The organism is Pseudomonas sp. BE134 (genome assembly GCF_031456105.1).
Taxonomy (GTDB): domain Bacteria; phylum Pseudomonadota; class Gammaproteobacteria; order Pseudomonadales; family Pseudomonadaceae; genus Aquipseudomonas.
The window spans coordinates 1-115,343 of the sequence record NZ_JAVDUA010000017.1 but is presented as its reverse complement, the minus strand read 5'-3'; the positions used below and the strand labels follow the sequence as shown (position 1 = coordinate 115,343).

103 protein-coding genes and 3 pseudogenes (1 of these 106 running past the window's edge) are annotated in these 115,343 nt (G+C 57.9%); 54 read left to right on the top strand and 52 right to left on the bottom strand.

Going from position 1 to position 115,343, the window contains the following annotated elements:
- A protein-coding gene (locus tag J2Y56_RS15890; RefSeq protein WP_310351275.1) for a non-ribosomal peptide synthetase crosses the window boundary here: on the bottom strand, positions 1 to 8,942 show its 5' portion. Its footprint begins 4,042 nt before the window's first position; the window shows 8,942 of its 12,984 coding nt (coding positions 1-8,942); its start codon is at positions 8,940 to 8,942; its stop codon lies beyond the left edge, outside the window.
- Positions 8,943 to 9,323: 381 nt separating this feature from the next.
- On the opposite strand from J2Y56_RS15890, the gene J2Y56_RS15885 reads away from it, so the two are divergent.
- Complete coding sequence (locus J2Y56_RS15885) at positions 9,324 to 9,872, top strand: RNA polymerase factor sigma-70 (RefSeq protein WP_310351272.1); 549 nt, start codon at positions 9,324 to 9,326, stop codon at positions 9,870 to 9,872.
- A 134-nt stretch (positions 9,873 to 10,006) separates the two neighbouring features.
- On the opposite strand, the gene J2Y56_RS15880 is transcribed toward J2Y56_RS15885, so the two are convergent.
- The 3 genes from J2Y56_RS15880 to J2Y56_RS15870 form a co-directional block, all read right to left on the bottom strand.
- A complete protein-coding gene (locus J2Y56_RS15880) occupies positions 10,007 to 11,020 on the bottom strand; it encodes a GNAT family N-acetyltransferase (protein ID WP_310351271.1) in 1,014 nt (337 codons plus the stop codon).
- A gap of 94 nt (positions 11,021 to 11,114) precedes the next feature.
- Positions 11,115 to 11,909 carry a transporter substrate-binding domain-containing protein gene (locus J2Y56_RS15875; protein WP_310351269.1) on the bottom strand — a complete coding sequence of 265 codons (795 nt, stop codon included), beginning with the start codon at positions 11,907 to 11,909 and terminating at the stop codon, positions 11,115 to 11,117.
- Between the two features lie 79 nt (positions 11,910 to 11,988).
- Entirely contained in the window at positions 11,989 to 12,615 is a 627-nt protein-coding gene (locus tag J2Y56_RS15870; protein ID WP_310351267.1) for a TetR/AcrR family transcriptional regulator, read from the bottom strand.
- Positions 12,616 to 12,805: 190 nt separating this feature from the next.
- Between J2Y56_RS15870 and J2Y56_RS15865 the strand changes: the two genes are divergently transcribed.
- From J2Y56_RS15865 to J2Y56_RS15830, 8 genes are all read left to right on the top strand, one after another.
- Positions 12,806 to 14,596: an acyclic terpene utilization AtuA family protein gene (locus tag J2Y56_RS15865; protein WP_310351263.1), complete on the top strand. Its 1,791-nt coding sequence runs from the start codon at positions 12,806 to 12,808 to the stop codon at positions 14,594 to 14,596.
- 12 nt (positions 14,597 to 14,608) lie between these two features.
- On the top strand, positions 14,609 to 15,478 hold the full coding sequence (locus J2Y56_RS15860; protein WP_150781969.1) for an SDR family oxidoreductase: 870 nt from the start codon (positions 14,609 to 14,611) through the stop codon (positions 15,476 to 15,478).
- Positions 15,479 to 15,481: 3 nt separating this feature from the next.
- Positions 15,482 to 17,098 carry a geranyl-CoA carboxylase subunit beta gene (atuC, locus tag J2Y56_RS15855; RefSeq protein WP_310351260.1) on the top strand — a complete coding sequence of 539 codons (1,617 nt, stop codon included), beginning with the start codon at positions 15,482 to 15,484 and terminating at the stop codon, positions 17,096 to 17,098.
- Positions 17,099 to 17,123: 25 nt separating this feature from the next.
- Entirely contained in the window at positions 17,124 to 18,281 is a 1,158-nt protein-coding gene (atuD, locus tag J2Y56_RS15850; RefSeq protein WP_310351258.1) for a citronellyl-CoA dehydrogenase, read from the top strand.
- Entirely contained in the window at positions 18,278 to 19,075 is a 798-nt protein-coding gene (locus J2Y56_RS15845; protein WP_310351255.1) for an enoyl-CoA hydratase-related protein, read from the top strand. The genes atuD and J2Y56_RS15845 overlap by 4 nt, the downstream gene beginning before the upstream one ends.
- Positions 19,076 to 19,184: 109 nt before the next feature.
- Positions 19,185 to 21,146 (top strand): acetyl/propionyl/methylcrotonyl-CoA carboxylase subunit alpha, encoded by a 1,962-nt coding sequence (locus J2Y56_RS15840; protein ID WP_310351254.1) that lies wholly within the window; start codon positions 19,185 to 19,187, stop codon positions 21,144 to 21,146.
- Between the two features lie 71 nt (positions 21,147 to 21,217).
- Positions 21,218 to 21,760, top strand: coding sequence for an exonuclease domain-containing protein (locus J2Y56_RS15835; RefSeq protein WP_310351251.1), 543 nt, complete (start codon positions 21,218 to 21,220; stop codon positions 21,758 to 21,760).
- Positions 21,761 to 21,828: 68 nt separating this feature from the next.
- On the top strand, positions 21,829 to 22,113 hold the full coding sequence (locus J2Y56_RS15830) for a pyrimidine/purine nucleoside phosphorylase (protein ID WP_310351249.1): 285 nt from the start codon (positions 21,829 to 21,831) through the stop codon (positions 22,111 to 22,113).
- Between the two features lie 68 nt (positions 22,114 to 22,181).
- On the opposite strand, the gene J2Y56_RS15825 is transcribed toward J2Y56_RS15830, so the two are convergent.
- Entirely contained in the window at positions 22,182 to 22,988 is an 807-nt protein-coding gene (locus J2Y56_RS15825; RefSeq protein WP_310351247.1) for an MOSC domain-containing protein, read from the bottom strand.
- Between the two features lie 91 nt (positions 22,989 to 23,079).
- Positions 23,080 to 24,015 (bottom strand): chemotaxis protein CheV, encoded by a 936-nt coding sequence (locus J2Y56_RS15820; protein ID WP_310351312.1) that lies wholly within the window; start codon positions 24,013 to 24,015, stop codon positions 23,080 to 23,082.
- 440 nt (positions 24,016 to 24,455) lie between these two features.
- On the opposite strand from J2Y56_RS15820, the gene J2Y56_RS15815 reads away from it, so the two are divergent.
- The 3 genes from J2Y56_RS15815 (at position 24,456) to J2Y56_RS15805 (ending at position 26,800) form a co-directional block, all read left to right on the top strand.
- Positions 24,456 to 24,926 carry a hypothetical protein gene (locus tag J2Y56_RS15815; protein ID WP_007943308.1) on the top strand — a complete coding sequence of 157 codons (471 nt, stop codon included), beginning with the start codon at positions 24,456 to 24,458 and terminating at the stop codon, positions 24,924 to 24,926.
- Between the two features lie 324 nt (positions 24,927 to 25,250).
- On the top strand, positions 25,251 to 26,144 hold the full coding sequence (locus tag J2Y56_RS15810) for a sensor histidine kinase (protein ID WP_007943309.1): 894 nt from the start codon (positions 25,251 to 25,253) through the stop codon (positions 26,142 to 26,144).
- On the top strand, positions 26,141 to 26,800 hold the full coding sequence (locus J2Y56_RS15805; RefSeq protein WP_310351246.1) for a response regulator transcription factor: 660 nt from the start codon (positions 26,141 to 26,143) through the stop codon (positions 26,798 to 26,800). The genes J2Y56_RS15810 and J2Y56_RS15805 overlap by 4 nt, the downstream gene beginning before the upstream one ends.
- Here J2Y56_RS15805 and yegS read toward each other — a convergent pair.
- Positions 26,784 to 27,701: a lipid kinase YegS gene (yegS, locus tag J2Y56_RS15800; RefSeq protein WP_310351245.1), complete on the bottom strand. Its 918-nt coding sequence runs from the start codon at positions 27,699 to 27,701 to the stop codon at positions 26,784 to 26,786. The two genes, J2Y56_RS15805 and yegS, sit on opposite strands and share 17 nt — an antisense overlap.
- A 322-nt stretch (positions 27,702 to 28,023) precedes the next feature.
- Between yegS and J2Y56_RS15795 the strand changes: the two genes are divergently transcribed.
- Positions 28,024 to 28,332, top strand: a complete 309-nt coding sequence (locus J2Y56_RS15795) for a hypothetical protein (RefSeq protein WP_310351243.1) — start codon at positions 28,024 to 28,026, stop codon at positions 28,330 to 28,332.
- Positions 28,333 to 28,396: 64 nt separating this feature from the next.
- Here J2Y56_RS15795 and glp read toward each other — a convergent pair whose 3' ends face one another.
- Together glp and moaB are read right to left on the bottom strand one after the other, a co-directional pair.
- Positions 28,397 to 29,623, bottom strand: a complete 1,227-nt coding sequence (glp, locus tag J2Y56_RS15790; protein ID WP_310351240.1) for a gephyrin-like molybdotransferase Glp — start codon at positions 29,621 to 29,623, stop codon at positions 28,397 to 28,399.
- Positions 29,607 to 30,146, bottom strand: coding sequence for a molybdenum cofactor biosynthesis protein B (moaB, locus tag J2Y56_RS15785; RefSeq protein ID WP_310351237.1), 540 nt, complete (start codon positions 30,144 to 30,146; stop codon positions 29,607 to 29,609). Before moaB ends, glp begins: the two co-directional genes overlap by 17 nt.
- Positions 30,147 to 30,224: 78 nt before the next feature.
- On the opposite strand from moaB, the gene mobA reads away from it, so the two are divergent.
- Positions 30,225 to 30,827, top strand: coding sequence for a molybdenum cofactor guanylyltransferase MobA (mobA, locus tag J2Y56_RS15780; RefSeq protein WP_310351233.1), 603 nt, complete (start codon positions 30,225 to 30,227; stop codon positions 30,825 to 30,827).
- Between the two features lie 78 nt (positions 30,828 to 30,905).
- Positions 30,906 to 31,127 carry a YgdI/YgdR family lipoprotein gene (locus J2Y56_RS15775; RefSeq protein ID WP_007943318.1) on the top strand — a complete coding sequence of 74 codons (222 nt, stop codon included), beginning with the start codon at positions 30,906 to 30,908 and terminating at the stop codon, positions 31,125 to 31,127.
- 84 nt (positions 31,128 to 31,211) lie between these two features.
- On the opposite strand, the gene J2Y56_RS15770 is transcribed toward J2Y56_RS15775, so the two are convergent.
- The 3 genes from J2Y56_RS15770 to J2Y56_RS15760 form a co-directional block, all read right to left on the bottom strand.
- Positions 31,212 to 32,102, bottom strand: coding sequence for a pseudouridine synthase (locus J2Y56_RS15770; RefSeq protein ID WP_310351230.1), 891 nt, complete (start codon positions 32,100 to 32,102; stop codon positions 31,212 to 31,214).
- Between the two features lie 71 nt (positions 32,103 to 32,173).
- Positions 32,174 to 32,491 carry a hypothetical protein gene (locus J2Y56_RS15765; protein WP_007943320.1) on the bottom strand — a complete coding sequence of 106 codons (318 nt, stop codon included), beginning with the start codon at positions 32,489 to 32,491 and terminating at the stop codon, positions 32,174 to 32,176.
- A 170-nt stretch (positions 32,492 to 32,661) separates the two neighbouring features.
- The gene (locus J2Y56_RS15760; protein ID WP_007943321.1) at positions 32,662 to 32,898 is read right to left on the bottom strand and encodes a glutaredoxin family protein; all 237 of its coding nucleotides are present in this window, start codon (positions 32,896 to 32,898) and stop codon (positions 32,662 to 32,664) included.
- A gap of 209 nt (positions 32,899 to 33,107) precedes the next feature.
- Between J2Y56_RS15760 and J2Y56_RS15755 the strand changes: the two genes are divergently transcribed.
- Positions 33,108 to 34,820 carry a monovalent cation:proton antiporter-2 (CPA2) family protein gene (locus J2Y56_RS15755; protein ID WP_033048816.1) on the top strand — a complete coding sequence of 571 codons (1,713 nt, stop codon included), beginning with the start codon at positions 33,108 to 33,110 and terminating at the stop codon, positions 34,818 to 34,820.
- A 1-nt stretch (position 34,821) separates the two neighbouring features.
- On the opposite strand, the gene J2Y56_RS15750 is transcribed toward J2Y56_RS15755, so the two are convergent.
- The gene (locus J2Y56_RS15750; protein ID WP_007943325.1) at positions 34,822 to 36,030 is read right to left on the bottom strand and encodes an ammonium transporter; all 1,209 of its coding nucleotides are present in this window, start codon (positions 36,028 to 36,030) and stop codon (positions 34,822 to 34,824) included.
- A 302-nt stretch (positions 36,031 to 36,332) separates the two neighbouring features.
- Here J2Y56_RS15750 and J2Y56_RS15745 point away from each other — a divergent pair, with 302 nt between their 5' ends.
- The 8 genes and pseudogenes from J2Y56_RS15745 (at position 36,333) to J2Y56_RS15710 (ending at position 43,927) form a co-directional block, all read left to right on the top strand.
- Complete coding sequence (locus J2Y56_RS15745) at positions 36,333 to 36,647, top strand: YqjD family protein (protein WP_007943326.1); 315 nt, start codon at positions 36,333 to 36,335, stop codon at positions 36,645 to 36,647.
- A gap of 1 nt (position 36,648) precedes the next feature.
- The gene (locus J2Y56_RS15740) at positions 36,649 to 37,038 is read left to right on the top strand and encodes a phage holin family protein (protein WP_007943327.1); all 390 of its coding nucleotides are present in this window, start codon (positions 36,649 to 36,651) and stop codon (positions 37,036 to 37,038) included.
- The gene (locus tag J2Y56_RS15735; protein WP_007943328.1) at positions 37,035 to 37,376 is read left to right on the top strand and encodes a hypothetical protein; all 342 of its coding nucleotides are present in this window, start codon (positions 37,035 to 37,037) and stop codon (positions 37,374 to 37,376) included. The genes J2Y56_RS15740 and J2Y56_RS15735 overlap by 4 nt, the downstream gene beginning before the upstream one ends.
- 198 nt (positions 37,377 to 37,574) lie before the next feature.
- Complete coding sequence (locus J2Y56_RS15730) at positions 37,575 to 38,903, top strand: deoxyguanosinetriphosphate triphosphohydrolase (protein WP_310351226.1); 1,329 nt, start codon at positions 37,575 to 37,577, stop codon at positions 38,901 to 38,903.
- Positions 38,904 to 39,057: 154 nt separating this feature from the next.
- Positions 39,058 to 39,156 (top strand): annotated as a pseudogene (locus J2Y56_RS15725) (response regulator); the annotation flags it as partial.
- A 251-nt stretch (positions 39,157 to 39,407) separates the two neighbouring features.
- Entirely contained in the window at positions 39,408 to 40,034 is a 627-nt protein-coding gene (locus J2Y56_RS15720) for a response regulator transcription factor (RefSeq protein WP_007943330.1), read from the top strand.
- 8 nt (positions 40,035 to 40,042) lie between these two features.
- Positions 40,043 to 42,253: pseudogene (locus tag J2Y56_RS15715) on the top strand (transporter substrate-binding domain-containing protein); the annotation flags it as partial.
- A 42-nt stretch (positions 42,254 to 42,295) separates the two neighbouring features.
- Positions 42,296 to 43,927: a recombinase family protein gene (locus J2Y56_RS15710; protein ID WP_310351225.1), complete on the top strand. Its 1,632-nt coding sequence runs from the start codon at positions 42,296 to 42,298 to the stop codon at positions 43,925 to 43,927.
- 114 nt (positions 43,928 to 44,041) lie between these two features.
- On the opposite strand, the gene J2Y56_RS15705 is transcribed toward J2Y56_RS15710, so the two are convergent.
- The 3 genes from J2Y56_RS15705 to J2Y56_RS15695 all read right to left on the bottom strand — a co-directional run bounded on the left by J2Y56_RS15705 (position 44,042) and on the right by J2Y56_RS15695 (position 47,911).
- On the bottom strand, positions 44,042 to 44,281 hold the full coding sequence (locus tag J2Y56_RS15705) for a hypothetical protein (protein WP_310351222.1): 240 nt from the start codon (positions 44,279 to 44,281) through the stop codon (positions 44,042 to 44,044).
- 1,148 nt (positions 44,282 to 45,429) lie between these two features.
- A complete protein-coding gene (locus J2Y56_RS15700; RefSeq protein WP_310351220.1) occupies positions 45,430 to 46,044 on the bottom strand; it encodes a recombinase family protein in 615 nt (204 codons plus the stop codon).
- A 589-nt stretch (positions 46,045 to 46,633) separates the two neighbouring features.
- Positions 46,634 to 47,911 carry a hypothetical protein gene (locus J2Y56_RS15695; RefSeq protein ID WP_310351217.1) on the bottom strand — a complete coding sequence of 426 codons (1,278 nt, stop codon included), beginning with the start codon at positions 47,909 to 47,911 and terminating at the stop codon, positions 46,634 to 46,636.
- A 1,027-nt stretch (positions 47,912 to 48,938) separates the two neighbouring features.
- Between J2Y56_RS15695 and J2Y56_RS15690 the strand changes: the two are divergent.
- Together J2Y56_RS15690 and J2Y56_RS15685 are read left to right on the top strand one after the other, a co-directional pair.
- Positions 48,939 to 50,393, top strand: a pseudogene (locus J2Y56_RS15690) (ATP-binding protein); the annotation flags it as partial.
- A gap of 50 nt (positions 50,394 to 50,443) precedes the next feature.
- On the top strand, positions 50,444 to 53,392 hold the full coding sequence (locus tag J2Y56_RS15685) for an HD domain-containing phosphohydrolase (protein WP_310351215.1): 2,949 nt from the start codon (positions 50,444 to 50,446) through the stop codon (positions 53,390 to 53,392).
- On the opposite strand, the gene J2Y56_RS15680 is transcribed toward J2Y56_RS15685, so the two are convergent.
- Positions 53,393 to 53,875 carry a GAF domain-containing protein gene (locus tag J2Y56_RS15680; RefSeq protein WP_310338428.1) on the bottom strand — a complete coding sequence of 161 codons (483 nt, stop codon included), beginning with the start codon at positions 53,873 to 53,875 and terminating at the stop codon, positions 53,393 to 53,395. It lies immediately after the preceding gene.
- Positions 53,872 to 54,762 (bottom strand): ATP-binding protein, encoded by an 891-nt coding sequence (locus tag J2Y56_RS15675; RefSeq protein ID WP_007943336.1) that lies wholly within the window; start codon positions 54,760 to 54,762, stop codon positions 53,872 to 53,874. The genes J2Y56_RS15680 and J2Y56_RS15675 overlap by 4 nt, the downstream gene beginning before the upstream one ends.
- A 166-nt stretch (positions 54,763 to 54,928) precedes the next feature.
- Between J2Y56_RS15675 and J2Y56_RS15670 the strand changes: the two genes are divergently transcribed.
- Positions 54,929 to 57,250 (top strand): response regulator, encoded by a 2,322-nt coding sequence (locus tag J2Y56_RS15670; RefSeq protein ID WP_310338430.1) that lies wholly within the window; start codon positions 54,929 to 54,931, stop codon positions 57,248 to 57,250.
- Here J2Y56_RS15670 and J2Y56_RS15665 read toward each other — a convergent pair.
- From J2Y56_RS15665 to msrB, 3 genes are all read right to left on the bottom strand, one after another.
- Positions 57,234 to 57,695 carry a MarR family transcriptional regulator gene (locus tag J2Y56_RS15665; RefSeq protein ID WP_310351210.1) on the bottom strand — a complete coding sequence of 154 codons (462 nt, stop codon included), beginning with the start codon at positions 57,693 to 57,695 and terminating at the stop codon, positions 57,234 to 57,236. The genes J2Y56_RS15670 and J2Y56_RS15665 overlap by 17 nt on opposite strands.
- Positions 57,692 to 58,177, bottom strand: a complete 486-nt coding sequence (locus tag J2Y56_RS15660; RefSeq protein WP_007943706.1) for a glutathione peroxidase — start codon at positions 58,175 to 58,177, stop codon at positions 57,692 to 57,694. Before J2Y56_RS15660 ends, J2Y56_RS15665 begins: the two co-directional genes overlap by 4 nt.
- A 103-nt stretch (positions 58,178 to 58,280) precedes the next feature.
- Positions 58,281 to 58,676, bottom strand: a complete 396-nt coding sequence (msrB, locus tag J2Y56_RS15655) for a peptide-methionine (R)-S-oxide reductase MsrB (protein WP_310338471.1) — start codon at positions 58,674 to 58,676, stop codon at positions 58,281 to 58,283.
- Positions 58,677 to 58,902: 226 nt separating this feature from the next.
- Between msrB and J2Y56_RS15650 the strand changes: the two genes are divergently transcribed.
- Positions 58,903 to 60,114 carry a pyridoxal phosphate-dependent aminotransferase gene (locus tag J2Y56_RS15650; protein WP_007943708.1) on the top strand — a complete coding sequence of 404 codons (1,212 nt, stop codon included), beginning with the start codon at positions 58,903 to 58,905 and terminating at the stop codon, positions 60,112 to 60,114.
- A 318-nt stretch (positions 60,115 to 60,432) separates the two neighbouring features.
- On the top strand, positions 60,433 to 61,323 hold the full coding sequence (htpX, locus tag J2Y56_RS15645; RefSeq protein WP_007943709.1) for a protease HtpX: 891 nt from the start codon (positions 60,433 to 60,435) through the stop codon (positions 61,321 to 61,323).
- A gap of 100 nt (positions 61,324 to 61,423) precedes the next feature.
- Here the strand turns inward: htpX and J2Y56_RS15640 are convergent, their stop codons facing one another.
- Positions 61,424 to 62,080: a thiopurine S-methyltransferase gene (locus J2Y56_RS15640; protein ID WP_007943710.1), complete on the bottom strand. Its 657-nt coding sequence runs from the start codon at positions 62,078 to 62,080 to the stop codon at positions 61,424 to 61,426.
- Between the two features lie 102 nt (positions 62,081 to 62,182).
- On the opposite strand from J2Y56_RS15640, the gene J2Y56_RS15635 reads away from it, so the two are divergent.
- Positions 62,183 to 62,950 (top strand): class III extradiol ring-cleavage dioxygenase, encoded by a 768-nt coding sequence (locus J2Y56_RS15635; RefSeq protein WP_310351206.1) that lies wholly within the window; start codon positions 62,183 to 62,185, stop codon positions 62,948 to 62,950.
- Positions 62,951 to 63,137: 187 nt separating this feature from the next.
- Here the strand turns inward: J2Y56_RS15635 and J2Y56_RS15630 are convergent, their stop codons facing one another.
- Positions 63,138 to 64,811: a DEAD/DEAH box helicase gene (locus J2Y56_RS15630; protein WP_007943712.1), complete on the bottom strand. Its 1,674-nt coding sequence runs from the start codon at positions 64,809 to 64,811 to the stop codon at positions 63,138 to 63,140.
- A 423-nt stretch (positions 64,812 to 65,234) separates the two neighbouring features.
- Here J2Y56_RS15630 and J2Y56_RS15625 point away from each other — a divergent pair, with 423 nt between their 5' ends.
- Positions 65,235 to 66,026, top strand: coding sequence for a crotonase/enoyl-CoA hydratase family protein (locus tag J2Y56_RS15625; RefSeq protein WP_310333655.1), 792 nt, complete (start codon positions 65,235 to 65,237; stop codon positions 66,024 to 66,026).
- Positions 66,027 to 66,079: 53 nt separating this feature from the next.
- Here J2Y56_RS15625 and J2Y56_RS15620 read toward each other — a convergent pair whose 3' ends face one another.
- Positions 66,080 to 66,835: a spermidine synthase gene (locus J2Y56_RS15620; RefSeq protein ID WP_007943714.1), complete on the bottom strand. Its 756-nt coding sequence runs from the start codon at positions 66,833 to 66,835 to the stop codon at positions 66,080 to 66,082.
- Between the two features lie 147 nt (positions 66,836 to 66,982).
- Between J2Y56_RS15620 and J2Y56_RS15615 the strand changes: the two genes are divergently transcribed.
- Complete coding sequence (locus J2Y56_RS15615) at positions 66,983 to 68,329, top strand: class II 3-deoxy-7-phosphoheptulonate synthase (RefSeq protein WP_007943716.1); 1,347 nt, start codon at positions 66,983 to 66,985, stop codon at positions 68,327 to 68,329.
- 104 nt (positions 68,330 to 68,433) lie between these two features.
- Here J2Y56_RS15615 and J2Y56_RS15610 read toward each other — a convergent pair whose 3' ends face one another.
- Both J2Y56_RS15610 and J2Y56_RS15605 read right to left on the bottom strand, forming a co-directional pair.
- A complete protein-coding gene (locus tag J2Y56_RS15610; protein WP_310351203.1) occupies positions 68,434 to 69,663 on the bottom strand; it encodes a winged helix-turn-helix domain-containing protein in 1,230 nt (409 codons plus the stop codon).
- 64 nt (positions 69,664 to 69,727) lie between these two features.
- A complete protein-coding gene (locus J2Y56_RS15605) occupies positions 69,728 to 69,943 on the bottom strand; it encodes a DUF1127 domain-containing protein (protein WP_007943638.1) in 216 nt (71 codons plus the stop codon).
- A 96-nt stretch (positions 69,944 to 70,039) separates the two neighbouring features.
- On the opposite strand from J2Y56_RS15605, the gene J2Y56_RS15600 reads away from it, so the two are divergent.
- The 4 genes from J2Y56_RS15600 to J2Y56_RS15585 all read left to right on the top strand — a co-directional run bounded on the left by J2Y56_RS15600 (position 70,040) and on the right by J2Y56_RS15585 (position 73,390).
- Entirely contained in the window at positions 70,040 to 70,894 is an 855-nt protein-coding gene (locus J2Y56_RS15600) for a LysR substrate-binding domain-containing protein (RefSeq protein ID WP_310351198.1), read from the top strand.
- A gap of 212 nt (positions 70,895 to 71,106) precedes the next feature.
- Complete coding sequence (locus J2Y56_RS15595; protein ID WP_007943636.1) at positions 71,107 to 71,568, top strand: MarR family winged helix-turn-helix transcriptional regulator; 462 nt, start codon at positions 71,107 to 71,109, stop codon at positions 71,566 to 71,568.
- Positions 71,569 to 71,920: 352 nt separating this feature from the next.
- Positions 71,921 to 72,340 carry an organic hydroperoxide resistance protein gene (locus J2Y56_RS15590; protein ID WP_007943635.1) on the top strand — a complete coding sequence of 140 codons (420 nt, stop codon included), beginning with the start codon at positions 71,921 to 71,923 and terminating at the stop codon, positions 72,338 to 72,340.
- Positions 72,341 to 72,373: 33 nt separating this feature from the next.
- Positions 72,374 to 73,390 (top strand): alpha/beta hydrolase, encoded by a 1,017-nt coding sequence (locus J2Y56_RS15585; protein WP_007943634.1) that lies wholly within the window; start codon positions 72,374 to 72,376, stop codon positions 73,388 to 73,390.
- 183 nt (positions 73,391 to 73,573) lie between these two features.
- Here the strand turns inward: J2Y56_RS15585 and J2Y56_RS15580 are convergent, their stop codons facing one another.
- Positions 73,574 to 74,143 (bottom strand): elongation factor P, encoded by a 570-nt coding sequence (locus tag J2Y56_RS15580; protein ID WP_007943632.1) that lies wholly within the window; start codon positions 74,141 to 74,143, stop codon positions 73,574 to 73,576.
- Between the two features lie 48 nt (positions 74,144 to 74,191).
- A complete protein-coding gene (earP, locus tag J2Y56_RS15575) occupies positions 74,192 to 75,349 on the bottom strand; it encodes an elongation factor P maturation arginine rhamnosyltransferase EarP (protein WP_033048863.1) in 1,158 nt (385 codons plus the stop codon).
- A gap of 123 nt (positions 75,350 to 75,472) precedes the next feature.
- Between earP and J2Y56_RS15570 the strand changes: the two genes are divergently transcribed.
- Together J2Y56_RS15570 and J2Y56_RS15565 are read left to right on the top strand one after the other, a co-directional pair.
- Positions 75,473 to 75,886 (top strand): hypothetical protein, encoded by a 414-nt coding sequence (locus J2Y56_RS15570; RefSeq protein ID WP_007943630.1) that lies wholly within the window; start codon positions 75,473 to 75,475, stop codon positions 75,884 to 75,886.
- Positions 75,887 to 75,888: 2 nt separating this feature from the next.
- Positions 75,889 to 76,371: a GreA/GreB family elongation factor gene (locus J2Y56_RS15565; protein ID WP_310351190.1), complete on the top strand. Its 483-nt coding sequence runs from the start codon at positions 75,889 to 75,891 to the stop codon at positions 76,369 to 76,371.
- A 167-nt stretch (positions 76,372 to 76,538) separates the two neighbouring features.
- On the opposite strand, the gene cysB is transcribed toward J2Y56_RS15565, so the two are convergent.
- The 5 genes from cysB to J2Y56_RS15540 all read right to left on the bottom strand — a co-directional run bounded on the left by cysB (position 76,539) and on the right by J2Y56_RS15540 (position 80,495).
- Positions 76,539 to 77,513: an HTH-type transcriptional regulator CysB gene (cysB, locus tag J2Y56_RS15560; RefSeq protein WP_007943628.1), complete on the bottom strand. Its 975-nt coding sequence runs from the start codon at positions 77,511 to 77,513 to the stop codon at positions 76,539 to 76,541.
- A gap of 113 nt (positions 77,514 to 77,626) precedes the next feature.
- The gene (locus J2Y56_RS15555) at positions 77,627 to 78,130 is read right to left on the bottom strand and encodes a universal stress protein (RefSeq protein ID WP_310351188.1); all 504 of its coding nucleotides are present in this window, start codon (positions 78,128 to 78,130) and stop codon (positions 77,627 to 77,629) included.
- 95 nt (positions 78,131 to 78,225) lie between these two features.
- Positions 78,226 to 79,131: a 5'-nucleotidase gene (locus J2Y56_RS15550; RefSeq protein WP_310351186.1), complete on the bottom strand. Its 906-nt coding sequence runs from the start codon at positions 79,129 to 79,131 to the stop codon at positions 78,226 to 78,228.
- Positions 79,132 to 79,155: 24 nt separating this feature from the next.
- A complete protein-coding gene (locus J2Y56_RS15545) occupies positions 79,156 to 80,112 on the bottom strand; it encodes a putative 2-dehydropantoate 2-reductase (protein ID WP_310351185.1) in 957 nt (318 codons plus the stop codon).
- Positions 80,109 to 80,495, bottom strand: a complete 387-nt coding sequence (locus J2Y56_RS15540) for a co-chaperone YbbN (protein ID WP_033048860.1) — start codon at positions 80,493 to 80,495, stop codon at positions 80,109 to 80,111. Before J2Y56_RS15540 ends, J2Y56_RS15545 begins: the two co-directional genes overlap by 4 nt.
- On the opposite strand from J2Y56_RS15540, the gene J2Y56_RS15535 reads away from it, so the two are divergent.
- Complete coding sequence (locus J2Y56_RS15535; RefSeq protein WP_007943623.1) at positions 80,494 to 80,937, top strand: PilZ domain-containing protein; 444 nt, start codon at positions 80,494 to 80,496, stop codon at positions 80,935 to 80,937. The genes J2Y56_RS15540 and J2Y56_RS15535 overlap by 2 nt on opposite strands.
- Positions 80,938 to 81,055: 118 nt before the next feature.
- The gene (locus tag J2Y56_RS15530; protein WP_007943622.1) at positions 81,056 to 82,132 is read left to right on the top strand and encodes a 3-deoxy-7-phosphoheptulonate synthase; all 1,077 of its coding nucleotides are present in this window, start codon (positions 81,056 to 81,058) and stop codon (positions 82,130 to 82,132) included.
- 65 nt (positions 82,133 to 82,197) lie between these two features.
- On the opposite strand, the gene J2Y56_RS15525 is transcribed toward J2Y56_RS15530, so the two are convergent.
- Positions 82,198 to 82,479 (bottom strand): GNAT family N-acetyltransferase, encoded by a 282-nt coding sequence (locus J2Y56_RS15525; RefSeq protein ID WP_007943621.1) that lies wholly within the window; start codon positions 82,477 to 82,479, stop codon positions 82,198 to 82,200.
- Positions 82,480 to 83,121: 642 nt separating this feature from the next.
- On the opposite strand from J2Y56_RS15525, the gene oprI reads away from it, so the two are divergent.
- On the top strand, positions 83,122 to 83,373 hold the full coding sequence (oprI, locus tag J2Y56_RS15520) for an outer membrane lipoprotei OprI (protein WP_007943620.1): 252 nt from the start codon (positions 83,122 to 83,124) through the stop codon (positions 83,371 to 83,373).
- A gap of 124 nt (positions 83,374 to 83,497) precedes the next feature.
- On the opposite strand, the gene J2Y56_RS15515 is transcribed toward oprI, so the two are convergent.
- The 3 genes from J2Y56_RS15515 to J2Y56_RS15505 all read right to left on the bottom strand — a co-directional run bounded on the left by J2Y56_RS15515 (position 83,498) and on the right by J2Y56_RS15505 (position 85,524).
- Positions 83,498 to 84,469 carry a L,D-transpeptidase family protein gene (locus J2Y56_RS15515; protein WP_007943618.1) on the bottom strand — a complete coding sequence of 324 codons (972 nt, stop codon included), beginning with the start codon at positions 84,467 to 84,469 and terminating at the stop codon, positions 83,498 to 83,500.
- Between the two features lie 99 nt (positions 84,470 to 84,568).
- On the bottom strand, positions 84,569 to 84,862 hold the full coding sequence (locus J2Y56_RS15510; protein WP_003226812.1) for a hypothetical protein: 294 nt from the start codon (positions 84,860 to 84,862) through the stop codon (positions 84,569 to 84,571).
- Positions 84,863 to 84,918: 56 nt separating this feature from the next.
- A complete protein-coding gene (locus J2Y56_RS15505) occupies positions 84,919 to 85,524 on the bottom strand; it encodes an arylesterase (protein WP_150780689.1) in 606 nt (201 codons plus the stop codon).
- Positions 85,525 to 85,534: 10 nt separating this feature from the next.
- Here J2Y56_RS15505 and J2Y56_RS15500 point away from each other — a divergent pair, with 10 nt between their 5' ends.
- From J2Y56_RS15500 to greB, 3 genes are read left to right on the top strand one after another with little or no spacing between them, the layout of a single operon-like run.
- Complete coding sequence (locus J2Y56_RS15500) at positions 85,535 to 86,218, top strand: ABC transporter ATP-binding protein (protein WP_007943616.1); 684 nt, start codon at positions 85,535 to 85,537, stop codon at positions 86,216 to 86,218.
- Entirely contained in the window at positions 86,218 to 88,722 is a 2,505-nt protein-coding gene (locus tag J2Y56_RS15495) for an ABC transporter permease (RefSeq protein ID WP_310351177.1), read from the top strand. The genes J2Y56_RS15500 and J2Y56_RS15495 overlap by 1 nt, the downstream gene beginning before the upstream one ends.
- A gap of 34 nt (positions 88,723 to 88,756) precedes the next feature.
- Positions 88,757 to 89,254 (top strand): transcription elongation factor GreB, encoded by a 498-nt coding sequence (gene greB, locus J2Y56_RS15490; protein WP_310351174.1) that lies wholly within the window; start codon positions 88,757 to 88,759, stop codon positions 89,252 to 89,254.
- 3 nt (positions 89,255 to 89,257) lie between these two features.
- On the opposite strand, the gene J2Y56_RS15485 is transcribed toward greB, so the two are convergent.
- The 3 genes from J2Y56_RS15485 to J2Y56_RS15475 all read right to left on the bottom strand — a co-directional run bounded on the left by J2Y56_RS15485 (position 89,258) and on the right by J2Y56_RS15475 (position 91,774).
- A complete protein-coding gene (locus J2Y56_RS15485; protein ID WP_007943613.1) occupies positions 89,258 to 89,566 on the bottom strand; it encodes a hypothetical protein in 309 nt (102 codons plus the stop codon).
- A gap of 248 nt (positions 89,567 to 89,814) precedes the next feature.
- Complete coding sequence (locus J2Y56_RS15480) at positions 89,815 to 90,249, bottom strand: DoxX family protein (protein ID WP_310351171.1); 435 nt, start codon at positions 90,247 to 90,249, stop codon at positions 89,815 to 89,817.
- Between the two features lie 103 nt (positions 90,250 to 90,352).
- Complete coding sequence (locus tag J2Y56_RS15475) at positions 90,353 to 91,774, bottom strand: transglycosylase SLT domain-containing protein (protein ID WP_310351169.1); 1,422 nt, start codon at positions 91,772 to 91,774, stop codon at positions 90,353 to 90,355.
- 236 nt (positions 91,775 to 92,010) lie between these two features.
- Here J2Y56_RS15475 and J2Y56_RS15470 point away from each other — a divergent pair, with 236 nt between their 5' ends.
- Together J2Y56_RS15470 and J2Y56_RS15465 are read left to right on the top strand one after the other, a co-directional pair.
- Positions 92,011 to 92,820 (top strand): TatD family hydrolase, encoded by an 810-nt coding sequence (locus J2Y56_RS15470; RefSeq protein WP_007943610.1) that lies wholly within the window; start codon positions 92,011 to 92,013, stop codon positions 92,818 to 92,820.
- 285 nt (positions 92,821 to 93,105) lie between these two features.
- On the top strand, positions 93,106 to 93,471 hold the full coding sequence (locus J2Y56_RS15465; RefSeq protein WP_007943608.1) for an Mpo1-like protein: 366 nt from the start codon (positions 93,106 to 93,108) through the stop codon (positions 93,469 to 93,471).
- Here the strand turns inward: J2Y56_RS15465 and J2Y56_RS15460 are convergent, their stop codons facing one another.
- From J2Y56_RS15460 to J2Y56_RS15450, 3 genes are all read right to left on the bottom strand, one after another.
- The gene (locus J2Y56_RS15460) at positions 93,472 to 94,269 is read right to left on the bottom strand and encodes a thioesterase family protein (protein WP_310351165.1); all 798 of its coding nucleotides are present in this window, start codon (positions 94,267 to 94,269) and stop codon (positions 93,472 to 93,474) included.
- Positions 94,270 to 94,531: 262 nt separating this feature from the next.
- Positions 94,532 to 95,299 carry a CHAD domain-containing protein gene (locus tag J2Y56_RS15455; RefSeq protein WP_310351164.1) on the bottom strand — a complete coding sequence of 256 codons (768 nt, stop codon included), beginning with the start codon at positions 95,297 to 95,299 and terminating at the stop codon, positions 94,532 to 94,534.
- Positions 95,300 to 95,343: 44 nt separating this feature from the next.
- Complete coding sequence (locus tag J2Y56_RS15450) at positions 95,344 to 95,622, bottom strand: hypothetical protein (RefSeq protein ID WP_007943603.1); 279 nt, start codon at positions 95,620 to 95,622, stop codon at positions 95,344 to 95,346.
- 225 nt (positions 95,623 to 95,847) lie between these two features.
- Between J2Y56_RS15450 and J2Y56_RS15445 the strand changes: the two genes are divergently transcribed.
- On the top strand, positions 95,848 to 96,888 hold the full coding sequence (locus J2Y56_RS15445; protein ID WP_310351161.1) for a patatin-like phospholipase family protein: 1,041 nt from the start codon (positions 95,848 to 95,850) through the stop codon (positions 96,886 to 96,888).
- 145 nt (positions 96,889 to 97,033) lie between these two features.
- Here the strand turns inward: J2Y56_RS15445 and J2Y56_RS15440 are convergent, their stop codons facing one another.
- From J2Y56_RS15440 to kdpF, 6 genes are all read right to left on the bottom strand, one after another.
- Entirely contained in the window at positions 97,034 to 97,732 is a 699-nt protein-coding gene (locus tag J2Y56_RS15440) for a response regulator (RefSeq protein WP_310351158.1), read from the bottom strand.
- A 49-nt stretch (positions 97,733 to 97,781) separates the two neighbouring features.
- Entirely contained in the window at positions 97,782 to 100,433 is a 2,652-nt protein-coding gene (locus tag J2Y56_RS15435) for a sensor histidine kinase KdpD (protein WP_310351155.1), read from the bottom strand.
- Positions 100,434 to 100,566: 133 nt separating this feature from the next.
- Positions 100,567 to 101,112: a potassium-transporting ATPase subunit KdpC gene (kdpC, locus tag J2Y56_RS15430; protein WP_310351152.1), complete on the bottom strand. Its 546-nt coding sequence runs from the start codon at positions 101,110 to 101,112 to the stop codon at positions 100,567 to 100,569.
- Positions 101,113 to 101,233: 121 nt separating this feature from the next.
- On the bottom strand, positions 101,234 to 103,291 hold the full coding sequence (kdpB, locus tag J2Y56_RS15425; protein WP_310351149.1) for a potassium-transporting ATPase subunit KdpB: 2,058 nt from the start codon (positions 103,289 to 103,291) through the stop codon (positions 101,234 to 101,236).
- Between the two features lie 10 nt (positions 103,292 to 103,301).
- Entirely contained in the window at positions 103,302 to 104,996 is a 1,695-nt protein-coding gene (kdpA, locus tag J2Y56_RS15420) for a potassium-transporting ATPase subunit KdpA (RefSeq protein ID WP_310351147.1), read from the bottom strand.
- A gap of 8 nt (positions 104,997 to 105,004) precedes the next feature.
- Entirely contained in the window at positions 105,005 to 105,094 is a 90-nt protein-coding gene (gene kdpF / locus J2Y56_RS15415; RefSeq protein ID WP_007899818.1) for a K(+)-transporting ATPase subunit F, read from the bottom strand.
- Between the two features lie 264 nt (positions 105,095 to 105,358).
- On the opposite strand from kdpF, the gene rfbC reads away from it, so the two are divergent.
- The 4 genes from rfbC to J2Y56_RS15395 all read left to right on the top strand — a co-directional run bounded on the left by rfbC (position 105,359) and on the right by J2Y56_RS15395 (position 108,641).
- The gene (rfbC, locus tag J2Y56_RS15410; RefSeq protein ID WP_310351145.1) at positions 105,359 to 105,904 is read left to right on the top strand and encodes a dTDP-4-dehydrorhamnose 3,5-epimerase; all 546 of its coding nucleotides are present in this window, start codon (positions 105,359 to 105,361) and stop codon (positions 105,902 to 105,904) included.
- 298 nt (positions 105,905 to 106,202) lie between these two features.
- Positions 106,203 to 107,567 (top strand): ethanolamine permease, encoded by a 1,365-nt coding sequence (gene eat, locus J2Y56_RS15405; protein WP_310351142.1) that lies wholly within the window; start codon positions 106,203 to 106,205, stop codon positions 107,565 to 107,567.
- 124 nt (positions 107,568 to 107,691) lie between these two features.
- On the top strand, positions 107,692 to 107,859 hold the full coding sequence (locus J2Y56_RS15400; protein ID WP_007943594.1) for a DUF2897 family protein: 168 nt from the start codon (positions 107,692 to 107,694) through the stop codon (positions 107,857 to 107,859).
- 224 nt (positions 107,860 to 108,083) lie between these two features.
- On the top strand, positions 108,084 to 108,641 hold the full coding sequence (locus J2Y56_RS15395) for a TetR/AcrR family transcriptional regulator (RefSeq protein WP_310351140.1): 558 nt from the start codon (positions 108,084 to 108,086) through the stop codon (positions 108,639 to 108,641).
- Here the strand turns inward: J2Y56_RS15395 and fabF are convergent.
- From fabF to J2Y56_RS15380, 3 genes are all read right to left on the bottom strand, one after another.
- Positions 108,638 to 109,912 carry a beta-ketoacyl-ACP synthase II gene (fabF, locus tag J2Y56_RS15390; RefSeq protein WP_310351139.1) on the bottom strand — a complete coding sequence of 425 codons (1,275 nt, stop codon included), beginning with the start codon at positions 109,910 to 109,912 and terminating at the stop codon, positions 108,638 to 108,640. The two genes, J2Y56_RS15395 and fabF, sit on opposite strands and share 4 nt — an antisense overlap.
- 32 nt (positions 109,913 to 109,944) lie before the next feature.
- On the bottom strand, positions 109,945 to 110,739 hold the full coding sequence (locus J2Y56_RS15385; protein ID WP_310351138.1) for an SDR family oxidoreductase: 795 nt from the start codon (positions 110,737 to 110,739) through the stop codon (positions 109,945 to 109,947).
- Between the two features lie 205 nt (positions 110,740 to 110,944).
- Positions 110,945 to 111,280, bottom strand: a complete 336-nt coding sequence (locus J2Y56_RS15380; protein WP_310351136.1) for a helix-hairpin-helix domain-containing protein — start codon at positions 111,278 to 111,280, stop codon at positions 110,945 to 110,947.
- A 726-nt stretch (positions 111,281 to 112,006) separates the two neighbouring features.
- Here J2Y56_RS15380 and J2Y56_RS15375 point away from each other — a divergent pair.
- From J2Y56_RS15375 to J2Y56_RS15365, 3 genes are all read left to right on the top strand, one after another.
- Entirely contained in the window at positions 112,007 to 113,422 is a 1,416-nt protein-coding gene (locus J2Y56_RS15375; protein WP_310351131.1) for an oligosaccharide flippase family protein, read from the top strand.
- A complete protein-coding gene (locus J2Y56_RS15370; protein ID WP_310351129.1) occupies positions 113,412 to 114,323 on the top strand; it encodes a glycosyltransferase in 912 nt (303 codons plus the stop codon). The genes J2Y56_RS15375 and J2Y56_RS15370 overlap by 11 nt, the downstream gene beginning before the upstream one ends.
- The coding region (locus tag J2Y56_RS15365; protein ID WP_310351128.1) for a hypothetical protein at positions 114,320 to 115,343 on the top strand (1,024 nt) is incomplete at its 3' end. The genes J2Y56_RS15370 and J2Y56_RS15365, both read left to right, overlap by 4 nt.

Sequence of the window (115,343 nt, the reverse complement as noted above, 5' to 3'; positions counted from 1 at the left end):
GGCCCGGCCAGTTGCGACAGCCACCAGCTCAACTCTTCGCGCAAGGATTCGCTGCCGGCGTAGGCCTGCAAGCGTGCCGCCCAGTCCTTGAAGGCACTGGTTTTCGCCGGCAGATTGACCGTTTTCCCGGCCTCCAATTGACGGTAAACCATTTGCAGATCGTCCAGCAGCACCCGCCACGAAACACCGTCGACCACCAAGTGGTGAATGGCAATCAACAGCCGCTGTTGCCCCTCGGGACCATCGACCAGCAACGCACGCAGCAACGGCCCCGCTTCCAGATCGAGACTGCGCTGGGCATCGACAAACAAAGCCTCGCACTGGTCCATGGCCGGCACGCGCACTTGCCACAACAATTCGGTGTCGGACACCGGCCGATGCTCGGCCCGCCATTGCCCGGCTATTTCGGTGAAACCCAGGCGCAAGGCATCATGTTGCTCGATCACCGCCAGCAGCGCTTGCTCCAGGCGATGGGGTTCCAGCGCCACGCTCGGTTCCAGCAGCAACGCCTGATTCCAGTGTTGGCGCTCGGGGATGTCGGTGTCGAAGAACCAGTGCTGGATCGGCGTCAGACGCGATTCACCGCTGAGCAAGCCTTGCTCGGTAGTGATCTGCTCGGTGCGGGTCGCCACGGCAGCCAGGGTTTGCACGGTCTGGTGCTGGAACAAGTCACGCGGGCTGAAATGGATGCCCTGCTGCCGCGCCCGGCTGACCACCTGGATCGACAGAATCGAATCACCGCCCAGTTCGAAGAAGTTGTCGTTGAGGCCCACCTGCGTGACGTTCAACACTTCACACCAGATCGCGGTCAAGCTCAGCTCAAGCGCATTGCTCGGCGCCACATAGTGCTGACGGTTCAGCTCCGGGTCCGGCGCCGGCAATGCACGGCGGTCAAGTTTGCCGTTGGCGGTCAGCGGCATGCGGGGCAGCAGGATCAGGTGCGTCGGCACCATGTAATCCGGCAACTGGGATTTAAGGTGTTGTTTCAAGGCGTCGCGCAGTGCCGCTTGTTGCGCTTCTTTTTCCTCGGCCACCTCAGTGACCAGATAGCCAACCAGTTGTTTGCCACTCGGCGCATCAAGCGCCAGTACCACCGCTTCACGGATCGATGCATGTTCCAGCAGGCGGGATTCGATCTCGCCCAACTCGATGCGGAAACCGCGAATTTTCACTTGATGGTCGATCCGTCCGAGGTACTCCACCAGCCCATCGGCGCGCTGGCGCACCAGGTCGCCGGTGCGGTATATACGCCCGCCATCCGCAGCGAAGGGATCGGCGATAAAACGCTCGGCCGTCATGTCCGGCCGCTGGTGATACCCCAGCGCCAGACCGGCACCGCCGACGTACAACTCGCCGGTCGCCCCTTGCGGTACGAGGGCCAGGTCCGCGTCGAGAATGTACGCCACCCGCGCGCCAATCACGCTGCCAATCGGCACACTGCCCAAGCCTTCTTCCAGCTGTTCGGGCGCGAGGCTGGCCAGCGGCATGACCACGGTTTCGGTCGGACCGTAAGCGTTGAAAAACAGGCTCGGCTTGAACGCTGCACGAATCCGCGCCAGGTGTTCACCGGTCAGGGCTTCGCCGCCAGTGATGCACATGCGCACCGGCAGGGTTTCACCCTGGGTCGCCAGCCATTGCGCCAATTGGCTGCCGTAGCTCGGGGTGAAGCCGAGGATGTTGATGTTGTGGCGACGAATCAGGTCGCAGATTTCTTGCGCATCCCACTGCCCTTGCGCCCGTAAAACCACCTGCGCACCGCTCAATAGCGGTACGAGCAAACGCTCGGTCGCGGCGTCGAAGTTGATCGAATAGAAGTGCAGCTCGCAGTCGTCCGGGCGCATGTCGAAGCGCTGAATGACCGCTTGGCAATGCATCGCGATTTCACCGTGAGACACCACCACGCCTTTCGGTTTTCCGGTGGAGCCGGAGGTGTAAATCAGGTAGGCCTGATGTTGCGGCAGGCTGATAAACGGCAGCTCAGTGGTCGGGTAATTGACTAGTCCGGCAGTGTCCTCTTCCAGACACCAGCGAGTGACAGTTGCCGGTAACTCACCGAGGGCTTCGAACATCGCCGCATCGCTGAGCAGCAAACCGATGCCGCTGTCTTCGATCATGTAGTGCAAACGGTCCAGCGGGTATTCCGGGTCCAGCGGTACATAAGCGCCGCCGGCCTTGAGGATCGCCAGCAGGCCGATGACCATTTCCAGCGACCGCTCAAGCGCCAGACCGACGCGCACCTGCGGGCCGACGCCTCGCTCACGGAGCATCCAGGCCAGTTGGTTGGATCGGCTGTCGAGTTCGGCGTAGCTCAGGGTTTGCCCGGCACAGGTCAGGGCCGGTGCGTCTTTGCGGGCCAGCGCCTGCTCGCTGAACAGGTGATGAATGCACTGGTCGAGGCGATGCTCACCCGGCTCGACGCCAAGGCTATCGAGCAGATTTTGCTGTTCGCTGACGTCCAGCAGCGGCACTTCACTGAGGCGTTGTTGCGGGTCGGTCAGCAACGCTTCCAGCAGATTGCACCAATGCCCGGCCATGCGCGCAATGCGCGGCTCATCGAACAGATCCGTGCTGTAGGTCAGGCAGCAACCGAGGCGATGATCGAGGTCGGTGACCTCCAGATTGAGATCGAACTTGGTCGCCCGCGCATCGTTGGCCAGGTACTCGACGGTCATGCCGGCCAGGGTGCGGCTCTGCTGGAATTCCCAGCGCTGCACGTTGCACATCACCTGGAACAACGGGTTGTAAGCCGCGCTGCGCGGTGGTTGCAACGTTTCCACCAGATGGTCAAACGGCAGGTCCTGATGGGACTGGCCCTCGATGACCGTGTGACGTACCTGCTCGAACAACTCACCGACGGACATCTGCCCGTCGAGTTGGCAACGCAGCACTTGGGTGTTGAGGAAGGCACCGATAAGACCTTCGCTTTCCGGGCGAATCCGGTTTGCCACCGGCGCACCGATGCGCAAATCAGTCTGGCCGCTGTAGCGGTAAAGCAACACGGCCAGCGCGGCAGTCATGGTCATGAACAGGGTAAGACCGTTCTGCGCATTGAAGGCGCGGACGCGTGCCGCGAGGTCATCGCTCAGGTCGAAACGGAACAGTTCGCCCTGATGACTTTGCACCGGTGGACGCGGACGGTCCGCCGGCAATTCCAGCAGCGGATGCTCACGGCCCAGTTGCGTGGTCCAGTAGTCGAGCTGGCGCTGACGTTCGCCCGACTCCAGCCACTGACGCTGCCAGACGCTGTAATCGAGGTATTGCACGGGCAGTGGCGCCAATGGTGATTCGCGATCATCGACGAACGCTTCGTAGAGCGCGCTCAGTTCACGGGCGAAGATGTCCATCGCCCAGCCTTCGGTGACGATGTGGTGCAGGGTCAGCACCAGGTAATGCTCGTGCTCGGCGGTCTTGACCAGACAGGCGCGCAGCAAAGGGCCGGTTTCCAGATCGAACGGGGTATGCGCCTCGTCGTCCGCCAGTTGTTGGACCCGTTGCTCGCGGACCTCGCCAGCCAGTGCCGAAAAATCCTTCCAGTTCATGCGCAGTCCGGATTGCGCATGGACCTGCTGCCGGGCGACGCCATCGACACTCGGGAACGTGGTGCGCAGGGTTTCGTGACGCTGGATCAACGCTTGCAGCGCCGCTTCGAAACGCCCGACATCGAGCACGCCACGCAACCGTGCCATACCGCCGACGTTATACGCCGGACTGTCCGGCTCCATCTGCCAGAGGAACCACATGCGCTGCTGGGAATAGGACAGCGGCACAGGCTGGTTGCGGTCTACTTTCTCTATCGGTGGCTGTTTATTGGTCTTGCCGCTGACCTGAATCAGCCGAACCTGCTCGGCGAACGCGCCCAGCTCACTGTTCTCAAACAACGCACGCAGCGGCAACTCGACGTCGCAGGCCTGGCGGGTGCGGGAAATGATTTGCGTGGCTAGCAACGAATGGCCACCGAGGGCAAAGAAGTCGTCACGCAGACCGATTTGCGCGAGACCCAGCACTTCGCGCCAGATACCGGCGATGTGTTGCTCCAGTGTTGTGACCGGCTCGACGTGTTCGCGTACGTGCCATTGCGGCTCGGGCAAGGCGCGGCGGTCGAGCTTGCCGCTTGGGCTCAGGGGCATTTGCTCCAGACGCATTAGCTGTGCCGGGACCATGTACTCCGGGAGTTCAGCCGCCAGCGCGGTTTTCAGTCGTGCGGTTTGCGCGTCTTCGGTTTCGCGGGTTTCAGTGGCGGTGTAATAGCCGATCAACTGCCCGCCGGCCGCCGTCTCGCACACCAGCACCACGGCTTGGGCGACGTCCTCCTGCGCCAGCAACCGCGCTTCGATCTCTTGCGGTTCGACACGGAAGCCGCGCAGTTTGACCTGCTGATCGAGACGGCCGAGGTATTCGATAACGCCGTCAGCGGTCCAGCGTGCGCGGTCGCCAGTACGGTATAGACGTGCGCCCAGCTCACCCAGCGGATCGACGACAAAACGTTCGGCGGTGAGGCCCGGACGGCCCAGATAACCGCGCGCCAGACCGATGCCGCTGATGCACAGCTCGCCGGAGACGCCGGGCGGCACGGGATTGAGGTCGCTGTCGAGCACACGGCAAATGACATTGCCCAACGGACGGCCAATCGGTGACCGCTCACCATCGGCGGTGGTGCAATACCAATGGGTCACATTGATCGCGGTTTCGGTCGGGCCATAGCGGTTGTGCAGTTGCACGGCGGGTAGTTGTTCCAGCACACGGTTGCGCAGTTCCGCCGGCAAGGCTTCGCCACCGGAGAACACACGGCGCAGGCTGCTGCATTCAGCACTGAGCGGTTCGTCGATGAATAACGCAAGCAGCGGCGGCACAAAGTGCAGCGTGGTCACGCCGTACTGCTGAACCAATTGGGCAATGCGATGCGGATCACGGTGTTCACCGGGTCCGGCAATCAGCAAACGGGCGCCGGTGATCAGCGGCCAGAAGCACTCCCACACCGACACGTCGAAGCTGATCGGCGCCTTCTGCATCAGCACGTCGCTGTCGTTCAGGCGATAGGTGTTTTGCATCCATTGCAGCCGCTCGGCGAGCGCCGCGTGGGTATTGCCGACACCCTTTGGCTGGCCGGTCGAACCCGAGGTGTAGATCACGTAGGCGAGGTTGTCGCCGTTCAGATGCAGCCCCGGCGCATGGCTCGGCCAACGGTCGAGCGTGAGCGCATCCATGGCAATCACGCTGACGCCATCGGTGGCTGGCAAACGCTCAAGCAGTCCGGTCTGGGTGAGCAGTAAATCGACGCCGCTGTCGCTGAGCATGTAGGCCAGGCGCTCGGCCGGGTACTCAGGGTCCAGCGGCACATACGCGCCACCGGCCTTGATGATCGCCAGCACGCCAATCAGCAATTGCGGCGAACGCTCGGCCGCAATGGCCACGCACACGTCCGGGCCCACGCCTTTGTCGCGCAGGTGATGCGCGAGGCGATTGGCCTGGGTGTGCAAGTCGGCAAAGTCCATGGCGCCGCCGTCCCACATCAACGCTGTGCGTTCCGGCGTCAACTTCGACTGTTCGTTGAGTAGTTGCGGCAGCCATTGGCTGGCCGGCATGCAAGGCGCCTCGCTCCAGGTTGTTTGCTGGTCGAGCTCGTTCGCGGTCAACAGCCGAAGGTCGCCGACAGCGGTGTCGGGCTGTTCGCAAATGGCGCGCAACAGGTTGCGCAAGTGTTCAGCCAAACGCTCGATGGTCGCCGCGTCGAACAGTTCGCTGGCGTAGTCGAAGGACAGGCTAAGGCGACCTTTTTGGTCTTCTTCACTGTGCAGTTGCAGGTCGAACTTGGCTTCGCGGCTGTGCCACGGCAGCTCCTCGGCGAACAGCCCCGGCAGGCGACGCAGTGCGCTCAAGTCCCGTTGCTGGTGGTTGAACATGACCTGGAACAGACCTTGTTCGCGGGCTTGCGGGAACGCTTCGAGCAGTTGTTCAAAGGGCAGGTCCTGATGCGCCTGGGCGCCCAATGCGCTCTGTCGGGTTTGCGCCAACAGCTGAGCGAATGGCTGCCGCGAATCCACCTCGGCACGCAGCACCTGAGTGTTGATGAAGAATCCGATCAGCCCTTGAGTGTCGAGTCGTGGCCGGTTGGCATTCGGCACACCGATGCGGATGTCACGCTGGCCGCTGTAGCGGTGCAGCAAACTCTGGAACGCAGCAAGCAACAGCATGAACGGTGTGGCTTCATGAGCCTGCGCGGTCACGCGAATGGCATTGCTCAAGGACGCACCCAAAGCCAAGGTATGGCGGCCCGCACTGCGGGTGATTTGCGTCGAGCGCGGATGGTCGGTGGCCAGATTGAGGGTCGGGTGCTCATCGCCCAACCGGGCTTTCCAGTAAGCCAATTGGCGCTCGCCCTCACCTTGCGCCAACCATTGACGCTGCCAACTGCCGTAGTCCGCGTATCGGGTCGGCAATGCCGCAAGAGTCGCTGTTTCCCCTTGGGACGCGGCGGCGTACAGGCGCGAGAACTCGTCGATCAGCACGTTCAACGACCAACCGTCGGCGATGATGTGGTGCATCGTCACCAGCAGTTGATGCTCCTCGTCAGCGAGGCGCACCAGGGTGACCCACAGCAGAGGGCCTTTCTCCATATCGAACTGGGTACGGGCTTCGTCTTCACGGATTTTCGCTGCGCGGGCTTCACGCTGGGCGGCGGGCAGGTCGCTGACGTCGATCAATTGCAGGTTGAACTCACCGGCCTCATCCACCTGTTGCAGCGCCACGCCATCACGCTCGAAGAACCGCGTGCGCAGGGATTCGTGACGCTCGATCAGCTGCTGGAAACTGGCGCGCAGCGCGTCTTCATCCAGCTCGCCACGCAAGCGCAACGCACCGGGAATGTTGTAGGCGCTGCTCTGCGGGTCGAGCTGCCAGGTGATCCACAGGCGATTTTGTGCCAGCGACTGCGGCATGGCTTCAGTGCGCGACAACGGGGTGATCGCTCCTTGGGCCGGGCCGCCATGCTGTTGCTGCTTAGCCACCGCGATGGCAAATGCACCGAGTGTTGGGGCTTCAAACAGCAGGCGCAGGTTCAGCTCAAGACCGAGCGCCTCACGCAGCCGGGCGACCACTTGCGTGGCCGCTATGGAGTTGCCGCCGAGCAGGAAGAAGTGGTCGTCGGCATTGACCTGCTTGATCTGCAATTGTTCACCCCAGATCTGGCCGATCAGGGTTTGCAGTTCAGAAGCCGCCTCCGGCGTTCCTTCACGCTCGCCCACCGCTGACGGAAACAGCGCATAGCTGTCGAGACTGCCGTCCGTCAGGCGATTGCCGCACGCCGAGCGTTGCAACTTGCCGCTGGAAGTCTTGGGCAGCGCCCCCGGATTGAGCAGTACCACCACGCTTGGCGCTTCCTGAAAGGCCTCGGCCACGACTTGGCGGATGGCGTTGATCAGTGCATCGGGAGGCAGGATTTTCTGCACGCTGCGGCTGATTTCGGCGGCGATGCCAATGCCTTCCAGGCCGTCGATCTGCACCGCGAAGGCGGCGACCCGACCTTTACGCACCACGTCCACTTCACGCTCGATGGCCTGCTCGATGTCCTGCGGATAAAGGTTGTGTCCGCGAACGATCAGCATGTCTTTCAGGCGCCCGGTGATGAACAGTTCGCCGTCGCGCATAAAGCCCAGGTCACCGGTGCGCAGCCAGGTCTGGCCGTTGTGCTGGACGAAGGTCTTGGCGCTGGCCTCGGGGTTGCGCCAATAGCCGAGAGCGATGCTCGGCCCGCTGGCCCAGACTTCGCCGATGGCATTGTCGGCGCGTTCAGTGAGCGCGACCGGATCGACAATCAGCACCGCGTGGTCCGGCTGGCTGATACCACAACTCATGACCGTGCGGCCCTCGCCAGGCTCCGCGCGGTTTTGTGTCAAGGCTTGATCGTCCACACGCAGGTTGCCGATGCCTTGCCCGCGAGGGCTGCCGGCCACGAACAACGTCGCTTCAGCCAGGCCGTAGGACGCCATGAAGCTGTCCGGGGCAAAACCGCACGGGGCGAATTTCTCGGCGAAGCGTTCCAGGGTGTCGAGGCGAATCGGTTCGGACCCGGAATACGCCACACGCCAGCCACTCAGGTCGAGCCGCTCCAGGGCCGACTCGCTGACGCGTTCGCTGCATAGCCGATAGGCAAAGTCCGGCCCGCCGCTGATGGTGCCGCCGTACTCGCTGATCGCTTCCAGCCAGCGCAATGGCCGAGCGAGAAAGTACGCTGGCGACATCAACACACACGGCACACCGCTGAAAATCGGTTGCAACAGACCACCGATCAACCCCATGTCGTGGTACAGCGGCAGCCAGCTGACGATCACGTCATCAGGGTTCAGATCGATGCCAAAGCCGTGGCGAATCAACAGTTCATTGGCCACGAGGTTGCCGTGGCTGACTTGCACACCTTTGGGCAACGCGGTGGAACCGGAGGTGTATTGCAGGAAGGCAATGTGGTGGTCTTCGAGGTTCGGCTCGATCCAGCGGTTCGCCCATTCAGCCTCGAGGGTGTCGACGCATAGCAACAACGGTGCGCCTTCAATCTGCTGCAAGGCGTCGCACAGATCAGCACTGGTCAGCAGCAGGCGAGGCTCGGCATCGCTGATGATCGATAGCAGACGCTCCTGGTGATGACGTTTGGCCGACTCTGGCGGATAGGCCGGCACCGCGATCACTCCCGCATACAAACAGCCAAAAAATGCGGCGACGTACTCCGGGCCACTGGGAAACAGCAGTACCGCGCGATCGCCAAATTCGGTCTGGGCCTGCAACGCTCCGGCAATGGTTCGCGCGCGCTGGTCCAGCTCGCGATAGCTGAGTACCACCGCCTGGTCCGGGTTGTCGGCGAGAAAACGCAAGGCCACCCGATCCGGCGTCAGGGCCGCGCGGCGCTGGAGGGCTTGGACCAGAGTGCTTGGGAGTTCGAACGCGTCGGTCATGAGGTTTCCTGCCTGATTTCGGCTTGCAAGTGGAATCGGTTTTCTGACAGCACGCCCATGGGAAGGCGCGCACGACGCGGTCTTTGCCGACCGCGCAAGGCAATGGGAATGCGGGTTTGGCCGGGATTGACCCTGCGCCTTTCACCAATGAGAACGGATGAAGTCTTGAAATAATTAGTCGGCAGGCCTGATGGCCAGCGGGGATCGGTGCTGCATGCAAGGGCATCGGCGTGCGGCAGTTCGCACTTTGCACCACACAGGCGCATTAATTCTATTTCTCAATTGACAATCATTATCATTCAACCTAATTTGTCGCTCGACGCGCAGGGCGACGCAGGTTGCGAGTCGTCCCGCCAACCTTTTTGCAGCAGGGTGATTTCCATGATGGAACCAGTATCCACAAGCAGGTGCGATTCACCGCTACTTCAAGCGTTCGTCGACAATCGACTGATTCTGGTCAAGATTGCAGCCCGCATTACCGGGTGCAGGTCACGCGCTGAAGACGTGGTGCAGGATGCGTTTTTCCGGCTGCAATCAGCACCGGCGATCACATCGTCCTTCAAGGCTCAGCTCAGCTATCTGTTCCAGATCGTGCGCAACCTGGCGATCGACCACTACCGCAAGCAGGCGCTGGAACAAAAGTATTCCGGCCCTGAAGAGGAAGGTCTGAACGTGGTGATTCAAGGTGCCTCCCCCGAGACCTCGCACATCAATTTCTCGACCCTTGAGTACATTGCCGATGCGCTGACGGAGCTGCCGAGCCGTACCCGCTACGCCTTCGAGATGTACCGCCTGCACGGGGTGCCGCAGAAGGACATTGCCAAGGAGCTCGGTGTTTCGCCGACCCTGGTGAACTTCATGATTCGCGATGCGCTGGTGCACTGCCGCAAGGTATCGGGGAGTCGGGCGGACACCTTTGCTCGTCGTTAAGATCTGATTTCTGTGGTGCCTTCATCGCGAGCAGGCTCGCTCCCACATTGGACCTGTGTACGTAGATCGACTGTGGGAGCGAGCCTGCTCGCGATGGCTGACTCAAGACCGATACAGGTGCTGAGCCAAACCCATCAAGCCAACGCACACCGATCAAAAAACCGCTCCCGCCTCAACACCATCAACGCCGCGCGCTTGTGCGGGAAGTCGAACGCTTTCTCGCAGTAAAACCCCTGCCCCTGCATGTACACGATCATCCTGGCGTTGTCGGCGCGAGGCTCGGCCACCACCCGTTGCGTGCGCGGATCATCGAGAAACAGGTAATGCACCAGCGCCGATAACCAGCTCGCCACCTTGTGTGGACCCCGGTGGTTTTCTTCACCCACCAGCATGTGAATGCCCCGGTCATAATCGCCAGCGTCATAGAACGGCGCGATGCGATCTTCCTTCGCCCAATACGCTTCAAAATAGGCAAACGGTTGATCATCGAAACAGCCGATCAGGGTCACCGTATGTGGGTCCGCCGCCAGTTTGCTCAGGTATTGGCGATGTTGTTCGAGGCTGCCCTCCTCTTGCCAGAAACTGGCTACGCGCGGGTTGTTCTGCCAGCGGTTGAAACGCTCCAGGTCCTGTTCAATGTCTACCGTGCGCAAAGAAATCCAGGCACCTAGGCGAGCGTCATAGCGTCGATAGACTTCACCGCTCGGCTTCAATGGACGCAGCGGATGGCGCTTGCTATCGCTGATGACCGGATGGTGTGGATAGCTGGGCGTCGGCCCCTCGCCCAGCCATGGCTGAGGCAATTGCCAGAACAGTGGGCGCAAGCAGAGATATTGGCCGACGACTTCACCTGGAATCAGCAAGCCGCTGAGCAGGGCTTGGGTGGGGGTCTCATCGAGTTGCCAGATTAAACGCTGGCAGGCCGGATCACGGGCAAACAGCCAATAACACGCAAACCGGATGGAATGCTCGACGGGGTGGCCGAACGGTTCTTCTACTAGCACCTTCAACTCGGGTTCACGGCTCAGGCGCAGCTGAATCAATGGCTGCCCTTGCAGATGCAAGTGCAGGCGGCTTTCGGTTTCATCCGCGACAAGCAGACCTCCGGATGGCAAGGCCAGGGCAGTCAGGTCATTCAAATTGGGCATGGGACGGGCTCACGATAATCGTCGACAGTTCAACAAAGTGACGTGAGCCGGGGCAGGAAATTTAGAGCAAGTGCGTAAATACCGTGGCGCGATATCAGTCTCGCGGCACCGGCACCACGGCAATTTTGTACGGATCGAAAATCCTCAGCAGCTGCCCGTTATCCCGCAAGTCTTGCAGCAACTTGCCGAACGCCTCACCACTGATGGGCGCGGCGGGACGCAGGATGGCGTAGTGGTGATAGACCTGATCGATACGCTGGGACACCAGCAGCTGATCGCCGATATTCTCGTTGCGCAGCAGGTAATCGCTCAGGTACGAGCGCGTTACCAGGGCAATGTCGGACCGACCGCGCAGCACCATCAGCAGGTTACTGTCGTGGGAATAGGTCAGCGTAGCGTTGTAGTTTTGCGCGAGGAATTTCGAGTCGGCATTGAAGTGGGCGAACTCGTAGTGATAGCCGCGGAACAACGCCAGCCGTTTGCCGTCCAGGTCGGCAAAGTAGTTTTGCTGGCGGTCCGGCAGGCGCTGCGCGACAAAGATCTCGGCGTCTTCCAGGCCCATGTCGACAGTGGTATGCGGGATGTCGTGCCAGCCCCAGTTCGGGTTCTCGAAAATCGCCATGTCGAACCGGCCCTGCTTCAAATCACCGAAGCGCCGGGGGATGGAGGTGGGCATCAGGACAAACCGGTAGTCGCTTTGCAGGCGATTCAACGCCTCGACCAATTGAGGCAGCAGGCCGGTGTCGACCCCGGATTCGGGGCGGATGGTATAGGGAGGGAAATGGGCGGCACCCACCCGTACCGTCTGCGCAGCGTGGGATGGCGATACCCCTAGCACCGTAAGCGATGCCAGCAATAGCGCCGCAGCCGTTCTGATTGGCGAAGACATCAAAACAACCCACTCCTTGAAAAATACGCATCAATGCATTCAAGCCAGGTGGTTTCGACCACTTAGCCAATTCCCTTTGTTACTGATTTTCTTCCAGTACGAGAATCAAAGCTTCGTCGGCCAATTGATCGAGGCTCATGCTGCCGCCTGCGCGAAACCAGGTGGTGGTCCAGGACAACGCTCCCGTCAGGAAGCGGCGCGTGATGAATACATCACCGCGAATAAAACCCGCCTCTTTGGCTTCGCCCAACACCTGCAGCCAGATGTCTTCATATATATCGCGCAGTGCCAGCACCTGCGCCTGCCCGTCCTCAGACAACGAGCGCCATTCATAGACCAGCACTGCCATGGCTTCGCCGCGCCCCCCCATGATCGACTGCAACTCACAGCGAATCAGCGCCAGCACGCGTTCGCGCACGTTGCTGGCCTCGTCGAGGGCTGCACGCATCAAAGCCATGTTGTAGCGGATGGTCTCTTCCATCACGGCGCGCAGGATTTCGTCCTTGCTCTTGAAGTGATGAAAAATACTGCCTGACTGAATGCCCACGGCGCCCGCCAGATCGCGCACGGTGGTGCGTTCATAACCTTTGTTGCGGAACAGGTGAGCCGCCACTTGCAGCAGTTTGCCGCGGGCGCTGTCCGGGTCGGTCAATTGGCCGCTGTCGACCAATTCGCGCATGACCCTCAGGGCTTTTTGCTCGTCCACCCGTTCTCTCCTACAGTCGATCAATCAAATACGCCGTTCGCCGCTAAAACAGCGAGGGTGCGCGGGCAATTTAAGCTGGCGACGACCACCAAGCAAGCGCTCGGGAAGAAGATATTTCAGGCATTTACAAACCAAGCGCTTGCTTGGTAGTCTCGATTCACTTCAGTGGGAGGTGGCTATGGAGTTGACTGTGCCTAAAACGATTCGCATCGGCTGCGCCAGCGCCTTCTGGGGCGACACCTCGACCGCCGCTGCGCAATTGGTGGAAGGTGGTCGTCTGGATTATCTGGTTTTCGACTATCTGGCCGAGATCACCCTGTCGATCATGGCCGGTGCGAGGATGAAAGACCCACAGGCCGGCTATGCGGGCGACTTCATCGAAGTCCTCAGCCCGTTGTTGGGCCAACTCGCCGAACAGAATATCCGCGTTATCAGCAACGCCGGAGGCATCAACCCGCTGGCCTGCGCCGCCGCCCTGCAATCGGCCTGCGACAAGGCCGGGGTGGCGCTGAAAATCGCGGTGTTGCTCGGCGATGACCTGCAACCGCAGTTCAAACAGCTGAGCGGCCTTGGCCTTCATGAAATGTTCAGCGGCGCGCCGTTACCGCCCCTGTGCGTGTCGACCAACGCCTACCTCGGCGCGCCGGGCATCGTCGAAGCGCTACGGCTGGGCGCGGACATCGTCATCACCGGGCGCGTGGTCGACAGCGCCGTGGTCAGCGCTGCGCTGGTGCATGAATTCGATTGGTCCTGGCACGACTACGACAAACTGGCACAGGCCGCGTTGGCCGGCCACATCATCGAATGCGGCGCCCAATGCACCGGCGGTAATTTCACCGACTGGCGAGACGTGCCCGACTACGAACACATCGGTTTCCCCATCGTCGAAGTCAGCGCCGACAGCCAGTTCATCGTCAGCAAACCTGAAGGCTCCGGCGGCCTGGTCACGCCACTGACCGTCGGCGAGCAGATGTTGTATGAAATCGGTGATCCGCGTGCGTACTTGCTGCCCGATGTGGTCTGCGATTTCACCCAGGTCAAACTGCAGCAGCAAGGCAAAAACGCGGTTCAGGTGCACGGCGCCAAAGGCCTGCCGCCGACCGGTCAGTACAAAGTCAGCGCGACGTACCCGGACGGTTTTCGCTGCACCGCCAGTTGCCTGATCGCGGGCATCGATGCCGTCGACAAGGCGCGGCGGGTCAGCGAAGCGATCATCAACAAGACCTCGGACATTTTCAGCCAGCGCGGCTGGGCGCCCTACAGCGAAGTGAACATTGAGCTGCTCGGCAGCGAAGCCACCTACGGCCCCCACGGCCAGCGCCAGGACAGCCGCGAAGTGGTGATCAAACTCGCCGTGCGTCACCCGAGCAAACAGGCCTTGATCGTGTTCTCCCGGGAAATCGCCCAGGCCGCAACGGGCATGGCGCCGGGGCTGACCGGCATTGTCGGTGGGCGGCCAACGGTGTATCCGCTGATCCACCTGTTCTCCTTCCTTATCGACAAAACCGCCTGCACGCTGGACATTGATTTCAACGGCCAGCGCCACGCCTGCGCCCTGCCTGCCGTCGATGTGCTCGACCCGGATGACTTGCCTGTCCCGTTCGACCCACCGCAGCCCAAAGAGCGCGCCGACGCCAGCGTGGCCCTGATCCAGCTCGCGGTCGCCCGCTCTGGCGACAAGGGCAATCACAGCAACATCGGGGTCATGGCTCGCGAGCCCGAGTACTTGCCGTGGATCGCCGAAGCGCTGACGCCGGAGGTCATGGTCGACTGGATGAGCCACGTCCTCGATCCCGTTCACGGGCGTGTCGGACGCTGGTATCTGCCCGGCACCCACAGCCTTAATTTTCTCCTGGAAAACGCCCTCGGCGGTGGTGGCGTGGCCAGCCTGCGGATCGACCCGCAAGGCAAAGCCTTCGCCCAGCAGCTGTTGGAGATCCAGATTCCGGTGCCTTCGCGCATCGCCGACCAAGTCAACTAGAGGACTGTCGCCATGGCTTACGATTCGATTTTCAAAACCGATTTGTTTGCGGGCCAAACCATCATTGTCACCGGTGGCGGCAGCGGCATCGGCCGATGCACCGCACATGAACTGGCGGCACTCGGCGCGCATGTGCTGTTGATCGGGCGCAATGCCGACAAGTTGAAAAACGTCGCGGTCGAGATTGCCGAAGACGGTGGCAAAGCCGATTGGGCCGTCTGCGATATTCGCGAGGAAGAAGCGGTCAAGCACCTGATCAGCGAGCTGATCCGCAAACACGGACCGATACATGGCCTGGTCAACAACGCCGGCGGGCAATTTCCTGCGCCGCTGGCCTCTATCAATCAGAAAGGTTTCGAAACCGTGGTGCGCACCAATCTGGTGGGCGGTTTCCTGATGGCCCGAGAAGTGTTCAACCAGTCCATGAGCAAGCATGGCGGCGCCATCGTCAACATGCTCGCCGACATGTGGGGCGGCATGCCCGGCATGGGGCATTCGGGCGCGGCGCGTTCGGGCATGGATAACCTGACCAAGACCGCCGCCTTCGAATGGGGTTACGCCGGGGTGCGGGTCAACGCGGTGGCGCCGGGGTGGGTCGCGTCCAGCGGCATGGACACTTACGAAGGCGCCTTCAAAGCGGTGATTCCAACCTTGCGCGAACACGTGCCGCTCAAACGCATCGGCACCGAATCGGAAGTCAGCGCGGCGATTGTGTTCCTGCTCAGCCCGGCAGCGGCGTTTGTCAGCGGCAGCACTTTGCGCATCGACGGCGCCGCCAGCCTTGGCGGACGCGCCTGGCCGATTCACAAGGCTACAAACAGCGAATCCTATAACGGTTTTCACCGAGCCTATTTACCAGACGTGCTCCAGGACAAGGAATAAGCCATGCCGGTGATTCAGTCGCAAGTGGACCCGTTCAGCGCACAGTTCGCCCAGAACCGCGCAGCGATGCTGGCCGTGATCGAACACGTGCGACAGCTCGAACAAAACCTGTTGAACAAGGCGGCCGAAGCCAAGCCAAAATTCGACAAGCGCGGGCAACTGCTGCCGCGCGAGCGCCTCAACCTGCTGCTCGACCCCGGCGCGCCGTTCCTCGAACTGGCCAGCCTGGCCGGCTACAAGCTGCACGACGATAAGGACGGGAGCGCGGCCGGTGGTGGTTTGATTGCCGGGATCGGTTACGTGTCCGGCGTACGGGTACTGGTGGTGGCGAACAACAGCGCGATCAAAGGTGGCACCATTTCCCCCAGCGGATTGAAAAAGTCCCTGCGCCTGCAACAGATCGCCATGGAGAACAAACTGCCGGTGATCACCCTCGCCGAAAGCGGCGGCGCCAACCTGAATTACGCAGCCGACATTTTCGTCGAAGGCGCACGCAGCTTTGCCAATCAGGCGCGGATGTCAGCCATGGGTCTGCCGCAGATTACCGTGGTGCATGGCTCGGCCACCGCCGGTGGCGCTTATCAGCCGGGATTGTCGGATTACGTGGTGGTCGTGCGCGGCAAGGCCAAGCTGTTTCTCGCCGGCCCGCCACTGCTCAAGGCGGCGACCGGTGAAGTGGCCACCGACGAAGAACTGGGCGGCGCAGAGATGCATGCGCAAATCGCCGGCACCGCCGAGTACCTGGCCGAGAACGATGCCGACGGCGTGCGCCAGGTGCGCGAGATCGTCGGCATGCTGCCGTGGAATGATCAGTTGCCCTCGCGCCCCGAGCGTCGCTGGGAAGAACCGCTCTACCCCATCGAGGAGCTGCTGGGCCTGATCCCGGATGACCCGAAAAAACCCTATGACGTACGCGACATCATCGCCCGGATCGCCGACGGTTCGAACTTCCTCGAATTCAAGGGAGAGTTCGATCAGCAGACTGTCTGCGGCCAACTGAAAATCCAGGGGCGTGCCTGCGGCTTCATCGGCAATAACGGCCCGATCACGCCCAAGGGCGCCAGCAAGGCCGCGCAGTTTATCCAGCTGTGTGACCAGAGCCAGACGCCGCTGCTGTTTTTCCACAACACCACCGGGTTCATGGTCGGCACCGAGTCGGAACAGCAAGGCGTGATCAAGCACGGCGCGAAGATGATTCAAGCGGTGGCGAATGCCCGGGTGCCGAAACTCACGATTGTCGTGGGCGGCTCCTATGGCGCGGGCAACTACGCGATGTGCGGTCGCGGCCTTGATCCTCGCTTCATCTTCGCCTGGCCCAACAGTCGAACGGCTGTGATGGGCGGTGCTCAAGCGGGCAAAGTGCTGCGGATCGTCACCGAGGCCAAACAACTGAAAGACGGTTTGGTGGCCGATCCGAAGATGCTCGACATGCTCGAACAGGTCACCGCGCAGAAACTCGACATTCAGTCCACCGCCCTCTACGGCAGTGCCAATCTATGGGACGACGGGTTGATCGATCCACGGGACACCCGGACATTGCTTGGTTACTTGCTGGATATCTGTCACGAGGCCGAGGTGCGGCCGCTGCAAACCAACAGTTTTGGCGTCGCCAGGTTCTAGACCGGTCTTTAGGAGAACAATAAAAATGATCTTCACCCAGGAACACGAAGCACTGCGCCGCACCGTACGCCAGTTCGTCGATCACGAGATCAACCCGCACGTCGAGGAATGGGAAAAGGCCGGTCGTTTCCCCATCCACGAGATCTTCCGCAAGGCCGGTGACCTCGGCCTGCTGGGGATTTCCAAACCGGAAAAATTCGGTGGCATGGGGCTGGACTACAGCTACTCGATCGTCGCCGCCGAAGAGTTCGGCACCATCCATTGCGGCGGCATTCCGATGTCCATCGGCGTGCAGACCGACATGTGCACGCCCGCCCTCGCCCGCTTCGGCTCCGATGAGTTGCGTGAAGAATTCCTGCGCCCGGCCATTACCGGCGAACAGGTCGGTTGCATCGGCGTTTCCGAAGTCGGTGCCGGTTCCGACGTCGCCGGGCTGAAAACCACGGCCCGCAAGGACGGCGACGACTACGTGATCAACGGCAGCAAGATGTGGATCACCAACTCGCCCTGCGCCGATTTCATTTGCCTGCTGGCCAACACCTCGGACGACAAACCGCACATCAACAAATCGCTGATCATGGTGCCTATGAACACCCCAGGCATCAGCCTCAGTTCCCACTTGGACAAGCTCGGCATGCGCAGCTCGGAAACCGCCCAAGTGTTTTTCGACAACGTGCGTGTGCCGCAACGTAACCGCATCGGCCATGAAGGTGCCGGGTTCATGATGCAAATGCTGCAATTCCAGGAAGAACGCCTGTTCGGTGCGGCGAACATGATCAAGGGCCTGGAGTACTGCGTCGACAGCACCATCGAGTACTGCAAGGAACGTAAAACCTTTGGCAATGCGCTGATCGACAACCAGGTGATCCATTTCCGTCTGGCGGAGCTGCAAACCGAAATCGAATGCCTGCGAGCACTGGTCTATCAGGCCACCGAGCAATACATCAAAGGCCAGGACGTCACCCGCCTGGCCTCCATGGCCAAACTCAAGGCCGGACGCCTGGGTCGCGAAGTCAGCGACAGCTGCCTGCAGTATTGGGGTGGCATGGGTTTCATGTGGGACAACCCGGTCGCCCGCGCTTACCGTGACGTGCGGCTGGTGTCGATTGGCGGCGGTGCCGACGAAATCATGCTGGGGATCATCTGCAAACTCATGGGCATCCTGCCGGGGAAAAAGAAATGAGCGCCCTGCCCGATTGCCAGACGTTGCTGTTGGAGGCGCATAACGGCGTGCTGCATATCACGCTCAATCGCCCGGAAAGCCGCAATGCCATGAGCCTGCAAATGGTCGCCGAACTGCGCGCGGTATTCGCGGCGGTACGCGATGATCGGGCGGTTCGAGCCTTGGTGATCGGCGGAGCCGGCGGGCACTTCTGTGCCGGGGGCGACATCAAGGACATGGCCAATGCACGCGCCCAAGGCCCGGACGCCTATCGCGAGTTGAACCGGGCATTCGGCGCGCTGCTGCAGGAGGTGCAGCACGCGCCACAAGTGGTGATCACGGTGCTGCAAGGCGCGGTGTTGGGCGGCGGCCTGGGGCTGGCCTGCGTCAGCGACATCGCCTTGGCCGATCACTTGGCGCAGTTCGGTTTGCCGGAAACCAGCCTAGGATTGCTGCCTGCGCAAATAGCGCCCTTTGTGGTCCAGCGCATCGGCCTGACCCAGGCCCGGCGACTGGCGCTGACCGCCGCGCGTTTTGACGGTACCCAGGCGCGGCGGATGGGCCTGGTGCATTTTGTCGAGCACGACGCGCAAGCGCTGGCCGAACGCCTCGATGAAATCCTCGCCCATGTACTGTGCTGTGCGCCGGGTGCCAATGCGACGACCAAAAAACTGTTGCTGGCGAGTGCCGGGCAAACGACGGATGCGTTGCTGGATGACGCGGCGCAGTGGTTTAGCGAAGCGGTGACCGGGGCGGAAGGTGTCGAAGGGACCATGGCTTTTGTGCAAAAAAGAAAACCGGGGTGGGCCACTTAGAAGCATCGCGAGCAGGCTCGCTCCCACAGGGGAATGCATTCCATATGTGGGAGCGAGCCTGCTCGCGATGAGGCCCTGACACTCACAGCAAAATTCAAGGGAAGAACCCATGCCCGGACTCAGAAAAATCCTGATCGCCAACCGCGGTGAAATCGCCTGCCGCATCCAGCGCACCGTCCAGGCGCTGGGCTATCGCACCGTCGCCATCTTCAGCGATGCCGACGCCGACGCCCTGCACGTGCAAATGGCCGATGAAGCCGTCAACATCGGCCCGGCCCCGGTGCAGCAGTCTTATCTGAACATCCCGGCCATCATCGACGCCGCCCGGCGCACCGGTGCCGACGCCATCCACCCCGGCTACGGCTTCCTCTCGGAAAATGCCGGCTTCGCCCTTGCCTGTCGTGACGCGGGCATCACCTTCATCGGCCCCAGCCCCGAAGCCATTGAGCTGATGGGCAGCAAGCGCCTGTCGAAAATCGCCATGATCGACGCTGGCGTGCCGTGTGTTAAAGGCTATCAAGGCGCCGAACAGGACGACGCAACCCTGAGCCGCGAAGCCGAACGCATCGGTTACCCACTGATGATCAAGGCCAGTGCGGGCGGGGGTGGACGTGGCATGCGCCTGGTGCAGGACGCCAGCCGGTTGCTGGAACAACTGCGTACCGCACGCTCCGAAGCGCAGCATGGTTTTGGCAGCGACGAACTGATCCTCGAACAAGCCTTGATCGACCCGCGTCATGTGGAGATTCAGCTGTTTGGCGATCAGCACGGCAACCTGATTTACCTCGGAGAGCGCGACTGTTCGATTCAGCGGCGCCATCAGAAAGTCATCGAAGAAGCGCCCTGCCCGGTGATGACTCCCGAATTGCGTCAGGCCATGGGTGAGGCCGCGCTCAAGGCAGGTCGGGCAGTGAATTACGTCGGCGCTGGCACCGTGGAGTTTCTGCTGGACGCGCGTGGGCAGTTCTACTTTCTGGAGATGAACACCCGGCTGCAAGTGGAACACCCGGTGACCGAATTGATCACCGGCCTGGACCTGGTGGCCTGGCAATTACTCGTCGCCGAAGGACAACCGTTGCCGTTACAGCAGGAACAAGTGCAGCTCAATGGCCATGCCATGGAAGTGCGCCTGTACGCCGAAGACCCGACTCACGACTTTCTACCACAAACCGGTCAGATCACGGCTTGGGAACCTGCGTTGCCGGACGGTGTACGGATCGATCATGGCCTGATTGAAGGCCAAGCCATCAGCCCGTTCTATGACCCGATGCTGGGCAAGATCATCGCCCACGGTGCGACCCGCGAAGAAGCCCGGCGCAAGTTGCTACGGGCAGTGCAGGACAGCGTGCTGCTGGGCGTACAGAGCAATCAGCGCTTGCTCGCCAGTCTGCTGCAACACCCGCAGTTCATCAGTGGCGAGTTCAGCACCGGGTTCATCCCGACTTGTTTCGTTGATGATCCGTGCTTGCAGGCCCGTGTCCCGAGCGCTGCAGAACTGGCCATCGCTGCGGCGCTGTTCTATCAAGCGTCGGCACAGACTCACCCGGCACCATTGGCCGGCTGGCGCAACAACGCCAGCGCGCCCTTGCACTATCGCATCGGCCTGAATGATCACGACTGGCCGGTGGAACTGAACGCTTCGCCTGACGAGTCATTCCGAATTCGAGTGGCCGAGCAACTGCTCGAATTGAAGATCATCCGCTGCGACGGGCGCTGGGCAATGCTGGACATCGACGGCATCCACCAGCGTCATGCCTATCGCCTCGATGCTGGGCACCTCTGGTTATTCACCCGCCCCGGCAGTTTGAAACTGCTGGACCGGACTCAGGCACTGGTGAGCAGTCAAGCCAGTGTCAGTACCGGCACACTCAAAGCCCCCATGGACGGTGCCATCGTCGACGTGTTGGTCACCGAGGGCAGTCCGGTCAGCAAAGGCCAGCTGTTAGTGGTGCTCGAAGCCATGAAAATGGAGCACCCGCTCAAATCAGGTATCGACGGGGTGCTTAAACGTTTGCAGGTGCAAGTCGGCGATCAGGTTAAAAATCGTCAGATTTTGTTGGAGGTCGAATAAGCCGCTAGGCGGATCCGTCGGGTTTGGCTACGCTCATGCCCTATCACGACGCGGATACCAGGAACCCTGCAATGCCTCACTGGCTGGTGATAGATCTGGAAGCCACCACCGATGAGGGTGGCTGGCCGGTAACGGAAATGGAAATCATCGAAATCGGTGCCACCCTGGTGGACCGCAAAGGTCGCGAACTGGACCACTTCCAGCGTTTCGTGCGGCCGTTGCGTCGGCCCTTGCTGACACCGTTTTGCCGGGAGCTGACTCGCATCACCCAAGGCAATATCGATGCCGCGCAACCGTTGACCGAGGTTTGGCCGGCATTCGAGCGCTGGCTGGGCCACCATCACTCACGACTGGAAGGTTGGGCGAGTTGGGGGGACTACGACCGCAAACAGTTGGTTCAGGAATGGGAGCGCCTGCAACTCGACAGCGCCCTCAGCCGCGTGCCGCACATGAACCTCAAGCAGCGCTTTGCCAAGGCCAGACGGCTGGAACGTCCGCTGGGGCTCAATGGCGCCTTGCAACTGGCGGGCATGCAGTTCACCGGCCAGCAACACCGGGCGCTGGAAGATGCGCGCAATACCGCGCGTTTGTTGCCACTGACTCTCCCCATCTAGAGAGGTGACGGCGCACAAGGCCTTGTGCATACTGGCCGGCCTTTTTAGCCCTTTTCGAGGAATCGCCCATGTTTAAAGTCAACGAGTACTTCGACGGCACCGTCAAGTCGATCGCCTTTGGCACCGCTGAAGGTCCTGCGACCATCGGCGTCATGGCACCGGGCGAATACGAATTCGGCACCAGTCAGCGTGAAATCATGCACGTGGTCAGCGGCGCTCTGACCGTGAAGCTGCCAGACAGCAACGGCTGGGAAACCTTCGCTGCCGGCAGCCAGTTCAACGTACCTCCCAACAGCAAGTTCCAGCTGAAAGTGGCCGTCGACACCGCTTACCTGTGTGAATACCGCGGCTAAACCCGAGGGTTCACAGCTAAAAAAAATGCCCGTGTCGCAAGACACGGGCATTTTTCATTCAGGGGCTTTTATTCGAGAATCGTCACCGGCATCCCGACTTCAAGACGACCGTTACTGTCGTTGACCAGGTTCTGGCCGAACATCGCGCCGTCGGCTTCGGAACGGTATGTCTGCAACGTGGCCAGCGGTTCGCGATCATCGCTGCGTAAACCGGTTTGCGGGTCGATGGTGGTCAGAATGCAGCGTGAACAGGGCTTGACCACCCGGAACTCGACATCGCCGATACGGATACGCTTCCAGCCATCTTCGGCGTAGGCGTCGCTGCCCTCGATAACCAGATTCGGTCGAAAGCGCAGCATTTCCAGGGACCTCCCGACCTTTTGCGACAAGTCCTCCAGGGACGCCTGTCCAATCAGCAACAGCGGATAGCCATCGGCAAAGGCCACCTGATCGTCGTCCTTGCCGTAACCGGCCTCTGTGTTGCGAGCGCGATCGAGGGGAATTTGCACCAGGCGAGTCGGTTTACCAATAAAGGCGCTGACCCAGGCACCCGCCTCGTCACCGGCATCAGGTACCCGCAAGGTGTCACGGAAGATGGTCACACCTCGTAGTTCAGCGTCATTGGCGGGCAAGGCGATATCGATCGGCGAGCGGCCCGGGGCACTGAGAGTCAAGCCGCCATTGGCGTTCCACAACGCCGACAACTGGCTCATGGATGCCACCGCGCGCTGAGTCAGAAAGCGTCCACTGGACTCGTCCACCAGCATCCAGCGTCGATCACCGTCCAACCCCAGCTTGTCGAGCCCGATTTGCTGCAAGATCTCGCCCTTGCCGGATTTCAACGGATAACGGTAAAGCGCGCTCAGCCGCAGCATGGCCAACTCCCTGGTGGACAAAAAGGCCACCCTATACGAGCTTGATCACCGAATCAAAGGCTGACATGACTGGCAGCCTGCCGCACGGTCATCAGGCCGGCACTTCATCGAGCATCAGCCGCTGACGCACCACGTCGACCAGTTTGTCCGGCTGGAATTTTGAGAGGAAGTTATCGCAGCCGACTTTTTTCACCATCGAGTCGTTGAAACTGCCCGACAGCGAGGTGTGCAGGACCACGTAAAGGCCACGCAGACGCGGGTCATTACGGATTTCGGTGGTCAGTCGATAGCCGTCCATTTCCGGCATTTCCGCGTCAGTGAACACCATCAGCAGTTTGTCAGTCATGGACACCCCCGTATCCGCCCAAGCCTTGAGCATGTTCAGGGCCTTGAGGCCGTCGCTGGCGATATGCATCTTCACGCCCAGTTGACCCAGGGTGTCGCGCAATTGCGACAACGCTACGTTGGAGTCGTCGACCAGCAGCACTTCCCGGCCACGGGCGCGTTCCAGTACCGGGTCTTCGAGTTTTTCGCGGGAGACCTTGGCGCTGTACGGCACGATTTCGGCCAGGACTTTCTCGACGTCGATGATTTCCACCAACTGGTCATCGACCTTGCTGATCGCCGTTAGGTAATGCTGGCGACCGGCGCTGGTCGGCGGCGGCAGAATGGCTTCCCAGTTCATGTTGACGATGCGGTCCACGCCCCCGACCAAAAACGCCTGCACCGAACGGTTGTACTCCGTGACGATGATCGTGCTGGTTGGGCTCGGTATCAGCGGGCGCATGCCGATGGCCTGGGACAGGTCAATCACAGGCAGCGTCTGGCCACGCAGGTTGACCACACCGCACACGAACGGATGACGCTGTGGCATCAGTGTCAGCTTGGGCAGTTGCAGCACTTCCTGCACTTTAAACACGTTGATCGCGAACAATTGTCGGCCGGCCAGACGAAACATGAGAATTTCCAGGCGATTCTCACCCACCAGTTGCGTGCGTTGGTCTACCGTGTCGAGAATGCCGGCCATTGATGACTCCAGGGCTTGTTCGGATGAGTTCATTAAGGGGAGTTATCGGCTGTTTTTGCCAGATCTTGACCCTGAGACAAAATGCCACGACCGAGCATTGATGTCACATTAACATCATGCTTTACTGCATCCGTGATCCATCTGCCCTTATCCACCTGCGACGCGACCACGGTTCGTACGTTAGGTTCCCCTGCGTAAGGGATTCCCCTAGTAACAATCAGGCCTAACCTGATGTTCGCAATATCCAATAGCCATTAATGTGACGCCATTCTCATTGCATGAACGGAGTCAGGCTTTTGTGTGCGATCACAGGTAAGTGGCCTTCCCCCCCTCTCAAGTTCCCCAGCCTGGGCTGTGGCCAGTTGCTACGTCGAGACGCCGGGCATCCGCGCCGACATACGCAAAACCCCCTCATTTGACATGACGTTGTGGAGGTAAGCATGCCGAACAAATCCAAGCAGTGGGCTCAGCGTTTACCGGAGTTTCTTGTCGAGGCTGAAACACTCCTGGCTAAATCGGAGGAGTGCCTGAGCCACCTGCGATTGATCAGTAATGACAAGGACGCAATCGATTGCATGCTCAGCAGCTTGCTCAAACTGGCAAGCCGGGCCGATGCCTTGGCGTTGGAAGCCGTGTCTGAATTTTCGTTGCATATTCATGGTCTGCTGAACCACACCCACAGCCGGATTGACCTGCACGATCAAGCACTGGGGGCGTTGAAAGACTGTTTTTCATTGATGGCCTGGCAGCTCGAACTCATCGATCAAACCACCGGTCAACTCAGCCTGGATGACTCTGAGCAGTCTTCCTTGATTGAAGCGTTTGCGTTCCAGATCGGACAGGGTCCATTTCAGCTACCAGTTAATTCCAAACCGTTTAAGCTGGTTTCCTATGCGGAACAGCAGGCTTGAAATAGTCAGGCTATTTTGCAAAATCGCTATTTATCGTCCTTTGCGTTAAACCTTTTCCCCTGTGGAATTGGTGTTTAACCGCTCTTTTTCCTCACGGTATGGCTATTTAGGCCACACGCGACCAACGGTATCTTAAGTGCTATTATGCCGACCGTTAGTTGACGCCAATAATTGGCCAAGTGACATCGCAGAGCGCAGGCGGACAAAGGCTATAGTTCCACCACCGGGCACGCTGCTCAAAACGAGTCACTTGATTTTCAGACAGAGACCCGTCAGCCCTATGGCCGGTCTGCCCGCAGCGAACATTCATTGGCTCCATCCGCTATGTACGCCAGCCTCAAATCAGTCATCCCACGGCCACCTTCCCAGAAAAACGCGCGGCGGTTCACGCTGTTACTGTGCACGTGTTCGGCACTTGGCAGCCTGATGATTTTCGGCCTGTCCGCACCCCTTCCATTGAGCTTGCTGGCGCTCAATCTGGCGGCACTGACCGGCGTCTGGGTGCAACATTACCTCTCGAGCAAATCAATACGATTTGAGCCACAGGAATTGGCGGAGCGTCTGCTGCAAGTACAGGAAAATGAACGCCATCGGTTGAGTAGAGAATTGCACGACGATATCGGCCAGTTACTGACGGCTGCAAAGCTTCAAAGTGAATGGCTCAGACGTCGGATGCCTGAAGAAATGCAAGGCCAGTGCTCAGTGCTCTGCGACACACTGGAAGAAACCCTGACGAAAGTTCGTGACGTTTCGACCATCCTTAATCCCAGGCAGTTGGCGAGCCTCGGACTGGAAGCCAGTCTTCGTGCGCATCTGCTCAAGACCCTGGCCAATACCTCAATGCACTGGAGCCTGGAATGCCATCAGCGCCTGACTGGCATACCGGAGGAAATGGCGGTGGCAGCGTTTCGAATTACCCAGGAAGCAGTGACCAACATTCTGCGTCACGCCCAAGCAACAAATCTGCTGGTCCGACTGCAACGTATGCCCTTGGGCTTGGCGCTATTGATCAGCGACGATGGTTCGGGTTTCGCTCCAGCGGCTGATCCCGGTCGAGAGGGCCAGCGTGGGATGGCCGGAATGCGGGAACGGATCGATCAGTTGGGCGGAACATTGACCGTAACCAGCAAGCCGGGTAAAGGCACTCAAATTGAAGCTCTCTTCCCCTGGGCGCCCCGTGCGCTCGAACGGGCCAGTACGAATAAGGTTTTACATTGACTTGTAACTTACTTCTGGTGGATGACCACTCGCTCATCAGGGCTGGCGTGCGCGCCCTGGTCCTGGATATTCCCGGCTATGCAGTCATTGGCGAGGCCGACGACGGCACGCAGTTACTCGAATTGGTCGAGATACTGTCCCCTGACATTATTTTGCTGGATATTTCCATGAGGGAAACCGGCGGTCTTGAAGCCTTGCAGCGACTCAAGCGGGTGCGTCCGCAAAGCAAGGTGTTGATCCTGTCGATGCATACCGACCCCGAACTGATCATGCAAGCGCTTGAGTCCGGCGCTCATGGCTATTTGCTCAAAGACACCACAGCCACCGAGCTGGAACATGCGCTGGATGCCTTGCGCAATAACGAGCGCTACTTGAGCCCCGCCATCGCCCACACCGTCATCAATCAGGCGTTGATCCGCAACCAGAAACAGCAACCGGAAACGCCCGCATCACACAACCTGACGGCACGGCAACTGGAAATCCTGCGACTGATTGTTCGCGGCAAATCCACCCGGGAAATCGCCAATGGCCTGGACCTTAGCATCAAGACCGTCGAAACCCACCGCTCGCAGATCATGAAACGCCTACAGATCTACGACGTGGCCGGTCTGGTCCTGTTTGCCGTACGCGAGCAAATCATCAGTCTGGACGATTAACTGCCAACGATGCACTCAACAGCGGTGAATTCTCCGGCAAATGCACGCGCAATGCCGCGGCTCGCGCAGAAAAGCGCAGGTTATCGCCCTCCAGCGGCTCGCCATCCAGGTTGATGTGCAGACCTTCCGAGACTTTGATCTCGACCCAGGGCAAACGAGCACGCACAAACATGTTGTCGATGCCAAAACCATCGGCAAGCAGGTTTTTCAAGGTTCCGACCACTTCCTGAGGTGCCGGTAAAATACTGATGTCCAGCAGACCATCGTCAACCAGGGCCTCCGGGCATAGCTCATGCCCACCTCCCGCCTGCCGACCATTTCCGATACCCAGTGCCAATAGCTCGCCGCGCCAATAAAAGTCCGGCCCCTGCAACTCGCCATAAGCCGCATGCAATTCGCTGAAGCGTGACAGACCGGTAAACAGATACGCTGCACCGCCGATAATTTTTTTCAAGTCTTCCGACGTATTGGCCGTGACCTGACTGCCGAAACCGCCGGTGGCCATATTCAGAAAAACCTGCCCTCCAACGTCCCCCAGATCGATAGCGTGCGGCACTGTATTCAGAAGCTCCAGGGCCTGCGCCGGCGCCAGGGGCACCCCCGCTGCTCGAGCAAAATCGTTGGCAGTGCCCAATGGCATCAAGACCAGGCTCGCTTGATTCGGGTGCGCGGCCAAGGCCTCCGCAATATCGCGCAAAGTGCCATCACCGCCGCCGGCTATCAGTTGCGTATAGCCTGCGCTCAACGCCTCTGCCACGCACCGCTGCGCGTCCCCTGCCTCCCAGGTCAGTCGGACTGCCAGCTCCCAGCCCTCCTGACGCTTACCTTCGACGGCCGCGCGCACCTCCTCATTGAGTGCCTGCTTGCCATGCAGAATCAACAGCGCCTTGCGCTCACTCATTGTCGTAGCTCCTGATTGGAATGCATTCAGGAGATGTTGACCTCACAGCCCCCTATAAAGGTCGCAAGACTTCGAGTTTTTTCGATGCTTGCAGGATTGCGGTCCTACAGGGCGGGATTTTTTCTTACGATATGTGAGGAATCGGCTCAATTGACCAACCGGGGCGATTGGTACACCTTGATGTCAGCGGTTATCTGTCATCAACAGCAAATACACAGGGATGTGCAACCTATGAGTACCCCCCTTTCAAGGGTTACAAAAAACGCAAGCAAGACAAATGTCGGCTAACCAAACGACACTGATGCAAGGAGCGATTTCCTCCATGCAAACTCATGACATGAAGTTGCCGCTCAACCCGGTGGCGTCGCTCACAGAATCTCGCGCCAATCATCAGGCTGAATTCAACAACAACGCAAAACCCGCTACAGGAGTTGATATGGAACCTCGCGTCATTGAACTGGAGACCCATTTGAAATACATCCGACGAGACATGGACGAAGTGCGCAATGACGTCAAATCCATCAAGCACAGACTGGCCTACTCGGCGGGCGGAACCGCGGTAGTCCTCGGGCTTTTGGGCTGGGTTGCCAATAGCCGCTTCGACCAGGTCGTGACACTTCTGGTTCGTTAAGCGCCAGGCAAGCACGCAAGACCCGGCAGATTGACCGGGCTTGCGGCAACTAGGCCTTACGAGGTCAGCCCAAGACTTCGCTCAGAGGAATGAAAACCACATATTCACCCTCCATCAACGTGCGATCTTCCAACACCTCAACCAGGCCATCGGCCCAGGCAGCACTGCGAAGTACGCCAGAGCTCTGATTCTTGTAAATAATCGCCCGGCCATTCTCCAGGCGTCCTCGCAAGTACTCTCTTCGATTACCAGGCCTTGGCCAGACGAACCCGGCCGGCACTTGAAACTTCAGAGGTTCGACCTCTTTTACACCTTGACGGCGCAGAAGATAGGGTCTCGCCAACAAAGCAAAAGTGACCAGTGTCGACGCCGGGTTGCCGGGCAAACCAATCACAGGTACGCCGCGAAAATGCCCGAATGTCAGCGGCTTGCCAGGTTTGATGGCGAGCTTCCACAGCGCCAACTCGCCCTCTTCGCGCAAGGCCATGCCCAGAAAATCGGCTTCTCCTACAGACACTCCACCCGTGGAGAGGATCAGATCAACATCCTTCAATTCGCCGAGGCGGGCACGGGTGGTCACCAAATCATCAGGCAGAATACCGGCATCGATGACTTCACAGCCCAGGCGTTGTAACCAACTGCACAGCAGCACGCGATTGCTGTTGTAGATCTGTCCTGGGCCCAGGGCTTGGCCCGGCTCGACCAATTCGTCTCCGGTTGAGAGAACCGCAACACGAACCTTGCGAACCACGTCCAGCTCAGCGCAGCCCAACGATGCCGCCAAGCCCTGCTCGATAGGCCCAAGCCGTGTGCCTGCCGGCAAGACAAGCTCGCCAACCGTGGTTTCCTGACCTTGTGGCCGGATGTTTTGACCCGGTTTCATGGATTCGAGGAAACGCACTCGCTCGTCCGCCTGAACCTCGGCATTTTCCTGCATTTCGACACAGTCAGCGTCCGCGGGCACAGGCGCACCGGTAAAAATTCGGACACAGGTACCGGGCTTCAACGGTTCGGGCGCCTGACCGGCAAATATCTTCTGGCTGACCAACAACGGTTCTCCCGTCCAGTCAGCGACACGCAAGGCGTAGCCGTCCATGGCACTGTTCGGCCAAGGTGGCAGATCAAGGGTCGAAACCAGGTCATCGGCGAGCACGCGCCCCTGAACCTGCGCCACCGGCAAGCGTTCACGCTCGCGGATGGGCGAGGCTTCTGCCATTTCCAGCAGACGCGCCAGCGCCACCTCGACAGGCATCAGGCTTGCGGTTTTGCCAGGCTTACCCGCGGGATTCACAGGGTGCCGCCTGCTTCAGGTGAGTCACGAAATTGCAGGGACGATGCCGCGCATCAAGCTGTTCGCCGAGAATGCTATCCCAGCCGGTCCGCACGGCGTTGGTCGAACCCGGTAAGCAGCAAACCAGCGTACCGTTGGCCAAACCGGCCAGCGCCCGGGACTGCACGGTCGAGGTGCCAATGTCGGCAACTGAAATCTGCCGGAACAACTCGCCAAAACCATCAACTTGTTTGTCCAGCAGACAACTCACCGCTTCTGGCGTGCTGTCGCGTCCCGTGAACCCGGTACCACCGGTGATCAGCACCACCTGCACCACCTCATCGGCAATCCAGTTGGCGACTTGCGCGCGAATTTTGTAGAGATCATCTTTAAGCAAAACCCGAGCTGCCAGGTTGTGACCGGCGGCGCTCAAGCGGTCGACAAAAACCTGGCCTGACGTATCGGTTTCCAGGGTTCGGGTATCGCTGACCGTCAGCACCGCGATATTTAGCGGCGCGAAAGGTACATCAGCCTTGGCTTTCATAGGCTCGTCCAGTTGTAGGAAAAACAGCTCGGTGTTATATCACAGCGCCTCACTTTTTCAGCCCCATGGAGACCTGCCATGCCCATTAACTCAGCATTGCCACCCTGCTCCATTTTGCTCCTGGCGGGTGGACGTGGCCAACGCATGGGGGGTCAGGACAAGGGTTTGCTGGAATGGCACGGAGAGCCGCTGATCGCGCACCTGCATCGCAAGACACGCGCCCTGAGCGATGATCTCATCATCTCGTGCAACAGGAACCTGGACAAATACGCGCCTTACGCCGATCAAATGGTTCATGACGAGGAAGACGATTTCCCTGGACCATTGGCCGGTATTCGCGCTGGTCTCAAGGCGGCCCGACATCCTCATCTGCTAGTGCTGCCCTGCGACGTACCCCGCATCGATGCTGCGCTGCTCCGCAGCATGCGCGAAACCGCCAACAAGCACCCAGACAAACCGCTGATGCTGCGCCACGGCGAACATTGGGAACCGTTGCTTTGCATTATCCCTGTCGCGCTCTGCGCAGCATTCGACAAGGCATGGAATGAAGGTGAACGCAGCCCGGGACGCCTCATGCGCAAACTGCAAGCCACCGCACTACAATGTACAGACAACGACCCGCGACTGGCCAACCTCAATACCCCGGAGTTATTAAGCGCGCCTGGCACCGTGTCAGAATGACATTAGCCAAGGAACTTGCGAGCGGTGTACACGTCTCAAGCCCAGCAACTAAAGAATTCTTTTTTCGGAGACACACTCATGACTCAACGGACCCTCGCCACATTCACGCTCGCAGTGGGCCTAGCGACCTTGGCGGGCTGTGCATCACCGACAGTAATCACCTTGAATGACGGTCGTGAAATCCAGGCCATCGACTCGCCAACGTATGATGAACAGTCGGGTTTCTATGAATTCGAACAGCTGGATGGCAAGGAAACCCGTATCAACAAGGATCAAGTTCGCACCGTTAAAGAGTTGTAGTTTTCACTGCACCTGCCTGATACGAAAAAGCCCGCTTGATGCGCTTGATGCGCTTGATGCGGGCTTTTTAGTGGCCGGAATTTTTCACCACTGCAAGGTGATGGTGCTTTCAAACACCCTTTCCTGGCCGGTGACCGGATCTACAAACCGCAAGCCCTGAGCGAGCAATTTCAGTGGATTGGCGTAGTCATCTTCAACGTCCTTGAGCACCTGCGGGTAAAACGGGTCGTTGCAGATACTCGCGCCCAGCGCTGTCATGTGCACGCGCAATTGATGTTTCTTGCCCGTCACCGGGTAAAGCGCATACCGCCAGAGATCTCCGTTCTTTTCCCGAACCTCGACTGCTGTCTCGGTATTGCTGACACCTGGAACTTCCTGCATGCGAAAAAACGGCACACCATCGATGAGCCGGCTTTTATGCACCAATGGAAAGGCCAGTTCAGGCAATGCGGCGGCGATAGCCTCATAGCGCTTTTCAATCTGTCGAGTCGGAAATAACGACTGATACGATGAACGGCTCTGCGGGTTGGCGGAAAACAGCACCAGCCCTGCCGTATGCCGGTCAATCCGATGCAACGGCACCAAATGAGGGTTATCCAGTCGACGAATCAACCTGCGCAGCAGCGTTTGCTCGACGTACTCGCCGGCCGGGGTCACCGGCAGAAAATGCGGCTTGTCGGCGACCACCAGATGCTCGTCGGCATAGAGAATCGTCTCGATCACCGGAATCGGCTTTTCGTCCGGCACCTCACGGAAATAATGAATCCGCAAGCCTTCCTTGTAAGGCAGATCAACTGCGATCGGCCTTCCGTGCCCGTCGAGCACCCGACCGCGAGCCACTCTGTCCAGCCATTGTTCACGACCGATAGCGCTGAAGTGTTCGCACAGGCAATCGATAACGGTCTGCCACGAACCTGGCGGCAAGTAGAGTGTGCTGGCCTGGCTGTGTGCAGCGGAAAAAGATGAAGTGGACATACGAAAGTTCTGACCCTCAATACAGGTTGGCATTATCCAACAGTGGCCGAGTCGAACCTAGTAGAGAATCTTCAAGCCGGAATCGGCGCACGCGCCGCTGCTTCAGTGAACTCCTTGAGCCAGCGCAACACATCCACGGCTTCCCAGCGAGCGGGATCGTAGAGTGCGTACAACAACCCCTGATAGCCTACGACATCCAGCTGCCGGTGATAACCCGCGCGCTGGAACAAGGCTTCGATTTCGGCGAAACAGGTATTGAAATGCAGTTTGTTAAAGGGGGTTTTGCCCTCGGTCACCAGACCGTCCAGACGCAATTCGAGGACAGCCTCGCGCACAACATCGACCGACATCCGGTTCACGCTGTTTTTCAATTGTTCGACATTGACCACGATTCATCCCTCTCTTGCCCGGAACTGCCTGCCCAAACCCGAAAACCCGGGACAGCAAGGCAGCACCACGAATAGCTGTATGCGCATACAGTATCCGAAGAGCATCGGTTAAGCCAAGGGGATCAATCGCAAAGTTCGACAGACGGGACCATCGCCGCAGCCAAAACCACTTAACTCAGAAACGCTACAACCTGTTCGGCGCTGAATGGCCAACCCAACTCCGCGCCGGTATCGATTCGCCGCAAGACCGGAATGCGCAGACTGTAGGCTTCAAACCAGGATTCATCGACAGCGATATCGACCAGTTCAACCAGTAGACCGCGCTCGACAAACTCCATCAGCATGGCTTCGGCCACTTCACAGAGGTGGCACCCAAGGGTGCCAAACAGCTGACATTCAGGAAGCATGAGCGCTCACCCGTAAAAATTTAAGTGACTATTCTAGGCCTGCCCCGAAAAGCCGTCGAGCCATTGAATCTCCTGCGCTGGCGCATGAACCACAAGTGCGGGCGGTATAACCCTGATGCAAATCAGTCGCCGTTTGTGCCATTTAAGCAATGCTCACGTTTTTTTTGCTTCTACGCTTGAGTAGCCAGCGTCTGTCAGCGGAGTTTTTTGTGTTTGCCAATCTCTTGATCATTCTCGTTTCATCATTGCTGGTCATCGCGCTGTTCCAGCGCCTGCGATTACCCCCGGTCCTAGGCTATCTGTGCGTGGGGTTGATGGTTGGCCCGACCGCCTTCAACTGGGTGAAACAAAGCGAAGGGCTGCCTTACCTTGCCGAGTTAGGCGTGGTGTTCCTGCTGTTTTCGCTGGGTCTTGAGTTCTCCTTGACGAAAATGATCGCACTACGCCGGGTAGTGTTTGGTCTTGGCAGTTTGCAAGTGCTTGCAAGCGGGCTGCTGCTGGGTGCTTTGCTGATGATGTTCGGGATGCCGATGACCGCTGCGCTTTTACTGGGCGCGGGTCTGGCGCTGTCGTCCACCGCCATTGTCAGCAAGGAGCTGACCAGCCTTGGTGAGATTTTCAGCAGTCATGGCCAGAATGCCATTGCCGTGCTGCTGTTTCAGGACGTGGTGGCTGTATTGCTGCTGACCCTGGTGCCCGTGTTCGCCGGCAACAGTGATCAGGCCTGGTATTGGGCACTGCCCCTGACACTGTTGAAGACCGTGGTGTTGTTCGTCGGTCTGTTACTGGTCAGCCGCTGGTTGTTGCCCAGATTGTTCCATGAAGTCGCCGCCGCCCGCTCTGCCGAACTGTTCGTACTGCTGGCCCTGGTGATTGTTCTACTGACGGCCTGGCTGACTCACCTGCTGGGTCTCTCCCCCGCCTTGGGCGCGTTTCTCGCCGGCATGCTTCTGGGCGAAAGTCATTACCGGCATCAGGTCGAGGCCGATATCCGCCCGTTTCGCGACATTCTGCTCGGCCTGTTCTTCGTCAGCATCGGCATGCTGATCGACTTGAATTTGTTCGCCAGCCACGCGCTGCTGATCCTGGCCATGACATTGGGATTGCTGCTGATCAAAGGTACCGTGGTGGCGTTGCTGGTCAAATGGCGTGGCAGCGATGGCGAAACCGCCTGGCGCAGCGGCCTGGCACTGGCCCAAGGGGGTGAATTCTGCTTTGCGCTGATGGCGCAGATGCAACAAAGCGATCTGATACCCGCGCAACTTGGGGGCCTGCTGCTGGCTGCTACGTTCTGTTCGATGCTCGTCACGCCGCTGATGCTGCGCGCAGCCCCGTCCATCGCAAGTCGCCTGCACCGCAAATCCAACAAGGAAGCACAACTCGAAGAAATCAGCGCACTTAACGCGGACCTGGACAAGCATGTCGTCATCTGTGGTTATGGGCGCGTGGGTCAGTCCATCGGGCGTTGTCTGCGCCATCAGCAACAACCTTACATTGCGCTGGACCACGATGCGGTAAGGGTCGAGGAAGCGGCCGTCAGCGAAAGCTGCGTGCATTACGGGGACTCGCGTCGAGGTGAATTACTGGTTGCCGTAGGGCTGGCCCGCGCCAAACTGCTGGTGATCGCAGTGGATCAGACCGACATCGCGCTGGAGATACTCAAGGAGGCACGCAGGGTCAATTCGCGTGTGCCGATTCTGGTCCGTACCCGGGACGACAGCCAGTTAACCGAATTGAAAGAGGCCGGCGCCAACGAAGTCGTGCCGGAACTGCTGGAGTCCAGCCTGATGCTCGCCTCCCATGCGCTGATCATGCTGGGACTGCCCGCCCATCAGGTACAAGAGCGGGCTGATCAGATACGACATGATCGCTACCGGATGTTGCACGACTTTTATCCCGGGGCCGAAGATGCCGAGAAGTGATTCAGTCCTGACTGACGGCGCCGATCTTGTGTACCGACAGGTCCGCGCCGTAATACTCCTCTTCCTGACTAAGGCGCAGCCCATGGAACGCCTTGATCGTTCCATACACCGCAAAACCACCGGCCAGCGCCACGACCACTCCCAGAGAAGTACCGATCAACTGACTGATCAGACTCACTCCACCCAGGCCGCCCAAGGCCGTCTGGCCAAAAATCCCGCAGGCAATGCCACCCCACACACCACACAGACCGTGCAAAGGCCACACACCCAGCACATCGTCGATGTGCCATTTGCCCTGCGCCGCGGTAAAGCACCAGACAAAAAGTGCTCCGGCGATGGCGCCGGTCACCAGTGCGCCCACCGGGTGCACCAGGTCGGAACCGGCGCAGATGGCCACAAGCCCGGCCAAAGGGCCGTTATGCAGAAAGCCTGGGTCGTTGCGCCCCACGATCAGTGCCGCCATGGTTCCGCCGACCATGGCCATCAGCGAATTCACCGCCACCAGACCGCTCACGCCTTGCAAGGTCTGGGCGCTCATGACGTTGAAGCCAAACCAGCCGACTATCAGAATCCACGAGCCCAACGCGAGAAAGGGAATGCTCGACGGTGCAAACGCCACCAGGCGACCGTCGCGATAGCGCCCTTGTCGTGGCCCGAGCAACAATACTGCCGCGAGCGCCAACCAGCCACCCATGGCATGGACCACTATGGAACCTGCAAAATCATGGAAGCTGGCACCGAAGCGCGCCAACAACCACGATTGCAAACCAAAATTTCCATTCCAGATCATCCCCTCGAAAAAGGGATAGATGAACGCCACGATCAGCGCGGTCGCGCACAACTGCGGGACAAATCTGGCGCGTTCGGCGATGCCGCCGGATATGATCGCCGGAATGGCCGCGGCAAAGGTCAGCAAAAAGAAGAACTTCACCAGCCCGTAACCATGGTCGGCATTGATCACCGCGGCCGGTTGCAGAAAGCTGACTCCATAGGAAATCCAATAGCCTATAAAGAAGTAGGCCAGGGTCGAAATGGCGAAGTCGCTGAGAATCTTCGACAAGGCGTTGACCTGGTTCTTTTGCCGAACCGTGCCAACCTCAAGAAAAGCGAAACCGGCGTGCATGGCCAACACCATGACCGCACCAATCAGGATGAACAGTGTGTTGGAGCTATGGACCAGACTGTCCACAGCACTTTGCAGATTTTCCATGGATTGGCAGACCTTAAGACTGAAAAAGCACCAAAGCAGTTCGCGCAGATGATTTACGCACCACGTTGCGGCTTATCCGGAGCGAATCGTTGATCCCCATGAACCGCTTTGGCGCAAAAAAAGCGAAATGACGCGCGAGTTTTACTGTTTGGGTCGAGGTTTACTGAAATTACGCCCGACTACAGCGCAGCAACGCCGGCAAGCGCACCACGACACAGCAAAAGTTGTACCAGTCATTTGTACTGAACCTTCACGCAAGGCTCATACTCGAACCCATCAGAAGCCAATACGGAGATCCACCCATGGCCAGCATCAAGGCAAAGACTGCTCAAGAAATCCTGATGAACGATTTTCAAACACTGGTCAGCGACACCGAACGGTTGCTGGAACACACCGCCACTCTCGCCGGCGATCAGGCGGATGAGTTGCGTACCCAGATCCACGACAGCCTGCTGCGTGCCCGGGAAACCTTGAAGCTGACCGAAGACTCATTACGCGAGCGCGGTCAGGCCGCCGTCACCGCTACCGAGGATTACGTTCAGGCCAACCCATGGCAATCGGTCGGGATTGCCGCCGGAGTAGGTTTCCTCATTGGCCTGCTGGCTTCTCGGCGCTGATATGTCTATCGGTGAATCCAGCTCGTCTGCGACGGGCACAAGCGCTTCATCGCGGCGCCTGGGGGCCGCGTTTCTCGGACTGTTGCATAGCCATGTCGAACTGTTCGGCATCGAGTTGCAGGAACAAAAAGCACGCACTGTAAGCCTGCTGTTATTTGCAGGCCTGGCACTGGTCTTTGGATTGCTGCTGCTGGTGGGGTTATCGGGACTGGTGTTGATTGTGTTTTGGGACACCTATCGCCTGCCCGCCATCATCGGGCTCTGCGTGTTCTATGCCCTTGCCTCCCTATTCTGTGCGTTCCGTTTGAAAGCGGCGGTTTTCGATGAGTCCTCGCCCTTCCATGGCACCCTGGAAGAATTGGCCAATGATCGGGAGCGCCTGCTGCCATGAGCCTGCCTGAACTGCCGCACAACAGCTCGCGCACGGAAATGCGCAAGGCACTGATTCGCCTGCGCATGGAAATGCACCGTCAGGAAATTCGCCATGAATCCAGAGAACTGCTGCTGCCTTTGCAGCGGATACGTGGGATGTCACAAGACTTCCAGAGCAACTTTGGCATCAAGCATGCCCCGCTCTGGGGCGTGGCAGCGGTGACCTTGCTGGGCTTTTTGACCGGGAAAAGTACCAGGAACGGTGGCGTCAGCAGCCTGACTCGCCTGGTTCGTCTGGGCACCAGCCTCGGGCCCTTGATCAAACTGGTCCTGCAAAGCAATTCACCTAAACACTGAAGTGCCAAACAAACGGGATGAACCTCTTTATCGAGGGGTTCAATCCTGTGTGCCTGACCGGTGATCACGCGATCACACAAACAAGACTTGTCTCACCGCCGGGCAATTTTTCGACAATGGTGAGCAGCTGCTGCTCATCGACATTGACCCCGCCGGGATCTAGGCTAGAAGATCAGTCACCTGACGGAGAGACCAGCCTTGGATTGGCAAACCCTGCTTACCCGCGAACGCCTTGGAAAACCTCTGCACAGTCCAGAGGAACTCGGTCGCAGCCCTTTTCACAAAGACCATGACCGCATTATTTTTTCAGGCGCTTTTCGCCGGCTGGGACGCAAGACCCAAGTCCATCCAGTCACCAGCAACGATCACATCCACACGCGCCTGACCCACTCGCTGGAAGTCAGCTGTGTCGGCCGCTCGCTGGGCATGCGTGTCGGTGAAACCATTCGCGACGCCCTGCCCGACTGGTGCGATCCGAGTGATCTGGGGATGGTGGTGCAGTCGGCATGCCTGGCCCATGACATCGGCAATCCGCCTTTCGGTCACTCCGGCGAAGACGCCATCCGTCACTGGTTTCAGCAGGCCGCTGGCCGTGGCTGGCTGGATGACATGAGCGCAGTCGAGCGTAATGACTTCCTGAATTTCGAAGGCAACGCCCAAGGTTTTCGCGTGCTCACTCAGCTTGAATACCATCAGTTCGACGGTGGCACGCGGCTGACGTATGCCACGCTGGGTACGTACTTGAAGTATCCGTGGACAGCGAAGCACGCTGACTCACTGGGCTACAAGAAACACAAGTTCGGCTGTTATCAGAGCGAACTGCCGTTGCTGGAACAGATCGCCCATAAACTCGGCTTGCCACAGCTGGAGGAGCAACTCTGGGCGCGCCATCCATTGGTGTATCTGATGGAAGCCGCCGATGACATCTGCTACGCGCTGATCGACCTGGAAGACGGTCTGGAAATGGAGTTGCTGGAGTACGCCGAAGTTGAGTCTTTGCTGCTCAACCTGGTGGGCGACGATCTTCCACAAACCTATCGACAGCTGGGCCCACTGGATTCGCGTCGACGCAAACTGGCCATTCTGCGAGGAAACGCCATCGAACACCTGACCAATGCCGCGGCTCGCGCTTTCGTCGAACAACAGGACGCCCTGCTGGCCGGCACGCTACCTGGCGACTTGGTGGAGCACATGCATGGCCCGGCCAAGCGCTGCGTCTTGAACGCCAAAGACATGGCCAGAAAGAAAATCTTCCAGGACAAACGCAAGACACTGCATGAAATCGGCGCCTACACCACGCTGGAGATTCTTCTGAACGCTTTCTGCGGGGCGGCACTGGAACAACACAATGGTCGAACGCCGTCGTTCAAAAGTCGCCGCATCCTTGACCTGCTGGGCAACAGTGCGCCCGATCCTCACGGTCCTTTGCACACTTCATTCCTGCGCATGATCGACTTCATCGCTGGCATGACCGACAGCTACGCCAGCGAAATGGCCCTGGAAATGACCGGTCGTTCAAGCGGATAAATACCCGACCCGCTGTTCAGATCGTCTGAGGAGCGGGTCGATAGTGGATTCGCACTTCAGCGCCAACAGAATCGCCCTACATCTTGTGCAGAGTCGACTGATCGGTAGCTCCCACTGGTCACGCAACAATCACCTCCTGGGGTAACTGGACTAACTTAAAAAAACTTCCGAGGAGCACAATCGACCCTTTGCGGGTTACTTGGTTAAACCCTTGAAACAATCAGACTTTAGAAACCTGTTGACCCGGGTTTCGCTACAAAAACAAAGCACTAAAAAACACACTTGGCACACAAACAACCTATCTAAAAAAACACCACATTCACCCTTCCACTTAATACAACACTTTTATTGATCCTCATTCAAAACCTAGTTGGATCGTAGTCCGATTCCTCTTCGGCTGTAGGATCTTTCCTATATCACTGCTATCTGCCTGTCAGTTCATGCGCCACCTCAACTATCTGAGCTAAGGTGCGCGCTTTATTTGAGCTCGCATGGGATCTGATTATGAACTCCGTTTTTATTGTCGACGATCACCCCGTTATCCGCCTTGCCGTCCGAATGTTGCTCGAACATGAGGGTTATAAAGTTGTCGGTGAAACTGATAATGGGGTCGACGCCATGCAGATGGTTCGCGAATGCATGCCGGACCTGGTCATTCTCGACATCAGTATTCCCAAACTGGATGGCCTAGAAGTTCTCTCCCGTTTCAACGCTATGTGTACCCCGTTAAAAACCCTGGTATTAACGGCTCAGTGCCCGACATTGTTCGGTATTCGCTGCATGCAGTCCGGCGCGTCGGGCTATGTCTGCAAACAGGAAGACCTCAGTGAACTGGTGAGTGCAATCAAGGCGGTGCTTTCAGGCTACAACTATTTCCCCAGCCAGGCATTGAACCCGGTCCGTAGCGATGACACACGATACGCCGACCTGGAACTGTTCAAGGCAGTCAACGACAGGGAGTTGATGGTGTTGCAACTGTTTGCACAAGGCCGTACCAACAAGGAAATTGCCAAGGGCATGTTCCTCAGCAACAAGACAGTCAGCACCTATAAAAAGCGGTTGATGCAAAAACTCAAGGCCAGATCACTGGTAGAACTCATCGATATGGCTAAACGCAACGCCTTAGTGTGAGAGTCCGGATGACCAGTCGTTTAAAGGATTATCTAATACTGATAGCTGCTGGCTTATGTCTGAGCACCGCAGTGTCTGCGACACACTCCGCCAGCGAGCATTACACCCTGCTCAGTCGCTCAATGGTCGGTCACATGGAAGTCCAACTGGATAAATCACAACGACAATGGCTGAACAACAAACGTGAACTCATTCTGGGCACTTCAGCCCCCGATTACCCGCCTTTCGACCTGACCAATAGCAGCAGCGACTATGAAGGCTTCACAGCCGATTACGCGGGCATACTTGGCAAGGCCACCGGCCTGCCCATCAAGGTTCAGCGCTACGCGTCCCGAGACAACGCGATCGAGGCGCTGGAAAACGGTGACATAGATATGCTTGGCAGCGCCAATGGGTTCGAAGCACGCAATGCCGACCTTGTACTTTCCACTCCTTACGCCGTGGACCAACCGGTACTGGTGACACGGGAAGGAGAAACCCGATCCCTGTCCGATGGCCTTGCCGGGTTGCGGCTGAGCATGGTGTATCACTACTTGCCAATGGAAGAAGTCAAAACCCTGTATCCAAAGGCAATTATCTCAACCTTCCCGTCGTACCAGAATGCGATCAACGCTGTCGCATTCGACCAGGCGGATGTCTTTCTCGGCGACACCATTTCAACCCATTACCTGATCAACAAGGGTTACCTGAACAACGTCCGGATGGCCAACTTCGGTAAACATGAAGCCCACGGCTTCAGCTTTGCCGTACATCAGAACAACCCGCAACTGCTGGGGATCATCAACGCGATACTGAGTGCCACCCCCACCAGCGAGCGAGAAAATATCGCCAAACGCTGGAGTGCAGGCAGTGACATCCTGCTCACCGATCACAAGCTGCAATTGACCAGTCGCGAAGAACGTTGGCTGGCGCAACATCCGCTGGTTCGCGTAGTGGTCAATGAGGCGTTTGCCCCGCTGACGTTTTTCGATGACGACGGAAACTTTCGGGGTGTTACTGCCGACCTGCTTGATCTGATCAGATTACGCACCGGCCTGCGCTTCGAGATCCAGCGCAGCCGAAGCGATGACGAAATGATCGAGCGAATCAGTCATCATCAGGCCGACTTGATTGGCGCCCTGCTACCCAGCGCACTACGTGAAACGCGACTGAACTTCAGCCGCCCGTATCTGGAAAACTCCTTTGTGTTGCTGACGCGCAAAGTGCCCGATAACCCGATTGATCTCACGCAGTTTGCGGGCAAGCGCTTGACGATTGCCCAAGGCAATCCGATGGTGGATTACCTGCGTCGGGAGTTCCCGCACGTCAATCTGATCGAAACCCCGGACACCTTCAGTGCCGTGCAGCTAGTTGCAGAGGGCAAGGCTGAAGGCGCCGTAAACTCGCTGGTGATCGCCAACTACTTCATCTCGACCAGAATCTTCGAGCAGCCCCTTCAGATCAGTTCCACCCTTGGCACGCAGCAGGCTGCGTTCTCACTCGCAACAGGGCGTGATGCCAAAGAACTGAGCGCCATAGTCGACAAGGCATTGCTGAGTATTACCCCGCAGGAGTTGGGCATTATCAACAGCCGCTGGCGGGGATACTCGTCGAATGCGCAAAACACCTGGCGCAGCTATCACCGGGTGTTCTATCAGGTGGTATTCGCTGCGGGTGTGCTATTGCTGATGTCTGTTGCCTGGAACGCTTACATGCGTCGGCAGATAAAACAGCGTCAAGCGGCCGAACGCGCGCTGAATGATCAACTTGAGTTCATGCGATCCCTGGTCAATGGCACGCCCCATCCAATCTACGTGCGTGATCGGCAGGGATTGCTGCAAAGCTGCAATGACAGTTACCTGGAAGCCTTCAGTACAAAATACGAAGACGTCATCGGCAAAAGTGTCATTCATGGCAGCATGAGCAATGCGTTCGAGGCTCAGGAATATCAGGCTGACTATCAGCGCGTCGTGAGTGAGGGTACACCGTTGATTCTCGACCGCACCCTGCAAATCGGCAGTCGCACGCTGACGATTTATCACTGGGTTCTACCTTACCGGGACTCGAGCGGTGAAGTGCAGGGCATCATCGGCGGCTGGATCGACATCAGCGAACGGCGACAACTTTTCGAAGATCTTCGAGAGGCCAAGGAACGTGCGGATGAGGCGAACAGAGCCAAAAGTACTTTTCTGGCGACCATGAGTCATGAGATCCGCACCCCGATGAACGCAATCATCGGCACAGTGTTATGATTTGGTGGAGCCACATCAGGAGCGGCAGCAGTGCAGAAGTTAGCATTTTCTTACGTGAGATTTTCGAGCCTCAAACAACGTCATGGCAACAGCCTCAAACGCCAGAACGACATGGTGAGTAAGTGGCTGTTGGCTCACCCTGATTACGCCCTAAGCGATGAGGCCAGCTATCACGACCTTGGGAAATCTGGCTTCAGTGGTGCGCACCTCGACAACGCTTTTGGTCGTCTGCTGGCAGCAATCGAAGACGGTACGATCCCGAAAGGCTCCGTAATCCTGATTGAAGCAATCGACCGGGCTGGACGAATGGAGCCAATGGAAATGCTCCCGCTGCTCTCTCGTATTGTGAATGCTGGTGTTGATCTTGTGACACTGGATGACGGTATCACCTACGACAGAGCATCAGTGAACAGCAACCATCTGTTCTTACTAGTCGCCAAAGTTCAGCAGGCACACCAATACAGTGACGCTCTGAGTCGTCGGCTGAAAGCTGCATACAAGGCAAAGCGAGAAAAGGCCGCTGCTGGGTTAGGTGCAACACGTCGTATGCCGCTTTGGATTCGTGATGGAAAATTGCGAGATGACATCGCCCCTTTCGTGACCCAGGTCTTTGAAGACTACGCTGCTGGTATAGGTGAGCGTCGAATCCTTGCAAGGCTCAAAGGTCAGCACCCAGAATTCGAAACAATCAGTCCTTCGACCTTTCACCGCTGGATCAGAAATCCTGTTGCCGTTGGACGATGGAATGACATTGAGGATGTGTGGCCCGCTGTTGTCAGTAAAGAACTCTGGTTCAGGGTACAGAAGCGAATCAACGACAGTGCGAAACCCGCATCAGCGTGGTCAAAGCATCTGCTGGCTGGAATCGTAAAGTGTGCAAGGTGTGGAAAGAACTACTGTGTTGGTGGGAAAGGCGCTCCCACAATGCTGTGTGTTACCCGTCACAGGTTTGGTGATGGTGTGGATGGTTGTAAAAATAGCCGTTCCATTCCATATGCAGTCTTTGATTACATTCGTCACCAAACCGCTCATGCTGCATTGATACGAGCAGCACAAAGTCAGAACCTCACAGTCAGCGAGAAAAGACAGATAGAAATTGAGGGTGAGATTACAGAGTTTCGTAAGCAGGAGGCCAACGCCGTCGCACTGTTGGTCAGGTATGGTGATGCAGCGTCAATCACTGCTGAGCTGGATAAAGTGATAAATCAGATTGGGAAATTGGAACAAGAATTGGCATTGTTGAAAGCGACCCCTGCTCCTGTAACCCTTGTCGATATGATGGATGAAGAAGAAAGGTTGCTTGATGATGACCCTGTGAAGCTGAACGCCCTGCTACAGGGTGTTGGCTACACAATGATGGTTGATGACAGAACGATCACTGTGAATGAAGCGAGTATTTTCAATGATTATAAGCAACAGGAATATAAATATTTAGGGGCGAACCGGGTTAACGGCACGTACAAGGTGTTACAGAACGATGAGGATGTGATTGAACTGACTAACCAAGATTCCAAGGTTCAAAAAACTGAGTACGCTGCATTCCTCGAACAAGAAGCGCGTTATGAGTCTGGTGAGTTGGTGAGGCAGGAGCTGCAATGGAATGGCGAAACGTTCATTGATGTTGCAACAGGGTTGGTTGTGGATGTACTGAAGCCTGTGTGAGCCACTGGGTAGCCCACACGCTGTAACGCTATCTGTGGACGTTGCAACGGCTCTGGCAGATGCTGATGGCTCGAGTGGCCTGAAGGGTAAGTACCGCAAATCTGGCGCGTCACCTTAAACGTCAATCAGGCGACCTGCTTGGTTCGAGTCGATTGTTGGAATCGCTTCTGAACCTTGCTGTTGTGCAAGCCATCGCCGGGCCAGCTCAACATCAAAGCGCCACCCGTGAGCTTTCATCAGCTTTAGTGCCGGTGTAGATATTCGATATCGCCCACATTTCGGACAGGCTCTTTCCTGATAGTCACCTTCACTCTTTACGCCCAGTGCTGGCTCACCACAGATCAAGCACTTCATGAGCTTCTCCGTTTGGCTTACCAATCAAATGTAGTTGAGCTCTGAGAAATGTTTCTGGGCTGCAAGACGTTTGGGCGAATATTTGTACCCCCATTCATGGGGATTTTTTGGTGGCAGGCTCGGGCATGCACCCGTTTTCGTCTGAGCCGATGAGCTGAGAACCAAACTCATTACTTGGTGTAGTACCCGTAACTACAGGCTCAAACCGGCCTCAGCTACGTGTGGTCTGGTTATTGCTATCGCCCTCGCACCGCCGCTCAGTGGCTAATGGAGATAGGTGCAATGTGGACTCATCTGATAACGATGTCCTTCGCTTTTGTGGCTTTAGTAGGTGGAGCTGGCTGGCTCTACTGCTTTGCTCTACTCAATTGGATTTGATGCCATTGGGTTGCTTCTGAGTGAAACCAAACCCCGCTCATTAGGGAGCTTATTCTGTGTGCTTCCACCTTGCACAGTGTCAATTGATATTCAGCTCATACTTGCTATTCGTTATGTTGACAGTGGCTGTCACCATTGCTGGTCGATCAAAGAACGGCTCAGGTATGACTGCCTTATACGTGCAAAGCACTAGTGTCTCGGTTGCGAATGTACTGGAGTCAGCCAATAGCTCCACTTTTCTCAAATGGTGGTTGGCAATGATTACGATTATTAGATCGTGGCAATACTGCTCGGCGGTGGGTGGTGATGGTGCAGCTATGACGATGAGGGGCGTGAGGGTCATGAGAAGAACGAAGGAGACAATCAGATTCTTCAATTTACTTCCTAATCATATTTTTTTCACGAGCTTACGCCGATTGAATCTAACTAGATAGTGAGCTACTGACTGGCGTCCGCTCAAATGGCTATGGCGTCCGGCTATCCGTAAGCATTCGTTAGCATAAGGGCCGTTCCAGAGATTCGATTGGATTTAATGTCATTGGGATATTTTCCTGTGAGGTTTCCCAAATCGCCCAAATTTTTTGGACCGCTTTCTGAAGGAAGGGGGTGGGGTCATTCTGGAAAACGTCCGACCTATCCGCGTCGCTAAGCAGGCAGTACTCCCGGCGACTATAAAGCTGAGCTTTCGAGAAATAAAATTGGCGCCTCTTAAGCTAACGGGCCAGGATCGTATCGAAGGCGGGAGCGCAATGGCTCCCATGGTGGCGGAGTTACGCTTGAGCCTTTACACGCTGCACTGTGGTAGTCGAGCACTGGAGCAGGGAGGCGATGGTACGAATGCTCTTACCATCTTTGAGTAGCTCGGCAATGCGACCACGTAACTCTGTGTCCACTGAGCGACCTCTGTAATTGCCATCTGCTTGAGCAGCGACAATACCCTCTGCCTGACGACGGCGACGATCCTCATAATCCTTACGGGCGACCACGGCTAACATGTCGAGCAACATCCCATTGACCGCAGCAATCATTCCCTTTGTGAAGTCTGACATGTCCTTTGATGGGGTCAAGGCAGCGTGGGAGGTTGTCAAGTCCAGCGATACTATCGTTACCTTTTTCTGAGCGATGATCGTCTTCAAGGTTTCCCAGTCTTCAGCAGTGAGGCGAGACAAACGATCAACACCTTCGATTAGCAGCACGTCACCTTGGTGGCTATCGTCCAGCAGACGGAACAGCTCAGGACGATCCAATTTGGTCCCTGACTCGTTCTCGACGTAGAAGGCAGCGATCTTGTGGCTGTGGTCAGCGGCAAACTTGATCAAGCTTTCCTTTGCCCGATTTGCATTCTGCTCAGAAGTCGAAGCTCGAAGGTAGGCGCGTATAAACAATGTCATTCTCCTTGTGTGTGTCACGTTGGGTGTGTCACATTGTACTGTGTCACATGAAGTGGTACAAGCAATTTAATGACACGGCCACAGGGATCGATTCGACCAGATTTCCCCACTTTGAACACATCACAAGTGTGGTGCCTGATGTATACCTTATCTAACACGAATTTAACGACCAATGGTTATCTAGTTGGCACATATACCTTCACCGTCTATCACTGGTACTTGAGAGTGCGAGACCAAATCGAAGCCGGGTGTGGTTCGTTTGAAATTCAACAGAGGATTCGCCTGCACTCCTGCTGGCTACCGTCCATCGCACACACAAAATATTACAAATATAATACAAAAAGTTTCACTCGGCGGTGAGAAAGCGGTTTGCTTGGTAAAACACCCTTTTGGCCTAGCATTCATTGGGGTTCTGTCTGGAAGGTGGCGCAGTAACCTCAGGTTTTTGGGGGTTTTTGGGGGGGTTCCAAGCAGGTTCTCAAACAGGGTATTCCTCCTGCTAAAAGTGCCCCGATGGCGCTCCACTGCAACCCATAGAAGGAGCACTTACGAGAAAGCCCCGCCATTGTTGGCAGGGCTCGATTTAGAAGGGTGTGGAATAGTTGTCGTAGGGATCGCGGTGAGTGATCTGGATTGGAACAACTACCGCACCGGGCACAATGGCGTTGAAGGATTCGAAGTTGGACACCTCCAGCACAACCGGCTCCCTCACCACCGCTGGCGCTGGGAATCTACTCTTGTACGCGGCAAGTGATACCAGTCGAATTGGCCTTGGGGTTTGTCCACTCATCAGAGTATATGAAGCGCAGTCACCAAGGTGATGCACCTCAGAAGCACCACGCCCAACAAACCAGCCATGCACCGTGTTACCTGAGATCATCAGCTCCAGCTCATGGGTTAGGTTGGCAACGTCCATTCCACTAAGCACACGGCAGATCAAATCTGTGTGCTCACTGGAAAAGAGGTTGGTGTCGAATTCCACCTGCGTCATCAAAGCACCAGCCAAAGCATGGGCATAGGGGCCAAGTTCGGGGCGGTACTTCGAACAGCGTTCCAGCTCTGAACAGAGTGCAAATCGATCCTCTGGTGGCTCGTACCCACCTCCGTACATCGTCATGCCACCTTTAGGCCGCTTACCCTGCATCGATACCTTGATGATATTGAGCTGCTTACCAGTCAGGTTCGAGTCCAATCCCAAGATCACAGGGAGAGCCAGGCAATGCACCGGGTTCATGGATTGGTAATTATTGGTGATCCAGTCCACTAGTTGAGTCTTCTGGGATGGTACTAGTTTGTGATCCTTGATGAGCTTGAGCACCATATCTCTGCCAATGGAGTCGATTGCTAGCTTGGTAGCCCGAGCACGGGTTGTCGATTTGGGTACGTTGTTAGCTGGATTCAGTAACTTGCGGGCTCTCGATACACCATATCCAAAATGCGCATTTCCGTGACTTCGATTGAATGATGCTGGAAGCGACACGAGGTTCTCAGCCTTGAAGAGTCCAACACTGGAAGCTCCAGCAACTGGGGCAATGTGGCTAAGGTCATAACCCTTACGGCTCTGTGTGAGTCGAGTGATGGCGAGTAAGTCTTCAAGCTCTGAATACGTCATCCCGAAGAACACCTCTGTTGTTCCTGCACTTAGAACTGCACGTCCCAAGGCTTGGCAGAATGGGATTTTCAGGCTTTTGGAGTCTTGGTCAACTTTACGTTTGGCATCCGCCACCTTTTGTTTGCATTTAGGATCGCAAAATCTTTGATTGGATCGAGAAGGACGAAACTGTTTGCCACAAGAGGGACAACGTAGTCTCCGATCTGTTGGTTTATCAATCGCCGCTAGGGCTGTTTGTACTGCACTCATAAATTTCTCCATTCACGGTAGATTGTTGTGGCGTTGTCGCCTTGGTTGTTGTTCTGCAATTTGAACTGCAAAACCATTGACGTTTCTTGTTGGTGAAAATGCGTGAGCAACACGCACAAACTAGGATTTTGTTCATCTGAGACACCTCTAGACTGATTGGATTTTATGTTTTGCGAGACAGCAAATGCCCTGCAAGCCTTTAATTACGTGGCCTGTAGCGATATGTGCCGATGGGATTCGTGTACCAGTGGCGCCTTTGCGATAGATTGTTAACGTGCTTGGCGGTTGATGCTGTGGGCGACTTCGGGCACGAGCAGAAACAAGTCCTGAACTCTTACCTGTGCCTTGCCTACTGATGCCTTGAGTATCGGTAGACAGCGGCTGTGATTGGCGGAATCGCCTGTTGGTGTTGCTTGGCTTTTTGCCTGTGTTGCTTGTTACGGCAACTGGAGCTGCAAACTGTCGACACCCTTTGCGATGGGTATGAACAGAGACAGATGGAACAAATCCTCATTACGACGGACACGGTGAATCCTCCTTTTTAAATAGGTGGGCCAGATGGCCTTTGGGTTTGGGTTTGAACTGGATGATAACTTCGCGGACGCAACAAAAAAGGCCAACCAATGCCTGAAGCACTGGGCCAGTCTTGTTAACACCAACGGACTACCTGAATCGCCACTCACAGGCTGGAGGTTAATGAGTGGGGAGCTAACTCGCCATATGAAAATAAAGCTGAAAAATCTCTTTGCCTTTGTCTAATTGTAACGCACTTCCGTTAGTTGTCAATCCCTTTGGTCTCAATTATGTATGAGCATGTCGTATATATGTTAGTTACTAATAAATAAGTATAGTAGGGATTGCATCAATACATTGTGTAGCTAATACAACACAATATGTAGCGGATTAACTACAGACTAACCACTCCCAACTTTGGCAGTCACAGGGAAAAACGCTGTCGTTCTCTCACATCTCGCGGAGGAGCGCCTATAAACCTAACTAGATGGGTTTATAAAATCCTAAAGTTGCACCGTATATCGCAATCATCGGCATGCTGGAACTGACCCTCAAACGTATCGAGCCGGCTCATCCAGACCGCACCGCCATTGACGTCGCCTACCATTCGGCGAAAGACCTGCTGGAGCTGATCGGCGACATTCTCGATATTGCGCGCATTGAATCCGGGCATCTGAGCCTGAACCCGGAGCGCGTCAACCTGGGAGAAACGGTGGCTTCGGTGGTCAGAATCTTCGACGGCCTGGCCCGACAGAAAAACCTCCGCCTGTTGCTGGACTTCAGTCCTGCACAACCGCCAAACGATGTGCTGTTGGACCCGATGCGCTTCAAGCAGGTGTTGTCCAATCTGGTCAGCAACGCCATCAAGTTTACCGAACAGGGTCAGGTCTGGATTGTGGTTGAGTTACAGGCTACTGACGAGCCCGAGCGGGTCTTGCTGCGCGTGCAGGTCAAGGACAGCGGAACGGGGATCAGCGAGCAGGATCAACAGCGTCTGTTCGAGCCATTCGCTCAGGCGACCCATCGCGCGCAGTCGAGCCGAGGGGGTGCCGGGTTGGGCCTGGTGATCAGTCGCACGCTGTGCGAGATGATGGGCGGCAGCCTGCAATTACGCAGCCAGCCCGGTGTCGGCACTCAAGTCGAAATATCGCTGCATCTGGCGACATTGCCACCAGAGCTGATGCCGAAAACTGCCGAAGCGCCTGTTCAGCCCGCCTCAACCCCATTGAACGTCCTGGTGGTCGACGATCACCCGGCCAATCGTTTGCTCATGTGTCAGCAACTGGAGTTTTTGGGGCACCACTACAGCGCAGCAGCAGAGGGCGAGGCCGGATTCGAGGCATGGAAGCACGGGCTGTTCGATCTGGTCATTGTTGATTGCAACATGCCGATCATGAACGGCTATGAACTGGCCCGGTCAATTCGTCTACACGAACAGCAACATCCCCGCGCGGTCTGCACTCTGCTGGGTTTTACCGCCAATGCTCAGCCGGAAGAAATACAACGCTGCAAACAGGCCGGGATGGACGACTGCCTGTTCAAACCCCTCAGTCTGACGGCCTTGAAGCAGTGGATTGAACGCATCAAGCCGATTGCCCGCGTCCCGGCGTTCAGCCTCGAAGGCCTGCAACTGCTCACCGGTGGTAATCCGAAGCTGGATCATCGCTTGTTGTCCGAGCTGCTGAACAGCAATCGTCTGGACCGTGAGCAATTGCGGTCGCTGTCCCAGTGCAAGGACCGCCAGCCTTTCCTGGACGTCGCCCACAAAATCAAGGGGGCGGCCCGGATCGTCCATGCGTGTCGATTGATTGACAGCTGCGAGGCGCTCGAAATTGCCTGCCAAGAAGTCTTCCACCACGAAAACGTCGCCAACTGCACCAAAGCCATCGAGCGCGCCATGCTCGAACTGGAGCAAGCCTTGCAACAACAAATAGGGCACAACGACAGAAGCAAAACGAGGGAGCATTAACTATGCTTGAACGTTGAGCAGTGTGTTTACCCTCATGGAGAGACCCCGGTATGCCAAGCCCACTGCGCGCAGATCAACGCCGGTTTCCGTTGCACGTTCATATCAGCGTGATGTTTACCTTCCTGTTGCTGCTCACGAGCTTGGTGTTGGGCATTTTCAATTACCGGCAAACTACGCAAATCATCCTGTCCAGCAGCGAAAAACTCTTCAACCGGATCGAGCAGGATGTCCGGCTGGATTTGCAAGGCACCTATGAACCGATCCGCCACCTGTTGAGCTTGTTGGTGGACAACCCGGCTACCGAAGCGTCGGCACTGGAGCAACGGCTCGCGCTGCTGAAGCCCTTTAGCCAATCTCTAAAAGACAATCCCAACCTGGCCTCGCTGTATCTGGGTTACGGCAATGGCGACTTTTTCATGGTGCGTCCCCTGCGCATCCCGGCCGTGAAAGCACTCACCAAGGCCCCGGAAACGGCGGCCTATCAAGTCTGGAGCATCGAGCACCCGACCGACGGTGGAAAGGTGCGGTCCCAGTCTTTGTTTTTTGATCAGCACCTGGCACTCATCGACCGCGAGGATAATCCCGACGAAACCTTCGATCCGCGCACACGTGCCTGGTTTAGCAGCGCCCGCAGCAATGAGGACCAAATCACCACCGAACCCTATGTGTTTTTCTCCACTCACGATGTTGGCACTACCTTGGCCCGCCGCAGCGGCGCGAACGCCGTGATGGGCGCCGACCTCACCCTCGCCGAACTGTCGGCGACGCTGGCCAAACATGTGGTGACCCCGCATACCGAAATCGTCCTGTTCGATGGCAAGGGTAATGCCGTTGCCTATCCCGACAGCACCAGGCTGATCGTTGACGAGCAGACCGTACGTTTGGTCAAGGCAGCCGATTTGAATCCGGCACTCGGTGCCCTGCTCGCTCGGCCCACTGAAGGTAATCGCCTGGACGTCGCGGGTCGCCAATGGATTGTCGCCCGCAGCAGCATGAAGGAAGGTGGGCCTGAAGGATTGCAGCTGGCGCTGTTGGTGCCGGAAGATGAATTGCTTGTCGATGCCTACCGCATGCGCAGGCAAGGGGCGCTGATTACTCTGGCGACGTTGCTGTTGTGCCTGCCGCTGGGGTGGCTCACTTCCAGAGTTCTGGTCAAACCCCTGCGCGCACTGGTGCAGGAAGCCGATGCGATCCGTAGTTTCAATTTCAACTTTCCTGTCAGCCGACGATCGCCAGTGCTGGAGGTCGACCAACTGAGCGTGTCGATGGCACTCATGAAGGACACTCTGGCGAGCTTTTTCCAGATCACTGACAGCCTGAGTGCCGAGACCCGTTTCGCACCGTTGCTGCAGCGGGTGTTGTTCGAAACAGTGAAAATCGGGCAGGCCCAGGCAGGCCTGATTTACCTGCGCGAACAGGATAGCGACCGCATGGAGCCTCACGGGCTGGTGATCAACGAGACCGCCCAGGCATTACCTGCGTTCGGGATTCAAGGCTACGAACTCCGCAACCCACAGAGCCCTCAGTGGTTGCAGCAGTTGTCGAACACCGACAATGTCGTCACCAGCCTGAGTTTCGAAAGCGCCGCCGACCTGCAAAAGGTGATGCTTGCGCTGGACAGCCCACGGGTTCATTTGATCGGTATCCGGCTACACAACCGGCATAACGAAACCGTGGGCCTGTTGATCCTGTTGCTGGCCGACAGCGGCACACAACACGACCTGGAAAAGCTGCGACCGGACCGTATTGCATTTCTCCAGGCGGTGTCCGGTGCGGCGGCGGCGAGTATTGAAAGCCAGCGCCTGCAAGCCAGACAGAAACAGCTGCTGGATTCTTTCATACAACTGCTGGCTGGCGCGATCGATGCCAAAAGCCCCTACACCGGCGGGCACTGTCAGCGGGTACCGGCGTTGACATTGATGATCGCCCAGGCTGCAGCCGCCAGTCAGGAGCCGGCCTTTCGCGGCTATCAACCTACGGAAGACGAGTGGGAAGCCCTGCACATCGCGGCGTGGCTGCACGACTGCGGCAAAGTCACCACCCCTGAATACGTGGTCGACAAAGCCACCAAACTTGAAACCCTGAACGACCGCATCCACGAGATCCGCATGCGCTTCGAGGTGCTCAAGCGCGATGCCTGGATCAATTATTGGCAGGCCATTGCCCAAGGGGGTGACGAGCACCATCTGGCCGAATTGCGCAACTCCATTCTGGCGGGACTGGACGATGATTTCGTGTTCATCGCCCGCTGCAATCTGGGCGGCGAAGCCATGGCCGATGCCGATCTGCAACGCTTGCGCAGCATTGCTTCACGCACGTGGACTCGAACCCTGGATGATCGGCTCGGGGTTTCATGGGAAGAGAACCGCCGCCAGGATCGAACGCCAGCGCCGACGCTGCCCGTCAGCGAGCCATTGCTGACAGACAAACCCGAGCATCTGTTCGAACGCGCCGAAAGCGAACTGATCCCGGATGACAATCCGTGGGGTTTCAAGCTCGACGTACCGCACTACAAATACAACCGGGGCGAGCTCTACAACCTGAGCATTAGCCGAGGCACGCTGACTCGCGAAGAGCGTTACATCATTAATCACCACATGGTGCAGACGATCCTCATGCTCAGCCGCCTGCCCTTTCCCGAGCACCTCAACAACGTCGCGGAAATCGCCGGTGGCCATCACGAGAAAATGGACGGCACCGGTTATCCCAAACGGTTGAAGCGTGAAGAGATGAGCCTGCAGGCGCGCATGATGGCGATTGCCGATATTTTCGAAGCGCTGACCGCTGCCGATCGCCCGTACAAGAAGGCCAAAACCTTGAGCGAAGCCTTGGGCATCATGGCCAACATGTGCCGTGACGCCCACATCGACCCGCAATTGTTCGAGTTGTTCATCAACGCACATATTTATCTGCAGTACGCAGAACGATTCCTCGATCCTCAGCAGATTGACGCTGTTGACCGGTCAAGCCTGCTGCTCAAGGCAGGATTGAGCGCATGATCAGCAATCGGTCAGGCGCAGGAATATCGCCGCCAGCCGCTCGATACCCGCCTGATCTTCAGCGCTAAAACGCGCCAGTTTCGGGCTGTCGAGGTCCAGCACACCGATCAAACGAGCGTCCTTGACCAACGGAACAACCAGTTCGCTGTTCGAGGCGCTGTCGCACGCGATATGACCGGGAAAGGCGTGCACATCTTCAACCAATTGCGTCTGCAAGGTCGACGCAGCCGTCCCGCACACGCCGCGACCAAATGGAATCCGCACGCAGGCGATCTGCCCCTGGAACGGACCGAGCACCAGCTCTTCGTTACGATTGAGGTAGAAACCGGCCCAGTTCAGATCATCGAGCTGGTTGAACAAGAATGCCGAGAACTGTGCAGCATTGGCGATAAAATCACGCTCGTCCGCCAGCAACGACTCCAGCTGCGCCCACAACATGCCGTAACCATCCAGGCCTTGGCCGCTCTTCTGTAAATCAATCATGCTTTGTGCTCCAACAGCTTGAGCCCGACCCAATAGCGGGCAAATTGATAGGCACAACGGCCATTGCGATTGCCTCGCCCCCCGGCCCAGCGCACCGCAAGGATGTCCAGCTCGTCGTCACGCTGCCACTCAAGCCCGGCCTTACCGGCCAGTTGACCGATCCAGTGTTCGACAACGTTGAGGAAATGTTCCTGAGTAAACGGATAAAACGACAGCCACAAGCCGAAGCGGTCCGACAGCGCGATCTTGTCCTCCACCGCCTCGCTGGGGTGCAGTTCGCCGTCGACCCTTTTCCAGTTTTCGTTATCGCTTTCCTTTTCCGGCACCAGGTGACGACGGTTGGAGGTGGCGTAAAGCAGGACGTTATCCGGTGCCTGCTCAAGGGACCCATCGAGCACGCTCTTGAGTACACGATAATCGCCCTCGCCCGACTCGAACGACAGGTCATCGCAGAACAACACGAAGCGCTGCGGCAATTTTCCGATTTGCTCGACCACTCGTGGCAGGTCCGCCAGGTGATCGCGCTCGATTTCGATCAGGCGCAAACCGGCGCTGGCGTGTTCGGCCAACAACGCACGCACCAGCGACGATTTACCCGTGCCGCGCGAGCCCCAGAGCAAGGCATGGTTGGCCGGCATGCCGTCGATGAACTGTTGGGTATTTCGACCCAATTGTTCCAATTGCCGGTCGACACCGATCAGGTCGGACAGGCGCATATCGAGGCTGACGTGCAGGGGCAACAGAAAACCACTGCGCCCCTCGCGTTGCCAGCGCGCAGCCAGGCATTGGCTCCAGTCGATGGTTTGCCGAGGTGCGGGCAGCAGCGGCTCGATCCGGGCCAAAACAGCATCGGCGCGTTCAAGAAAAGCATTCAATCGGGCGTCCACGTCTTCTCCTCGGGCATGTTCACAGTGATGATGGCGATACAGCGACGAATACACGGCCTTCGGTGCCCGGCTCATCCTTTGCTCAAGGGTTCGCGAGAACACCGGTATCCCTGCATGATCGGCTATGCTTGAGCAGCGAAAGAAAACGGAAGTGGTTCAACACCCCATGGATATCAAATTCACCCACCGGCTGTCATACAAGCAAGCCAAGCTTACTGTGCTGGTCGGTTTCATTCTGGGCACGCTGCTCAGCCTGCTGCAAATAGGCATCGATTATGCCAGCGAAGACGCCTCCATCAACCGCGAAATACGGTCTTTACTGGAAATCAGCCATAATCCCGCCTCGCGCATCGCCTACAACATCGACGCCGAACTCGCCCAGGAACTGACTCTGGGCCTGCTGCGCTCACCGGCGATCATCAGTGCCAAACTGACCGATAACCGCCATACCGTGCTGGCCAGCGTCAAGCGTCCAGGCACGCAAAGCGGTTATCGAGTGATCAGCGACTTCCTGTTCGGCGCCAATCGGCACTTCGAAGACCGACTCTTTCTCGATCACCTGCCAAACGAATCCCTCGGGACCTTGCAACTGGAGGTCGATACCTACGCTTTCGGCAGCCGGTTCCTGCGCCGGGCCGAAGTGACGTTGCTCAACGGCTGCGCTCGAAGCCTGATCCTGACAGGCATTCTGCTCGCGCTGTTCTACGTGATGTTGACCAAACCCTTGGTGCGGGTCATTCGCGAACTCAGTGGCCGTGATCCGCGTAGCGTGGAGCCGGCCCGGGTGAAATGTCCGCCAGGGCACGAGGACGATGAAATCGGTGTTCTGGTCAAAGCCGCCAACGAACAATTCGAAAACACCGCTACCGAAATCCATCAACGACGCAACGCCGAAAATCGCTTGACCGACTACCTCAGTCAACTGGAAAGCATCGTCTCGACGCGTACCGCAGAGCTCAAGGCAACCAATGCGAGACTGAGCCAATCCAATCGGGAGCTGGAGATCGCGCGCACCACGGCCATCGATATGGCCGAAGCACGCTCGGTGTTTGTGGCCAACATGAGCCATGAAATTCGCACGCCCCTCAACGGCCTGTTAGGGATGATCGCGTTGTCGCTGGACGGCCCGCTCACTGCCGAGCAGCAGCAACAACTGTCGATCGCTCATGACTCAGGCAAAGTGCTGGTGGAACTGCTCAACGATATTCTCGACCTGTCGAAGTTCGATGCCGGTCAGCTTGAACTGGAGCACATTCCGTTCGACCTTGGCTCGTTGGTCGAAGACACCGCCAATCTTTTGTCCCAGAATGCAGCGCCGAGCGTGGAACTGACGTGCCTGATCGATCCGCAATTTCCGGCGCTGGTGCTGGGGGATCCGACCCGAGTGCGGCAGATTGTCAGCAACCTGTTGTCCAATGCACTCAAATTCACCCGCTTCGGACGGGTCGACTTACGTCTGTCTACGTTTGCGGAGGGCGTCAGAATCGAGGTCTGCGATACCGGTATCGGGATCGCCCTGGATGCCCAGGCCAAGATCTTCCAGCCGTTTACCCAGGCCGGTGCCGGTATCACCCGGCAGTTTGGCGGTACGGGGCTGGGCCTGGCCCTCACCCATAACCTCTGCGAAGCCATGCAGGGGCGTCTGACGATCAGCTCGGAAGCCGGTTTCGGCAGCCAGTTCTGCGCCGACCTGCCGCTGCCTGCCCACACCCGCGCCATGTCTCCGGCACCGCTGTCTGGCAAGGTCCTTGCAATCACCGCCGCCAGTAGCGGGCTGGCCGAGCTACTGAAAACCCTGTTACCTGCATGGGGGCTCGACTATCAACAACGTTCCATGGATGACTCGTTGATGGGTATTGAGCCTGATGTCCTAATCACCGATTGCCCCGAATGCCTGTTTGGTCTGCGCCCTACCCTTGCCGCACCGATTCTGCTGGTAACCGCTTATGGCAACTTCATGCCCAGCGAACAGGCGAGCGCACTCGCGCCCTTGCAGCAACAAGCGCGACCGCTGGCGCGTAACGCGCTGTACCAGAACTTGCAGCGAGTCTTGCAGCCGCAAACCACAATGACCAACGAAGTGCGGGTCGAAGTCGTGCCCCACCCGCGGCGTGGCCGCGTTTTGCTGGTCGAGGACAACCCGGTCAATCAGATGGTGGCCAAGGGCATGCTGGGGAAACTCGGCTGTGAAGTCATCGTCGCCGCCCACGGTGCCGAAGCTCTGGATCAGCTTGAGCTCAGTGACTTCGATCTGGTGTTGATGGACTGCAACATGCCGGTAATGGACGGCTACGAAGCGAGTCGGCAAATCCGCCGCAGCGGGCGCTGGCCGCAGCTGCCCATCGTCGCGCTGACCGCCAACGCGATGTCCGAGGAGCGCGAACGCTGCCACGCGGCGGGCATGAACGACTACCTGGTCAAGCCCTTGCGCCGTGAAGATCTGGCCACCCTGCTCGACGTGTGGGTGCCGACTACGACAGCGCCTTGATCTGCCCTAACAAATGATCAAGGCCTTCACGCAGATCACTCAGACGATCCAGATCCACCCCGCTGTCGCACAACAGGCGGGCCTTGAGCGGGCCGACCTGGTCTCGCAACGCCTTACCGGAGGGTGAAAGGCTCAGGTGCACTTCACGCTCATCGCGAGCCGAACGCTGACGCTGCACCAGCTGCAATTGCTCAAGTCGCTTGAGCAATGGCGTCAAGGTGCCGGAATCCAGCGCCAGGCGTTCGCCCAACGCCTTGACCGTCGGCTGCTCGGGAGCGGCTTCCTGCCACTCCCACAACACCAGCATGGCCAGGTATTGCGGGTAGGTCAGGCCGAGTTGGTCGAGCATTGGCTTGTAGGCGCGAATCACCGCCCGGGACGCGGCGTAGAGCTTGAAACAGAGCTGACTGTCGAGCTTCAGGGAATCGGCTGACAGGGTGTTCATTTGAGCAGGGCTTCGATCTCGCGGCTCAGGTCCTGAGGCTTGGTCGCCGGAGCGAAGCGCTTGACCAACTGACCGTCCTTGCCAATCAGGAACTTGGTGAAGTTCCATTTGATGCCCTGCGACCCCAGCACGCCCGGTGCGCGTTTTTTCAACTGAACGAACAACGGATGCGCGCCGGCACCGTTGACTTCGATTTTCTTGAACAGCGGGAAGCTGACACCGAAATTCAATTCGCAAAATTCGGAAATGGCACCTTCGTTACCGGGTTCCTGTTTGCCGAACTGATTGCACGGAAAGCCCAGGACCACCAGCCCTTGGTCCTTGTAGGTTTGCCACAACTCCTCCAGCCCCTTGTATTGCGGGGTGAAGCCGCACTTGCTGGCGGTATTGACCACGAGCACGGCTTTGCCCGCGTAATCCGCCAGGGTCTTTTGCTCACCCTTGATGGTGGTGCACGGGATGCTCAGCAGATTGTCGGTCATGACTTGCACTCTTGAAGAAAGAAGATGAGATAAACATAGCGAGCAATTGAATTGTGTGCAATTTAAATATCCGGAGAGTGATCAATGGACCACTCACAGCTACTTATTCGCGCGGCACCAGGTCCAGACACACCGAGTTGATGCAATAACGCAGACCGGTGGGTGGTGGGCCATCCGGGAACACGTGCCCAAGGTGTGCATCACATTTGGCGCAAACCACTTCAGTGCGGATCATGCCGTGGCTGACGTCACGGATCTCGACCATCGCGCTGTCGCCGATCGGTGCGTAGAAGCTCGGCCAGCCGCAGCCGGAGTCGAATTTTGTCTTGGAATCAAACAACGGTTCGTTGCAGCAGATGCAGTGATAAACACCCTGAGTCTTGGTGCCGTTGTATTTACCGGAAAACGGTCGCTCGGTGCCTTTGAGGCGGCACACGTTGTACTGCTCCGGGTCGAGCATTGCCTTCCATTCTTCCAGGGTTTTTTCCAACTTTTCCATCATCACACCTCAGCAGCTGAAAAAGCCCGATCTGTACCTTTTCCACGGATCAGGCGGCACGTATGATTGCGCCTCGTCAAACGCCAGTCTGGCAGCCAGACCACGCGCATTCAAACGGATTTATGGGTGCTGCATCTAAAGGCGTCAGGCCTGTGTGAATACGCAGGATTCCCAGTACGGTAGTTCATACGCCGCCTGGATCGTTCATTTTCGGGAACACATCGCCATGCAGGTCAGCAAATCGAACAAGCTCGCCAACGTCTGCTACGACATTCGCGGCCCAGTGCTCAAGCACGCCAAGCGCCTGGAAGAGGAAGGTCATCGCATCCTCAAGCTGAACATCGGCAACCCGGCGCCTTTTGGTTTCGAAGCGCCGGACGAAATCCTCCAGGACGTGATCCGCAATTTGCCGACCGCCCAGGGCTATAGCGATTCCAAAGGCCTGTTCAGCGCGCGCAAGGCCGTGATGCAGTACTACCAGCAGAAGCAGGTTGAAGGCGTCGGCATCGAAGACATCTACCTGGGCAACGGCGTTTCCGAGCTGATCGTGATGTCGATGCAAGCCCTGCTCAACAACGGCGACGAAGTGCTGGTGCCCGCCCCGGACTATCCGTTGTGGACGGCCGCGGTCAGCCTGTCGGGCGGCAACCCGGTGCATTACCTGTGCGATGAGCAGGCCAACTGGTGGCCTGACCTGGCCGACATCAAGGCCAAAATCACCCCGAACACCAAGGCGCTGGTGATCATCAACCCGAACAACCCGACCGGCGCGGTGTATTCGAAGGAAGTATTGCTGGGCATGCTGGAACTGGCCCGTCAACACAACCTGGTGGTGTTCTCCGACGAGATCTACGACAAGATCCTGTACGACGACGCTGTGCACATCTGCACCGCTTCCCTGGCCCCGGACCTGCTGTGCCTGACCTTCAACGGCCTGTCCAAGTCCTATCGCGTGGCGGGTTTCCGTTCCGGCTGGATCGCCATCTCCGGCCCGAAGCATCACGCGCAGAGCTACATCGAAGGCATCGACATGCTGGCCAACATGCGCCTGTGCGCCAACGTGCCGAGCCAGCACGCCATCCAGACCGCACTGGGCGGCTACCAGAGCATCAATGACCTGGTCCTGCCCCAGGGCCGCTTGCTGGAACAGCGCAATCGCACCTGGGAACTGCTCAACGACATTCCGGGCGTGAGCTGCGTCAAACCGATGGGCGCACTGTATGCGTTCCCGCGAATCGACCCGAAAGTCTGCCCGATCCACAACGATGAAAAGTTCGTGCTCGACCTGCTGCTCTCCGAGAAACTGCTGGTGGTTCAGGGCACCGCCTTCAACTGGCCTTGGCCGGACCACTTCCGCGTGGTGACCCTGCCGCGCGTGGATGACCTGGAGATGGCCGTCGGCCGGATCGGCAACTTCCTCAAGTCCTACCGCCAGTAAGGGGTCTGTCGCCGTGCGACTTTTTGAGTAAGTCGCACGGAGATGAATTCAGCAACACATCTCTGCGTCCGGCCGTACACCCTTGCTTCATGCGATGCCTGATCAACTTTTTGGTGCTCGCGTCTAACAACCACGGAGGTTTGCTCTGCGCGCTGCCTGTCAAACACTTCCCATGCCCGCGTCGGAAATGCCCTGCAAGCGACTACACTGTTGCCGTAGGAAACAGTTTGAAATAGTCACCCGGTTGAATAGCCCGGTGCAGCACCTTATATACCCCGCAGTACGCTATATCTTTAGCAAAAGGAGATTTCTACAACCATGATGCGCATCCTGCTGTTTTTGGCCACTAACCTGGCGGTCGTGCTGATTGCCAGCATCACCCTGAGCCTTTTCGGCTTCAACGGGTTCATGGCGGCCAACGGGGTTGATCTGAACCTCAATCAGCTGCTGATTTTCTGTGCGGTCTTTGGTTTTGCCGGTTCGCTGTTCTCGCTGTTCATCTCCAAGTGGATGGCGAAGATGAGCACCAGCACCCAGATCATCACCCAGCCACGCACCCGTCACGAGCAATGGCTGCTGCAAACCGTCGAGCAATTGTCCCGGGAAGCCGGGATCAAGATGCCTGAAGTCGGAATCTTCCCGGCTTACGAGGCGAACGCGTTCGCTACGGGCTGGAACAAGAACGACGCACTGGTCGCGGTCAGCCAGGGCTTGCTGGAGCGTTTCTCGCCCGATGAAGTGAAAGCTGTACTGGCCCACGAAATTGGCCACGTGGCCAATGGCGACATGGTCACCCTGGCGCTGATTCAGGGCGTGGTGAACACCTTCGTGATGTTCTTCGCACGGATCATCGGCAACTTTGTCGACAAGGTGATCTTCAAGAACGAGGAAGGCCAGGGTATTGCCTACTACGTGGCGACCATCTTCGCCGAACTGGTTCTGGGTATTCTGGCCAGTTCCATCGTCATGTGGTTCTCGCGCAAGCGTGAATTCCGTGCCGACGAAGCCGGTGCACGTCTGGCCGGTACTGGCGCGATGATCGGCGCACTGCAACGCCTGCGCGCCGAACAGGGCCTGCCGGTGCACATGCCGGACACCCTGAACGCCTTTGGCATCAACGGCGGCATCAAGCAAGGGTTCGCCCGGATGTTCATGAGCCACCCTCCGCTGGAAGAGCGTATCAACGCACTGGCTCGACTTCAGCGCTGATTATTCACCACCAAAAAAGAAGGCCCGCAGTGATGCGGGCTTTTTTTTATTTGCTGTATTGATGCAGTGCTCGCGAAGGGGCCAGCAAATTCAACGCAACCTAACGGCTGGAAACCCGATACACCCGCTCCTCAAGTCGAGTGACACCCGCCTCCAGGAATTTTCCGCTCGCACTCAGAACATCCTGATCTTCCAGGATCTTCAAGGCCCACGACCCACCGAACAACCGCCTCACTTCATCATCCAGCACAGCAAACGGTGGGCCGTCCATTTGCGCCTGATCGTAGTCCAGGGTAATCAACAACCCCTGCGACTCCTTCGGCAAAATGCGGTTCAGGTGCGAGGCATACTGTTCGCGCATTTTCGGGGGCAAGGCAATCAACGCCGCGCGGTCGTACAGTGCGCTGCAGTCGGCGACATCGCCGGCCGTCAACTCAAAGAAATCACCGCACCACAATTCGATAGAACCTGCGCGGTAAACCTTGAAAGGCCCTTGCTCGCTGACGTCAGGATCAAGCTGATGCTCATTGAAGAAATCCTCAATGGCCTTTTCCGAGAGCTCAACGCCCAAAACCTCATGCCCTTCGCGTGCAAGCCACAGCAAATCCAGACTCTTCCCGCACAGCGGCACCAGTACGCGCGCGCCATCTTCCAGACCCAATTGCGGCCAGAAACGCTGCAGATAAGGATTCACTTCCGGCAGATGAAAGCCGATCTGATTCGACGCCCATCGTTTGTGCCAAAACTCCGGCTGCATAATTAATCCCAAAAATTCGATCAAAAGACCCTAAAACTTATATTAGATTTAGATCAATGATCTGACTGAAGATGGTGCCATCTTACTCTCAGGAGCTGATTCATGTTCCCTAGCCTGTACATATCCCACGGCTCCCCCATGCTGTCGCTGGAACCTGGCGCCAGCGGCCCGGCCCTTGCTCGACTGGCCGCCGACATTGCGAAACCAAAAGCCATCGTGATGGTATCCGCGCACTGGGAAAGCAACGAACTGCTGGTCAGCGGCAATCCCCAACCGGAAACCTGGCACGACTTCGGCGGTTTTCCACAGGCGCTGTTCGATGTTCAATACCCGGCACCAGGGGATCCCCTATTGGCGGCAGACGTTGTGACCTTACTGAAGGCCGCCGATCTACCGGCACGACTCGATACCAAACGTCCGTTCGATCACGGTGTGTGGGTGCCGTTGACATTGATGTACCCGCAAGCCGATATCCCCGTGGTGCAAGTCTCGCTGCCCACCCGTGGTGGCCCTGCCCTGCAAACCCGCGTCGGTCATGCCTTGGCGAGCCTGCGTGAACAGGGGGTGCTGCTGATCGGCTCTGGCAGCATCACGCACAACCTGCGTGAACTGGACTGGCACGCAGGACCGGAAAGCGTCGAGCCATGGGCCAAATCCTTCCGCGACTGGATGATCGAGAAACTCGCGGCCAACGACGAAGCGGCGCTGCACGATTATCGTCAGCAAGCGCCGAATGCCGTGCGTAATCACCCGAGTGACGAGCATTTGTTGCCGTTGTACTTTGCCCGCGGGGCCGGGGGTGAGTTCAGTATTGCGCATCAGGGTTTCACCATGGGTGCGCTGGGCATGGACATTTATCGCTTTGGCTGATCGGTAGACCGCGATGATCGTTCCCACGCTCTGCGTGGGAATGAATCAATGGACGCTCTGCGTCAGCTTCTGGGACGCGGAGCGTCCCCGGCTGCATTCCCACGCAGAGCGTGGGAACGATCAGGCAAAAAAAATCCCCGAACCAGTCGGGGATTTTTTATGTGCGATCAATCAGCTCAAGAGCGGATCAATCTTCGCGATAGCGACGCAGTTTCAACTGCTTACCGGCAACGCGAGTGTCCTTCAGTTTGGTCAGCAGTTTTTCCAGACCATCTTCCGGCAGCTCGACGAGGCTGAAGCTGTCACGCACCTGGATGCGACCGATGGCTTCACGAGCCAGACCACCTTCGTTCAGGATGGCGCCCAGCAGGTTCTTGGCAGCGATACCATCACGCGCACCCAGCGCGGTACGGCAACGAGCACGACCTTCAGCCAATGGAACCGGAGCACGACGCTCACGATCACCACGGTCTGGACGATCACCGGTACGCTCTGGACGATCGCCACGCGGTGCGTTGTTCGGCACCAATGGACGTTCTTTCTCGATCGCAGCCAAGGTCAGCGCCTGAGCGTTGGTCGCCTTGCGCAGCAGAGCAGCGGCCAGTGCACGCGGGGTGCAACCGATGTCGGCAGTCAGGCGATCCAGCAGATCACCGTGAGTCGACTCGGCATCGGCAACCAGCGGCGACAGGCTGTTGGTCAGTTTCTTGATGCGGGCATCAAGAACGGCCTGGGCGTCCGGCAGGCGAACTTCTGCAACCTTTTGACCGGTTACGCGCTCGATCACTTGCAGCATGCGACGCTCACGCGGAGTCACCAGCAGCAGTGCACGACCTTCGCGACCGGCACGGCCGGTACGGCCGATACGGTGAACGTAGGATTCCGGATCGTACGGCATGTCAACGTTGAACACGTGAGTGATGCGCGGAACGTCCAGGCCACGAGCAGCAACGTCGGTCGCCACAACGATGTCCAGACGGCCATCCTTGAGGGATTCGATCACGCGCTCACGCTGGTTCTGGGCAATGTCACCGTTCAGCGCAGCGGCTTTGTAGCCTTTGGCTTCCAGGGCACTGGCCAGGTCCAGGGTCGCTTGCTTGGTGCGCACGAACATGATCAGGGCGTCGAAATCTTCCACTTCCAGCAGGCTCAATACAGCCGAGGTCTTCTGGTCAGCGTGAACCAACAGGTGAGCCTGTTCGATCGCGGTAACGGTCTGAGTCTTGGTCTGGATCTTCACGTGTTGCGGATCGCGCAGATGGCGTTCTGCAATGGCACGGATCGACTGCGGCAGGGTGGCCGAGAACAATACGGTCTGACGGGTTGCAGGCAGTGCCTTGAAGATAACTTCGAGGTCGTCCATGAAACCCAGCTTGAGCATTTCGTCCGCTTCGTCGAGAACCAGGTGGTTCACGGTAGCCAGGACTTTTTCGTCACGACGCAGGTGGTCGCACAGACGGCCCGGAGTGGCGACAACGATCTGTGCGCCATTACGGATTGCTTTCAGTTGAGGACCCATAGGGGCGCCGCCGTAAACGGCCACAACGGTAACGCCCGGCATTTGCTTGGCGTAGGTTTCGAAAGCGGTTGCTACTTGCAGCGCCAACTCACGGGTTGGCGCCAGGATCAGGGCTTGCGGCTCGCGCTTGGCAGGATCGATGCGATGCAGGATCGGCAGGGCGAACGCGGCGGTTTTACCGGTACCGGTTTGCGCCTGGCCAATCATGTCGTGGCCGGCCATGATGATCGGGATCGATTGCTGCTGAATAGCCGAAGGCTCTTCGTAGCCAGTCGCAATGACGGCTGCAAGGATATTCGGATTAAGATTAAAAGCGGCGAAGCCGCCGGTTTCCTGGGTCATGGGTCTGCCTCTAAGTGCATCCGCAAAGACCCATGCTCCAAAGCTGCGCATGCCGTGTAAGACTCAAGAGTCGCCCTGGCTGCTTTGTCGGCGGGGATTTGCGAAAACGAATGAATGAAAAAGATTCGTCAAGGGAGAGTCCGCTGTGCGGACGTGCAGCCGAAGCTGACTTCGGGGAATTGCGCTACCTAAACGCGGCCCGGTTAAAGGCCGGCGCGCACTATACCGGAATTCGCCCAAAAAGGGAGCATTATTTGTCGGAAAACTGACGGATACACCGTTGTGTCACAGGCTTTGCGGATAATCGTGCAACGGTCTATTTTTCAAAGGCCCGGCCCCGCTGGCGATGGCGCTAAAACGGTTCATCGTTATCAGGTCGTCCTGCGGTCTGACACCCCCCTTCCCGTCCGAGGATTTTGCTCCATGAATCAGCCCGCTAGCAGTCGTGTCACCCGCGAAAGACACGGTCATGTCCTGATGATCGGCCTGGATCGGGTGGCCAAGCGCAATGCCTTCGACCTTGAGCTGCTCAACGAGCTGAGCCTGGCTTATGGCGAGTACGAGGCTGACATCGACGCGCGGATCGCGGTGGTGTTCGCCCATGGCGAGCATTTCACCGCTGGGCTGGATCTGGTCAGCGCGAGCGGAGCGTTGGCCGAAGGCTGGCAAGTACCGCCGGGGGGCTACGATCCATGGGGTGTTTTTGCCGGCCCCCGAGTCAGCAAACCGGTGATTGTTGCCGCGCAGGGCTACTGCCTGACCATCGGCATTGAGTTGATGCTGGCCGCAGACATCAACCTGTGCGCCAGCAACACCCGATTCGCCCAGAAAGAAGTACAACGCGGGATCTTCCCGTTCGGCGGCGCGACATTGCGTCTGCACCAGCTGGCTGGCTGGGGCAATGCGATGCGTTGGCTGCTGACCGGCGATGATTTCGATGCCCATGAAGCGTTGCGCATGGGGTTGGTCCAGGAAGTCATGGCCAGCGAGGACCTGCTGCCACGGGCCATTGAATTGGCCGAACGGATTGCCAGCCAGGCACCACTGGGCGTGCAGGCGACGCTGATGTCAGCACGACAGGCGCGCTATGAAGGGGAAACCGCAGCGGCGCTGGGATTACCGCCGCTGGTGAAAAAATTGATGGCGAGTGAGGATGCCAAGGAAGGGCTGCGGTCGATGGTCGAGAAGCGGCCCGGGATCTTCAAAGGGCTTTAGTTTTGTGTTGGTTTTGAGGGCTTGCCCGCGATGAGGCCATTAAAGACAACACATCAAGTCGCCGGGCGAATCGCCTTGATCAGCGACTGCAACGAATACCCCAGTCGGGGCGCCAGCCCTTGCGCCCGCGCGATCAAACCGTCCATGTCCAGTTCCTGATCCAGCTCCGAAGGCACGAGCAAAATCACATTGCCCTCTTTCACCGGCAGCTCCCAGTAATGCCGGTGATAGAGCCCACGCAACAACGCAGCCCCCAACGGTTTGCCATCATCGGTGGCCCATTGGTTGATCACCAGCCAGCCACCCGGATTCAGGCGTTTCTGACAGTTTTCCAGAAAGCTCCAGGCCAGATGCCCGACACCCGGCCCGACATCGGTGTAAAGGTCGACGAAGATCAGGTCCGCCGGCTCAGCGGTATCAAGAAGCTCCAGTGCATCACCGACGCGGATATACAGCCGAGGATCGTCTTCCAGCCCAAGGTATTCGATGGCCAGGCGCGGTACGTCCGGGCGCAATTCAATCGCCTCGACATCTTCCAACGGCAAAAACTTGAGGCACGCCTGGGTCAGTGTTCCCGCGCCAAGCCCCAGAAACAGCGCGCTTTCCGGCTGCTCGTGGCACAACGCACCGATCAGCATCGCCCGGGTATAGTCGTACTCAAGCCAGCTCGGATCAGCGGTGAAGACGCAGCTCTGTTCGATGGCATCGCCGAACTCCAGAAAACGGTAGTCAGCCACTTCCAGCACGCGTATTACGCCGAACTCATCCTGTACCTCGGCGAGCAGATGCTCGACGCGCTCCTCAGTCATTTCGTCTCCTGATCGTTGCCGACGCGGCAACGCAATAAACCGCGAGGGGGCGCGGCAAAGGCGCGATTGTCCGCGATGCGACGGGAACAGGTCACGCACTAATTGCTGATAACATGGCAGTCCGAGCGTAAAACACTAGAGAACGTGATGAGCCAACCCTGGAGCCCTGACAGCTGGCGCGCCCTGCCGATCCAGCAACAACCCCATTACCCCGACGCCGCTCATTTGCAGCAGGTCGAGCAAACCCTGGCCAGTTATCCGCCACTGGTATTTGCCGGTGAGGCCCGGGAGTTGCGCCGTCAGTTTGCCGAAGTGACCCAAGGGCGCGCGTTCCTGTTGCAAGGTGGCGATTGCGCCGAGAGCTTCGCCGAGTTCTCTGCCGCGAAAATTCGCGATACGTTCAAAGTTCTGTTGCAAATGGCCATCGTCATGACCTTTGCCGCCGGCTGCCCGGTGGTCAAGGTCGGTCGCATGGCCGGGCAGTTCGCCAAGCCACGCTCGGCCAATGACGAAACGATCGACGGCGTGACCCTGCCCGCCTACCGGGGCGACATCGTCAATGGCATCGGTTTCGATGAAAAAAGCCGCGTGCCGGACCCGGAACGCCTGCTGCAGTCCTACCACCAGTCCACCGCCACCTTGAACTTGCTACGCGCATTCGCCCAAGGCGGATTTGCCGACCTGCATCAGGTGCACAAGTGGAACCTGGACTTCATCGCCAACTCGGCACTGGCGGAAAAATACAGCCACCTGGCCGACCGCATTGATGAAACCCTGGCATTCATGCGCGCCTGCGGCATGGACACCTCGCCGCAGTTACGCGAAACCAGTTTCTTCACCGCCCACGAAGCGCTGCTGCTGAACTACGAAGAAGCCTTCGTGCGACGCGACAGCCTGACCAACGATTACTACGATTGCTCGGCGCACATGCTGTGGATCGGCGACCGCACCCGTCAACTCGATGGCGCACACGTCGAATTCCTGCGTGGGGTGAATAACCCGATCGGAGTGAAGGTTGGCCCGAGCATGGACCCTGAGGAGCTGATTCGTCTGATCGACGTGCTGAACCCGGACAACGATCCCGGTCGCCTGAACCTGATCGCGCGGATGGGCGCCAACAAGGTCGGCGATCACCTGCCGGCATTGATTCGCGCCGTGCAGCGCGAAGGCAAGCAAGTGCTCTGGAGTTGCGACCCGATGCACGGCAATACCATCAAGGCCAGCAGCGGCTACAAGACCCGCGATTTCGCGCAGATCCTTGGCGAGGTGAAGCAGTTCTTCCAGGTTCATCAAGCGGAAGGCAGTTATGCCGGCGGTATCCACATCGAGATGACCGGGCAGAACGTGACCGAATGCATTGGGGGGGCGCGGCCGATTACCGAGGATGGGTTGTCGGACCGGTACCACACCCATTGTGATCCGCGGATGAATGCAGATCAGTCGCTGGAATTGGCGTTTTTGATTGCCGAGACACTGAAGCAGGTACGGCGCTAAACCGCGTCGCCTCCATCGCGAGCAGGCTCGCTCCCACAGTTGACCGAGTTGTCCGGAAGGACGCGATCTAATGTGGGAGCGAGCCTGCTCGCGATGAGGCCTGCTCAAACACCACTGAACTGTGCCAATGCCCCCCTCAATCTGGCCGCACTCACCCGCTGACAATTCAACTGCACCCGCTCCAGCCCCAACCAATCCGCCATCCGCCGCAAATTGATCGCCAGCGCGAGCATCCCTTCGTCATCCAGCCCCGGCTCTTCCTCATGCACGGCGTGCACCGCCAATCGCCCCAGCGCCCGCTCCGCCCGCAGATCCACCCGCGCGGCAATCCGTTCGTTGTGCAAGAACGGCAACACGTAATACCCGTAAACCCGCTTGTCCTGCGGGGTGTAAATCTCCAGCCGATAGCGAAAATCAAACAACCGCTCGGTACGACTGCGCTCCCACACCAGCGAATCAAAGGGTGAAAGCAACGCACCGGCCACAACCTTGCGCGGTATTTTCGGATCGGGCAGGCAATAAGCCGGTTGCCGCCAGCCTTGCACTTCGCAAGTCAGCAACTCCCCTGCCTCGACCAGTTCCGCCAGGCGCGGACGACTGTCTACCGGGTTCAGCCGGAAATAGTCGCGTAAATCCTTTTCCGTGCCGACACCCAACGCCGTCACTGCGTGCAATAACAGTCCGCGTTGAGCCTCAGCTTCACTGAGCAAGGGCTGCTGTAAAACGGCTGAAGGAATCACCCGCTCCGGCAAATCATAAAGACGTTCGAAACCACGTCGGCCGGCCACCGTCACTTCACCGGCGGCAAACAACCATTCCAAAGCATGCTTTTCCACGCTCCAGTCCCACCACGGCCCGGCCCGTTCCTGACGGGTCGACAGGCTGCCAGCACCCAGTGCACCGAGCTCTTCGACCGACGCCAGCACCCGGCGAATCGTGTCCTGCTGTTCGCGCCCGAAACGCGCCAATTGCTGATAGATGTCTTCGCCGCGACTCGCGCGCTGCATGCGCCAGCGCATCAGGGGATACATCGACAACGGCAGCAACGAGGCTTCATGCCCCCAATATTCAAACAGCGTACGACGTCGGCCCTGACTCCAGGCAGCCTGGTCGAGCAAATCGGATGAGTAGTTACCGAGGCGGGAAAACAAGGGAAGGTAGTGCGAACGCACCAACGCATTGACCGAGTCGATCTGCAGAATGCCCAGCCGTTCGATCAGGCGGTTGAGTTGCAGCGCGTTGATCGCGGCTGGCGACTGCCGCCCGTTGAACCCTTGGGCAGCCAGCGCCAGACGTCGAGCCTGCGTGTTGGAAAAGGACAGCGTTGCGGGCATGAATACCTCCGTGTCTGCTCGCAACCTACCTCACCAGAGAGGGGTTTGTGTAGCAATGGCCTCATCATTTATGCATCGGATCATCCCAGAACGGTCTGATCGATTCATGTTCAACATCGGCGCGACTCATGCCGATGTCCTTCAGTGCTTCATCGCTCAAACTCGCCAGCAGTTCGCGTTCGCGATGAAGTTCGTACCAGCGACTAAACTTGTGCAGCAAATCAGATACCACGTGGGTTGAGAATTTGTGTTCCGTTACATGCTCGTGATGACCTTTCATCTTGTTGTCCTCCGTTGGGGATGGCCCAAGTCTCGCCCCGGGGATAAGATCAATCCAACGAATGTTTCTGATGGTAACCATCTCGGAGATTGATGGATGTCCGCGTTCCCCAGTATCGATACGGATGTGCTACGGACCTTTGTCGCCATCGCCGACCAGGGCGGTTTTACCCGTGCCGGGGAATTGGTCAATCGCACGCAGTCGGCGGTGAGCATGCAGATGAAGCGTCTGGAAGAGGACGTGTTGCAGCGCCAGTTGTTCGAACGCGATGGGCGACAGGTCAAGCTGACCGCCGAAGGCCAGGTTTTGCTGGGGTATGCGCGGCGCATCCTCAAACTCCACAGCGAAGTCTTCAACACGCTGCGTGAGCCGCACATGGTCGGCACCGTGCGCATCGGTACGCCAGATGATTACGTGATGCGCTTTTTGCCAGGAATTTTGTCGCGCTTCGCCAAGAGCTATCCGCTGATCCAGATCGAGGTTCACTGCGAATCATCAAAACAATTGCTGCTTCGTCAGGATCTGGACCTGTCCATCGTGACCCGCGAGCCCGGCACCGAGATTGGCCAGTTGCTGCGCAAGGAACGTTTTGTCTGGGCCGAGGCGCAATGCTTCAGCGCCCATGAGCAGACGCCGCTGCCCCTGGCAATGTTCAACAGTGATTGTTTCTGCCGGTTGTGGGCGTGTAATGCGCTGGATGCAATGGGCAGCGACTACCGAATTGCGTACAACAGTTCGAGCCTGTCGGCCTTGATGGCCGTGGTCAGCGCCGGGTTGGCGGTGACTGCGCAGCTGGAAAGCCTGATCACCCCGGACATGCGTATCCTCGGTGAGGCCGAAGACCTGCCGCAGTTGCCGGAAGCCTGCATCATGCTCGTGCGTAACCTGCACAACCCCTCCCCCATCACCGAGTGCCTGGCCGAGCACATCGTCGAAGGCTTCAAACTTTAAACGCGAGCATCACCGCGCAGCAATCGCTCCGGCGGAGCGTGGGCGATCTTCACCCCCCAACTGATAAACGGCCTGCCAACATCCGAAACTGACAGCCTCCAGCCTTGCGACTGATGCCGCGAAACACCCCGGATCGCCACTCATCCAAAATTATCTGGCGCATTAAAGATTCGCCCGCTAGATTCTGAGGACTACCGATCAAGGCTTTTGAAATGACCTCCGAACGCGACACCCTGGATAACTGCGAACACCTGCTGTTGGATAATCAGGCCTGTTTCGCCCTGCATTCGACTTCGCTGCTGATGACCAAGGTCTATAAACCGCTGCTGCAAGCGCTGGGCCTGACCTATCCGCAATACCTGGCGATGATGGTGCTGTGGGAGCGCGATGGTCTGACCGTCGGTGAAATCAGTACGCGACTGCTGACCGATCCCGGCTCACTGACCCCGTTGCTCAAGCGCCTGGAAGTTGAAGGTCTGCTCAGCCGCACCCGCAGCCGCGAAGATGAACGGGTGGTGATCGTCGAACTCACCGAACAGGGCCGCGCCTTGCGGGACAAGGCACGCAGCATTCCGCAGTGCATCCTCGGTGCTAGCGGGATGTCGGTGGAGAGGCTGAACAAACTGCAAGCGGAGCTGCAAATACTGCGCAGCAATCTGCAAGACAGCCTCTGATCCCCCAGCCAACCTAAATCCCCCTGTGGGAGCGGGCTTACTCGCGAATGCGATGTGACATTCAGCATTGATGTTGGCTGACACACCGCTTTCGCGAGTTCAAGCCCGCTCCCACATTCGTTTTGCAGTGTTCTTTCGGCCACATTCGTCTTTTCCCCAAAAAATTTTCAGCGCTGAAAATCCGCTCTCCACAGCTCTAGCTCAGCCCTTCACATCATCCAACCAAATCCACGGCAAATCTTTTTCAAAAATTTATCTTGCGCGCCAAATACTTGCGCGATACATTCATCTCGCACTTACTTAGCGCGCAAACATTTAGCGCAAAACACCCAAACTGAATGAGGCTCACACCATGCAAACTCTCTACACCGCAATCGCAACTTCCACCGGTGGCCGTGATGGGCGTGCTGTTTCCAGTGACAACATCCTCGACGTCAAACTCGCCACCCCGAAAGAACTCGGCGGTGCTGGCGGCGCGGCGACCAACCCTGAGCAACTGTTCGCAGCCGGTTATTCCGCTTGCTTCATCGGCGCCCTGAAATTCGTCGCCAGTCAGACCAAGCGCTCCATCCCCAACGACGCCTCGATCACCGCCCATGTCGGCATCGGCCAAATCCCCGGCGGTTTCGGTCTGGACATCGACCTGCACATCAGCCTGCCAGGCCTTGAACAAACCGACGCGCAATCCCTTGTCGACGCCGCCCACCAGGTCTGCCCGTACTCCAACGCCACCCGTGGCAACGTCGATGTGCGCCTGCACGTTACCGTCTAACCGCTGATCCCAAGGCCCGAACAGGAAACGAACATGAACACTTTCAGCAAAGTCTTGACCGGTACCCTTCTCGCCCTGTCCATCGGCAATGCATTCGCTGGCAACGGTGTTGAACACAACACCCAGGCATTCCTCGACGTATTGAACGCCGGTACTGGCAAGCCGATTGAACAGCTTTCCCCCAAAGACGCCCGCGCCGTACTGGTGGGTGCGCAAGCCGGGGTTAAACTGACGCTGCCAAAAGTTGATGTCAGCGAGAAGACCATTCAAGTCGACGGCCAGCCGCTGCGCCTGACCATCGTCCGGCCAGCCGGGGTCAAGGGCGAGCTGCCAGTGTTCATGTTCTTCCACGGAGGTGGCTGGGTATTGGGCGACTTCCCGACCCACGAACGATTGGTTCGTGACCTGGTGGCGGGTTCGGGGGCGGCGGCTGTATTCGTCAATTACACCCCGTCGCCGGAAGCGCATTACCCGGTGGCGATCAACCAGGCGTATGCGGCGACCCAATGGGTGGCCGAGCACGGAAAGGAGATCAACGTTGATGGCAAACGTCTGGCCGTGGCCGGCAATAGCGTCGGTGGCAATATGGCGGCAGTCGTTGCGCTGATGGCCAAAGACAAGGGTACGCCGGCGATCAAATTCCAGGTGCTGTTGTGGCCGGTGACGGATGCCAACTTCGACACCGCGTCTTACAACCAGTTTGCCGAGGGGCACTTCCTCACCAAAAACATGATGAAGTGGTTCTGGGACAACTACACCACCGACGCCAATCAGCGTAACGAGATCTACGCCTCACCACTGCGGGCAACCACCGCCCAACTGAAAGGCTTGCCACCCGCGCTGGTGCAGACGGCGGGCGCTGACGTTCTGCGCGATGAGGGCGAAGCCTATGCACGAAAACTCGACGAGGCCGGGGTGCCGGTGACGGCGGTTCGCTACAACGGCATGATCCACGACTACGGTTTGCTCAATGTGGTCAGTCAGGTGCCAGCGGTGCGCTCGGCGATGCTGCAAGCGTCCGAAGAACTCAAAGAGCATCTGAAGAAGTAACACGTTTCAATTGTGGGAGTGAGCCTGCTCGCGATAGCGGTAGACCAGTCAACATCTTTGTTGAATGCAAAATCGCAATCGCGAGCAGGCTCGCTCCCACAAGGGGTTCACCGTTGAAGCTGAAATTGCAGGCACAAAAAAGCCCGACTCAATGGTCGGGCTTTTTCATTCCTGAAGCAGTGCTTATTTAGCACGGCCTTTGTAGGAGCCGCCTTCGCGGGTATCGATCTCGATCATGTCGCCGATTTCGATGAAGTCAGCTACCGACAGCTCGGTACCGTTCTTCAGTTTGGCAGGCTTCATCACCTTGCCGGAAGTGTCACCGCGAGCGGAACCTTCGGTGTAGTCAACCTGACGCACGATAGTGGTCGGCAGTTCTACGGAAACCAGACGCTCTTCGAAGAAGATCGCTTCGCAAACATCGGTCATGCCTTCTTCAACGAAAGGCAGAACGGCTTCGATGTCTTCAGCGTTCAGCTCGTACATGGTGTAGTCGGTGGTGTCCATGAACGTGTAGGTGTCGCCGCTGATGAAGGACAGGGTCGCTTCTTTGCGGTCGAGGATTACGTCGTCCAGTTTGTCGTCGGCGCTGTAAACGATCTCGGTCTTGTAACCGGTCAGCAGGTTTTTCAGCTTGGTCTTCATGATCGCGCTGTTACGACCCGACTTGGTGAATTCAGCTTTCTGAACCAGCCAAGGATCGTTTTCGAGACGGATCACGGTACCGGGTTTCAGTTCTTTACCAGTTTTCATTGCGAATATCCGAATTTGGATGGGATTTACAAAAATCTAGGCCGCGTATCATATCCAATTTACATAAAACTGTACCAGCGCCGCGGCAAGATCGGCCTGCAAGGCTTGTTCCAGACACCACGCCTCAGCGTGTTTTTGCAGCTCTGGCCAATGTTTGCGGGCCATGCGCCAGTGGTCGGACATATCATGACCGGCATTCCATGCGTGCCAAAGACCGTTGATCGCCTGACTGGCAGCCTCGGACAAGCCTTTTGTGTACAGCGCGAGGAACGCATCGAGCTTGTCCAGATGGATGTCTTCCTCCTGCTGATAGATGTGCCAGAGCATTGGCCGGCCCGCCCATTGAGCGCGAACGAAGGAATCTTCACCGCGCACGGCGTTGAAATCGCAGCACCAGAGCAACTGATCGTATTGATCCTGTCGGACGAACGGCAGCACCTGGACAGTCAAGCCGTCACGCACATGCAGAGCCCCCGCGGCCAATCCTTCAATGCCGAGCCAGCGTTCGACATCGCCGAGTATCCGGCCTTCGGGCACCAGCACATGCGTGGGTGTCGAATCGGCGGCCAGTACATCCAGCCAACTCGACAACCCGGCATTCTCATAGGCAAACAGCGAGATCAATTGCGCATCAGGGGCACGATCAATCCCCAGCCCTTGAAGAAATTCCTGCTGCGCCTCGGGACTTCGCTGGAACTGCCAGCGGCGATCGAGCAACCCTGTTTCACGCAGCAGCCCTCCGGTGCCCTTCTGGAACCCCGGAAAGAAGAAGTACTTCTGCACCGTTTTGTACTTGACCGACGGCAATCCGTGGCAGCCGATCACCCAGTCCTCGGCGCTCAGGTAATCGAGGTTCATCCACAGCGGCGGTTGCTCCCGTGCGGCCATGGCGTCCATGTAGACACTCGGCAACTGACAGGCGAACGCGGCGATCACCACATCCGCCGCTTCGGTGATCTGCCACTCTGTTGACCATTGGCGCACATCGACACCTGACTGCCATTGCTGCGCGGCATGGCAATCGATCTCGGGGCACAGACGCTCGAAGGCGCGCAGGTCATCGACCCACAAACGTACGTCGATGGCGTGCTCGGCCACCAGTTGTCGAGCCAGGCGCCAGGTCACGCCGATGTCGCCAAAGTTGTCGACCACGGTGCAAAAAATATCCCAGCGCCAGCGGTTTTTCACTTGAGGCAGTTCAGGCATTCCAGGTTCCCGTTGGCAAAGGCGACGATTGTCCGCATAAATTACCTCGCGCAGAAGAGCCGACGGCGATTAATCTTCGTGCGACAATTGCCACTCGCCTGCAACCATCCGCCAGGAGGCACCATGCCTGACCGTCCGAATCCCCACCACCCGTTGCCGTTCCGGCTCAACGCCCTGCAACTGACCGGCAGCATTGCCCTCGGTGTGTGGCTGGGATTTCTCGCCATCGCCCTGACCTGCTGGCTCGTCTCTGCACTGTTTTTCAAAGAGCAATTGGCCCCGGTAGCCGCCGCCGTGGAGCAACTGGCCAAGCCGCCGGTAGTCATCGAGCCGCCACGGCCGGATATTCCAGCGCAGAGCCCGATATTCGAACAGTACGAAGAGAACCTGCGCAAGAGCGAGCAGCAGGTACGAATGGATCAGGCCCGTGGCAGCAGTCGCAACCTGTCCAATCCAAAATGCCAGTTCTGGTTGCAGCAGGATCAAACCGCGCCGAGCGAAAAAAGCCGCGCCAATGTTTTGCAGTTCTGCGACTGATCATGAACAAACAGACCGTCCACCAATTGATCCTCGACAAACTGCGGGTCGACCTCGATATCGCCGAGCGTGCTGCGCAAACCGCTTACGAAACCGCGACCCACGAAGAAAACATCGCCGAAAACAAGTACGACACCCTGGGGCTGGAGGCTTCTTATCTGGCGGCCGGACAGGCCAGGCGCGTGGAAGAGATCAGGCAATCACTGACGCTGTGCCAGAACCTGACCTTGCGTTCATATGACGATCAGCGCGGCATTGAAGTCGGTGCATTGCTCGGCCTGGAAGACGACAAGGGGCGTGAGCAATGGCTGTTTCTGGCCCCTGATGCAGCTGGCCTGAAGGTCGATCTGGTGGGGCAATGGATTACTGTCATCACCCCCCGCTCTCCGCTGGGCAAAAGCCTGCTGGGCAAGTTCGAAGGGGATGAAGTGGAGATTTTGGTGGCGGGCGCTCGGCAACAGTTTTATGTTACCGAGGTGGTCTAGAACAAGGTGTCCTGCCTCGCGAATACGTTCCTCTTTTGACGAGTGGATGTTGTCGTCAGGCAAGGCGCCGCGACGAGTCATAGCCCGCTATGGCGAGGAGCGGCAACGCAGCATGACGGCAACAGACGCGGTCAAAAAGGAACAGTATTTGCGAGGCAGGACACCCATTAGTGCACCGGCAGTTCGACGCCGTCGAACAACTCTTCGAGTTCCTGCTTGTTGTGGCACTGAATGGCTTTGGCCATGACTTCGCGGGTCAGGTGCGGGGCAAATTTCTCGATGAAATCGCACATGAAACCGCGCAGGAAGGTGCCGCGACGGAAACCGATTTTGGTAATGCTGGACTCGAACAGCTCGCTGGCATCGAGCACTACCAGGTCGCTATCGAGCTTGGCGTCGACCGCCATTTTCGCCACGATACCCACCCCCAGGCCCAAACGAACGTAAGTTTTGATCACGTCGGCGTCGGCGGCGGTGAACACCACTTTGGGCGTCAGGCCGCGATGACTGAACGCTTCGTCGAGCTTCGATCGGCCGGTGAAACCGAACACGTAAGTGACGATCGGGTATTCGGCCAGGGCTTCGAGGGTCAGCGTCGACAGTTTGGTCAGCGGGTGACCTTGAGGCACGACTACGCAGCGATTCCAGCGGTAGCACGGCATCATTACCAGGTCGCCGAACAGTTCCAGCGCTTCGGTGGCAATGGCGAAATCCACGGTGCCGTCAGCTGCCATTTCAGCAATCTGCATCGGCGAGCCCTGGTGCATGTGCAGGGCAACGTCCGGGTATTGCTTGATGAAATTGCTGATCACCGGTGGCAACGCATAACGTGCCTGAGTGTGAGTAGTAGCGATCGACAGGGTGCCTTTTTTCTCGTTGGAGAATTCCTGGGCGATCTGCTTGATGCTTTCAACCTTGCGCAGAATCTCGCCGGCGGTGGTGATGATGCGTTCACCGGCCGGGGTCACGCGGGTCAGGTGCTTGCCGCTGCGAGCGAAAACCTCGACCCCCAATTCGTCTTCCAGCAGGCGGATCTGTTTACTGATACCCGGTTGCGAGGTGTAAAGGCTTTGGGCAGTAGCGGAAACGTTGAGGTCGTGGTGCGCCACTTCCCAGATGTAGCGCAATTGTTGAAGCTTCATATGTATCCCTCAAAGCAGGTAGACGCCACGGGCATCAGCGACGGTATATAACTATATTAATGGTTTGAAGAATAAATCTAGAACTTTTTTGTCGAATTGCCAGTATTCGTATTCTAGCGATCAACCTGCCGGCGCCGCTCCACCAGTGGCACCAGATAGACGGGCACCCGGGATAGCTGCAACACGCGTGCTGCGGTCCTGCCCAGAGGCGTTTCCGCGCCAGTACCGTGGCTATGACTTCCTACGATCAGCAAATCCACGGAGAGTTTCTCCACCTGGTCGAGAATCACCTGCGACGGATCGCCCTGAAGCACCCTCACCGCTTTAATCCGCGCCAGGTCCTGGTCCCCTTCATCCCCCAGCTCTTCACGAAAGCTGTCGAGCACCCGCTGCTCGATATTGGCAATCACCGTACTCAGGCCCTGACTGTGAAACTCGTTCAACGCCTGCTCATCGAGATAACTCTGAAGCACCGATTCGGCAAACAGCCCCATGGGCTCAACCGCGTGCACCACATACAAGTCGGCATTGAATGTCCGTGCCAAGGCCAAGGCGTGCTGCATCACCAACGGTGCATATAAGCCAAGGTCAGTGGCATACAGCATCGACTGAATCATAGGATCTCCTCGCAAGCCAAAATGGCGGAGATTTGATTCAGCTTAGCAGTGCCTTGGCGAATACGACGCTTTGCGTAACGCATTGAACCGCGGGCTTAAACCTTTTGCTCGTTGCTTATGCCGTGCGGTACGTGGCCGGTGGCGACGACTTCGCGGGCCAATTCGCAATGGCCGGCCTGATCATCGAAAAACACGTCGGCGGCAAACGCTTCGAGAAAGGCGGATTTGGTCAGGCCACCGAGAAACAGCGATTCGTCCAGACGAATGTCCCATTCGCGCAACGTACGAATCACTCGCTCATGGGCCGGCGCCGAACGCGCCGTCACCAACGCCGTGCGGATCGGGCAGGCGTCGTCGGGAAACTCACGCTGCAACAGATTGAGAGCGGCCAGGAAGCCCTTGAACGGCCCTCCGCGCAGCGGCTCGCGGGCGGCATCACGTTCGCTGGCCTGGAACGCTTCCAGACCACCGGACTGGTAGACCCGCTCCGATTCGTCGGAAAACAGCACTGCATCACCGTCAAAGGCAATCCGCAATTCATCACTGGCCGCGCGGCTGGCACCGCCCGACAGAATGGTCGCCGCCGCGAAACCGGCGTCCAGTGCACTGCGCACATCGTCGGCATGCGTCGACAGAAACAGGTCACAGCCGAAGGCCTTGAGATACGGATAGGGACTGCGCCCGCCGACAAACGCCGCACGGGAAATCGCCAGCCCGTAGTGGTGAATCGAGTTAAACACCCTCAGGCCGGTGTCGGCGCTGTTGCGCGACACCAGAATCACCTCGACCCGCGCTCGACCGAGGTCGGTATTGAGGTTCAGGAGTTTCTGCACCAGCGGGAAGGCGTCACCGGGTTCGAGGATTTCGTCCTCGTGCTCAATCTGATATTGCCGGTAGGCTTCGACGCCGCTCGACAAATACACCTTGTGGCTTTCGTTCAGGTCGAACAGCGCTCGCGAAGAAATCGCCAGCACCAGTTTGTCGTCGATAGTCTTTGCCATGTCCTTCCCCCCAGGTAGATCGGTTCACCTGTTGCGTCGATCGATGAAACCCAGACTGCGATACAAACTTTCAATCAGTGGCAATTCACACCCCGCCGCTTTGGCGGCCGCCAAGGGCCGGGCGTAAATAGCGGCCAGTTCCAGCGGTCGTTTGTGCAGGAAATCGTGGTACATGCTCGGCCAATAGTCCGGCATTTTTTCGGTCACCATGAACAGATGGTCGGCATAACCGGCCGGTATGTCGTGACCACAGGCGATAGCCCCCTGGACCACTTCGACCATCAATGCCTTGATCAGCTCCCGGCTGTCGGCATCGGCCATCAATGGCGTGGTGCTGGCCCCGAGCAGAACCGAGAGACCGTTGTACGGGACATTCCAGACCAGTTTTTGCCAACGTGCCTGGTGCAGATCCGGCATGGCCTGCGAGTCGATACCGGCACGGTGGAATAACCCGGCGCCCTCTTCGACAATTGCCACGCGTGCCGGCGCATCAACAGCGGGGCCACTGTGGTAGCCGATGTTGACTGCACCGAGCGCCTGATGGGTAATTTCCCCGGGACCGGTGCGATGGACGCAGATAAAACACAAGCCGCCCAGCAGGTGCAACGAGTCGGGGAGCAACTCGCGCAGACTGTCTTCAACGTCGAGGCCATTTTGCAGGACCAGTACCTTGGCATTCGGTGCGGCCGCCTGAATGATGGCGGGCGCCAGGTCCGCATTACTGGTGGTTTTGGCGCCGACCAGCAACCAGTCGCAAGCGGGCATGTCTTCAGCGCAGGAATAGGCCTGAACCGGGTTCAACGTCAACGCGCCATGCACCGCACTGTCGAGTTGCAACCCGCGCTCGGCCACCGCTGAAAATTCACTGCGCAACAAGAAGTGCACGTCGAAGCCGGCACGCGCCAGCATCATCCCGTAGAACCCGCCGATTGCGCCGGTTCCGATTATGCCGATTGTCGGCTTGGTGACTGTGCCCATCATGGCAACTCCTCTGCTGTTCTTTTCAACGCCCGATCGACCGCTTCATTGAGTTCGGTGCCGGTCAGACGCGATTGTAGTACCCCGAAAAACTCACCGTCGCGCACCACAAACAGCGCCGGCAAATGAAAAACCTGATAACGCTCGACCACCCCGCCATTGCTCCCGGCATCGATCCAGCACAAGCGATCGACCGTCAGATCGAGACTGGGCAATTGTTCACGGGCAAATCGGCAACCGGCACAGCCGACACTGGTGAAAATCACCAGGGATACGCCGCTCATTGCCAGTAGCCGCTGGTCGGCATCGAAATCGGTCAGTTCCAATTCGACCACTATACTTCGGGAAACAATGTCAGATGGCCGACACAGGGAGTCCGTGTTCATGGGACGTTTTATTCCTCATCCTGATGATGTGCCCGTCGAATTAACGTTACTCAAACATGAGTGCATCTCGCGCCAGCGCTTGCACACTATCAGCCTCGGGGGCATGGCTTGCAATTATCACCGGGCCTGGCGCCATGGTACGGCGCTGGAAGTGCGCATGCCGACCTTGAACCCCGACATGCGTTATCTGGGCTATGTGGCCTGGTGCCTGCGGCGCAAACGCGGCTATCTGGTGGGCATTGCGTTTGTGGACGAGCAGATGCTGTTCAGTGCCCGGATGAGTGAGCAGGTGTGCCAGATCGAACGCTACTGTCGCCTGCACGACGCGCGCGAAGACTTGCAGGAAATTCAGGCGCTGGCCCTGGAATGGGTCCAGGAGCATGCCGACGAGTTCTCTCACGACACCGTTCACAAGGCATTTGCTCAGCCTGTGCTGGATTAAACCCATTGTCGAGCAGGCGGATAACGCGCTAAGGTTCGGCTCCCCGACGCGCTTAATTTGCTGTGCTCCGCCGCGCGGGTTCGCTGGCGGCCGGCACCCGTGACCTGACGAGTAAACGATGGCTGATTTACCGATCAACGACCTAAACGTCGCCTCCAACGAGACGCTGATCACTCCTGATCAGCTCAAGTGCGATATCCCTCTGAGCGACGCCGCCCTGCGCACCGTCACCAAGGGCCGCGAAGTCATTCGCAATATCCTGGATGGCACCGACCACCGCCTGTTCGTCGTCATCGGGCCTTGCTCGATCCACGACATCAAGGCTGCCCACGAATACGCCGATCGCCTGAAGGTTCTCGCCGCTGAAGTGGCCGATACCCTGTATCTGGTCATGCGTGTGTATTTCGAGAAGCCACGCACCACCGTCGGCTGGAAAGGCTTGATCAACGACCCGTACCTGGACGACTCGTTCAAGATCCAGGATGGTCTGCACATTGGTCGTCAATTGTTGCTGGACCTGGCTGAAATGGGCCTGCCGACCGCGACCGAAGCCCTCGACCCGATCTCCCCGCAATATTTGCAGGACCTGATCAGCTGGTCGGCCATCGGTGCACGTACCACCGAATCCCAGACTCACCGCGAAATGGCTTCGGGTCTGTCCTCGGCTGTCGGCTTCAAGAACGGCACCGACGGCGGCCTGACAGTGGCGATCAACGCCCTGCAATCGGTTTCCAGCCCGCACCGCTTCCTGGGTATCAACCAGGAAGGTGGCGTCTCGATTGTCACCACCAAGGGCAACGCCTACGGCCACGTAGTGCTGCGCGGTGGCAACGGCAAGCCGAACTATGACTCGGTCAGCGTCGCGCTCTGCGAGCAAGCGCTGAACAAGGCGAAAATCAAACCGAACATCATGGTCGATTGCAGCCACGCCAACTCCAACAAGGACCCGGCCCTGCAACCGCTGGTGATGGAGAATGTGGCCAACCAGATCCTCGAAGGCAACCAGTCGATCATCGGCTTGATGGTCGAAAGTCACCTGAACTGGGGCGCCCAGGCCATCCCGAAAGACCTCGCCGACCTGCAATACGGCGTGTCGATTACCGATGCCTGCATCGATTGGTCCGCCACCGAAAACACCTTGCGCAGCATGCATGCCAAGCTCAAGGACGTACTGCCTAAACGCGATCGCACTTGATCACCGTTTAGCGCACACAAAAACGCCAGGCTTAAACCTGGCGTTTTTTTATGCGTTCTTTTTGGTCACAGCTTGGCGGCGTGCCGCTGGTGACGTTCCATGTAGCGCTCCACATAGGAGCACGATGGAATCACGGTGTAACCCATCTCGTCTGCGTACTCCAGCGCCTTCTCGGTCAAGGCAGCGGCAATGCCGCGACCACGCAATGCGTTGGGCACAAAGGTGCGATAGATATCCAGGGTCTGTTTCCCCAGATCCATATAGGTCAGGTAGGCACGATGACCGTCCACAGTGGTCTCGAACTGATGACCAGCCTGGTCATGGTGGATGGACAACGCCTCACTCATCACTACTCCTCGCGGGTCTTGAAATCTGACCCCTACCTTACCGATGTTTTTCCGGCGAAGGAACATCTACGCCACCCCGTGCCTGAATGGACGCCGAGAAGAGCTGCACCGATCTCGCGCAACCGAGCACGTACAAATAGTAGGCACCATTGGCAGAAATGCTCAAGGTGCGCTCGTCATCACGCTCAGCCAGCGGGTGCTACTCCAGGGTACGCAGGGACGGCTCGATCGACGGTCTTTACGGGTCGGTAGCCTGAACATTGCCGGATGTTGAGACATAAGACGAACCCGTTCTCTTAAAGTCACCTCTACATGGATAAAGATTATGAGAGCTGCTGCGCAAAATTCGAACAGAAGTATGGACGAATTCATCTAGCCAGACTTTAGCCAAGACTGAAAAAAACAGCCGTGAGTGTGGGGAACTTTTCCTCGTCGGTTCGCTCAGGCTCGGGCCTCGCAGCTGGATATTTTTTAAACAATGCAGTTAAAAGTTGCTCGAAAAAGAATCAACGCCTACAATTTTTTTTGCTTCTCGCTTTACGTCAGTTTACTTACGACTAGTAATGAGTAGTATGTACGCCGGCTATTTCCTCACTCTGAGGAGACAGCTAAATTAATAGAAAGTCCTTGAAGGGGAACACGATGAACAACGTTCTGAAATTCTCTGCTCTGGCCCTCGCCGCAGTTCTGGCTACCGGTTGCAGCAGCACATCGAAAGAAACCGAAGCACGTCTGACCGCTACTGAAGACGCAGCTGCTCGCTCCCAGGCTCGTGCAGACGAAGCTTACCGTAAAGCTGATGAAGCTCTGGCTGCTGCTCAAAAAGCACAACAGACTGCTGACGAAGCTAACGAGCGTGCTCTGCGCATGCTGGACAAAGCTAGCCGCAAGTAATAATCCCTCGGGATTATTATCAAGCCGACCCATTTTATGGGTCGGCTTTTTATTGCCTGATGCGTTCTTTCCGGCAATAAAAAACCCGCCGACGCGGCCTGCGTCGGCGGGTTTTTTTCACGCCTTACTGCAATGGATCGAGCGGCGCACTCGACATCATTGGCGCGGCATTGCTCGGTACGGCGATTTCCACCGGCAAACCATCTTCAGCGGCGACCACGTCGCGCACCACATCCCAATTCATGCGCAGGTTATTGGTGATGTCCTCACGCTTGAGCATCGCATTGATAACGGCGGTGTGCTTGTCGACCACCGAAGGGTTGCCCTTGTCATCCAGCGGTGTGTGCGCTTCCAGATAAACCTTGCCCCCACTGAGCCCGAACTTGTACGGGTCGTTGATGATTCGCACCGACGTCCCGACTGGCACCATGCCGGCCATTTCCAATACGTTGTTGTTGAACATGCGGAAGCAACCGTGACTGGTGCGCATACCGATTCCGAACTTCTTGTTGGAACCGTGGATCAGGTAGCCCGGTGTGCCCAATGTGAACTTGAACGGCCCCAGAGGGTTGTCCGGGCCTGCCGGCACCACATTTGGCAGCGGATCACCGTCGGCGGCGTGCTCGGCCTTGATCGATGCTGGAGGGGTCCAGGTTGGGTTCGGTGTTTTCGCAATAATGCTGGTGTGGGCAATCGGCGAGCCCCAACCTTCACGACCGATACCCAGCGGGAAGGTGTACACCACGTTCCGGCCTTTCGGGTAGTAATAGAGCCGGTATTCAGCCAGGTTGATCACGATGCCTTCACGCGGTCCCGGCGGCAGGATGAAACGTGTCGGCAGAATGATTTCGGTGCCTGCGCCCGGCAACCAGGCATCGACGCCCGGGTTGGCCGCGAGCATTTCCGTGTAGCCCAGGTCGTAAGCAGTACCAATGTCAGCGAAGGTATCTTCGTACTTGGCCTTAATCACCTGTACCTGACCGATGATGTCTTCACCGGGTGGTGGCAGGGGCAACTCCAATGCTGCAACTGGACCGGCCACACAGAGGGCGGCAAGAGACAGGAAGCGGGTGACGGCAGGAAAACGCGGCAACATCCGGAAAGTCCTTCGCAGATCGACAAGGGTAAAAGCGGGATTGTACACCGGCGCCCTTGTATTCGGGGAGTCAGCCGATAGCACGCTACCTTGTAAGCGCTAGAGCTCGAACCGCAGCTCTGGCCAGATCGGCGAGGTACCGCGTTTTTGCGATTCCAGGATGGCCCGACACAGCGAGCACAGACGCTGGTCCTGGAATACTCGACGATCGACACTCGACCAACGCGGCTGCGCCGGCAACAGGCTGCCGCACAACGTTCGGTCCGCCGAGCCGCCCAGCTCAAGCTGACGGGTGACCAGATGTACCCGCACTTCCTGGCAGGCGAACAGATCCAGCTGTTCGTCAGGCTCGATCAGTTGATAGGCAAAAAGTGACCAGGCGGGACGCGGCATCGGGGGCTCCAAATCGGGGGCGCCACCTTAGCCGAAAGCCCGCGCCTAGAAAAGCGTCATAACAGCGGTTTTAGGGTAGGCCAGACATTTTCCAGCAACTTGTCCTGAGCCCCGGCCGCCGGGTGTATGCCGTCAGCCTGCATCAAGTCCGGATGGCCGCCCACGCCATCGAGAAAAAACGGCACCAACGCAATGTTTTTCTCGTTGGCCAGTGAGCTGTAGACCTTGGCGAAGGCTTCGGTGTAACGAACGCCGTAGTTGGGTGGCAATTGCATACCCAGCAGCAGGACCTTGGCACCGCTGTCGCGGGAACTGTCGATCATCGAAGCAAGGTTTTGTTGCAAATTAGCCGGGGGCATTCCCCGCAGCCCGTCATTGCCGCCCAACTCGAGGATCACCAGTTCCGGCTTATGCTCTGCAAGCAGCGCAGGCAGGCGTGCCTGGCCTCCGGCGCTGGTGTCGCCACTGATGGATGCATTGACCACTTTATCGTCGAAACCTTCGTGTTTGAGCCGCTGCTCGAGCAGCGAGACCCACCCCAACCGGGTATCCAGTCCGAAACCCGCGCTGATACTATCGCCAACGATCAGGACAGTACCCGCCGCTGCGTTCTGGGCCATGCACATCAAGGCCAGGCCAGCACTCAAAAACCACACACGCATCGGATTCTCCATGGGCGCAAGCATTCTCACCGCGAAGAACCTCAGCAAAGTGGTACCCAGCGCGGAAGGTGAACTGACTATCCTGCACGAACTCAGCCTGGAACTGAACAAGGGAGACAGCCTTGCCATCGTCGGCGCCTCCGGTTCCGGCAAGTCCACCCTACTAGGCCTGCTCGCCGGGCTCGATCTGCCCAGCAGTGGCGAAGTCACGCTGGCCGGGCAAGGGCTGAGCACGCTCGATGAAGATCAACGGGCACGCATTCGAGCCGAGCATGTCGGTTTTGTGTTCCAGTCCTTTCAGTTGCTCGACAGCCTCAACGCCCTGGAAAACGTCATGCTGCCCCTGGAGCTCGATGGCCGTAAAGACGCCCGTGAGCGTGCCACCGAGTTACTGCAACGGGTTGGCCTGGGCCAACGCCTGACGCACTCACCACGCCAACTCTCGGGCGGTGAACAACAGCGTGTGGCGATTGCTCGAGCGTTTGCCGCAGAACCCGATGTGCTGTTCGCCGATGAACCCACCGGCAACCTCGACAGCCACACCGGCGAACGCATCAGCGATCTGTTGTTCGAACTCAACCAGGAACGCGGCACGACACTGGTGCTGGTGACTCACGACGAACGCCTGGCACATCGTTGCCGGCGCCTGATCCGCCTTGAAGCCGGCCTGTTGGTCGCCCCTCTGGAGCCTTGATGGCACGCCTGCCGCTGTTGCGTCTGTTCAGTCTTGCCATCCGCCAACTGCTGCGCGATGCCCGCGCCGGCGAATTGCGTGTGTTGTTCTTCGCCTTATTGGTGGCCGTGGCGGCGAGTACCGCCATCGGCTACTTCGGCGCCCGCCTGAACGGCGCCATGATGTTGCGCGCAACCGAATTCCTCGGTGCCGACCTGTTGCTCGAAGGCAGCTCACCGGCACGGCCCGAACAGATCAAAAGCGGCGTGGAGCTGGGGCTCGAACACGCACAAGTGGTGGAGTTCTCCAGCGTCATCGCCACCGACAATGGTATTCAGCTGTCCAGCATCAAAGCTGCGGATGAGGTTTACCCCCTGCGCGGCGAACTGAAAAGTGCCCCGGCGCCCTTCGCCCCGCAAGTACCTGGCGGCGGACCGAAACCCGGCGAAGCCTGGGTTGAGGCGCGACTGCTGACAGCGCTGGATCTGAAGATCGGCGACAGCATCGACGTCGGCATGAAAACCCTGAAACTGGCACGCGTGCTGACCTACGAACCCGACCGGGCTGGCAACTTCTACAGCCTGACACCCCGGGTGCTGATCAACCTCAGCGACCTTGCCGCCACCGGTGTGGTGCAACCGGGTAGCCGGGTCAGCTACCGCGAACTCTGGCGCGGTAAAGCCGAGGCGCTGGAAACCTATCGCCAACTGATCAAGCCTGGCCTGGCCGCCAACCAGCGCCTGCAGGATGCCCGCGACGGCAACCGACAAATTGGCGGTGCGCTGGGCAAGGCTGAGCGTTACCTCAACATGGCAAGCCTGGTAGCGGTTCTGCTGTCCGGCGTGGCAGTGGCGCTGTCGGCCACGCGCTTCGCCACGCGCCGATTCGATGCCAGCGCATTGTTGCGCTGCCTGGGTCTTTCACGCCGGGAAACCATGGTGCTGTTCAGTTTGCAGTTGACGGTACTCGGCCTGCTCGCCAGCCTCAGTGGCGCCTTCATCGGTTGGCTGGCGCAGCTTGGGCTGTTTGCGTTGCTGCATGATTTGTTGCCGACCGATGTGCCGCCAGGTGGTCTGCTGCCGGCCATCGCCGGGATCGGCACCGGGCTGGTTGCACTGGCCGGATTCGCCCTGCCACCGCTGGCCGCACTCGGTCGCGTGCCACCGCTGCGGGTATTGCGTCGGGACATGCTGCCGATTCCTTCCAGCACCTGGATGGTCTATGGCGCCGCCCTGGGCGCCCTCGGCCTGATCATGTGGCGCCTGAGCCTCGACCTGGTGTTGACCTTCGCCCTGCTCGGCGGCGGCGTGATCGCCGCGCTGGTACTCGGTGGCTTGCTCTTGCTGCTGCTGAAAAGCCTGCGCCGGATGCTGGCCCGCGCTTCGCTGCCCTGGCGCCTAGGGCTGGGCCAATTGCTGCGCCATCCGTTGGCGGCAGCAGGACAAGCCTTGGCCTTCGGCCTGATTCTTCTGTCCATGGCGCTGATCGCGCTGCTGAGGGGCGAGCTGCTGGACACCTGGCAGAACCAGTTGCCGAAAAACGCGCCGAATTACTTTGCGCTGAACATCCTGCCGGCGGACAAACTGGCCTTTACGGATCGCCTGATCCAACTGTCAGCACAGTCCGCGCCGCTTTATCCGGTGGTGCCGGGTCGACTGATCAGCATCAACGGCGAGCCAGTGCGGGACATCGTCAGCAAGGATTCGGCCGGTGATCGAGCGATCCAGCGCGACCTGAGCCTGACCTGGGCGGCGGACTTGCCGGCGGGGAACAAGATCACAGCGGGCAACTGGTGGACCGAACAGACACCCGAAGAGGTTCCCGGTGTTTCGGTTGAAGGCAAAGTGGCCGAAAGCCTCAAGCTCAAGCTCGGCGATCACATGGTGTTCAGCGTGGGCGGGGTCAATCGTGAAGCGACAGTCACCAGCTTGCGAGACATCAACTGGGACAACTTCCAGCCGAACTTCTTCATGATCTTCCAGCCAGGTACCTTGAAGGATTTGCCAGCGACTTACCTGACCAGTTTCTATCTGGCGGCCGGTCATGATCAGCAGATTGTCGACCTGTCGCGAAGCTTCCCGGCGGTGACTATTCTGCAAGTCGAAGCCTTGCTGGAACAGCTGCGCAGCATCCTCGCCCAAGTCACGCTGGCGGTGGAGTATGTACTGTTGTTTGTACTGGCAGCGGGGATGGCGGTGTTGTTTTCCGGCTTGCAGGCGACGCTCGATGAACGCATTCGCCAAGGCGCCCTGTTGCGAGCGCTGGGGGCCGAACGGAAGTTGCTGGTGAAGGCCCGACGCATCGAATTCGGGTTACTCGGCGCGGTCAGCGGTTTGTTGGCGGCACTGGGCTCGGAATTGGTGAGCCTGGTGCTTTACCGCTACGCCTTTGACCTGCCGTGGCATCCGCATCCGTGGTTGCTGGTGTTGCCAGTGATCGGCGCGGTGCTGATTGGCGGCGCCGGCGTGTTCGGTACTCGTCGTGCATTGAACGCCAGCCCACTGACAGTGTTGCGCGAGGGTTGATAGACTCGAACCCTCTCCATCACAAGAAGTTGCCATGAGCCGTTATCGCCCTCCCCGCCCCGCTGGCACCGCGCTGATCACCCCCGAAGGTGAAGCGCGGATGCGGGCCGAGTTTCATGAGCTTTGGCATGTACGGCGACCGCAAGTGACACAGTCGGTGAGCGAGGCTGCGGCTCAGGGTGATCGTTCCGAGAACGCGGAATACACCTACGGCAAAAAAATGCTGCGTGAGATCGACAGCCGGGTGCGCTTTCTCACCAAGCGGCTGGAAGCGCTCAAAGTGGTCAGCGAAAAGCCCAGCGATTCTAACAAGGTCTATTTTGGCGCCTGGGTCACGATCGAAGACGAGGACGGCAAAGAGTCGCGCTATCGCATTGTCGGGCCGGATGAGCTGGACCTGAAACTTGGGCTGATCAGCATCGACTCACCGCTCGCCCGCGCGCTGATTGGCAAGGCGCTGGACGCAGAAGTTCGCGTCCAGACACCGACCGGTGAGCAATGCGTGTATATCGTGGCGATTGAGTACCTTTGAACCTCAGCGGCGGGTGATCAGGCCTTGTCGGGCAACGCGGGTCAACTGCCTGATCATTTCCGGCGCGTCTTCAAGGCTGGGTGATTGAATCACCGCCAGATCAAAACTGTCACTGGCAAATCGAGCCAGCGATTCGCCGTCTTCGACAAACTGGATCAGGAACGCAGCAGGCCCGCCGGTACGTCGTGGCCAGCCATCGAGATAACGCAGAAGCGTTGGCTGATGTTGACCGCCAAGCAGGATTTTTGGATTGCGCTGGGTGAGATGTGCCGTGATCGGCGCGGGACGTACTGTAGGGCTAAGTGCGTTCATCGAGTCGTGTCTCTGCCTCAAAAGTCTGCATGGCAGGTGAGAGGCAACACCGAACCAGCGCTTTAGCGGTATTTCGAAGCCTGTTTCAAGCTTCTATCGGCAACTGACTGAGTCACCTGGCGCCCCGCAAGTAGCTGTTTAAATCGGCGCATGGGCAACATCCTAGAGAAGCTGACCGGACAGTGTCAAGAATGACGCTCAACAAAAAAGGCCTGCGCAATGCAGGCCTTATCCTTGTGCCAGAGCGGTCAGTCGCTGATGGCGTGGTCCACCGAAAACTTGCCGGCACCTTCGATCAATACCGCGACGCTGCCACCGAGCAAGGCCAGGGCAAATTCATACCCGTTGTTGGCCATGAACAGGCCGTTATGGATATGCACCGAAAAAATGGCGACCAGCGAGAGGAAGGTCAACCCCAGTGCTGCCGGACGTACCAGCAGTCCGATGATCAGCGCCAGGCCGCCGAAGAACTCGGTGCCACCGGCCAGGATCGCCATCAGCTGACCCGGCGCCAGGCCCAGGCTTTCCATGTACTGCGCAGTGCCGGCAATGCCGTAACCACCAAACATGCCGAAAAGTTTCTGTGCGCCGTGAGCTGCGAAGATGATCCCGACGACGATGCGTATGGCGGTCAGGCCGAAACCGGCGCGGGTAAACAGTACCTTGTTGATCAGTGAGCTCATGCTGTGTCATCCATTGTGAGAGTGTGTTCGTTGGGCGCCATCTTAATCGACAAAACAAATGTTAAAAGCGCATTAATTGCGACTTAACAATCAGTTTAGTTGATCATTTACGAGAGACAACGTTTTGTCCCTGGGGCTCCAGCGACTCCCTCTCACGATCGAATGCCAGGTAATACTTGTTCACGCTATTAACATAGCTGACGGGGGCCATACCCACCTGCTCCAAGGCAATGCGCTCGACCTGGAAGAACCATTGATTGGGGTTCAGGCCCCGCCGCCGGGCTTCGGTGCGCATGCCTTGAACCCGCTCCGGGCCTATGTTGTAAGCGGCCAGCACAAAGGCCATGCGCTCTCGCTCGTTGAGTTTGGGGCTGGCGAAGAACTTGCGGCGGATCAAGGCCAAGTACTTGGCCCCGGCCTGGACATTGGCGTCGAGGTCCTGAATGTTATTGACCCCCACTCGCTGGGCGGCAGACGGGGTGATTTGCATCAGCCCTGTGGGGCCAGCACTGTTGCGGACATTGGGTTGCAGACCCGACTCCTTGAACGCCAGCGCCGCCAGATTCAACCAGTCCATGCCTTGGGCATCGGCATGTTTTTGCAGTACCGGACGAAGTTTTTCCAGACGCTGGCGGTCGGCCTTGGCCAGTGGATAATGCACTTGGTACAGCCGCCGATAGATCCGCAGAAACGCTACGTCCTGGTCCGACGGTTTCTTGTACGTCGTCAGAAAACGATCAATGCTCGCCCGCAGCATCGACGCATCGCGGCGCACAAACCAGAACTCTTCGCCCGGCTCGCTGATCTGCACCTGCTTGTCGAAGCGCAATTTAGGCAAGATCTTGCCCCAGCGCTCGGCGATCGGTTGCTCGACAATGGTCAGGTGGAAGATCCCGCCCTGAACCATTTCCAGCACGTCTTCCACAGCAAGACTGGGATCGACCCACTCGATCGTTATCGGTGCCAATTTGTGCAGCGCCAGTTTTGAATTGATCTGGCTCACCGCATCCCCGGCCGCACTGCCGTTGGGCAGCGCCAGGGTCTTGCCCGAGAGTTGTTCAACGCGGGTGTAACGACGCTCACCTTTGATTCCCACCAGCACCAACGGGACATTTCTGCTGATCGGTTCACTGCTGCTGACCGCGTAACCTGGCTGCAAATCAAGCAACTCCCCGGGTGCGACCAGATCACCCTCCCCGCGCTGCAAGGCACCGAGCAGTTGATCCTTGGCTTTGGGAATGATCTTGAGGCTGATTTCCTGACCGTCACGGGCGTGGCCGTTGAGGTATTGCTCGAAGGCGCGCAAGCGGTGGTATTCGACACCGATGGCCTGGCCCTGGACTTCGCCGGAGCTGTTGCGGCTCTGGTTGACCAGCACCCGCAATACCCGGCTGCTGCGAATCTCCGCAAGGTCGCGCACCTTGGCCGCCGGCACGGCTTGCAGCGGCCCGGCCAGACGCGCGACCGCCGGCATCGGCAGCAGCAACGAACAGCACAGCAGTAGCAATATCGAGGGACGTATCATCCACTCTCCGGAAAGAATACTGGGCCGACTTCAAAAAAAATCGATGAAATCGAACGACAGAAACAGAGCGCCATGAGCGCTGGCAAAGTGCGAAAGACTGGCACAACGATGGCACACTGACCACCCTGCCCTGTCTCGCGGCATCAAGAGACAGCTTTAACTCGTTGTAGTTCTTGGCTTTTCTTATAAATCTACAGCTCTGATATGCTTTCCGGCCTTTGGTCTGAGGTAGCACCATGCAACTCATCGATATCGGCGTCAACCTGACCAACCCCAGTTTTGCCGACAAACACCAGGCCGTACTCGACCGCGCCTATGCCGCGGGAGTCTGCCAATTGGTCCTGACCGGCACCAATGTCGAGGGCAGTGAACAGGCTCTTGAACTGTGCCGACAACTGGACGAAACCGCTCAACGGCTGTTCGCCACGGCCGGCATTCACCCCCATGCGGCGAGCGACTGGAACGCTGACAGCGCACAGCGTTTGCGCAGCTTGCTCAAGGAGCCGAACGTGGTGGCCGTGGGTGAGTGCGGGCTGGATTTCAATCGCGACTTCTCGCCACGCCCACAGCAGGAAAAGGTCCTGGAAGAGCATCTGGCGTTGGCGGTCGACTTGCAGTTGCCGGTGTTCCTGCATGAGCGCGATGCCAGTCAACGACTGCTGGAAATCCTGCGTGATTACCGGGATCAATTGCCAGCCGTCGTGGTGCATTGCTTCACCGGCGAAAAGAAAGCCCTGTTCAGCTACCTGGATCTGGATCTGCACATCGGTATTACCGGCTGGATTTGCGACGAGCGCCGGGGCACGCACCTGCATCCGCTGGTGAAGGAGATCAAACGGGGTCGGCTGATGCTGGAAAGCGATGCGCCGTATCTGTTGCCACGCAGTTTGCGACCCAAACCAAAAAACGGTCGCAACGAACCGGCGTATTTGACTGAAGTGTTGCGGGAAGTGGCGTTGCATCGTGGCGAGACGATGGAAGATCTGGCTGATCACACCACTGCTTGTGCGCGAGCGTTCTACGATCTGCCTTCAATCCCCCAGTAATCACCGATCCTCTGTGAGTGAGACCGGCTTGCCGGCGATAGCGGTCTGTCTGATACATCAATGTTGCAGGTGCTGACGCTATCGCGAGCAAGCCCGCTCCCACATTTTGACCGCGTTCTTACAGGTGAATGCGATCAATTGTGGGAGCGGGCTTGCTCGCGATAGCGTCAGCCCGGGCAACATCAATCCCGACCTATCACCTTCATAGCCAACCTCGATTCGCTGCCCGCCCTCACCCCGCCTATTCTTCAATCATGAGGTCAACCCTGATTGAGGAGTTACAACATGGGCAAACGACATCCCAACCTGCCCGCCTGGCAATGGCGAGCGTACCCGAACAATCATCAGCACCCGACCAACCTGGTGCTGCACCTGATTGCCGTGCCGCTGTTCATCGTGGCGTTTCTACTGATTGTTTCCGGAGTGTTCAGCCTGAACCTGGTGAACATCGCCATCGGCGTGGTCGGCCTGCTCGCGGCGCTGGGTCTGCAACGTCACGGTCACCGCCTGGAGGAGCAAGCCTCCGAGCCGTTCAGCGATCGCAAAGATGCAGTGTCACGCTTGCTGGTCGAGCAGTTCCTGACGTTCCCGCGGTTTTTCTTGAGCGGCGGCTGGTGGCGCGCCTGGCGTGAGCGCCACCGTCGCCACTGATCAGGCGAAAATCGTTACCGTCTGCCGGCTGATGGCGATCAGCTGCCCGTCCGCGCTCCACAACTTCGCGGCCGCATGACCGTAGCCGTCGGCCCCATGCTCGGTTTCCACCCGGTATTTGCACCAGTCCAGCGTGCTTGATTCCAGCATCGGCTGGACAAACTCGATGGTCCAGGTCAGCGTGCTGCCCATCGCCGTTTTTTTCAGGTGCGGCAACAAGGACGGTGGCCAGGCGTCCACCAGCGCAAGGATATGCGACTCGGTGACGGCCTCTTCCTTCACGTCCCCACGCAAACGCACCCAACCGCCCATCTCGCGAGAGTTGTTGCCGGTAAACGGCATGCCACCGACGGCCCAGCGCATCGCCAGATGCTGCATGAACTCAGGTATCACACCCGGGATGAAGGGCAGCTCATGGCACTCGTCCCAGTGCTTCATCTCAGGTGCGGACTCGGCCCTCACCGACACTTCCGAGGGCCGTGACGCACCGAAGCTTCCCTGGATCAATGTCACCACTTGTCCCTTCTGCATTGCCCGGCCCAGCACCTGGCTAACGGCTTTGCCTTCGCGCAACACCTCGACTTCAAAGCTGACAGGCACTTCAGGCTCGACCGGGCCGACAAAGGTGATTGCCAGCGAACGCACTGGCCGGTCTGCCGGGACTTTTGCGCGCATGGCTTCGTATTGCAACGCTGCTACCAGGCCACCAAAACTGGCACGCCCCTGCGCCCATCCTGCCGGAATAGACAGCTCCAGCGGTTGCCGGCGGACGGCATCGAGCAGATCGCAAAAGCGCATGAAAACCTCAGAGACGGAAAATAGTAGAGAGGGATCTTAACCAGCCAGCGACATTGATACAGCACTTATTCCGGCCAAAAGTACTGACAGAAGAGCCGCACCCGCTTTGGAATACGAATCCTCATCCAACACAAAATAAATGTGGGAGCGGCGGTGCGACGATTCGACTTGCTCGCGAAGGCGGTGTGCCAGCCTACAAAGATGTCGACTAATACACCGCCCTCGCGAGCAAGCCCGCTCCCACATTTGATCTGTGGTGATTTCAGGATTTGAAGCAAGTGGCGCTGAGTTTTTCGAGAACGCGGTCAGCGCGGCTTTCGGCATCGGCCAACGTGGTTTTCCAGACGGCAACACAAGGCAGCAAATCAGGCTCTTCCACAGCCCTGGCCAGCCATTGCCAACTGTCGTGCCAATCACCCAAAGCGCTCTGAGCCGCTTTCAATCGGGCCAAGGCGGCCTGCGGCAAACGGTCCAGCTCGGGATAGGCTTCGATGCCATAGCGCACACGCTTGATCAGCAGGCGCAAACGGTGTCGGTCGTGGGCCGGATCGTGCAGCGCACCGTCCAGTTTCTTCCACTGTTTGCCCAGGCGTTTTTCAATGCGCTTGCGCAAGCCTTTGAGTAATCCCTGACGCTGGGAAGCGCGTAAAAAACGCGGAAAGGCATCGAAGATCATCATCAACTGCGCCAGCTCAGGACTCGCCGCCACCGCCGGGTACGCCTGAGCCATCTGCGCCATGCGCCAATGCGCGGCTTCGGGTTGACCGTGCTCCAGTAAATACGCAGCCAGCACTTCGCGATCACGTAACGGCGTGGTCAGTTCGCCGACCCGGGCCGCCGCTACTTTGACCTGCTCGACGCCTGGCAGGCCACGCAAGGGTCGCAACAGGCTGCGCAAACGCCGAACCGTGGTGCGCAGCTCGTGCAATGCCTCAGGGTCAGTGCGGGCACTCAAACGTGCCTGACAGGCCAACAAGCGGACTTCAAGGCCCAGAACATGAGCCACCAACCGATCAACCAAATCAGACATCGTTTGCTCCCTGAATCGAGTGTCCCTGGCACCTACAAGATGCTTCAACGGCCGGCACGAGACTCACGAATATAGAAGCGCGCTTTCTCGGCCTTGCTGGTGCAGCCTTCGTAAGCTTCGAATTGTTGCTGGGTCTTGGCGCCGGTCAGCAACGACAAGGCTTTGGAGTAACTGACAGTCCCGGCGAAACCTTCGGCCTTGGCCAAATCTAGCTCACGCCACGCGGCGTCAATCTGGCTACCGCAACTCTCACGATAGGCCGTTTTGCCGGCACAACCGGCGAGCGCCAGAGCCATCAAAGGTACGCAAATCCAGGCTTTCATCAATACCACCTCAAGTCAGGTCAACAATCATGCAGGTAAGACGGCCCGGCGTGAGAAAAGTGCCTTGGCCGCACTAAGCAAACTCACTATAGCGTGCGCAAGAATAGCCATCTGCCGCCATGGAGTGTCGAAAAAACGACGCACTCGGCCCATCGAACGACTTCGGCGATTGAAGCACGCCCCTCGATGAGTGCATTGTTGAACCTTGTCAGACGAGGGCGATTCATGAAAAAGCGTATCGCACTGGTACTGGGCTCTGGTGGAGCCCGAGGTTATGCTCATATCGGTGTCATTCAAGAGCTCGAACGGCGTGGCTACGACATTGCCTGTATCGCCGGTTGTTCCATGGGGGCGGTAGTCGGCGGGATTTATGCCGCCGGCAAACTCGACGAATATCGCGACTGGATCGAGAGCCTGGATTACCTCGATGTATTGCGTCTGGTGGACGTCAGCTTTCGGCTTGGCGCCATTCGCGGTGAAAAAGTCTTCGGGCAGATCCGCAAGATCGTCGGCGAGATCAATATTGAAGACCTGCGCATTCCCTACACGGCCGTGGCCACGGACCTGACCAATCAGCAGGAAATCTGGTTCCAGGAAGGCTGCCTGCACCAGGCCATGCGCGCCTCGGCGGCGATTCCCAGCCTCTTCACCCCGGTGATGCAGGGCAACCGGATGCTGGTGGATGGCGGCATCCTCAACCCTTTACCGATCGTGCCCGTGGTGTCGAGTCACTGTGACCTGATCATCGCGGTCAACCTTAACTCTACCAACCAGCGCCACTATCAGATGCCGGTTATCCAGCGCCCGGCAGCATTCAAAAGCCGTTTCGACAGTTTGATCAACTCCCTGGGTTCGAAGATGCCGTTCCGACGCAGTCAGGCGGAAAAATTGCTGATCCTGGAAAAGGAAGCATTGATGGCCGAAGCGGCCGACATCAACCCTTGGATCGAATCTGCCGACCCCGAAGCCCAGCAACCCGCCGCCGCCCCTGAACGCGAAGGAGCACCGAAGTCGGCCACGGGATCATTCATCATCGATAACGTCGGGCCGGCGTCATTGCTGGACCTGATCAACCAGAGTTTCGAAGTGATGCAGACCTCGCTGGCGCAGTACAAGATCGCCGGATATCCACCGGATATTTTGATCAACGTGCCGAAGCGGGTGTGCCGGTTTTTCGAGTTCTACAAGGCACCGGAGTTGATCGCGCTGGGGCGGGAGATTGCGCGGGATACGCTGGATCGGTATGAGAGTGAGCGGGATTCCTGAGATTTTTTTGGGTGAATCGAAGGGCCCCATCGCGAGCAGGCTCACTCCCACAGGGGATCTTTGGTGATCACATAATTTGTGCATCACCTCAATCCACTGTGGGAGTGAGCCTGCTCGCGATAAGGCCGGAACAATCAGCAAAAAACTAAAGACTACCCTCACTCAACAACCGATACCCAACCCCAGCCTCAGTCACGATAAACCGGGGCTGAGTCGGATCATCCGCCAGTTTCTGACGCAAATGCCCGACCACAATCCGCAGGTAATGACTGTCCTCCGTATGGGTCGGCCCCCAGATATCCTTTAGCAATTGCTGCTGGGTAATGACCCGCCCCGGATGCCGCGCCAGTTGCGCCAGCACTGCGTACTCCTTGCGCGTCAGCGCTATTTCGACGCCATCGAGCAGCACCCGCCGATACGCCAGGTCCACCGTCAACGGGCCGAACGCCAGCGCCGCTTGCTGAGCTTCACCCACTGGCGCTTGGCGCAACAAGGCTCTCACCCGCGCCAGAAATTCCTGAATGCCGAAGGGTTTGGTCACGTAGTCATTGGCGCCGCCGTCCAGTGCCTCGACTTTCTGCCCTTCGCTCGCGCGCACCGACAGCACCAGCACCGGCACCGTCGACCATTCGCGAAACTCGCGCAGTACTTGCTGGCCGTCCATGTCGGGTAAACCGAGGTCGAGCACCAGCAAATCCGGTTTGTTCAGCGCCGCTTGCGCCAGGCCTTCAGTGCCGGTGCCGGCCTCCAGCACTTTGTAACCCTGGGAGACCAGGCTGATGCGCAGGAATTTGCGGATTTGCGGTTCATCGTCGATGACCAAAATGGTCGCAGTCTGGCTCATGGTGTCTGATCGCGGCATGGAGAGGTGCAAAGGGTATCAGGCTTCACTTTCAGCGTTCACTTTCAAAGGCTGGTTGTTCCTGCAAAGGCAAGTGAAGCGTGATGCAGGTCCCACGCCCATCAATGCCGTCGGCGACGCTTATCCGCCCGCCATGCGCGCCCACCATCCCCTGACAGATCGCCAGCCCGAGGCCGGTGCCCTGGCCGCCCCGATCACCGCGCGCGGCGGTGTAGAACATGTCGAAAATTTCCGCCCGCTCCTCCTGCGGAATGCCCGGCCCTTCATCGCTCACCGAGAAAAACAGCTCCCGCTCATCGGCCCCGGCGCGTAATTGCAGACGTCCGTGAGCCGGTGAAAATCGCGCGGCGTTTTCCAGCACGTTGACCAGTGCCTGTTCGATCAGCGCCGCGTGGACAAACAGCAGCGGCAACTCCGAGGGCACGTAGGTGCTGACCTGCAGCGGCGCCAGTACGGCGCGCAGTCGGTTGAGTGAACTGCCGACAATGTCGGCTGGCGACACCCAATCACGCGCCAGCTTCAACGCGCCGTGGCCGAGGCGAGTCATGTCCAACAAGTTCTGGATGTAGCGATCCAGGCGCTCGGCTTCGTCCCGCGTGCCTTCGAGCAGTTCGCGGCGATCCTCCAGCGGGATGGCCTCGCCGAGGGCCAACAGGCTGTCGATGCTGCCGCGCATGGACGTCAGCGGTGTGCGCAAGTCATGGGATACCGAGGCCAGAAGTGCGCTGCGCAGTTGCTCGGTTTCTCCGTGCAGTCGCGCCGCTTCAAGATCCTCGGCCAGTTGTGCACGGGCCAGCGCCTGGGCCAGCGGCTGGCTCAATGCGGTCAACAGACGCCGACGCTGGCCGCTTAACATCTGGCCTTCTTTAGCGCACACACCGAGCAATGCCAGTGGCCCGTCGTCCACCGATAACGGCCACCACCACCAACGTCCCGACGGCAACGTACCGGTGCCCGAACCCGCCGGTTGATCGTGTTGCCAGGCCCAATCGGCGGCCGCCCGTTCGCCTTCGGAAAACTCCAGCGGGCCACCGGTTTCAACGTTCCAGCCTCCCTGCCCGTCTTGATTGAGCAGGCACAGTTGCAAGTCACTCCAGCCGTTGAGGTGCTGAGCGGCGGCGCTGACCACGGCTTGACGGTCGGTAGCAGCCGTCAGTTTGCGCGACAGATCAAGCAGTTCGCTGGTCTCTTCCTGGGTGTCACGCAACGCCTGCAATTGCCGACGTTGGCGAGCCGCGAGGTTGCCGGTGAGCGCCGCCATCAGCAGGAAGAACAGCAAGGTCAACACGTCTTCTTCGCGCTGGATGGCGAAGGAAAAATTCGGTGGGATGAACAGAAAGTCGTAGGTGAGAAACGATAGCGCCGCACAGGCCAACGCCGGGCCCAGGCTGCTGCGCACCGCCACCAGCAACACTGCGGCGAGGAATACCAGGGAGATATTGGGTAGAGGCAAAATACTCGCCACGCCCCAGGCCAAGGCACTGGCCAACACCGTCGCCACTGCCGCCAGCGCGTAATCGAACCACACCAGCGACTGTGGCGAACGCTGGCGCGGTTGATGCGGCAGGTGATCGCTGTCGAGGACGTTGATCTCCAGCCCGCGCGCATCACGCAGCAGGCGCGACGCCAAACCACCGCCGAACAAGCGCCGACGCAAACGCTGCCGCGACTGGCCGACCAACACCAGACTGGCCCTGCGTTCGGCGGCGTGCTGGATCAGGGTTTTCGCGACTTCGCCGGCGCGCAACAACACCACTTCGCCACCGAGGCGCTCGGCCAATTGCTGGGCACTTTGCAAGCGCAGGCGCGATTGCTCGTCACGCACGCTGCCGTTGTCGACATGCACCAGACTCCATGGCAAATGCCGACGCTGGGCAACACGACTGGCGTGACGCACCAGACGCTCGGCCTGGGCATCGCCATCAACACCGACCAACAGACGACCGCGCACCGCTGGCGCCGCTTGACCCAGTTGGCGATAACCCTGGGCCAGGTCATTGTCGACCTGAGCGGCGGCGGTTTGCATCGCCATCTCGCGCAGAGCGGTCAGGTTGGTCTGGGTGAAAAACGCGTCGATGGCCGCCCGCGCCTGTTCCGGCACGTACACCTTGCCGTCGCGCAAACGCTCAAGTAGCTCGCGCGGTGGCAAGTCGATCAGCAGCAGTTCGTAGGCTTCTTGCAGCACCCAGTCCGGCAGGGTTTCCCGCACCTGCACACCGGTGATGCCGCGCACTTGATCATTGAGACTTTCCAGGTGTTGGACGTTGACCGTGGTGAAGACGTCGATGCCGGCGGCGAGCAACTCCTGGATGTCTTGCCAGCGCTTGGCGTGGCGACTGCCGGGGGCGTTGCTGTGGGCCAGTTCATCCACCAGCACCAGTTTCGGTTTGGCCGCGAGCAAGCCGTCGAGATCCATTTCTTCGAGCATCACGCCCCGGTATTCCGAGCGCACCAACGGCTGTTGGGCCAAGCCACCGAGCAACGCTTCGGTTTCGGCACGACCATGGGTTTCGACCACACCGGCGATGACTTTCACGCCTTGACGCAGTTGGGTGTGAGCGGCTTGCAACATGGCGTAGGTTTTGCCCACACCGGGCGCGGCGCCGAGGAAAACCTTGAGCCGGCCACGGCCATCGCGGGGCAGGTCTGCTAACAGCGCGTCGGCGCGGCCGGAGTCACTCATGTTCGGGGATCTCTTTCATTCAGGTGTTAATGGGGTGACTGTTCTGCCGTCTTCGCGAGCAGGCTCGCTCCCACAGTTTGGAATGCATTTTCCTGTGGGAGCGAGCCTGCTCGCGAATGGCAGCGCCACCGACTTACAGGTTTTCCAGCGCGATGTTCAAGGCCAGCACATTCACCACCGGTGGCCCCACCAACGGCTGCTCGATGTGCGCATCCAGCAATTGCTCAAGGGTCGCCACCGGCAGATTACGCGCTGCAGCCACTCGCGCCAGTTGATAGGCAATCGCGGCTGGTGGCAAGTGCGGATCGAGGCCGCTGCCAGAGGTGGTGAGCATCGCCAAAGGCACCGGCCCCTGACCGGGCACCAGCAGTTTGTTGGCATCGTCGATCACCCGAGTGGCCAATGCCGGATTGCTCGGCGACAGGTTGCTCGCGCTGCTCGACACTGTGGCAAAAGCACCAGCCGATGGGCGTGGATGAAACCAGGCGTCACCGACAAAATCCTGGGCAATCAGCGACGAGCCACGAACCTTGCCGTCGGCATCGCGCACCAGGCTGCCATTGGCTTGATCCGGGAACGCGACCTGGGCGACACCGGTGACCACCAAGGGGTAGGCGACGCCGGTGACCAGGGTCATCAGGACCAGCAGGCTCAAGGCCGGACGTATCAGTGTGGTCATTTCAAAATCCTCGAATTCGGATAACAAATAATCAGGCGGACCGTGGTGCATTCATCGCGAGCAGGCTCGCTCCCACAAAAACAGCGCATCCCCTGTGGGTGCGAGCCTGCTCGCGATGACGTCAAACCAGATGCAACGCGGTCAACAGCATGTCGATCGCCTTGATGCCCACGAACGGCACCACAATCCCGCCGAGTCCATAGATCAACAGATTGCGCCGCAGCAGCGCCGCCGCACTCGCGGCCTGCACCCGCACGCCGCGCAAGGCCAGTGGAATCAGCACCACAATGATCAACGCGTTGAACACAATCGCCGAGAGAATGGCGCTCTGCGGACTGCTCAGGTGCATGACGTTCAGCACGCCCAGTTGCGGATAGATCGAAGCGAACAGCGCCGGCAAAATCGCAAAGTATTTGGCTACGTCGTTGGCGATAGAAAAGGTCGTCAACGCACCGCGTGTCACCAGCAGTTCTTTACCGATCTGCACCACGTCCAACAGCTTGGTCGGGTCGCTGTCGAGGTCGACCATGTTCGCCGCTTCGCGCGCCGCTTGTGTGCCGTCGTTCATCGCCATGCCGACGTCCGCCTGGGCCAGCGCCGGGGCGTCGTTGGCGCCGTCGCCGCACATGGCGACCAGGCGCCCGTCGTTTTGCTCGTGACGGATGCGCGCCAGTTTTTTCTCCGGCGTGGCTTCGGCCAGCACATCATCGACGCCCGCTTCGGCGGCAATCGCGGCGGCGGTCAGCGGGTTGTCGCCGGTGACCATGACCGTGCGAATCCCCAGTTTGCGCAGCTCGGCAAAACGCTCACGGATGCCGGGCTTGACCACGTCCTTGAGGTGAATCACGCCCAGTAATTTACCGTCGGCGCAGACCAGCAACGGGGTGCCCCCACTCTGAGCGATCTTGTCGATTTCCCGGGACAATGGTGCGGACAGGTCAGCACGTTTCAGGCCGACGAAGGCCAGCAACGAATCCACCGCGCCTTTGCGATACACACGGCCCTGGTAGTCGACACCCGAAAGGCGGGTTTCAGCGCTGAACGGTACGGCCGTCAGCAACTCGGTGGCGGGCTCTGGTTGTGGTTGAGTGCCGCGCAGGTACTCGACGATGGATTTACCTTCAGCCGTGTCATCGGCCAGCGAGGCGAACAACGCGCCTTCGGCCAGTTCCCTGGCCGTGACACCCGGTGCCGGATGCACCGCCGTGCAACGACGGTTGCCGAAGGTGATGGTGCCGGTCTTGTCCAGTAGCAGGACGTGTACGTCCCCCGCCGCTTCCACCGCACGACCGGACTTGGCGATCACGTTCAACCGCACCAGACGGTCCATCCCGGCGATACCGATCGCGGACAGCAAACCGCCAATGGTGGTCGGAATCAACGTGACCAATAACGCCACCAGGAACACCAGCGGCAGGCTGCCATTGGCGAAGTGGGCGAACGGTTGCAGGGTGACGACCACCAGCAGGAAGATCAGGGTCAGGCCGATCAGCAGGATGTCGAGTGCGACTTCGTTCGGAGTTTTCTGGCGTTTGGCGCCTTCGACCAGGGCGATCATGCGGTCCAGTGTCGACTCGCCGGGGTTGGCGGTGATCTTCACCAGCAGCCAGTCGGAGACCAGACGCGTGTTGCCGGTAACGGCCGAACGGTCGCCCCCGGATTCACGGATCACCGGCGCGGATTCACCGGTAATCGCTGCTTCGTTGACTGCCGCGATGCCTTCGATCACCTCGCCGTCACCGGGGATCATTTCCCCCGCTTCGACGCGGACCACATCGCCCTTGCGCAGAGTGGCGGCCGGGACCACCTGGAACGTGCCATTGGCAGTTTTGCGACGGGCACTCAAGCCTTCGCTGCCAGCCTTGAGGCTGTCGGCGCGGGCCTTGCCCCGACCTTCGGCCAAGGCTTCGGCGAAGTTGGCGAACAGCACGGTGAACCACAGCCACAGGGCGATTTGCGCGGCGACAAAGGTGGGCACAGCGCTGTCGGGAATGAAGCACAACACGGTGGTCAGGATCGCGGTCAGTTCGACCACCAGCATCACCGGCGCGCGCTGCAGTTGCCGAGGGTCGAGCTTGACGAAGGCTTGTACCAGCGCCGGGCGCCAGAGGGCCGATATCGCGGTTTTCGGTTGTTCCGGCGCCTTGACGGTGGCGACTTTCGTTGCGGGCATATTCATCATTGATTCCTCAGAAGCTCAGGCTCAGATGTTCAGCAATCGGGCCCAACGCTAATGTCGGCAGGAAGGTCAAACCACCCACCAGCAAAATGGTCACGGTCAGCAGGGTCACAAACAGCGGGCCGTGAGTCGGGAAGCTGTTCTGGCCAATCGGTGCGCTTTTCTTCATCGCCAGGCTGCCGGCCAACGCCAGTACCGGAAGGATGTAACCGAAGCGACCGATCAACATGCCAAGGCCGAGCATCAGGTTGTGGAACGCGGAGTTGGCACCAAAGCCGGCAAATGCCGAACCGTTGTTGGCGCTGGCCGAGGTGTAGGCATACAGCAACTGACTGAAACCGTGGGCGCCGGGGTTACTCACCGCCGCGACCGGACCAGGCAGGCTTGCGGCAATCGCGCCGAGCACCAGCACGCCGACCGGCATCACCAGCAGGGTCACCACCAGCAGTTGCACTTCCCTGGCTTGCAGTTTTTTGCCGAGGTATTCCGGGGTGCGGCCAATCATCAGGCCGGCGAGGAACACCGCGATCAACACGTTGAGCAACATGCCGTAGAGCCCGGCACCGACACCGCCGAAGATCACTTCGCCGACCATCATGTTGACCAGCGCGACCATCCCGGTCAGCGGGTTGAGGCTGTCGTGCATGGCGTTGACCGAGCCGTTGGACGCCGCGGTTGTGGTCACCGACCACAGCACCGTGGCAGTGGTGCCGAAGCGCGCTTCCTTGCCTTCCAGCGGCGCGGTCTGTTCGACAGCGATGTTGTTCAGGGCCGGGTTCGGCTGATATTCAGCCCACAGCGAAGTCGCACCGCCGATCAGGAACAGGGCGAACATGCAGGCAACAATCGCCTTGCTCTGACGCAGGTCTTTGACGTAATGGCCGAAGGTGAACACCAGGGCGACCGGGATCAGGATGATCGACGCCATCTCGAACAGGTTGCTCCACGCGGTGGGGTTCTCGAACGGGTGCGCCGAGTTGACGCCGAAGAAGCCACCGCCGTTGGTGCCCAGTTGCTTGATCGCAATCTGACTGGCGGCCGGGCCGAGCGGGATCACCTGATCGACGCCCTGCATGGTCACCGCGTTCACGTACTGGGCGAAGGTTTGTGGCACGCCCTGCCAGACCAGATACAGCGCCAGCAGCAGGCACAACGGCAACAAGCCATAGAGGGTGGCGCGGGTCATGTCGACCCAGAAGTTGCCAAGGGTCGTGGCCGACTTGCGACCGATACCGCGACACAGCGCAACCAATACCGCCAGGCCGGTGGCGGCGCTGACGAAGTTTTGTACGGTGAGACCGACCATTTGACTTAAATAGCTCAGGGACGCTTCACCGCTGTAGGCCTGCCAGTTGGTGTTGGTCATAAAGCTGACGGCGGTGTTGAACGCCAGCGTCCATTCCTGCCCCGGCAGGTTTTGCGGGTTCAGCGGCAAGTGGTCCTGAAACAACAGGATCGCGAACAACAGCAAGAAGCCCGCAAGGTTGAAAGCGAGCAGAGCCAAGGTGTATTTCTGCCAGCTCTGTTCGGCCTGCGGATCAACGCCGGCCACGCGATAACAGCCGCGCTCCACCGGCCCAAGAATCGGCGTCAGCCATGTGCGCTGACCTTCCATGACCTTGTAGTAGAAGCGCCCGAGAAACGGCGCCGGGACCAACACCACCGCGAAAAACCCGAGGATCAGCCAATAGTCATAACTGTGCATAGCCGCTCCTAGTTCCGGTCCGCGCGCAACAGCGCAACCAACAGATAAATGAACAGCCCCACTGCCAGCAGCAGTGACACTCCGTCCAGAACGCTCATGGAAGTTCTCCCTATTACGGCGTAGTGCCGCGTATGGAGTCATTGTCGGCAGGGAGGCTGTAAAGGAACGAGACCGAGGGTGCGGGCGGGGCATAAAGAAAGCGTAAAGAGTGGAGTTACGGCTTCATTACGGCAGTAACACCTGTGCTCGAATGACCAATCAAACTCGACATGCCGGATTGGTTTCCTAACCTGCCACTCGCTTCGGCGTGCACTTTGAGCAAGAATGTCGGCAATTAATGCCTACAACTGGAGAAGTCCCCCATGAATGTAATCACCACCGACCTGCCCGGTGTTCTGATCATCGAACCGAAGGTATTTGGTGATGAGCGAGGTTTCTTTTATGAGAGCTTCAATGCCAAGGCTTTTGAAGATGCGACCGGCCTGAATACTAAATTCGTTCAGGACAATCATTCGCGCTCGCAAAAAGGCGTGTTACGCGGCCTGCACTACCAACTGGAAAACACCCAAGGAAAATTGGTTCGTGTAACCGTTGGTGAAGTACTCGACGTTGCCGTGGATATCCGCCGCAGTTCGCCACATTTCGGCAAATGGGTTGCCGTGCGCCTGTCCGCAGAAAACCATCGTCAGCTTTGGGTTCCGGAAGGTTTCGCCCATGGATTCGTGGTGTTGAGTGATTTCGCCGAGTTCCTCTACAAAACCACCGACTACTACACCCCATCCGCCGAACGGAGGATCCGTTGGAATGACCCGGAACTGGCCATCGATTGGCAGCTGAGCGAAGCACCGCAACTATCGGCAAAGGACCAAGCGGCAGCCTACTTCAAGGACGCTGAGGTCTTTTCCTGAATTGCGGCATCTGCGCCCATTAGGCGCGGTGATGATATCGCCGTCATTCCGAGCAGGCTCACTCCCATAGGGGATCGGAGTAGTCAGGGCAATCGCATACCAATGTGGGAGCGAGCCTGCTCGCGATAGCGGCACCACTGAAAACATTGCCCCCAACTGGCGCACAAAAATCGCACACTCAGCTGCGAACATCCCCGATACGACGCCTTTCTGCGCTTTACGACTGCCACCACGATACTGGCACGCCCACTGCACACGCCCTCCCCCGAACATTCCAAACCGTTCAGGGAGCAACTGCATGAACACACAACTCAAACCCACACTCGGCACGCTGCACCTGTGGGGCATTGCCGTCGGGCTGGTGATTTCCGGTGAGTATTTCGGCTGGAGTTACGGCTGGGGCGTCGCGGGCACATTGGGCTTTCTGGTGACCTCGTTCATGGTCGCCACCATGTACACCTGTTTCATCTTCAGCTTCACCGAACTGACCACCGCGATTCCCCATGCTGGTGGTCCCTTTGCCTACAGTCGCCGCGCCTTTGGCGAGAAAGGCGGGCTGATTGCCGGGTTGGCGACGCTGATCGAATTCGTGTTCGCGCCACCCGCGATTGCCCTGGCAATTGGGGCCTACCTTAACGTGCAGTTTCCCGCTCTCGACCCCAAACACGCGGCGGTTGGTGCCTACATTGTGTTCATGGGCTTGAATATCCTCGGGGTGAAACTCGCAGCTACGTTCGAATTGGTGGTCTGCGTACTGGCTGTAGCCGAACTGCTGGTGTTCATGGGCGTGGTTGCCCCGGCGTTCAGCTTCAGCAACTTCGCGCTGAATGGCTGGGCCGGCTCCGATGTATTTGGCGCCCCGGCGATCGCCGGGATGTTCGCGGCCATTCCATTCGCCATCTGGTTCTTCCTCGCCATCGAGGGTGCCGCCATGGCTGCAGAAGAGGCCAAGGACCCAAAACGGACGATTCCCAAGGCCTACATCAGCGGCATTCTGACCTTGGTATTGCTGGCCATGGGCGTGATGTTCTTTGCCGGTGGCGTGGGCGACTGGCGCACCCTGTCGAGCATCAACGATCCGCTGCCGCAAGCGATGAAGACCGTGGTCGGTGAAAGCTCCGGGTGGTTGCATATGCTGGTGTGGATAGGCCTATTCGGCTTGGTGGCGAGTTTCCACGGGATCATTCTTGGTTACTCGCGACAGTTCTTCGCGCTGGCCCGCGCCGGTTATCTGCCCAAATCCCTGGCCAAACTGTCGCGCTTCCAGACGCCGCATCGGGCGATCATTGTTGGCGGCGTGATCGGTATCGCCGCGATTTACAGCGACGGCCTTATCAATCTCGGCGGCATGACGTTGACGGCAGCCATGATCACCATGGCGGTGTTTGGCGCCATCGTGATGTACATCATGAGCATGCTCAGCCTGTTCAAACTTCGAAAAACCGAACCAAACCTGGAGCGTACGTTCCGTGCGCCGTGCTATCCGCTGGTGCCGATGATCGCGCTGATATTGGCAGTGGTATGCCTGGTGGCGATGGCCTGGTTCAATACCTTGATCGGGCTGATCTTCCTCGGCTTCATTGCGGTGGGTTTCGTGTACTTCCTGCTGACCGCGCAGTTGCGCGCGGATGCACCGGCGGACGCGATGTTGACCGGGCTATAAACGGTTCAGGTGCAGTTGGCCTATCAGGCATAGAATGGAACCACTGCGAAAATCCATCGCTCAAAGTGGTATGCACGAACGATTGGTGACCCCCGCCAATCGCCCTGCCCTCAAGGAGAGCCCCATGCCCTGGTATGCCTGGTTGATTCTGGTCGTTGCTATCGGCTCGATTGTTGGTGGTTTGATGATGTTGCGCGACACCGCCAACAAGGTCGAACTGACCGATGAGCAACGTAAACGCGTCGCTGAACGCAATGCGGAAATGGATGCCAAGGAAGCGCAGGACCGCTGATAAAAACCCCCGTCAATCGCAGTGAATGACGGGGTTTTGTTTGTCTAGCGTTGTAGGCAAACACCACCCTCCTGCAATCCAGTCAAGGAACTGTCATTATTTGTGACAAGTCTTTGGCGTATTTAGAACAGAGTTGGACGCATCTGCATGCTTTTTAGAGGTAGAAGTACAATCACCATCTTATTTTCATTGGTTAAGATGGCGCATTGTTGCGGAGATTTCAGATGCGTTACTCGCAGGACCATAAAGCCCAGACCCACAAGCGCATCATCAAGGAAGCTTCAGCGCGATTCCGCCGGGACGGTATTGGAGCGACAGGCCTGCAACCGCTGATGAAAGCGCTGGGGTTGACCCATGGGGGCTTTTACTCACACTTCAAATCCAAGGACGAACTGGTTGAAAAGGCATTGCAAGCGGCTGGTGATCAGGTAGAAGCGGTGTGTGCCGAGTTGTTTGCCCAGGATCACCCACTGGATGCCTTCATCGATGCTTATTTGTCCGAATGGCACCAGACCTCGCCTCATGAAGGCTGCCCGTTGCCAACCATGTCTTCGGAGCTTGGTTTGCGTGGCCAGCCCAGTCCGACCTCGGACGTAGTGCTCATCGCACGCCTCCAACAAATAGAAGGCGCCCTTGAAAGCGACGATGCCGCGGACCAGAGCATCTTCATCATGTCAGCCCTGGTCGGGGCGTTGCTGTTATCGCGCTGTGTCGAGAATCCCGAGCTGGCCCAGCGGATTCTCGACGTAACACGCGCGTTTCTTAAACAACCTCAGGACTAATCCTGCCAGCGCCTGAACAATACGCTGGCATTGACCCCGCCGAACCCGAAGCCATTGGACAGCGCATACTCGATAGCCATTGGCCGCGCCTGACCGTGGACGATGTCCACGCCTTGTGCCGCCGGGTCCGGGTTATCGAAATTCAGGGTGGCCGGCACGATCTGGTCGCGAATCGCCAACAGCGTGAAGATCGCCTCAATCCCACCGGCCGCACCGAGCAAATGCCCTGTCGCCGATTTGGTGGACGTCACCGCGACCTTGTTGTCTGAACCGAACAACGACTTGATAGCGGCCAGCTCGCCGAGGTCGCCAACCGGCGTCGACGTCGCGTGCGCATTCAGGTGTTGTACCTGGGCCGCCGAAATACCGGCCTGCGCCAATGCCAGCGACATTGCTCTTCTTGCACCGCTACCATCTTCAGGGCCAGCCGTCAGGTGATAGGCATCGGCGCTAGTGCCGTATCCGACCAACTCCGCTAACGGCTGAGCCCCACGTGCCAAGGCATGCTCCAGGGACTCGATTACCAGAAGGCCCGCGCCCTCCCCCATCACGAAGCCGTCGCGACCACTGTCGAACGGTCGAGAAGCACGCTCGGGAGTTTCGTTGTAGCCGCTGGACAAGGCCCGAGCCGCTGCAAATCCGGCCAGGCTAACCCGATCGATCGCCGCTTCCGCGCCACCACACACCGCAATATCCGCTTCACCGCAACGAATCAGCCGCGCCGCATCACCAATCGCTTGCACCCCGGCCGCACACGCCGTCACCGGAGCGCCCAACGGGCCCTTGAATCCGTGCTGAATCGACACATGGCCAGCCGCAAGATTGACCAGGAACGACGGTATGGTGAAGGGCGACAATCGCCGAGGCCCACGACTGTCGGTGGTACGTACCGCATCGGCAATCGCACCGAACCCACCGACCCCCGAACCAATAATGGTTGCCGTACGCTCCTGGGCCTGCGGATCCAGTTCTTGCCAACCGGCCTGTTCCAACGCCTGCCGCGCGGCCTCCATGGCAAACAGAATGAAACGGTCCATCTTCTTCTGCTCTTTGGGGGGCGTTGCCCGATCCGGGTCGAAACCCGCCTCTGGATCATCCGCCAAAGTCTGCACTGAACCGCCGACTTTGGCCGCCAAATCGGCGACCACTTCCACCGGCAAATGACGCAATCCAGAACGCCCGGCGAGCAGGCGCTCCCAAACAACGTCAACACCGCTACCAAGGGGAGACACCAAACCCATGCCGGTGACTACTACTCGACGATCACTCATGTCGCAAATACCTCAAGCCAATTGAAGGCGCCTCATTTGTAGCGGGCGGCGGCCGTACTTTTAGAAAGATTCGGCGCCATGACCAGGCGGGCTTTTACAAAGTCGTCCCACTCGGAGGCGTTAGGCAACGATGGAATAGTGATCAGTTCACCTTGATCCAGGCCGGATAACGCTGCATCAACCATGTCACCTGTTTCCATCACCATGTCCGCCGGAATCTGGCTAGCGTCGATACCTGAGCGCTCCCAGATCTCGGTACGCGTCACGCCTGGCAACACGGCTTGAACCTTGACCCCGGTGCCATCGAGTTCGACATTCAAGGACTGCGTCAGGCTCAACACATATGCCTTGCTGGCGCTGTATGTCGCGTTGAAGCGCTCGGGAAACAACGCCACCACCGACGCTATATTGATAATAGAACCCCGGCCAGCCTTGGCAAAACTGGCGGCCGCCGCCGATGCCAGGCGTGTGAGCGTGGTGACGTTCAGTTGGATCAGTTTTTCCAGTTGCTCCATGTCAGCATTCGCCAGCAGGCCATCCGCCGCGACGCCAGCGTTGTTTAGCAACAAGCTGATACTTGAATCACTGCGAAGGCGTTGTTCGATTTTCAGTACATCAGCTCTTTGAGTCAGATCTGCCTTGAGCACTTCCACCTGAACACCATGCTCGGCGCGCAATTTCAACGCCGCAGCCTCAAGCCGCTGCTCGTCACGAGCAACCAACAACAAATCAAAACCACGCGCTGCCAACCGCTCGGCGTAAATCGCACCGATACCGGAGGAGGCACCGGTGACGAGGGCTGTACCTTGGGACTGGGTGGAAGTCATGACTGTGCTCCTGGGAGATGTATGAGGGAGTGAGCACACTCAAAATCGGTGCGCTTCAGGGAATAACAGACGAATTATAGGCATAATATAAGCGGTATATGATAGCCGTAATTTTTCGCTCACCGATGAAAGGCGCTGCACCAACCCATTCGCCAGATAGCACAAAGGCCGGTCAATGACCGGCCCCTGGCGTTGAGCTACAAGCTTAGTTCACCTGAAGCTTTTCGCGATTTTTGTCCAGAATCGCCTTACCTATCCCCTTCACTTCCAGCAGTTCGTCAACGGATGAAAATGGCCCATTACTTTCTCGATAAGCAACAATTGCCTTGGCTTTGGCCTCTCCGATCCCCGTCAACTCGCGCTGCAGTGTCGGGGCATCGGCTGCATTGAGATCGACTTTGCCAGACTGCGTCTTAGGTGAAACCTCCAGCACCAGAGGTGCGTTGCCTGATTCGGGTTTCGCCGCCGGCGCAGCAACTGTGGCAACAGAAGCGCTGGTGAGCAGGGCAAAAACCAGAGAGTAGAAACAGCCAGTACGCATAATTGAAGCTCCATGACATCGTTTTAGAAAGCAGCTTTTCCGAAGCTGCCTTCCAAATTTAGGTGATGGGATGGAACTGTCAAAAATGTGTCTGTTGCAGGATATGAATAAATGAAGACAGGGATGGATGCGATCGACAGCCTCATTGTGGGGGGCTGTCATAAATTTTGTACTCGGACATAAACACGCTGGCGACTTGCATCGCCCAACTGATCCATAACAACTGTTGACTACGCTGCTTGAGAAAATGGGCGCGAGCTGAGCAATACGTTGAAGCTGATCTATCAGGCACTCACGCCGAGCTAGCGCTAGCTGCCTATGAAAACGGACCTGATGCACGCAATACCCAACGGTAGCTGCGGCCTGTAAACACGTTTGTGACGACTCATCCGGTATTTAGTTTTCCCGCCGGCCCTACGAAAATTAATCGACAGACCTAAAGCCATCGAGAGTATCAATGCCAATCGCGCAAGATTATTAGACAAGCGGACACTTTCCGACTACGCCGCAACCATGAGTTTTATTTGGCTGGGACTACGCAAAGCCACTGCAAACCGGGGCGGTGCAGCACATGGCTGGACGAATGCGACGAGCGTCCTACTCAGTACTATTGGCTATCAGCACGCCCTAAAAACGGAATGCCTGGCACCATCGGAAAAAAAAGGATCGGCTGTACATACCTGTGCTCTGAGCTACGGTGTGCGGTAGACAGGGCATTGAAAAACCGTGAAAATCGCCGATTGCCTTCTGTCTTTCTTGCGAACTAACCACATGGCTGCAAAGAAATCTATAAGCGCGCTTTCCTCTCCATTAGCGGCGACTGCTGCAGCGATTGTTGGCCGGTTTCTCTTACTTGGCACAGGGGCCCTGACCGGAATTTTATTGCCGCTCACTATGAAACAAGAGTCGGTTGGTTTGTTTTTTCTCTGCCAATCAATAATAGCGGCGCTTGCAACGCTGGGTCAGTTGGGCTTGAGCATTACGTCCCCAGCCATTATTTCGAGAGCGATGGGTGTTAAGGACAATGGTCGAATAAAGCAAACATTACTTCGGACCTTGTTAATTGGTGGTTTAGCAGCTTGCACATTCGCCTTTAGCTTCTGGCTAACCCTTCAACTGCTGAGTAATTTATTAGATTCAGAATTAGTGGGAGCACTTCAAACACTCGCACCTCTGATTTCAATCAGTATGGTACTGGCTGCACTGGTAACCTTGCTATCTGAACAGCATCGAGTATTGGGCCACTTTGTCCAAGCCAGTTTCCTGGTTGTGGGGGCAGGTGTCGCGAGCGCCGCCACCGTAATCATTGCCTGGCATTCTAAATCAACATTGCCGCTTGACATGTTACTTCTGGCAGGACTATCCGGTGTTTTATGTACCGCATTACTTGGTGGCTACTCTTTGTGGCGCTGGTATCGCACACATTCTGGAAAAATCATCCAACCTATCGGCTATACAGAGATACTACGGCAAACTTTACCTAACGTTACTACAACGAGCGTGCTGTTCATTGTTGCTCAAGCCGACTTGTGGATCATTGCATATTTTGGCAGTACGGCAGATGTCGCAATCTACGGCTTAGCGTCACGACTTGCCGCATTGGTTTTGATACCGTTGGCCGTCATCAATACCGTGATCGCACCGTCTATCGGTCGTATATGGGTGCGCAACAAAAGACGGTACCTTCAAAAGGTAATGGGGATCGGAGCCGGAGCAGCGACAGCAATGGCGATCTTTGGATACATACTATTTGCCGCTGCCGGCAAGTTCATCATTTCGAAAGCGTGGCCCGAAGAATACTCACAGGCTTACTATATATTCATTATTCTCGGTATCGCGCAAGTGGTGCAGACATACGCCGGTACCGCCGGCATGGCATTGGTCATGCTACAAAAACAAAATATAGTCATGAAAATCTCTGTCGTAAGCGGTGTCTTGATGATTGTCGGCGGAAGTGTAGCAATTATTTTTTACGGCATTATAGGGTTGGCTCTCGTCTACAGTTTTGGCAGTATTATCCAATCCACCCTGATGATTTACTACGTACGTCGGATATTCTGCCTGAAAACAACTGCCAACTACAAATCACTCACACAATTCGCTCGCGTTTACTTTCGCAAAGAGATTCCGCATGAAAGATAAACCCCTGAACTTACCTAAGGTCAGCATCGTCATCCCAACATACAATACCGGTCGATATGTATTGGATGCTATTGACAGTGTCAAAAAGCAGACCTATCAAAATGTCGAACTGATTGTGGTGGATGATGGATCAACCGATGAAACGTCCAACTTATTGAAAAGTCTTCCGGACGACTTTTTGCATTTTCGACAAGAGAATGCCGGCCAGAGCGCTGCTATGAACTTCGGATGGAAGCAAAGTACCGGAGATTTATTGGGTTACCTTAGCGCTGACGACCGACTGCACCCGACAGCAATCGAAAAAATTGTTTCGCTTATGCAGACGTATCCAGAATCAGTGTTGGCGTATCCAGATTTTTGCGTAATTGACGAACACTCATCCTATGTCCGAACCATTAATGCTCCTGACTATTCCAGCGAACTCCTTGTCGCAAACTTTCAGTGCTTACCTGGCCCAGGCGCATTGTTCAAACGATCGATATGGGAACAAGTGGGTGATTGGAACACCGCATTAAGAAACATTCCGGATATGGATTTTTTCTTACGCCTTTGCCAGCGCGGCCCGTTCATCAGGGTCCCTGAAGCTCTGGCAGATTTCCGTATTCATTCCGGCTCGACCACCTATAATAGATCTACGGCCCAGAGATCAGACGAGCCGGTCCAAGTAATTGAGAGCTTCTTTAACAGCGCTGATTTGCCGAAATCCTACTTACGCTGGAGGAAAAGGGCCACGGCGAACGCACTCATGCTTTCTGGATTCATGCACGGTTTTTCTGGTCGATACGCAGTCTCTTTTAAAAGAATGGCCCACGCTGCTGCGCTGCACCCTTCATCGATTTTTTCTCGCAAGATGATCAGCTACGTTATTGGAATCTATAAATCCAGATTGGTGAAAAAATGAAAATAATCCCGGAAAGCTATATGGCGCCAAAACCAATCACATTATCGATCCTCGCCATAGCACTCATGGCCAGCATCAGCGCAACTTTTTATTATCCGGGAACAAAAATATTATTTATAGCGTATAGCCTTCTTTCGATTGCAATAGTACATGCCACACTTATCAATCGTGCAAAGAGTTATTTCAGTTTTTTTCTATTTTCTTTTCTGACACTCGGCTGCTGGACAAAAATTGTCTTTCACTTATCTCTGGGGAACGACTTTAGCGAACCGATAGGTAATTTCGATGAGTCCCCGGCAGCTTGGGACAAAGCCGTTACGGTACTGATCACTGCGTTCAGCGCTCTGCTCATCTGCTACTACTCTGTAGCATTCAAAACCAAAGACCAAATAGAATTCAAAAACAACATAGTGAACTCAAGGCTGTTACCTGCACTACTGGCACTAATGGTCCTGTTCACCATAGGACTTTTGATATTCAATTACTATTTTTCAATTTTGAAAATGGGCTACGAACCAAGTTTAAAATTAAATAGCTACATCTACGTGGTAGTTGCATTCATGGTGGCCTGGGGCAATGCCATTGCTCTGTCGACGCTAGCCTACTGGATGGTCGCAAACGGCACACTTGCCCCACGCACACTTTTTTATATCGTTATTATTGAAGGTGCACTGACCGCTTTTTCCATGGGTAGTCGGGCGCAGATGATTCTTCATGTTGCGGCTCTATTCGCAATTTACCTGTTTCAAGGCAAGCGCCTAGGTTGGCACTTGTCGAAACGAGACTGGATAAAAATAGTTTGTGCCACAGCACTTATGTTCGTGTTTTCGATTCTTGCTGTTTCAGCTGACCGACTGGCAACTTTTTCCAAAGCGGTACCCATTACCGATATAGCGCTAATGACGCAAAAAGAATATAATGCAGGTAATGCAGGTAATGCAGGTAATGCAGGTAATGCAGGTAATGCAGGTAATGCAGGTAATGCAGGTAATGCAGGTAATGCAGGTAATGCAGGTAATG

Coding starts and splice junctions, on each gene's coding strand:
- J2Y56_RS15885 (WP_310351272.1), top strand. CDS start 9,324: ATGATGGAACCAGTATCCACAAGCAGGTGCGATTCACCGCTACTTCAA.
- J2Y56_RS15880 (WP_310351271.1), bottom strand. CDS start 11,020: ATGCCCAATTTGAATGACCTGACTGCCCTGGCCTTGCCATCCGGAGGT.
- J2Y56_RS15875 (WP_310351269.1), bottom strand. CDS start 11,909: ATGTCTTCGCCAATCAGAACGGCTGCGGCGCTATTGCTGGCATCGCTT.
- J2Y56_RS15860 (WP_150781969.1), top strand. CDS start 14,609: ATGGCTTACGATTCGATTTTCAAAACCGATTTGTTTGCGGGCCAAACC.
- atuC (WP_310351260.1), top strand. CDS start 15,482: ATGCCGGTGATTCAGTCGCAAGTGGACCCGTTCAGCGCACAGTTCGCC.
- atuD (WP_310351258.1), top strand. CDS start 17,124: ATGATCTTCACCCAGGAACACGAAGCACTGCGCCGCACCGTACGCCAG.
- J2Y56_RS15845 (WP_310351255.1), top strand. CDS start 18,278: ATGAGCGCCCTGCCCGATTGCCAGACGTTGCTGTTGGAGGCGCATAAC.
- J2Y56_RS15840 (WP_310351254.1), top strand. CDS start 19,185: ATGCCCGGACTCAGAAAAATCCTGATCGCCAACCGCGGTGAAATCGCC.
- J2Y56_RS15835 (WP_310351251.1), top strand. CDS start 21,218: ATGCCTCACTGGCTGGTGATAGATCTGGAAGCCACCACCGATGAGGGT.
- J2Y56_RS15830 (WP_310351249.1), top strand. CDS start 21,829: ATGTTTAAAGTCAACGAGTACTTCGACGGCACCGTCAAGTCGATCGCC.
- J2Y56_RS15825 (WP_310351247.1), bottom strand. CDS start 22,988: ATGCTGCGGCTGAGCGCGCTTTACCGTTATCCGTTGAAATCCGGCAAG.
- J2Y56_RS15820 (WP_310351312.1), bottom strand. CDS start 24,015: ATGGCCGGCATTCTCGACACGGTAGACCAACGCACGCAACTGGTGGGT.
- J2Y56_RS15815 (WP_007943308.1), top strand. CDS start 24,456: ATGCCGAACAAATCCAAGCAGTGGGCTCAGCGTTTACCGGAGTTTCTT.
- J2Y56_RS15810 (WP_007943309.1), top strand. CDS start 25,251: ATGTACGCCAGCCTCAAATCAGTCATCCCACGGCCACCTTCCCAGAAA.
- yegS (WP_310351245.1), bottom strand. CDS start 27,701: ATGAGTGAGCGCAAGGCGCTGTTGATTCTGCATGGCAAGCAGGCACTC.
- J2Y56_RS15795 (WP_310351243.1), top strand. CDS start 28,024: ATGCAAACTCATGACATGAAGTTGCCGCTCAACCCGGTGGCGTCGCTC.
- moaB (WP_310351237.1), bottom strand. CDS start 30,146: ATGAAAGCCAAGGCTGATGTACCTTTCGCGCCGCTAAATATCGCGGTG.
- mobA (WP_310351233.1), top strand. CDS start 30,225: ATGCCCATTAACTCAGCATTGCCACCCTGCTCCATTTTGCTCCTGGCG.
- J2Y56_RS15775 (WP_007943318.1), top strand. CDS start 30,906: ATGACTCAACGGACCCTCGCCACATTCACGCTCGCAGTGGGCCTAGCG.
- J2Y56_RS15770 (WP_310351230.1), bottom strand. CDS start 32,102: ATGTCCACTTCATCTTTTTCCGCTGCACACAGCCAGGCCAGCACACTC.
- J2Y56_RS15760 (WP_007943321.1), bottom strand. CDS start 32,898: ATGCTTCCTGAATGTCAGCTGTTTGGCACCCTTGGGTGCCACCTCTGT.
- J2Y56_RS15750 (WP_007943325.1), bottom strand. CDS start 36,030: ATGGAAAATCTGCAAAGTGCTGTGGACAGTCTGGTCCATAGCTCCAAC.
- J2Y56_RS15745 (WP_007943326.1), top strand. CDS start 36,333: ATGGCCAGCATCAAGGCAAAGACTGCTCAAGAAATCCTGATGAACGAT.
- J2Y56_RS15740 (WP_007943327.1), top strand. CDS start 36,649: ATGTCTATCGGTGAATCCAGCTCGTCTGCGACGGGCACAAGCGCTTCA.
- J2Y56_RS15735 (WP_007943328.1), top strand. CDS start 37,035: ATGAGCCTGCCTGAACTGCCGCACAACAGCTCGCGCACGGAAATGCGC.
- J2Y56_RS15720 (WP_007943330.1), top strand. CDS start 39,408: ATGAACTCCGTTTTTATTGTCGACGATCACCCCGTTATCCGCCTTGCC.
- J2Y56_RS15705 (WP_310351222.1), bottom strand. CDS start 44,281: ATGAAGTGCTTGATCTGTGGTGAGCCAGCACTGGGCGTAAAGAGTGAA.
- J2Y56_RS15695 (WP_310351217.1), bottom strand. CDS start 47,911: ATGAGTGCAGTACAAACAGCCCTAGCGGCGATTGATAAACCAACAGAT.
- J2Y56_RS15685 (WP_310351215.1), top strand. CDS start 50,444: ATGCCAAGCCCACTGCGCGCAGATCAACGCCGGTTTCCGTTGCACGTT.
- J2Y56_RS15680 (WP_310338428.1), bottom strand. CDS start 53,875: ATGATTGATTTACAGAAGAGCGGCCAAGGCCTGGATGGTTACGGCATG.
- J2Y56_RS15670 (WP_310338430.1), top strand. CDS start 54,929: ATGGATATCAAATTCACCCACCGGCTGTCATACAAGCAAGCCAAGCTT.
- J2Y56_RS15665 (WP_310351210.1), bottom strand. CDS start 57,695: ATGAACACCCTGTCAGCCGATTCCCTGAAGCTCGACAGTCAGCTCTGT.
- J2Y56_RS15660 (WP_007943706.1), bottom strand. CDS start 58,177: ATGACCGACAATCTGCTGAGCATCCCGTGCACCACCATCAAGGGTGAG.
- msrB (WP_310338471.1), bottom strand. CDS start 58,676: ATGGAAAAGTTGGAAAAAACCCTGGAAGAATGGAAGGCAATGCTCGAC.
- J2Y56_RS15650 (WP_007943708.1), top strand. CDS start 58,903: ATGCAGGTCAGCAAATCGAACAAGCTCGCCAACGTCTGCTACGACATT.
- htpX (WP_007943709.1), top strand. CDS start 60,433: ATGATGCGCATCCTGCTGTTTTTGGCCACTAACCTGGCGGTCGTGCTG.
- J2Y56_RS15640 (WP_007943710.1), bottom strand. CDS start 62,080: ATGCAGCCGGAGTTTTGGCACAAACGATGGGCGTCGAATCAGATCGGC.
- J2Y56_RS15635 (WP_310351206.1), top strand. CDS start 62,183: ATGTTCCCTAGCCTGTACATATCCCACGGCTCCCCCATGCTGTCGCTG.
- J2Y56_RS15630 (WP_007943712.1), bottom strand. CDS start 64,811: ATGACCCAGGAAACCGGCGGCTTCGCCGCTTTTAATCTTAATCCGAAT.
- J2Y56_RS15625 (WP_310333655.1), top strand. CDS start 65,235: ATGAATCAGCCCGCTAGCAGTCGTGTCACCCGCGAAAGACACGGTCAT.
- J2Y56_RS15620 (WP_007943714.1), bottom strand. CDS start 66,835: ATGACTGAGGAGCGCGTCGAGCATCTGCTCGCCGAGGTACAGGATGAG.
- J2Y56_RS15615 (WP_007943716.1), top strand. CDS start 66,983: ATGAGCCAACCCTGGAGCCCTGACAGCTGGCGCGCCCTGCCGATCCAG.
- J2Y56_RS15610 (WP_310351203.1), bottom strand. CDS start 69,663: ATGCCCGCAACGCTGTCCTTTTCCAACACGCAGGCTCGACGTCTGGCG.
- J2Y56_RS15605 (WP_007943638.1), bottom strand. CDS start 69,943: ATGAAAGGTCATCACGAGCATGTAACGGAACACAAATTCTCAACCCAC.
- J2Y56_RS15600 (WP_310351198.1), top strand. CDS start 70,040: ATGTCCGCGTTCCCCAGTATCGATACGGATGTGCTACGGACCTTTGTC.
- J2Y56_RS15595 (WP_007943636.1), top strand. CDS start 71,107: ATGACCTCCGAACGCGACACCCTGGATAACTGCGAACACCTGCTGTTG.
- J2Y56_RS15590 (WP_007943635.1), top strand. CDS start 71,921: ATGCAAACTCTCTACACCGCAATCGCAACTTCCACCGGTGGCCGTGAT.
- J2Y56_RS15585 (WP_007943634.1), top strand. CDS start 72,374: ATGAACACTTTCAGCAAAGTCTTGACCGGTACCCTTCTCGCCCTGTCC.
- J2Y56_RS15580 (WP_007943632.1), bottom strand. CDS start 74,143: ATGAAAACTGGTAAAGAACTGAAACCCGGTACCGTGATCCGTCTCGAA.
- earP (WP_033048863.1), bottom strand. CDS start 75,349: ATGCCTGAACTGCCTCAAGTGAAAAACCGCTGGCGCTGGGATATTTTT.
- J2Y56_RS15570 (WP_007943630.1), top strand. CDS start 75,473: ATGCCTGACCGTCCGAATCCCCACCACCCGTTGCCGTTCCGGCTCAAC.
- J2Y56_RS15565 (WP_310351190.1), top strand. CDS start 75,889: ATGAACAAACAGACCGTCCACCAATTGATCCTCGACAAACTGCGGGTC.
- cysB (WP_007943628.1), bottom strand. CDS start 77,513: ATGAAGCTTCAACAATTGCGCTACATCTGGGAAGTGGCGCACCACGAC.
- J2Y56_RS15555 (WP_310351188.1), bottom strand. CDS start 78,130: ATGATTCAGTCGATGCTGTATGCCACTGACCTTGGCTTATATGCACCG.
- J2Y56_RS15550 (WP_310351186.1), bottom strand. CDS start 79,131: ATGGCAAAGACTATCGACGACAAACTGGTGCTGGCGATTTCTTCGCGA.
- J2Y56_RS15545 (WP_310351185.1), bottom strand. CDS start 80,112: ATGATGGGCACAGTCACCAAGCCGACAATCGGCATAATCGGAACCGGC.
- J2Y56_RS15535 (WP_007943623.1), top strand. CDS start 80,494: ATGGGACGTTTTATTCCTCATCCTGATGATGTGCCCGTCGAATTAACG.
- J2Y56_RS15540 (WP_033048860.1), bottom strand. CDS start 80,495: ATGAACACGGACTCCCTGTGTCGGCCATCTGACATTGTTTCCCGAAGT.
- J2Y56_RS15530 (WP_007943622.1), top strand. CDS start 81,056: ATGGCTGATTTACCGATCAACGACCTAAACGTCGCCTCCAACGAGACG.
- J2Y56_RS15525 (WP_007943621.1), bottom strand. CDS start 82,479: ATGAGTGAGGCGTTGTCCATCCACCATGACCAGGCTGGTCATCAGTTC.
- oprI (WP_007943620.1), top strand. CDS start 83,122: ATGAACAACGTTCTGAAATTCTCTGCTCTGGCCCTCGCCGCAGTTCTG.
- J2Y56_RS15515 (WP_007943618.1), bottom strand. CDS start 84,469: ATGTTGCCGCGTTTTCCTGCCGTCACCCGCTTCCTGTCTCTTGCCGCC.
- J2Y56_RS15510 (WP_003226812.1), bottom strand. CDS start 84,862: ATGCCGCGTCCCGCCTGGTCACTTTTTGCCTATCAACTGATCGAGCCT.
- J2Y56_RS15505 (WP_150780689.1), bottom strand. CDS start 85,524: ATGCGTGTGTGGTTTTTGAGTGCTGGCCTGGCCTTGATGTGCATGGCC.
- J2Y56_RS15500 (WP_007943616.1), top strand. CDS start 85,535: ATGGGCGCAAGCATTCTCACCGCGAAGAACCTCAGCAAAGTGGTACCC.
- J2Y56_RS15495 (WP_310351177.1), top strand. CDS start 86,218: ATGGCACGCCTGCCGCTGTTGCGTCTGTTCAGTCTTGCCATCCGCCAA.
- greB (WP_310351174.1), top strand. CDS start 88,757: ATGAGCCGTTATCGCCCTCCCCGCCCCGCTGGCACCGCGCTGATCACC.
- J2Y56_RS15485 (WP_007943613.1), bottom strand. CDS start 89,566: ATGAACGCACTTAGCCCTACAGTACGTCCCGCGCCGATCACGGCACAT.
- J2Y56_RS15480 (WP_310351171.1), bottom strand. CDS start 90,249: ATGAGCTCACTGATCAACAAGGTACTGTTTACCCGCGCCGGTTTCGGC.
- J2Y56_RS15475 (WP_310351169.1), bottom strand. CDS start 91,774: ATGATACGTCCCTCGATATTGCTACTGCTGTGCTGTTCGTTGCTGCTG.
- J2Y56_RS15470 (WP_007943610.1), top strand. CDS start 92,011: ATGCAACTCATCGATATCGGCGTCAACCTGACCAACCCCAGTTTTGCC.
- J2Y56_RS15465 (WP_007943608.1), top strand. CDS start 93,106: ATGGGCAAACGACATCCCAACCTGCCCGCCTGGCAATGGCGAGCGTAC.
- J2Y56_RS15460 (WP_310351165.1), bottom strand. CDS start 94,269: ATGCGCTTTTGCGATCTGCTCGATGCCGTCCGCCGGCAACCGCTGGAG.
- J2Y56_RS15455 (WP_310351164.1), bottom strand. CDS start 95,299: ATGTCTGATTTGGTTGATCGGTTGGTGGCTCATGTTCTGGGCCTTGAA.
- J2Y56_RS15450 (WP_007943603.1), bottom strand. CDS start 95,622: ATGAAAGCCTGGATTTGCGTACCTTTGATGGCTCTGGCGCTCGCCGGT.
- J2Y56_RS15445 (WP_310351161.1), top strand. CDS start 95,848: ATGAAAAAGCGTATCGCACTGGTACTGGGCTCTGGTGGAGCCCGAGGT.
- J2Y56_RS15440 (WP_310351158.1), bottom strand. CDS start 97,732: ATGAGCCAGACTGCGACCATTTTGGTCATCGACGATGAACCGCAAATC.
- J2Y56_RS15435 (WP_310351155.1), bottom strand. CDS start 100,433: ATGAGTGACTCCGGCCGCGCCGACGCGCTGTTAGCAGACCTGCCCCGC.
- kdpC (WP_310351152.1), bottom strand. CDS start 101,112: ATGACCACACTGATACGTCCGGCCTTGAGCCTGCTGGTCCTGATGACC.
- kdpB (WP_310351149.1), bottom strand. CDS start 103,291: ATGAATATGCCCGCAACGAAAGTCGCCACCGTCAAGGCGCCGGAACAA.
- kdpA (WP_310351147.1), bottom strand. CDS start 104,996: ATGCACAGTTATGACTATTGGCTGATCCTCGGGTTTTTCGCGGTGGTG.
- kdpF (WP_007899818.1), bottom strand. CDS start 105,094: ATGAGCGTTCTGGACGGAGTGTCACTGCTGCTGGCAGTGGGGCTGTTC.
- rfbC (WP_310351145.1), top strand. CDS start 105,359: ATGAATGTAATCACCACCGACCTGCCCGGTGTTCTGATCATCGAACCG.
- eat (WP_310351142.1), top strand. CDS start 106,203: ATGAACACACAACTCAAACCCACACTCGGCACGCTGCACCTGTGGGGC.
- J2Y56_RS15400 (WP_007943594.1), top strand. CDS start 107,692: ATGCCCTGGTATGCCTGGTTGATTCTGGTCGTTGCTATCGGCTCGATT.
- J2Y56_RS15395 (WP_310351140.1), top strand. CDS start 108,084: ATGCGTTACTCGCAGGACCATAAAGCCCAGACCCACAAGCGCATCATC.
- fabF (WP_310351139.1), bottom strand. CDS start 109,912: ATGAGTGATCGTCGAGTAGTAGTCACCGGCATGGGTTTGGTGTCTCCC.
- J2Y56_RS15385 (WP_310351138.1), bottom strand. CDS start 110,739: ATGACTTCCACCCAGTCCCAAGGTACAGCCCTCGTCACCGGTGCCTCC.
- J2Y56_RS15380 (WP_310351136.1), bottom strand. CDS start 111,280: ATGCGTACTGGCTGTTTCTACTCTCTGGTTTTTGCCCTGCTCACCAGC.
- J2Y56_RS15370 (WP_310351129.1), top strand. CDS start 113,412: ATGAAAGATAAACCCCTGAACTTACCTAAGGTCAGCATCGTCATCCCA.